The sequence below is a fragment of the Sorangium sp. So ce1504 genome, assembly GCF_051521635.1.
GTDB lineage: Bacteria > Myxococcota_A > Polyangia > Polyangiales > Polyangiaceae > Sorangium > Sorangium cellulosum_B.
The window spans coordinates 115344-230686 of the sequence record NZ_CP150365.1 but is presented as its reverse complement, the minus strand read 5'-3'; the positions used below and the strand labels follow the sequence as shown (position 1 = coordinate 230686).

Genomic DNA, 115343 nt, shown 5'->3' with positions numbered 1-115343 from the left:
CCGCGGGGTTTTACCGGCAAAGGCTCATCGAGGAGCGCTACATGTGCGTCGTGCGGAGGAGCCACCCCGCGGTCCGGGGCAAGCTCACGCTCAAGACGTACACGAGCTTGCCGCACGCGCTCATCAGCCCGCGCGGCGAGGGCGGAGGCCGGGTGGACGAGGTCCTCGCCGAACGGGGGCTCTCTCGCCGCGTGGCGCTGCAGATCCCGCATTTTCTCGTGGCGGCCCACATCGTGGCCCAGACCGATCTCGTGCTGACCGTTCCGGCGCGCATCGCGCGCGTGTTCGCGGAGATGGAGGAGCTGCACGTCATGAAGCCGCCCGTGGAGCTCGGCGGGTTCTCGGTGGATCAGGTGTGGCACGAGCGGCACGCGAAGGACCCGGCGCACACCTGGCTGCGCGGCGTCTTCGCGGAGATCGCCCGCGACAGCTGACGCGCTCTCCCGCGCGGCGGCCAGGTCTCGCGGGAGCAGGGGCGAGCCGACGTGCCGAGTAACGCGAAAGTGAACCGGTCAGTCCGAGCTTCTGTTCAACCCGGGCCGCCGGGCGCGGCGATGAACGGGGCGCCCTCGGTCTCGGCGAGCTGCCGGTGGAGCGAGGTCAGGCGGGCCGTGACAGGGCCGCGCTCGCCGCGGCCGATCGTGCGCCCGTCGAGGCTCCGGACGGCGATCACGCCGGCGCCGGTGCCCGTCAGGAACGCCTCGTCGGCGGCGAAGAGGTCGAGCCGCCCGATCGAGCGCTCCACGACCGTGAGCCCGATGCCGCGCGCGAGCTCCATGACGGCCGCGCGGTTGATGCCCTCGAGGCACCCGTCGGTGGCCGGCGGCGTCGCGAGCACGTCGCCGCGGAGCGCGAACACGTTGGCCACGGAGGCCTCGGCCACGTGGCCCCGCGCGTTCAGGAGCAGCGCGTCGTCGGCGCCGCGCTGCCTCGCCTCGAGCTTCGCGAGCGCGGAGCCGAGGTAGTTCAGGCTCTTGATCCGCATGTCGAGCGCGTCCGCGTTGGGCCTCCTGTGGCTCGACGTGATGAGCTCGAGGCCGCGCCGCCGCTGCTCGTCGTCGAAGAGGCGGATGGCCCCCACGATGCAGAACAGCCCCGGCCGCTCGCAGGTCGTCGGATCGACGCCGAGCGGGCCCACGCCGCGCGTCACCACGAGGCGCACGTAGGCCTCGGGCTGGCCGTGCGCGCGCGCCGTCTCCTCGACGATGGCGCGGAGCCCGTCGAGCGAGCGCGGGAGCGCGATGCCGAGCGCCCTCGCGCCGATCTCGAGCCGCGCGAGGTGGCGCTCGATCCGGAAGACGCGCCCCGCAGCGACGCGCATGCCCTCGAACACGCCGTCGCCGTAGAGCAACCCGTGATCGGTCACGTTCACGGTCGCGTCCGCAGCGTCGACGATCCGCCCATCGATCCATGTCTTCATGCCGTTCACCTCCTGCCCTCGCCCTGGAGGGCGCGCGCGACCCGCTCGGCGGCGTCGCGCGTGTGATTCACCGCGGCGTCACGACGATCGCCGCGCAGGCTCTGGGCGGCCGCGGCGCAGGCGACGCAGCCGTGCAGGCCGCCGCGCGCGAGCACCGGGGCCGCGATGACGGTGAGCCCGTCGATCCACGCGCCCTCGTTGACGTCGTAGCCGCGCTTCGCGGCGCGCCGCGCGGCGCGGAGCATGGCCGGGTCCGCGCCCGAGGCGCCCACGAGCTCCGGCGCGTGCGCGAGGTAGAGCCGGCCGCTCGCGGTGACGTCGACCGGCACCTCGGCCCCGACGGTGGGCGCCGCGCGCAGGAGGCCCGTGCCCTCCGCCTTGTCGAGCACGACGAGCCTGCCAGCGCGCGCGGCGACGAGGAAGAACGTCTCGCCGAAGGCGCGCGCCGCCCGCTCCAGCTCGGGCCTCGCGACACGCGCGACCGCGTCGAGCCCCTGCGCCCCGAGCCCGAGCCGGATCAGGCCGACGCCGAGCCGGTAGCGCCCCTCCCCGTCCTGCTCCACCAGCGCGTGCGCGGCGAGCGACGCGAGCAGCCGGTGCAGCGTCGCCTTCGGCATGCGGAGCCGCTCCGCGAGCTCCGAGAGCGAAGCGCTGCCGCCGCCCTCGCCCAGCGCCTCGAGGGCGCGCACCGCCTTGTCGACCGTCCCGGATCGCTCCATGCCAGTTCCACTATTCGGAATGACGTTCCGACTATTGGTATAGCTCCATCCCGCGCCCCGGTCGAGGGCGCGGCGCCGCGGGATCCCCGCGGGATGGCGGGCGTCGGCGCGCGGGGGCCGGCGGAGGCGCGGGGGGAGCAGGCTCAGCGCTGCGGGCGACGCGCGCTGGTGTCGCTCGAGGGGGTCGGATAGCGTCTTCGGTCCCGCCGTGAGCTGCGGAGGAGAGGAGCACATGCGCAAGATCTCATCGGTCGTACTCGTCCACGGCGCCTGGCACAGCCCGTCCTGCTGGTCCCAGGTCGCGTGTCGGCTGCTCGGCAGCGGGCTCGACGTCCGGGTGCCAGAGCTGCGGAGCGCCGGGCCCGCCGCAAGCGGCCTCGCGGCGGACGCGGAGGCGGTGCGGGCGGCGCTGGCCGAGGCGCCCGGCGAGGCCGTCGTGGTCGCGCACTCCTACGGGGGATTGCCGGTCACGGAGGTGGCGGCCCGCGCGGGCAACGTCGCCCACCTCGTTTACCTGTGCGCGTTCATGCTCGGCCCGGGGGAATCCCTGCTCTCGGCGATCGGAGGCCAGGAGCCGCCGTGGTGGATCACCTCCACGGATGGCCGGACGATGATGCCCGACCGCGCGCGCGACATCTTCTACAACGACTGCAGCGACGAGGTCGCAGCCGCCGCGGCAGCGGCGCTGCGGCCTCAGTCCAGGGCGTCCTTCACGGAGCCGCTGGGGGCCGCGGCCTGGCAGGAGCTGCCCTCCACCTACGTGATCTGCGAGCGCGACAACGCCATCCCGGTGTTCGCGCAGGAGGCGATGTCGCGGCGCGCGAGGGACGTGCGGCGACTCGACGCGGGCCACTCTCCGTTCGTGTCGCAGCCGGACGAGCTGGCCGCGCTCGTGCGCGACATCGTCGCGGCCGCGGCCGGCTGAGCCGACGCCGGCGCGCGGCGACGTCGGGGCGCCCACCGCCCGCGCCTGGCCCCCGGAGCCGCATCGACATTTCGGCTCGACCAGCGAAACGGCGGCGGAGAGCTGCCGTATCCAGCGAGCAGGGCGGCCTGTCGCGACGGCCTGTCGCGATGGGCGGACCCGCGCCCGATGCTGCTGTGGAGGATCAAGCCATGACTGTCCTGAACATCGCCTCGATCGAGAAGCTCAGCCTGCCCGGGCTCGCCCACCAGACCCTCGCCGGCCCTCGCGACGGCCTCCGGACGCTCGAGGTGTGGATGCAGACCATTGCGCCGGGCGCGCAAACGCCGCGTCACCGGCACGCATGTGAGGAGGTGATCGTCGTCCTCCGCGGTTCCGGGACATGCGAGATCGATGGAGTGGCCCTCACGTTCGGCCCGGGCTCGACGCTCATCGTGCCGGCGGGCGTCCCGCACCAGATCGCGAACACGGGTGAGGAAGAGATGCACGTCGTCGCCGCGCTCGGCGCAGCGCCGGTCACCGTGGAGACGCCTGCTGGCGAGCGCATCGAGCTGCCGTGGGATCAGCACCGCTTCGCTCGCGAAAAGTGCGAGGTCTGACATCCATGCCGCTGCGCAGGCTGAGCCAGGCCGCACGCCGCGTTCCGGCGAGCTCGCCTGCCTCGCGCAACCGGGCGGGCGTGCAGTCTTGTTCTGCCCGTCCGCAGCACGCTGCCTGCACCGGAGCCACACGCGGTGTCCTGGCTCGTGGCACAGCGGTTGCCGTCTGCCGCTGGCATGAAACCGAACACGCTCTTCAAGGTCCTTGCGCTGGTCGCTAGCTTCCCGTTCGCCGCCGGCTGCGCTCTCGGCTCCGAGGAGGAGGCAGCGCCTGAGCAACAGTCGCTCGGCGCTTCATCCGAGGCCGAGGGGATCTGGCTCTCCACGAAATACTCCTTCGGTCTCTGCGCCGGCGAGTGCATCACGACGGTGTCCCGCGATGGCGCAGAGCTCTCGCTCACGGCCTGCACGCACGCCAAGAGCTGTCCCCGCTCGAACCTGGCGACGCTGACGGACGAAGGCACGCGAAAGCTCGACGAGATCGAGGACGCGCTCTCGGGCGTCGCCCTCGACGACCGCTACGGCTGCCCTGACTGCGCCGACGGCGGCGCAACGTCGGTGCGCCTGCGCCGCGATGGTCTCGAGACGTCGCACCTCTACGAGTACGCCGGGGCGCCGGCGCCCCTCCTGGCGCTCGATCACCTGGTGGCCGACCTCCGGCTCGGCCTGGACTCCTGCACACCGGGACCGCTCCTGAAGCTCTCGTCGGGGTGCACGCCCAAGTGAACGCGCTCGACCGGAGGCTCCGGGTCGGCTCGTCTGGGTGAGACCGCCGCCGCCGGAGCCGCGCCCGGCCAGCGCCGCCCGCCGGAGCGGGCGCTACCCGTCGTCCGGCAGGTAGAGCTTCACGTCGTCGAACTCGGCGGTGCCCTCGTAATAGTTGATGTGCGGATCACCGAAGAAGAAGTGATCCGGGTAGGCCGACCCCGCCGGCCAGGTCTCGAAGGTCTTGCCGAAATCGACGGTCTCCTTGGGGTGGGGCCGTCCTTCCACCCGCGGGCGGTGTACGACGTGAACCCATTTCCGGTCCACGGGCTCCCGAACGCATCGCCGCGGAGCCAGATCATGCTCACATAACGTGATCCGTCCTGCTCGGCCCGGCCGGTCGTTCCAGACCTGCGACCAGGGGCCGTCCTCGCCGAAGTTGCTGCCCGTATCCATCACGACCTTCCGGTGGTGATGGATGAAGACGTTGTTGTGAGGGGCCGGCCGCGGACAATCGGTGATGCAGAGAAAGTAAACACCGTTATCGAATGTCGCCGACCGCGGCGCGGCGCTGCGATCGCTGAACCGCCACGGGTCGGCCAGCTCGTCCCCGTGCCGGCAACACGAGGGCGAGCGCGGCGAGGCGTCGCGTCGACGCCTCGCGCGCGCGGGCGGCGCCACGCCGCATCAGCGGTTGGGCTGAGGGGTGAGGCGCAGGTACGGGCGGACGGCGTTGTACCCCTTGGGGAACTTCTGCGCGAGGACGGCGGGGTCCTGGAGCGAGGGGACGATCACCACCTCATCGCCGTCCTTCCAGTTCGCGGGCGTCGCCACGGAGTGGCTGTCCGTGAGCTGGAGCGAGTCGATGAGGCGCAGGATCTCGTCGAAGTTGCGCCCCGTGCTCGCCGGGTACGTGAACGTCGCGCGGATCTTCTTGTTCGGATCGATGACGAACACCGAGCGCACCGTGAGCGTGTCGCTCGCCTGCGGGTGGATCATCCCGTAAAGGCCCGACACCTTCCGGTCCACGTCGGCGAGGATCGGGTAGTTCAGCTTCGTTCGCTGCGTCTCCTCGATATCCACGGACCAGCGCTTGTGCGAGTCGACGTCGTCGACGCTGAGCGCGATGGGCTTCACTCCGCGCTTGTCGAACTCCGCCTTGAGGTTGGCGACCGCGCCGAGCTCGGTCGTGCAAACCGGGGTGAAATCCTTCGGATGCGAGAACAGGATCACCCACGAGCTCCCGGCCCACTCGTGGAATCGGATGGTCCCGTGCGTGGACTCTTGCTCGAAATCAGGCGCGATGCTTCCGAGTTGCAGGCTCATGACATTCCCTCCTGGCCGCGGCCCAGTCTCCGCTATGGCGGAGGAATCTCCGTCAAGCCGCTCAGGGTGTCAAGCCGGGAGCGGCGGTGTTTCGCGCCGGGACGCCGCCGGCGCGCGCTCGACCGCACCGCGCCGCGCCGCGCTTGGCCGGCGCAGCGGCGCCTCAGAGCGCGCCGACCTCGCGGCGGAGGCCGCGCCACGGGATCTCCCGCGGCGGCGAGGCGCGGCGCTCGCCCGCCCCGTCCGGCTGCGCCGCGGTCGAGCACTCGCCGTGCTCCAGCAGGTGCAGGGCCTCGGCGAGGCACGTCTCGCCCGCGTCGCCGAGCTCTGCGCCGAGCGTGTCGTCGGCGGCGCAGTCGGGGGGGAGACCATCGTAGAAATCGCCCTCTTCCTTCGCGTTGAGCACCCGGAACGCGATCGGGTGCACGACCATGTCGCAGTTGTCCCATCCGTACATGCCGACGGGTTTGCCGTGCGTGGTCGAGCCGACGATCTTCACGTCCATGTAGGCGCGCAGGCTGTTGATCAGCGACTCGCTCGCGGAGGCCGTCCCGCCGGACGTGATGACGACCAGCCGGGACAGGGGGAGCGGCGGCTGGTCGAGGTCGTCGAACGTCTCCCGCTTGTCCCAGTCGACGTGCCTGTCGTTGTGCGCGGTGATGTCGAGCAGCGCGCCGGCTTCCGCCGGCCGGTGGATCAGGCTCGCGAGGTGCCTCTCGACGGAGAGGCGCCCACCGCCGTTGTAGCGCAGGTCGAGCACCAGCTCGTCGACCTGGCTCTCCCTGAACAGCGCGAAGGCGCTGTCGAGCTCGCTCACCGAAGGCTCGATGAAGGTGGTGAGCATGAGATATCCGACGGTCGCGGACCCTGTTTGCAGGACACGCGGGCTCACGACCGTGGTGATGCCATACCACGCCTTCCGGAGCGCGACCGTGAAGGCCTCGGCGTCCGCGCGCTCGATCGTCAGCGACATCTCGTGCCCTTCCTCGTCGGGGCCCGCGAGCTCCTCCCAGAGGTCGTCGCTCACGACCTGCTCGACGTCGATCCCATTGATCGCCACAACCGCGTCGCCCCGCCGGAGGTCGGCCGCTCCGGCAGGCGAGCCCGGCTGGACCAGCGCGAGCCGGAGGCTGTCCTCCTGGTCGAAGCTCCACCGCATGCCGAACCCGAGGGTCTGCCCTTCCCGGAAGAAGGCGTCGTCGACGCTCTTGGTCGAGATGTAGCTCCAGCGGTCTCGCGGCTCGGTGACGAGATCCACGAGCAGCGCCTCGGGCGAGGGGTACGCCCGATAGTCCAGGTCGGGTACGCCGTCGTACCAGAGATAGGCGTCCTTCATCAGCTCGAACAGGAACTGGTTCTGTCCCTGCAGCGAGCAGTCTGCCTTTGGCTCCGCATCACCGTCCGAGGCGGTGCAGCCTCCCGTCGCGGCGGCGGCCAGCGCGAGGGTGCATGTGGAGAGGACCGCGACGAGCTTCGAGGCGACCATGCGCCTCAGGACACCACGAAACGGAAAGGGCGAGCAACGGGGTTGGGTTGGCGGTTCGACCCGACCGGGGTTGGGTTTGCCGGCAGCCCGACCGGGGTTGCGGGTCGATCCCCGACCGGGGTTGCGGGTCGATCCCCGACCGGGGTTGGGTTCAGCGGCCGCGGTTCATTCCCCGACCGGGGTTGCGGTTCAATGTGATTTATCTCACTTTGCTGCCGCGACCAGATCCCGACCGGGGTTGAGGTTTGCCTGGTCCATTCCCCGACCGAGGTTGAGGTTTATTCGACCGAGGTTGAGGTTTATTGTAATTCACATCACTCTGCCGCCGCGACCAGATCCCGACCGAGGTTGAGGTTTGCCGGGTTGAGGTTTGCCGGCCTCGGCAGCCCATAGTTGTCCCGCAACGTCTTCCCCGCATATTCCGTCCGGAACAGCCCGCGTCTTTGCAGGATCGGGACCACGTGCTCGACGAACGCCTCGAGCCCCGACGGCAGCACCGGCGGCATCACGTTGAAGCCATCGGCCGCCCCCTGCTCCCACCAGTGCTGGATCGCGTCCGCCACCTGCTCGGGCGCGCCGGCGAACGTCCGGTGGCCGCGGCCGCCGCCCAGCCGCCCGATCAGCTGGCGCACCGTCAGCCGCTCCCGCCGCGCCAGGCTCACGATCAGCGTGTACCGGCTCTTCGCCCCCTCGATCTGATCCTCGCTCGGAAGATCCCGCGGCAGCTCCGCGTCGAGGTCGAGCTCCTCCGGCTTCACCCGCAGCGTCTGCGCGAGCTGGCGCTTGGCATACTCCGGCTTGATGAGCCGATCGAGCTCGGCGTCGAGCGCGTGCGCCTCGGCCTCCGTGGCGCCGAGGACCGGCACGATCCCCGGCAAGATCTTGATCGACCCCGGATCGCGCCCCAGCGCGCGCGCGCGCCCCTTCAGATCGACATAGAACCGCTGCGCGTCCTCCAGCGTCTGCTGCGCCGTGAACACCGCCTCCGCGTACCGCGCCGCCAGCTCCTTGCCGTCGTCCGACGAGCCGGCCTGCACGAGCAGCGGATACCCCTGCGGCGAGCGAGGCACGTTGAGCGCCCCCTCGACCTTGAAGTACCGCCCCACGTGCCGCGGCGGGTAAATCTTGCGGTCATCGCCCCAGACGCCGTTCTCCTTGTCGCCGAGCGGCGCGTCGTCGCCCCAGCTGTCCCACAGCTTCAGCGACACATCGATGAACTCCGCCGCCCGCGCGTACCGGTCGCTGTGCGCCGGCAGCTCGTCCAGGTTGAAGTTGCGCGCCGCGTCCACGCCCGCCGTCGTGACGATGTTCCAGCCCGCCCGACCCCCGCTGAGGTGGTCCAGCGAGGCGAACCTCCGGGCCAGGTTGAACGGCTCGTTGTATGTCGTCGAGGCGGTCGCGATCAGCCCGATGTGCTCGGTCACCCCGGCGAGCGCCGCGAGCAGCACCGTCGGCTCGAGCGTCCCGGCCGGCCTGCGGCCGACGTTGTTCCACAGCACCGGGCTGTCGGCGAGGAACACCGAGTCGAGCTTCCCCCGCTCCGCGATGCGGGCCAGTTTCTTGAAGTGCGCGACGCTCGTGTTCGCGAACGGATCGCTCTCCGGCAAGCGCCACGAGGCCTCGTGGTGGCCGACGCTCATGAGAAACGCGTTGAGATGCAGCTGTCCGGGTCGTTGGGTCACGGGGAACTCCGTTCCAGTTCAGGGTTCGCGTCAGGATCTCCGGCAGCGGCCGCGCCCGGCGCGACCCCCAGCGCCGAAAGCAGCGACTCGCGGTGGGCGAGGAACCGCGGATCGCGCAGCGGCCGCGGCGCCGGCAGATCGATCCGCCGCTCCTCGGCGATGCGGCCGCCCTCGAGCACCAGCACCCGATCGGCGAGCGCGATCGCCTCGTCGACGTCGTGGGTCACCAGCAGCACGGCCGGCCGGTGCCGCGCGCACAGCTCGCGCAGGAGGTCGTGCATGCGCGCGCGGGTCAGCGCGTCGAGCGCGCCGAACGGCTCGTCGGCCAGCACGAGCTCCGGATCGCGCACCAGCGACCGCGCCAGCGCCACCCGCTGCTGCTCGCCGCCGGACAGCTCGACGGGCCACGCGCGCTCCCGCCCGGCGAGCCCCACCTCCGCGAGCGCGTCCAGGCCGCGCTCCCGGGCCTGCGGCACGTCGAGCCCGAGGATCACGTTGTCGAGCACCCGCGCCCACGGCAAGAGCCGCGTGTCCTGGAACACGACCGCCCGGTTGTCCGGCACGTGCAGCACGCCCGAGCCGGTCACCTCGTCGTCCAGCTCGGCGATCGCCCGCAGCAGGGTGCTCTTGCCCGATCCGCTGCGGCCGAGCAGCGCGACGAACTCGCCCCGCTCGATCGTGAGGTCGATCCCGTCGAGCACCACGCGGGCGCCGAAGCGGCGGACCAGGCCGCGGATCCGCACCGCGGGCGGGGCCGCCGTCAGCCGGCCAGGATGCGGCGCCATGACAGGGCCTTTCGCTCGATGAGCCGCACGGCCGAGTCGGAGGCCAGGCCGAACAGCCCGTACACGACGAGGCCGAGGAGGATGATCTCCGTCTGCCCGTACGAGCGCGCCAGCGACATCATGTAGCCGATGCCGCTCGTGGCGTTGATCTGCTCGACCACGACGAGCGCCAGCCACGCGCCGGTCACCGCCAGCCGCAGGCCCATCAGGAAGCCCGGAAGCGCCCCCGGCAACGCCACCTTCCGGATGAACTGCCACCTCGTCAGGCGGACCGTCTCGGCCAGCTCCACGTAGCGCGCGTCGATGGTGCGCAGCGCCGCGTGGGTGTGGACGTAGACCGGGATGACGACGCCGAGGGCGATGGTGAGCACCTTCATCTGCTCGCCGATCCCGAACCAGAGGATCAGCAGCGGGATGAGCGCCAGCGTCGGGATCGCGCGCTTGATCTGCACCGGCCCGTCGAGCAGCGCCTCCCCGACGCGCGTCAGCCCGGCGAGGAGCGCCAGCACCGTGCCCAGGCCGGCCCCGAGCGCGAGCCCCAGGAAGGCCCGCTGCGCCGACGTGAGCAGGTTGGACAGGAGCCGCCCGTCGGCGATCAGCTCGTGGGCCGTGGTCACCACGGTCCACGGCGCGGAGAGCACGCGCGCGTCGAGCGCGCCCGTCGCCGAGGCGGCGGCCCAGAGCGCGAGCAGCAGCGCCGGGCCGAGCGCGAGGCCGTACGGGATGCGCCGCCCCGGGCCCAGGCGGCGCCGCAAGCGGCGGCTGGACACGCGGCGGCCGGTCGGGGCGCCGGACGGCGGCGCGGAGACGTCCGCGGTCGCGGTGAGATCCGGGAAGCTGGCGAGGCGCGGCGAGGCGGCGCTCGTGGGCAGTGCGGTCGTCATGGAGTGCTCCTGTCGGCCGTCGCCGGCCGGTCCGTCGGTCCGGCGCCCTCGGCGGCGCCGGCCACCTCCGCTCCGATCGTCTGGAATCGGAGGTCGAAGATCGTCCTGGCCTCGAACCGCTTCTGGCCGGAGGCCTCGGCGAGCAGATCGGCTGTCTCCTGGGTCAGCGCGATCGCCTCGGACCAGTCGCCCGGGTACTGCGGCTTGCCGGAGGCCTCGATAAGGAAGCGCCCTTCCCTGGCCGAGAGGCCCTGATCCTTGACGTAATACGCCTCGATCCAGGCCTCCGGATGCGCGTAGGCCCACAGCTGGGCCCTGGCCCGCCACTTCGCGTAGTCGACCAGCGCGGCCGCCTTGTGAGCGTCCTTGAGCACCTCGGCGCGCACATGAAGGAAGCCCAGGTTGTCGCGGACGCCGTGCGCGATCGACGAGGCGCCCTCGGCGCGGTACTCGTTGAGATAACGCAGCAGGGTGACGCCGGACAGCGGCGCGACGTCGACCTGGCGGCTGGTGAGCGCCTCCTTGAACTCGGTGCTCCCGAGCTGGACGAGCGTCACGTCCTTCTGCGACAGCCCGGCCTTCTTCAGCACGCGCAGGACGAGCGCGCCCTGCGCCTGCCCCGGCGAATAGGCGATCTTCTTGCCGCGGAGATCGCCAATGGACGCTACCTGCGCGCCCGGCGCGGTGGCCAGCTCGTAGATGGGCTTCTCCCGCACCTGCACGGTGAGGATCTTCACGTCGACCCCGGTGAAGGTGGCGTGGATGGGCGGCGTGTCGCCGACCGCGCCCGCGTCGAGCACCCCGGCGCGGAACGCCTCGATGGTCTGCGGTCCTCCGCTGATGTTCTGCCAGTCGACGCGGAACGGCAGCCTGTCGATGTCGCCGGAGAGCTGGAGTTGCTTCTGCACCGTCGGATCACCGATGCTGAGCCGCGTCTCGCGCGGGATCTCGGCCGGGATCGGGGCGTCCGGGGCCAGCGTGGCAGCGGCGCTCGCCTCGCCGTCGCGCTTGCACCCGGACGAGGCAATCAGCGCAGAGAGCGCCGCGAACGTCGCGAGTGAGCGAATCCTGTCGATGAACGAGCGCAGATGGACCTCGGTGCGCGGCTGGAAGCGGTGCCGTTTTGCTGCTGCCCAGGCGCCGCCCCGCCCGCCGCCCAGCCGGCGGGGGAGAGGAGCGCTCGGGAGACGCCGGGATGGGCCTCGCGGAGCCGATGGCTCGCGGCCCGTCCTCGGGATCGTCTCGCCGTGACCAGCAACGCCCATGCCGCCGCGCCGCTCGCCCGTGGACGGCGCCGTCCAGCGGCCCGCGCCCGCCGTCGCGCGGCGCCCGCCGGCCGCGGGACGGTCGGGCCAAGGCCGCGCTGCTTCCCCAGCAACAGCCGGTGGTGATCCGCTGCTCCGGCGCGAGCACGGCCCGCCTCCCTCCGGCGGGGGCAGGCGCGGAGGGGGCGGCCCGCTACCGCGCCGCGGCGGGGGCCTCGCGCCGTCCCGGGACGCCGAACGCGTCGAGCAGGTAATCGCGGAAGGCGCGGATCTTGGACGGCAGGAAGCGCGTCCCCGGGTGGACGAGGTACAGGGAGGCGGCGCCGTGGATCGCGTAGTCCTTGAGCACGGGCACGAGCCGCTTCGCGTCGAGGTCGCCCCGCACGTTGATCGCGGGGACCAGCGCGATCCCGCCCCCGGCCAGCGCGACCTCGCGGCAGAACGAGAAATCGGAGGCCGAGATCGCCGCGCGCACCCGGAGCTCCGCGCGATCGCGGCCGTCGCGCGCCGAGAGCGCGATCGTCGCGTGGCCGCGCGCGGTCTGGGCGAGCAGCAGCCGGTGCCCCGCGAGGTCCTCGGGCCGGCGCGCGGCCCCGTGCTTGCGGAGGTAGGACGGCGCCGCGAACAGGCCGACCTCGATGTGCTGCAGCTTGTGGGCGATGAGCGACGAGTCCGGGAGGATCGAGGTCGCGCGCAGGGCCACGTCGACCTGGTGGGCGTCGAAGTCGAGGAGCGCCTCGGTGAGCAGCAGCTCCAGCGAGATCTCGGGGAAGCGCTCCGCGAAGCCGGCCGAGAGCGGCGCCAGGATGCTCAGCCCGAGATCGAACGGCGCCGTCACGCGCAGGTGCCCGCGCGGCCTCGAGCGCGCCTGCTGCACCGCCACGTTCGCGTCCTCCAGCAGCTCGATCGCCCGGCCGACGCGCATCCGGTAGGCGAGGCCGTCCTCCGTCGCCTGCACGAGCCGCGGGCTGCGGCGGAGCAGCTCCACCCCGAGCGCGTGCTCCAGCCGCGTGATGCGGCGGCTGACGCTTCCCTTCGTCTCGCCCAGCGTCTTCGCGGCCGCCGTGATCGATCCGAGGTCGACCACCAGGCAGAAGGCCCGCAAATCGCTCACATTCGCGTCGATCGTTTCCGTTTTGGCAACCTGGCGTTTCATTGCAGGGTCATTGTACCATTATCGGAAACGACCTAGGGTGGGCTCATCATGGATCGCCGGGCTGCATTAAGGCTCCTCCTTGCCGCGGGCGGGGCCGCACCGATCGCCGGCGCCTGCGGGCGCTCGACGTCGACCGCGCCCGGCCCGGCTCCGGCGTCGAGCTCCACGTCCACCGCGGCCGAGAGAGGTTCGATGTCCGACACTCAGCACAAGGCGCGCGAGGGGCGCATGCCGGCCCTGTTCCTCGCGCACGGCTCTCCCTTCCTGCTCGACGATCGCGCGTGGGTCGCCGAGCTCGCCGCCTGGGCGCAGGCGGTGCCGCGCCCCACGGCGATTCTCATGATCTCGGCCCACTGGGTGGACGCGCCGGTCACGCTCGGCGCCACCGAGACCGTGCCCCTCGTCTACGACTTCTACAACTTCCCCGAGAAGTACTATCAGGTGGAGTACCCCGCGCCCGGCGCCCCCGCGCTCGCGCGGCGCGTCCGGGAGCTGCTCGGCCCGCTGGGTCCGGTCGCCGAGGCGCCTCGCCGCGGGCTCGACCACGGCGCCTACGTGCCGCTCCTCTGCATGTACCCGGGCGCGGACGTCCCGGTGCTCCAGATCTCTTTGCCGACGCTCTCTCCGGCTCCGCTCCTCGAGATGGGGCGAGCGCTCGCGCCGCTCCGCGACGAGGGGGTGTTGATCGTCGGCAGCGGTTTCTTGACCCATAACCTCCGCGCGGCAGACTGGCGCGGAGATGCGGTCGCGCAGCCCTGGGCCACGGAGTTCGACGCATGGTGCGCCGAGGTCCTCTCGCAGCGCGACGTGGGCGCGCTCATCGAGTACCGTGCCCGCGCGCCGGGCGTGCGGATGGCGCTCCCGACCCACGAGCATTTCGTGCCGGTCGTCGCCGCCATGGGGGCGTCGATCGACGTGAGCGAGCCGGTGCAGTTCCCCATCACGGGGCTCACCTATGGCTCGTTCACGAGACGTTCTGTGCAGTTTGGCTGACCAATAAGGAGATTGTCTCTCATGCTCACCGCTCGTTTCGCTCGCATCGCCCTCCCCGCCGCGCTCTTGCTCTCGCTCGCGGGGTGCGAAGATCCGACCAAGGACAAGCCCAAGGCGACCATCTCGACCGCCGCGCCCGCGCAGACCCAGGCCGCCGCCGCGCCCTCGGGCCCCACCGAGGCGCTGCCCCTCGACGCGGCCGCCTCGACCATCGGCTTCGTCGGCTCGAAGGTCACGGGCAAACACGAGGGCAAATTCGAGAAGATCTCGGGCTCGATCACGCTCGCCGGCGGCAAGGCCGCGGGCGGCAAGCTCACCGTCGAGGCCGACGCGTCGTCGGTGAAGAGCGACGCCGAGAAGCTCGACGGCCACCTCAAGTCGCCGGACTTCTTCGACGTCGAGAAGTACCCGAAGGCGACGTTCACCTCGACCGAGATCAAGGCCGGCGGCGAGAAGGGCGCGACCCACACCGTCACCGGCGAGCTCGATCTGCACGGCGTGAAGAAGACGATCACCTTCCCGGCGACCATCACCGAGGGCGCCGATGCCGTGTCGGGCAGCGCGGAGTTCGTGATCAACCGCAAGGACTTCGGCATCGTCTATCCGGGCAAGCAGGACGATCTGATCCGCGACGACGTGCTGCTGAAGCTCTCGCTCAAGGCGCCCCGCAAGCAGGGCTGAGCGCCCGCCGAGCACCGGGCGGGCGGGAGCGGATGAAGCCCCGCCAAAGGAGGGAGCGCCTCCGTTCCCGCACCCACCTCCGCCGCCGCTCCCGCTCCCGTCAAGGCATCGGGTACACGAGCGAGAGCCCGGCGATGCACATCTCGTCGAACGTGCTCCCCTCGCCGTAAGCCACGTCGATCGTCGCGCTCATATGAGCCTCCTTGAGCGCCTTGACCACGTACGGGTTCTCCGTCGAGTTGTTGTACGTGCACCGGATCTGGAGCACATCGCCCGGCTCGAGCGTCGGGAGCGACTCGATGGGCGCGTCGTACGAGTACGAGCGCTGCCAGGCGAACTCCCACTTCGGCGCGTGTGCCAGGCACTCCTCCTTCGGCTGATCGGGCGAGCCGTTCGCCCGCGTGACCGTCACCTTCTGGTCGAAGCCCAGGTAGTGCATGTGCAGGAATTCGCCATAGATGCGCATGCCCGGCGGGAACGGTATCTCTTGCGCCACGGGCGAGTCCGCGGCCGGGATCGTGAACTGCTCCGTCTCCACGTGGTCCTTGCTGTCCGCGGGGACCAGGAACTCGACGCCGTTCTTGTCGCCCGGACCCGGTAGCAGCCCGAAGCCAAACTCGTTGACCGGGTCTTCGAAGTTGCCGATCAGGTGGTACAGGAAGCCGTACTTCGGCTTCTCCTTGGTGAGCCTGAGCTGGATGCGCGTCAGGTCCGGGTCGGCCGTGGTGCCGGCGGGGTGGTAATGGATCTGCATCATGATGAGCGACCCCTTCGGGATCAGCTGACCCACCCCCTCGGGCAGATCGACCGGGTCCGTGCCGGGAGCCCAGGCGGTGAGCAGCGGGAGCGCGCCCAGGTCCGAGCCCGCCGGCTCCTCGCCGTCGCCGCACGGAAAGCTCCCGTCGGGGCCGGCCAGGTTCGCGATCGACCGCTCCGGATCGATGGCGATCAGCCCGTGATGAACGACCTTGTTGTTGCCGGGCACCATCTGTAGACCGTTCAGGTAGTGGTCCTCCGTGAGCCCGGGATCGATGACGAAGCAGCGGAACTCGTCCTGCTCACCGGAGGTGACGTAGGGCTCTTTCGGGTGAACCTCGAGGGTCGTGCCCGGCAGGTCGGGGCTCTTCGGCACGAACGCGGCGGGCGCGTCCCTGGGATCACCCTTGGGGCTGCCGGCCTTGCTCCAGGCCTCCAGGGTGCTGATCTCCTCGTCGGAGAGGCGGATGTCGCCCTTCCACGCGTGGCGGGTCGAGCACTCGTCCGTGTCACGCACGGCGAAGGGCGGCATCGTGCCCGCCTTGGTCGTCTGGACCATGAGCGCCGCGACAGCCTTGGCGTCGTCGTACGAGGTAATGCTGAAGGGCGCGATATTGCCCGCGGAGTGGCAGCCCATGCAGCTCCTCTGCAGGATGGGCTCGACGTCCTTGTGAAACGTGGGGCTACTCCCAGCGGCCTGGGGCTCCTCGGGCTCGTCGCTCCCGGAGCAGCCGGTGAACGAGGCGGCGCCTGGCAGGGCGAGGGCGAAGGTGACGGCGGAAAGCGAGGCTCGGGCGGCGGAACGCGAACGCGATGAAACGAGCATGAGACCTCCGGGCAGCCGGATCCTTCACGAGCGAAGGGTCCGGGCGCTTGGTGAGAAGCCGCGGGCGGTGGCTCCCCGTTCGTACCCGGATCGCGCCCGCCCGTTCAACGCTCCTTCGCGATGGTCACCGCCGGATTGCTGCTCTCTGCGCGCCTTGGCCCGTCGTGGCTTCTTCCGCGGACGGTGCAGGTGATAGGTCTCGAGCCGATCGATGAGCGTCCGCCGCGAGAGTGCATGGGGAGCGGGAGGCGGTTCGACCGCCCGCGAGGACCGAGATCGGTGCCAGGAGGCGGTTCGACCGCCCTTCCACCACCTTGATCGATGCGGCAGGGGCCGTTCGACCGCCGTTCCACCACCTTGATCGGTGCGGCGGGAGCGGTCCAACCCCCCTTCCACCACCTTGATCGGTGCGGCGGGAGCGGTCCAATCGCCCTTCCGCGACCCCTACCGAGGCTCCGGTGGCGGTTCGACCGCCCTCCACCGCGGCCTTCGCGTGAGCGCGCGCGGTTCGGTGCGACCGCAAGCGGTTGTACGCAACCGCTTGCGCAGAGACGCAAGGCGCGCCGCGCCCCACGCCCGTGTCTCTGCCCACACATCCCGGCGACACCGGGCTGTTCGGCCGCATCCGCAACACATCGACAGCGCACGTCGTCCCGCTGGCATGGCGGTTGATTTCGCCTGGGACATCGCCGGAAGGCGATCGCGATACCACCCCGTCCTCTGTGCTTCATCACTGCACCGACGGGTGCTCGCTCACGTTGCGAGGGAGAAGCTGATGCCGAGATCCAGGCCGAATACGAAGAAGTCTTCACCCGCCAAGCCTGGTGCGCCGAGCGAGGCGGCCAAGGCGTTCGCGCTCGTCGAGCCCGAGATCGACGACGTCCGCGAGGTGGTGCCGATCAACGTCGATATTCCCCGCGCTGTCGCCGTGGCCATCGGGGCCGTCCCGCACCTTCAAGCGCTGCGCCCGCGGTTCGTGGAGGAGCTCCCCAAGCACCCCCTGAGCCAGCTCGACAAGCTCCAGACGTATGCGCTCGCCGCCTGGTACGCGCACCTGCTCGCGCTGCCGACCTCTTCCGGGCCGGACGCGCTCAAGCGGCTCCTCGACGACGCCGCGCCGCTCCGCGAGGACCTGCTCGTCGCGGCAGAGGCGCTGGCCCACAAGGGGATCGTCGACGCGCAGCGGGTGGCCGAGATCCGAAGCGGTCAGGGGCACCTCGACACCGCCAACGACCTCGTCGCGCTCGCGGCGCTCTTCAGCGAGGTCTGGGACGCCGTGAAGAACAGGACCACGGTCGAGTGGGGCGACGTCGAGCGCGCCTCCCGGCTCGGGCCGGAGCTGCTCGTCGCGCTGGGGGCCCGCCAGCAGCCGGGCCTGCCGGCGCCGAAGGCGGGCGATGCGGCCGAGCGGCGCGCGCGGGCGTTCACGCTGCTCGTGAACGCCTACGATGCGTGCCGCCGCGCGGCGTCGTACCTGCGCTGGAACGAGGGCGACGCCGATGCGATCGCGCCGTCCCTGTTCGCCGCGCGGGGCGGCGGGCGCAAGCCAGGAGCGGGGAAGAACAACGCGGGCGACGGCGGCGGCAGCGCGGGCACGGAGCCGGGAGCGCCGGGCGGTGAGCCTCTCCTGGAGCCAACCGTGGAAGCGTAGCTGTTCTTCACGCCGGGCGGGGCATCCCACGGGCAGAGGCGCCGGAACACATCCCCCGTAGCCCCCCGGTCACCGGTTCCCGCCAACACGCCTCCGCCTCGATCCTTCCGGGCCTGCCCGCCGAACGTGATCGCGACGTGCCGCCCGGCGCCGTGCTGAGCGCAGCTCGGCACGGGCGCACCGCCGCGCAGCTGGGCGGCAATGAAGCGATGCGCATCAGGAGTCTCTCTTACCCACGAGGATTCTGCCGATCGCTCGGGCATCGAGCACGCCGGGAAGCTCGCGCAACGACACCACTACGCGCTCGCAGAAGAGATCAAGCTCGCGTGTTGCCTGACGCACAGCGCTCTGGAGCGCCTCGGGGTTCATGGCGAACTCCCTCGGGTGCGCCGGCAGGTTGTACTCTGTCTCCTCTCGGATGTGCAGCATCGGGGCCTGGTACCAGACGGTGAGCCACGGGTGACCGATCCACAGCATCTCCGGCGAGTCCGTCCTCTGCTCGGTCGCGATGTGCCAATTGTCGAGGTCACCAAGATCGCCGCAACAGGTCGGGAGTACCAGGTTCTCGCCGTCGTCGACGAGCGCGAGCCCGCCGTAGAAAGGGCCGATTTCATCAAGGTCGGCTGGGACTCCGTCGGCAAAGTGGACCTGCAAAACCCTGTGGAGCAGATCGGCGGAGTTGAGCGCGTCCAGCGCCACCAGCCACGATCCCGGAACGACGGGGTCCACGCCGACGACGCCACCCGCTCGAAGGCAGGCCCGCCAGTAGGTCTCGCTCTCCTCTGCCGTCCATGGGCTCGTGGTCGGCTGAAGCGCGGATCCATAGGCTCCTGGCGCGAGTTCAACGACGGGCAACAGGCGGAGGTTGTCCGAAAGGGCGCGCGCGCGGCACGGCACACCGGACTGGGGTTCACTCGAGGGAGCCATCATCTACGCCCGCCTGCCAGACGACATTTACTCTCGCTTGACACCGATGTCACTCCAGCAGCATCGCCGCGTGGGCGAAGGCCACCAGCACCAGCCCGAACAGGTGCACGACTCCGAAGCGCTCCAGATTCCGCTCGAGACCGCCGAAAGCCCTCCGGACCACGAAGAAGGCCACGGCGACTACCACGTAGACCCCTCCGAGGTGGCCGGTCGGGATTCGCAGGAGAAACCCAGCGACGAAGACGGTGAGGGCGAGGCCGGACAGCAGGAGAAGGCTGAGCCAGGGATCGCGCCCGCCGCTGAGCCGGATCGCGGGCACCGAGTAGATCCCGCCGAACAGGACGCCGAGGAAGGGTACCGCCAAGCACAGGAGGAGCGCTTCTCGCGCGCGGTGGCCAGGGGTCGGGGGGATCATGGGTCAGGCAACGTCAACCATCCACGGCGACCAGCTATTCCGAGTCCTCGGCGCACAGTCTTGGCGGATCGGTTCACCGAGATTCCTCGCGGAGGATCTCCACGCAGAGACGCACGCAGGCGCTGCAGCTGGTGATCCTGCCAGCGCCTAACAGCGCGGGCACATCGACCAGCGAACGCTTGCAGAACGAGCACGCAAGATGCGGGTCCCGATAACCGAGCCCTGTCCGCGTCTTGCTCGGCTCGCCGTCCTTCCAGAATCGCCACCAAGGGCGCCATCCGAGGACGTTATGGCGGCGAAGACCGCGGGCACATTTTCGAACGCAAGCGCTGCAAATGCTGACATCAGCGGCAGCGATGAGGCGCTCGAGGACGGCCACCCCGCGTCGACAGAACGAACACTGAGAACGCGCATCGGCCACTCCGTCGCTGGCCACCACCCTGTCCGATAGTTCAATCCAGATGCCCGGCATGCGAACAAGCTCTCATCACCCCTCGAGCTGTAGCCTGTCATCATAGGGCCACAGATCGTCGTGCGGTTTCATCGTGAAGATGAAACAGCGGTTGGTGAGCAGCTCGACGCGCTCCTCCCGCGTCAGGCCATCGCCATCTTCGACCGTTGACTCCAGCGTGCCTAGATCGCGCTTACCGTCGACGTTGTAGTACAATTTTTGGCCCACTCGATAGTCCCTGCGGAAGGCGGTACGCCACTGCGAGTTGCTGCCCCAGCCATGGGACAGGTCCTGCCCGGGGCGGTTCTTCCGCCGGTACGTCCAGTACATGGTAGATGATTCGGCGATGTCCTTGCGGATGATCTCGCTGCCGCCGCGCACGCGCACTCCGGCCCGAGAGAAGAGCATGTCACCGAGCATCAGGCACGGCCAGGCGTAGCTTACGATCGACACCGGCTGACGGCAGTCATCGGTGTACTCGACCTCGACGATCTCATGATAGAACGGCGAGAACGAGGACATCTGGGCGATGGTGAGCCCTAGCGCCTCCGCGAACGCCACGAACTCGGCCTGCGAGATCAGTGGCCCCGGCCAATCCGATCCGTCCGCCGTCCCACGCTGAAACCGCAACAGCAATGTATCATTGACGCGACTCAAGGCATACAGCCGCCACAGGTCCTCGACGTCCGCCGACGGAATGGGGCTTCCGCGCCGGGAAGCGAAGGAGCGGAGCCAGATCCGCTCGTCGGCATTCGCCTTGAGCCAGGGCGCGAGCACATCCGGATAGAGCGAGCCATCGTCGTACTCGAGGAGCGAGTCATGGAGCTCACGGTAGCTTGTTTGCGCGCTGTGCATTGCGTTCCCGATGGCCCTAACGATGCTGGCGCCCAGCTGCGGGTGCCAGACCGAGCGTGGCGAGGGAGGGCGCCGTCATCCGCAACGGTTTGCTGGGCAGCGCCGCCGGCCTCACGTAGGCTCCTGTTCTCACGGGCGAAATACTTCGTCTATGCGGGCCTGGAGTAGCCTCTTGGCGTCGTCACGAAGCGGCTCACCATGAGCGCTGATAATATGGCGAAACGGCAGGTCGGCGAGGCGGCGAAAATCGGAAAGATCGGGGGTGCACGCCGCTCGCCAGGTCGCGGGGATGTTCGCCGCACCGATCAACCCTTGAGCGAGGAACAGCGCGCCCGTTTCATCGAAAAAGAAGGGATCGACGTGTGACCAGTTCTGCACGGCGTCACACGTAATGAGGATTCCGCCCTCCCGCGGGAGCAAAACGGCGGCTTCAGGGAACCGCGCCGTCGTGAACTCGAATACGATGCCTCCGTGAGCCGGGAACGGGCCCCCTGCTGCGAGCGCTCGGTCGGCAGGTCGGCCGTCGGCCGCCGCTGCCTCGGGGAGCGCCCACAGGGTGGCGCCGTAACGGTCGCGATAGAAGGGATCATCTCGGCCGTGGAATGCTCCGAGCCGCACGACGTGGCGGACCTGGCCGAGGGCGTCGATCTGGCGCAACCCTTCCTCGGTCAGGCGCACGGTGTTCACGAGCGTGAGGTCTCGATCCTGTCGGAGCACGGTCATCGTGCGGCTCGTCTGGAGATCGATCCCAGCGTGGTGAGTCCTGTTCGTACCAACGACGTAAAAGACCTCTGGGAATGCGTCTTGAACCTCACCATGCGGCCATGCGGCGCTGTACTCGAGCATCTGGAATGTCTCCTCACGGTTGCGGCGTCGCGCCGCCGCCGGGAACCTAACCTGGGTCGCCCCACGATGGCATGCCATTCCTGTTTCCAGGACGCGGTCGGATGAAGCCACCAGGTCTCGCCGCATGTGAGGAGAGAGAGAGGGGGAAGGGCATGATGCTCCGGCTCTGGCGAATGTTCTGGCGCTCAGCGGCGGCGCGAAGCGCTGCCCGATTGAATACCTTGTTGGACTGCGTCTTCGGTCGGGGCGGTCAGCTCCTTGGTCATCATGATCCGCGGCGAGACCTTGAACCCCTGCCCCTCGTACAAAGCGATCGCTCGCTGATTGTCCGGTCGCACCATGAGATGGACGGCGTTCACGTTGCGCTCTCGCAGGTGTTGTACGGTCGATTCCAGCAGGGTCCGCCCGAGGCCCCGTCGTCGGGACCCGGGCTCCACGAAGATTTCTGTCACGAAAGCATCACGCCCCGCGAACTCAAGATCATACCCGAACGTGGCCAGGCTATAACCGACGGGTGAGCGACGCACGCCGACACGCGCAACCAAGATCAGCCCGAGGTCCTTGTCGTTGAGCACACGGTGCAGAGCGGGAATCATGGCCTCGGGCCTCCAGAGGATGCCCTCGGCCTCGTTGAAGGCGACCATCAACGGAAGGATGTCGTGCGCGTCCGCACTCCTGGCGAGCGCTATTTCTTCGGGCTCTTCCATGTTCGTTCACCCGCTCCGCTGTCTTCATCCGCATAGCGCCGCGCCTCGGCCGCGCGGGCTTCCCGCGTCGGCTGCAGGCGTTTGTTGGCGCAGGCCGCACATCTGTTCGTGGAGCTCGGATAGCCCGGTCGACTCCATTCGCCCAAGTTCAGCCTGGCGCACGAAGCATGGCCCGCCGAGCCCGTTCACCCGAGCCCTGCCGAGCTCCCCAAGGGTAGCCCCGCCTCGTACCGCCGTCGCTGGTCTGCCCGGTGCGTCGCCCGTTCGTCTCGGCCACGCCTCCTGAACTGCCCGCATGTAACCGATAGTACAGGGGCCTGCGGCTTCTGTCAGGCGGATCTTCGCGTCTGCCGAGCGCGATCGAGCGCGCCACGATCGTGCTCGCCGCGCCGGTCTCGGCCAGGGCGTGAGAACGATGCGCGCATGTTCCATAGCGACGTCTCTCGACACGCCCTCTGCCTGCTCGCAGCCTTCTCCGCCTCCACGCTCCTCGCCGGGTGCAGCGATCACGACGCCGTGCCACCGCACGAAGGCGATCCGGTCTGCACCGGCTGGGGCGACGAGGCGCCTGCCGACGGCGTCCTCGAGCTGCCCCGCCCGACCGGCCCGCACCCGGTCGGCACGCAGATCCGCGCCCTCACCGACAGCGCGCGTGGAGAAGAGGCGACGGAAGATCCGGACGACCGCCGTGAGCTCATGGTGCAGCTCTTCTACCCGGCCGATCCTTGCGGCACGGGGCAGCTCGCGCCGTACCTGTCGCCGGAGGAAGGCGACAGCCGCCGCACGACGGGCGGCCTCCCGGCCGAGGACGGCTTCGAGGCGAGCATCCTCACGCACGCGCGCGTGGGCGTGCCGCTCGCTGAAGACGGCGCGCCGCTCCCGGTGCTCCTCTTCTCGCACGGGTTCGGGATGCTCCGCGCCGACTACACGAGCCTCCTCGAGGACCTGGCGAGCCACGGCTTCGTGGTGGCCGCCATCAGCCACACCTACGACACCGAGCTCACGGTGTTCCCCGACGGCCGCGCCGTGCCCTTCGGCTCGGTCGTCCTGACGCCGGCGATGGACGCGTCGGAGGAGGAGATCGAGGCCTTTTCTCAGGCAATGGGCGAGCACGTCGCGGTCTGGGTCGACGACGCGCGCTTCGTGCTCGACGAGCTCACGGCCGCCGCGCAGGACGACCCGGGCGGCCTGCTCACGGGCCGGCTCGACCTCGAGCGGGTCGGCGTGCTCGGCCACTCCTACGGCGGCGCGATGGCCGCCGAGGCGTGCGCCCGCGACGACCGCTTCGACGCCGGCCTCGACATCGACGGCAGGCTCTTCGGGCCGCAGGACGGCGCCGGCGGCAGGGGCCTCGCGCAGCCCTTCTTCATCCTGCTCGCGGCGGACCACCCCGACGATCCGAGCATCGACGAGACCTACGGCGCGCTGAACGGCCAGGGCTACCGGGCGCGGGTCGAAGACACCGCCCACCTCACGTTCTCGGACCTGCCGATCGTCGTCGAGCACTTCCTTGGCGAGGGCGTCCTCCCGGAGCTGCTCGGCACGCTCGATCCGGCCCGCGCGGTCGAGATCACGAACGCGTACACGCGCGCCTTCGTCCAGGCGCACGTGCGCGGCGAAGCGGCGCCGCTGCTCGACGGCCCCTCGCCGGAGTACCCGGAAGTGACCTTCGAGAAGCGGCCCTGACATCGGGAGAGCCCGATGAGCCCGCCCGCCCAAGCGCCGCGCCCGCCCGTCCACACGCCGCGCCCGCCCGCCGGCCCCGCGCTCCTCGCCTCGGCGCTCTGGAACGTCGAAGATGTCAACCCCCCATGTCCGCGGTACACCCACGTCGTGGGCGCTGTAGAGTCGGTCCCCGGAGATCGCCGCCGTCCTCAAGCCCCTGGAGAGGTTCATGCTGACGAAGCTCAACGAGCGTGAAGCCGTCGCGTCCTGCGAGCGCTGCTGGGAGCAGGAGATCGTCCCCGCGCTGCACGACTACATCCGCATCCCCAACAAGTCGCCCGCCTTCGACCCCGCCTGGCGCGAGAACGGCCACATGGACAGGGCGGCGTCGCTCATCGCGGCCTGGTGCGAGGCGCAGCCGATCCCCGGGCTCACGGTGGAGGTCGTGCGCATCGGGAACCGCACGCCGGTGATCCTGATGGAGGTGCCGGGCACGCGCGACGACACGGTGCTCCTCTACGGGCACCTCGACAAGCAGCCCGAGATGACTGGGTGGCGCGAGGGGCTCGGCCCCTGGGAGCCGGTGCGCGAGGGCGACAAGCTCTACGGCCGCGGCGGCGCCGACGACGGCTACTCGGCCTTCGCGTCGCTCGCGGCGCTGCGCCTGCTGCACGAGCAGGGGATCCCGCACGCGCGCTGCGTGATCCTCATCGAGGGCTGCGAGGAGAGCGGCAGCCCGGACCTGCCGGCCTACATCGACGCGCTCGCGGGGCGCATCGGCAAGCCGAGCCTCGTCGTGTGCCTCGACTCCGGCTGCGGCAACTACGACCAGCTCTGGACCACGACGTCGCTCCGCGGGCTGCTCCAGGGCACGCTCGACGTGAACATCCTGCGCGAGGGCGTCCACTCGGGCGTGGGCAGCGGCGTGGTGCCCTCGAGCTTCCGGATCCTGCGGCAGCTCCTGTCGCGCATCGAGGACGAGCGGACCGGGCGCGTCCTCGTGGACGCGCTGCACGTGCAGATCCCGGAGGAGCGCGCGGCGCAGGCGCGGGCCGCGGCCGACGTGCTGGGCGCGTCGGTCGTGTGCGAGCTGCCGTGGGTGAAGGGCGCGTGCCCGGTGACCGGCGACACGGCGGAGCTCCTCCTGAACCGCACCTGGCGCCCCGCGCTCTCCGTGACGGGCGCCGACGGCCTGCCGCCCATCGCGGGCGCGGGCAACGTGCTGCGCCCGTTCACGAGGGCGAAGCTCTCGATGCGCCTGCCGCCGCGCCTGGACCCGAAGAAGGCGGCGGCGGCCCTGAAGGAGGCCCTGGAGAAGGACCCGCCGTACGGCGCGGAGGTCCGGTTCCACGTGAGCGAGCCGTCGGCCGGATGGGACGCGCCGGCGACGGCGCCCTGGCTCGAAGCGGCGGTGCGCAAGGCGTCGAAGTCGTTCTTCGACCGGCCGGCGATGGGGATCGGCGAGGGCGGGACGATCCCGTTCATGGCGATGCTGGGAGAGAAGTTCCCGGAGGCGCAGTTCCTGATCACCGGCGTGCTCGGGCCGCAATCGAACGCGCACGGTCCGAACGAGTTCCTGCACCTCGGCATGGGGAAGAAGCTGACCTGCTGCGTGGCGAGCGTGATCGCGGACCACGGGGCGCGGGCGCGCTGAGGGACGCGGCCGCGCGCTTTGCAGACGCGCGCGTCCACGGCGGGGGCGGTCGCGAACGGGAGCCCGCGCGCGCCGCCCGTCGACACACCGTTGACACACCGCCGGGATCGCCGTGTGCTGGGGCCGAGGAGAACATCGTGATGGCACAATTTCGATATGCCGCGCTCTGCCTCGCTGCGCTCTGCGCGGGCGGCTGCGGTTCGAGCGACGAGCCCGGGGACACGGGCACGCCGGGCACGGGCGGCACGGGCGCGACAACCACCTCCCAGAGCTCGAGCTCGAGCGGCGCAGGCGGCGACGGCCAAGGGGGGACGGGCGGCGGGACCGCGACGACGACCGTCGTGGTGAACGAGATCTCGGCCAAGGGCGGCGACTGGATCGAGCTCGGCAACCCGGGCCCGGGCTCGGCCGACCTCGGCGGGCTCGGCCTGTGCGACTCCGACGACAGCGGGCAGTGCAACGCGGCCGACGCGCTCAGGTTCCCCGAAGGCACGCAGCTCGCCCCGGGCGCGTACCTGCTCATCCTCGGCGACCAGCTGCCCGAGGACGGCTCTGGGCCCCACACCGCGTGCCTGCCGGACGGCGGACCGAGCAGCTGCTTCTATGCGACCTGGAAGGTGAGCGCCTCCAGGGGCGAGACCGTCTACCTCATCTCCGAGAGCGACGAGGTGCTCGCCCGGCTCGAGTACCCGATCGAGGCGGCAGCAGATGGGCAGACGTGGGGCAGGTTGCCCGATCTGACCGGCGAAGGCGCCGCCACGGCGCCGACCCCCGGGGAGGAGAACGCGGCGCCCTGACGCCCAGCGGAGCCGCGGCGCCCTGACGCTCCGGCCGAGCCGCGGCGCACTGGCGCTCCGGCCGAGCCGCGGCTCCTCCTGGGCCCCGTCGGCCGTCGACGGCTATCCCGCCATGCCGAGCGGCCGTGCCGAGCAGAGCGAAGCGTGCGAAAACGTCACTGAACCGCGATGCTCATGTCACCGACGTCTGCACTCGAGATCCTTCGCGCTCCGCTGCTGCCACCGCGCCGCCTCCGGGCGCCCCGTCCGGAGGGAGGGCCTGCGCCAGGCGCCTCTGCACGGCGCTCTGCGGCGCCGGCGCTCGCGCTCTCGCTGCTCCTGTCGGCTTGCGGGGCTTCGGATCCGCCGCAGGTGCGGGAGACGGGCTGCCCTCGTTGCACCGGGGCCGCGCGAGTCGGCGCGCTCCCGCCGGGTGACATCGACGAGTGCTCCGGTGTCGTCACCAGCGGGCTGCACCCGGACGCGCTCTACGTTCACAACGATCACGGCGATGACCCCCGGTTCTTCGCGATCGGGTTCGGCGGCGCGCTGCAGGCCGAGGTGACCGTGGCCGGCGCGGCCGCGGTCGACTGGGAGGACATCGCGCGCGGGCCTTGCCGTTCGGGCGGGGGCAGCTGCCTCTTCCTCGCGGACATCGGCGACAACGACGGCGAGCGCGACAGCTACACCATCTACGGCGTGCCGGAGCCGGACACGCTCGGAGGAGGGCCGCTCGCCTCGACCGCCGAGGTGTTCGTGCTCTCGTACCCCGACGGAGGCCACGACGCGGAGACGCTGCTCATCCACCCCGCCACCGGAGCGCTCACCCTCGTGACGAAGGTCAACAAGGGCACCTCGAGCGTCTACGAGCTGCCAGCGCTGCCCGCCGCGGGCGCGCCGGCGACGCTCGTCCGGGCGGGATCCATCGAGCCACCCGCCGGGAGCGCCCGCTTCACCAGCGGCGACGTCCACCCGGACGGCACGGGCGTGCTGCTGCGCACCTCATCCCACGTGCTCTACTACCCGATGACACCGGATCAGACGGTGGCGCAGGCGCTGGCCGAACCGCCCTGCGTGCTGCCGTCGCCCGACGAGGAGCAGGCCGAGGCGATCGCGTGGGTGCCCGGCGGATGGGACTACGTGACGGTCGGTGAAGGGAAAGAGGAGCCGATCCACCGCGTGTCCTGCCAGGCGCCCTGAATGGCGCCCGAGATCCCGAGTCCGCGCGGGTCGTTGCTCGCGGCCCGATGAGGACACGGCTTCTCGGTGTACAAGGCTTTCGGTATCCTCATCCTCCTTTCACCACCGAGTCCGCAAGGAGGACCATCATGTCGCGACATGGGAAGACCGCGGCCGCGCTGCTCGCCATGGCGCTGCTCGATGCCGGCTGCGCGTCCCCCGAGCAGGACACCTCCTCCGGCGCGACGGGCGGCGGATCCACCTCGGTCAGCGCCGCGTCCAGCGCGACCGGCGGAGCCTCGTCGAGCGACGCCAGCAGCGCGTCGACAGGCCAGCCGCCCGTCAATCCGGGCGAGGTCGACTGCCGCACGCCCGGTGATGGGAAGTCCACCCTGGCCTTCGTCAACAAGTGCGACCAGCCGCTCCAGTTCCTGGGGAGCCTCATCGACGGCGGGGAGCTCGGCCCGGGGCAGTTCGCGTGCCGCGACGTGGGCACCAGCGAGGAGCCGCTGTCGTCCCTGCGCTACTGGGCATACGCCGGATCGGACCCCGGCGGCGGCCGGCACACGCTGGCCGAGATGACCCTCAACACCGATTTCAACGACTTCGATTGGTACAACATCAGCCACGTGGACGCGCACAACCTCCCGCTGGCGATCGTGCCTGTCGGCCTGCCGGACTGCCGGACGCTGTCGTGCCCGGCGAGCCTGCTCGCAGCGTGCCCGGAGGAGGGTCGCTACAAGGACGCGAGCGGCGCGACGATCTCCTGCGTGAGCCCTGACCGGGACGATCCCGCGAACCCCGTGGCCGCGTACTTCGAAGAGGCATGCAAGGACGCGTATTCGTGGTCGGGCGATGATCAGGAGTCGATGGCCGCCTGCGCCGGGGAAGACTACGACATCGTGTTTTGCCCCTGACGTGCTCCCTCACATCGCGTGCTGCACCCGCACGTCAGGGTCAGCTCACCGCGGATTGGCACCCGAAAGGCCGCTCAGAGGGTGATCCAGAGGCCGGCGAATACATGCTGCCGCACCCCGACGCCGCGGGGCGCCGGGCGGGTCACGGCACCGCGTGGCCGTCGACCCTGAGCTGGAACAGGAAGTACGGCGGGATGCAGGCGCCCTCGCCCGAGCTCGTCCTGGCGCACACGTAGTCCTCGCGGCAGGGCGCCTCGCTCGAGCAGCGCCGCAGGCCCGCGGGCGTGACGTGGCGGCTCAGGCACTCGGTGAACACCGTCCCGCGGGCGAGGCAGCGGTTGAACGGGTCGAGCACGGCGATGGCGCCGCAGACGCCCTCGTCCGGGAGCGCGACGCAGCTGCTCGTGCACATGCCGCCGGGGAACCCGACGGGGCTCGTGTTGCACACCGCCGCGAGCGGGCACGCCCCGGGCTGCGCCGCCGCGGCGCGATCGCGGTGCGGATCGGCGTGGGGGACGACGGCGCCGACCTGGCACGGGTCGCCGACCTCCGGCGCCGCCGGCAGGCAGACGCCGACGGTCGCGCGGTCCTCCTGGGGCGCGTCGTACGCGGAGCACACGAGCCCTTCCGCGCAGGCCCAGCCCGCGAAGCTCGGGTCGCCCAGCCCGCAGCGCGCGCCGTACCCGCCGCGCGCGCCGTCGCCTCGCTCGGGATACGGCACCTCGTCGTCCGGGGCGGCGCCCCGAGCGATGGCCTCGACCACCGCCCGCCGGCGCGGGAGATCGCCCGCGAGGTGCGCGGACTCGACGGTGAACAGCGCGTCGTGGACGCGGCCGGGGGGCTCCTGCCCGAGCAGGTGGAAGCCGGCGACGGACCCGCTCTGGTGGCACCCGGGGCAGGTCATCTGGTCGAGCCGCCGGAGCAGCCCCTCCGGCGAGCGGACGCGCGAGAGGCCGCCGAAGTCGACGCCGGCGAAGTCGCGCGGCTCGAACAGGACACGAAAGGGCCTGTTGGCGCGGCGCGCGAGCCCGTGGGGCGTCGCCGACAGCGCCTTCGTGGCGAGGAACTCCTCGGGCAGGAGCGCGGTCCCCTCGTCGAGGCGCGCGAGGTTCTCGGGGGCCGATAACCACGCGCGCAGCCGCTCGCGCCGCGCCGGGTCGCGCGAGAGCCGGGCGACGTCGGGGGTGTTCTCGAGGGCGAGCGGCGCGTAGCGCCCGGCGCGGGCGTCCCAGCGGAAGGCGCGGAGCACGTACTCCGCGTGCCCGCCGAGGTCCGGACGCACGGTGGAGGGCCAGCGGACGCTCTGCAGGTTCACGACGAGCTGCGCGAGGTGTGCGCGATCCGCGGCGCCCGGGGCGAGCGGGCCCTCGGGCGAGGTGAGAAAGCGGACGAGGTCCGGCCCGGAGAGCGCGCCGGCGCGCGACCAGGCCTGCGCGAGCCGGCGGCACGAGCGCGCGTCGCCGGCGGGCGCGAGCAGCTCGAACGACGCGGTCATCGGGAGGCGGGAGGCGGCGGCGGGGGCCGGCGTGGCGACGGAGGCGCCCGCAGCGGACGTGGCGCCTGCCGCGCCGCCCGGGGTCTTCGCGGCGTAGGCCAGCCGGTACACGAGGCGGGTCTCTCCACAGGCGGAGGCGTCGAACGGGCGGCGATCCATCCGGTTCACCACGCCGATGAGCTCGAAGCGGGCGCCCTCGGCCGAGAGCCACCGCTCGTCGAAGAGGCGGTGCGCGTGGCGCGCGATGCTCGTCCCGCTCCTCGGATCGGCGCGCTGGACCTGCCGCAGGTCGTCGGCGAGCACGCGTGCGATCGAGGCGAGCTCGGCGGTGCGGGAGAGCGCGGAGAGCGAGGCCGGCGCGCGCGGCGCGCCCGTGAGCACCGAGCCGAAGTCGAGGCCCGCGGCCTCGATTTCGGCGAGCACGGCAGGGTCCGTGAGGAGCAGGAGAGGCCGCCCCGGCGGCGCGCTTTCCTGCGGCGAAGCGCCGGGCGCCGGATCACCCGCGGCCGCGCCGGAGGGCGACGGGGCTGGCGGTTGCACCCCCGCCCTGACGACGTCCTGGCGCGACGCGGAGGGGCGCTCGGACGACCACCACGAGCACCCGGCGATGCCGGTGCCGGCCACCAGCGCGGCGAGGGCGAGGGCGCGACGGAGGCCGCGGGCGTCCATGCGGCGAGGCTACACCGAAGCGCGCGGCAGCGCTGAACGGGACCCAGGTCCAGTTCTCCGGGGCAGGAGGCACGGGGGTGCCTCGGGAGGGGGTGGGCACCCTCCGGAGGCACTGGGGTTGCCATGGCCAACTTCGGCACAAGGCGACACGAACCTCGCGCGCCAGATGGAGAAACAACGGCAATCGCGGCACAACGCGCCTGGCGCGGGCTTTGCCTGGGGCGAACGTATGGCGCACCAATCGTCGATGCGAAGATCATGGGCTGCTGTCACCGTCGCGCTGCTGACGGCCGCACTGCTTGCGGCGTGCGGCGCTATCACCGTTGAGGATACCCCGAGTTCCGCATCGACGGCCGGCGCCAGCGGGAGCTCCGGCTCGGAGACAGCTGGTGAGGCCACCGTTGAGCATACCCCGAGTTCCACGTCGACGGCCGGCGCCAGCGGGAGCTCCGGGACGGCCGGCGCCAGCGAGAGCTCCGGCTCGGAGACAGCTGGTGAGGCGTGCGGGATGAATGGGCCTTGCGAGCCGGGGTCACATTGCCTGTTCGCCGACCATGCGTGCGGGACGAGCCCGCCCGACGCCTACTGCCCGGCGGAGTACTGTGCTGTGCCCCGTTCATGCAGCGGCCTGGGCGGTCCACCTGTCTGCGGCTGCGACGGCAAGATCTACGACAACGCGTGTCTCGCGGACTCCGCCGGCGTGGGCACGTCGAGCCTCGGAAACTGTGGGCCCGCACCTCGAGGTCGCTTCGCGTGCGGCGAACTGTTCTGCGAGAAGGCGGCTCAAATATGTGTTGAGAACTATCCCGACGGCTGCGGGTTCACCCGGCACGAGTGCCGCGACCTGCCCCAGGGCTGCGGCAGTGCCAGCTGCGATGAGTGCATCGACCCGTCGGATGAGTGCCTCGATGTCCTCCAGTGCAGCGCGGACGCGAGCGGCGACATCACCGTCACGTGCGCCACCTTCTGACCTCGACGACGAGCGTGTTCGCGCCGCCGGTGCAGCGCACTGACGCTCTCCTCGCAGAGATAGTCCGTGCTGGGATTTACGAACCAGATCCCACGCAGCGGAGCCAGGGACAGCATCCGGATCGACGAACGAAGCCAGTCGGATGGGACCCGAAGGCGGGGAGCGGTGAGAACATGCGACCATGGACCGGAGGTCATGGAGGCCGAGGCCGCGGGTCGCGTGCAGGGACGGATTGCGCATCGATCCAGCGGCGGAAGAGGCGGGCCTCGCCCGGCGGGAAGCTAGACCGGCGCGCGCCGCAACGAACTCGCGGCGATCTTGACGAAGCGAGCAAACCGAGCCGCGTCGCGGTCGACGTACACACACGGCGTGTGGATACTGTCTTCATGCAGCACGCCGCGCTCGCGCGCCGGCTCCGCCACGTTCGCGCGCCTTCCCCGCTCCACTTCCCGGAAGAAGCCATCGAGCCGGAGAGCAAGCGCCACCTCGAGCTCAGGACCCTGCTCTATGTCGTGCTCAAGACCTTCGCGGATCGCGCGTCGATCGGATCCGACCAGCTCGTCTACTAGTCCGCGTCGGATCCGAGCCGATGTCTGGCGCCGGACGCCTTTGTCCGGCTCGGCACCCCTGACACGCCGTTCGGCTCCTGGAAGACGTGGGAGCGTGGTGCCCCTGAGCTCGCCGTCGAGATCGTGAGCGAGCACGACTCGGATCCGCAGACGTGGGCCGACAAGCTCCGCAACTACCACGGGCTCGGCGTGCTGGAGCTCGTCGCGTTCGATCCTGACGCCGCGCCAGGAGAGCGGCTGCGGGTCTGGGATCGCATCGACGACGATCTGATCGAGCGCGTCGTCGAAGGGGAACGCAGCCCGTGCGATGAGGGGAAGCGCTGCTGACGCCCGGCAGGGGTGAGGGGAAGCGCTGCTGACACCCGGCAGGGGTGAGGGGAAGCGCTGCTGACACCCGGCAGGGGTGAGGGGAAGCACTGCTGACACCCGGCAGGGGTGAGGGGAAGCGCTGCTGACACCCGGCAGGGGTGAGGGGAAGCGCTGCTGACACCCGGCAGGGGTGAGGGGAAGCGCTGCTGGCGCCCACAGGTCATCGGGCGCGCGCAGGCGCGGAGCGAGCCTCCATCCAGCGGCGGAAGAGGCGAGCCTCGCCCGGCGGGAAGAAGGCAGTTGGCGGCACCTCGGCGTGGTAGCGCCGGAACGCGGCGCTGAAGTCCGCAGGATCGCTGTCGAACCACGCCTCGGCCTCGGGCGAGCCGCGCAGGAGCCGCTCGAAGCGCAGCCGCGCCACGAGCAGCGCCGACATCCTCACGCCGTCCTCGTCCGCGCCGAGCAGCGCCTTCCGGAGCGCGGGCGGCAGCGCCGGATCCTCGGCCGCGGCGCGCAGCGCGGCCACGGGATCCTCGGCGGTCATCGCGCGGGCCACGAGCGCTTCGTAACGCGCGTGCGCCTGCGCCCCGCTCAGCCGCGCCGGCCGCGCCGCCGCGCCCTCCCCTGCCCTGCCACGGGCCTCCCCTGCCCTGCCACGGACCTCCCCTGCCCTGCCACGGGCCTCCCCTGCCCCGCCGCGGGCCGCGCGCCCGCCGGCCCTGCCGCCGGCCGCGCGCGTCACCCGCGCCTCCCGCGCCGGCCGAGCGCGCGCCGCGCGCGGCGGAGCTCCTCCCGCACGGCGGCCGCGTCGCCCGCGCCGTGCACCGTGCCCTCCATGCGCTCCAGGGTCACCCCGCGAAGGTTCGGGCAGCGCGGCGCCACCTCGTCCAGGAGGCGCCACACCGGCTCCGGCACGGCGTCGTCGTGGCCGTCGAGCCGCAACACCCGGCCCGAAGGCAGCCAGCCCGGATCGCTCGGGCCGCCGCCGGAGAGGTGGATCTCGATCACCCGGGCGAGATCGAGCCGCGCCACGTACTCGGCCGGATCGAAGCCGAAGTTCTCCGCCATGGTGTGGACGTTGTGCAGGTCGAGCAGCAGGTGCGTCCGCGGCGCCCTCAGGATGCGCTCGAGGAAGCGCGGCTCGTCCAGCGGATCGCCGAGCACGAAGTAGCTGACGCTGTTCTCGACGCCGACGTCCGCCACGACGGCCTGCATCGCCCGGAGCGCGCGGCGGGCGACCGCGGCGCCGTGCGCGCTCATGGGCATCGGGAGCGGCAGCCCGGCCGAGAGCCCGGCGGGCGCGCTGATCCCGAGGTGATCGGTGTACCAGCGGAAGCGGAAGATCGCGTTGTCGCGCCGGAGGGCCGCGAGCCAGCGGGCGCGCCGGCCCGCGTCGGCGGCCGAGGCGCCGCCGAGCGACCAGCCGACGCCATGGGCGACGAACGGCCGGTCCGACCGGCGCGCGAGCTCGGCGAAGCGGCGGTGAAAGCCGTTCTCCTGGAGATCGGCCTCGGCGGCGTCCGGCACGCGCCAGAGCGTCTCGGGCGCCACCTCGTAGTAGTCGGCGTCGCGCAGGATCACCTCGGCCAGCAGGTCGAGGAACGCCGCGTCGGGCTGGAGCGTGAGGCCGACCGGGATCAACGCGTGGATGCCCCGCGCCCGTCGACCGAGAAGAAGTACAGGAAGCGCCGTGACTTGGAGGGCACGTGCCCCATGCCACAGGCCATGAGCCCGCTGTCCTTGGCCCCCTCGACGTCGATCCCGCAGCCGCTGGCGATCGCCCAGTGCGCGCCCGCGGGCGGCGCCTTCACGAGCCGCGCGCGCACGCTCGCGGCCCGGGCCTCCACGTTGCGCGCGTCGGCGCCAAGGCCCTTCCGGAGCAGCGCCCCGAGCGCGCCGATCCGCTGCGCGGCGATCGTGTCGTCGTGCTTCAGCTGCTCCTCCCGGCCGCCGCCCGCCATGCGGCGCATTCCGTCGTAGCTCGGGAGCGCGACGTCGAGCTGCGTCGCGACGACAGGCACCTTGTCGGTCCTGACAGCCACCATGAGCGGCTCCCCGTTGCCGGCGCCGGGCACGAGCTTCTTCAGATCGGCCATGGTCGCGCAGACGACCTCGACGCCCGCGAGCGGGGCGAGATCCCCGTCCGCGCCGAAGTTGAGCAGCTCGCCGAACGCGTGACCGCGCTCCCACTTGGCGCTGTCGTCGGCAGGGATGACGAGGACGAGCAGCGCCCTGCTCGCCTGCCGGGCGCGGCGGAACGCGGCCGAGACCTGGACCAGCGACCCCGCGGCGGCCGCCGGCTTGCCCGTCTCGTCGCACGCGGCGCCATCGCCGAACGCGTCGCGGATGAACGCGGGCCACGCGGTGGCCGCGAGCCCTGCTGCAGTCGCTCCCAGCAAATGCCTGCGCTTCATGGTCACTCCTCACCGCCGTTCCCGAGCAGCTCGCTCTCCGCCTCGCCGCGCCCCGCGGGCTCGGGCGCGAGCGGCGCGAAGGCCTCCCAGCCCAGCTGCATCAGCCCATCCCGATCCCGGCCCAGCACGATCGGCGCCGCCCCCGCGGATCGCAGCATCACGCGATCGCCCGCGGCCGAGTACTCGCCGGTCGCGACCACCGCCCCGGTGCAGCGGTCCTCGAGCGTGAAGCCCCCGGACGCGTCCAGGAGGAGCGTCCGCAGCCCCGCGGGCGAGCCAGCGGATCTCGCCCTCGGCGCCGCGGACGTGCGCGAGCATGCCCCCGCGCAGCGCGATCCGCTGCGCGCCCTCCGGGCCGCGCAGCGCGGCCGTCTCTTCCACGTCGAGGGCGACCGGCAGGATCGGCGCCCCTTGCCAGCCGTCGCTGGCCACGGTCCAGCGAGCGCGCGCCGCGGGATCGAGCAGCACGTACGCGGTCGCGTCCGAAGCGTCGATCGGCTGGGCACACCCGGCGGAGAGCAGCGCCGGACAAAGAAGGGAGAACACAAGGAAGAGACCACGACGTCTGGCATCGGGCGGAACCTCCGGGGAGCTGAGACGCCCCACGGCGGTGAAAGTTTCATCGACCACCCCGGGCGCGTCCGGCCCGTGAGGCGGCCGGGGCGCCCCGAGCCTTCACTTCACCTCCACCCCGCGCGCCGGTATAGGAAGCGGGCGGTGTTCACATGAACATGAAGCATCCGGCATCGGAGAAGACGTGAGTTATCCCGCGGAAGGGAACAGCCAGTCCATGTTGGCCTACGTGTTCTGGCACTGGAGGCAACCGCAGGCCGCCGCGGACGAGTACGAGCGCCGGCAGCGCGCCTTCCACGCGGCGCTCGCCGCAGCGCCCGCGCCGGGCTTTCTCCGGTCGTTCAGCGTCGGGCTCTCCGGGGCCCCGTGGGCGGCCGGCGGCGGCGACGTCTACGAGGACTGGTACCTCGTGCAGGATTTCGGTGCGCTCGGCGCCTTGAACGAGGCCGCGGTCTCCGCCAGCCGCTCGGCGCCGCACGACGCGGCGGCCGCGGTCGCCGGCGGCGGGGCCGGGGGCCTGTATCGCCTGCGGGGCGGGGTTGCGCTGAACGCGCCCGGCTACGCCCACTGGTTCGGCAAGCCCGACGGCGTTTCCTACGGTGAGCTGTTCACCCGGCTCACGCCGATCCTGGAGCAAGCGAGCGCCGGCCTGTGGATGCGCCAGATGGTGCTCGGGCCCGGCCGGGAGTTCTGCTTGCACGCGGCGACCTCTGTATCGCTGCCCGCGCCGCTCGATGCGCTCGTCCTCCCGCTCCGGCCAGCCTGGCCGGCGCTCGACGACACGGGCATGACGCCGGCGCGCTGAGGCCCGCGCCCCGCGGCACCCGCCCGCTCTATCCTATGCAGATCGACCTCGCGTTCGTCCCCGGCTTCTCCGCGTCGCTCGCCGGCTGGGAGTCCACGCTGCGCGTGGGCGGCCATGGCGCGGTGAGGTGCCACTGGATCGGGCCGTCGGGCCCCGAGGAGCGAACCGGGACACGCCACGATCTCTTGTTGACCCCGCAAGCCTTCGAGAGGCTGACAGCGCCCGACAGCAGCGAACAGCATGAGCGCTCCGAGGCAGGCTTGCCGACGTGCTCCCGCGTTCCGTGTACACTGCGCGCCATGAACCGCTTCCTGCTGATGAGTGTGCTTGCTTTGTCCGCGTGTAGCCCCGAAGCTCGGGACTTCGCTCCTGGGAGCTCCGATGCCACGAGCTCGGCGACCTCCGGCGGGGGCGGAGGCGACGCCGTGGCCGTGGCCGCGGCGGGGGCCGGGGGCGACACGCCCGGCTGCCAGGATGGCCTGTCCTTCTGCGACGGCTCCTGCGTCGACAAGACGTCCGATCCGGATCACTGCGGCGCTTGCGACCATTATTGCCTGGGAGCGCCGTGCGTGGCGTCGCGCTGCCAGCCCCTCGTCCTGGCGTCGGGCGGCGTCGAGCCGACGGACATCGCGGTCGACGACACCACGGCGTACTGGGTCGATCCCGTCGCTCGACAGGTGATGACGGTGCCTGTCCGCGGCGGCAATGCGGCGTTCCTCTTCGAGGGAGACCCCCCCTTCGCCCCCCAGAGCATCACGCTCGACCCCTCCGGCCAGATCTATTTCACCGACACAGGCCTCGAGATCATCATGATGGCGTCGTACGAGGGCGATTCCACGATCCTCGCGGACGGGCAGACATACGCCATGGGCATCGCGGTCGACGCCGCGAACGTCTACTGGACGAGCGCCGACCAGGGCACCGTCATGAAGGTGCCCATCGCGGGCGGCGCCCCGGTCGCGCTCGCGGAGGGGCAAGACTCCCCGCTCGGCATCGCCGTCGACGCGACCCACGTCTACTGGGTGAACGAAGGAGGCACGGTGATGAAGGCGCCTGTCGCGGGCGGCGCCCCCAGCGCGATCGCGGACGGGCAGCTCAAGCCGCAGGACATCGCCGTGGACGCCGCCGCCGTCTACTGGACCAACGACGGAGGCACCGTGATGAAGGCTCCGCTCGAGGGCGGCCCCCCCGTCGCGCTCGCGGAGGGGCAGCGCAACCCGCGGAAGCTCGCGATCGACGCCGAGAGCGTGTACTGGACGAACGACGACGGCAGCGTGAAGAAGGTGCCCATCGGAGGCGGCGATCCCGAGACGCTCGCGACGGGGCAAGATCATCCGCTGGGCATCACCGTGGACGCGACCAGCGTCTACTGGACGAACAGCGCCGCAGGCACGGTCATGAAGCTCCCGAAGTGACACCCCGCTTGCCAGGGGCCCGGCTCGAGCGCGACGATCGGCGCCTCCATGAAGCGCGCCGCCCTCCTCCCGATCGCCCTCCTCACCGCGTGCGCCGGCGCCCCGGCTCCCCAGCGTGCTCCTGTCGCGCCGCTGCTCGCGGCGCCGCGCCCCGCCGTCGCGCCCGCGGGCGCGGCGGCGCAGCCCGCGAGCGCGCCGGCGGAGCTCGCCTTCGTGCTGAGGATCGCCCATCCGAAGCGGACCTGGGCCAACGCCGCGCAGCTCCTGCCGAGCAGCGCGCTCGTGTTCACCATGGGCTCGACGGACCCCACGAAGATGCTCGAGCCAGCGGTGGGCCCGGACCTCGCCGGGATCGTCGATCTGGACAGGCCGCTCGACGTCGCCTTCCTGGGCACCACGGGCGATCACGCCGTTGCCTCCCTGTCGGTCGCGGAGCAGGAGGTGCCGCGGCTGGCCGATCGCTTCGTGCTCAAGGAGATCGAGGAGCACCCGGGCCTGTTGCGCGTCGAGCGCGCGCGTGACGCCGATCCCGACGAGGAGGCGCCGCCCTGGGCCTGCGCCTTCGATCCCGGCGAGCGGCGGGACGGCGCGCGCCTGCTCTGCGGCACGGACATGGGGGACATCGAGGCCGCCGCGGCCTACCTCGTCCAGGTCGTGGCCCGGAAGCCGCTCGACGCGGACGCCCGGATCGAGCTCTCGGAGCGGACCCTCCGCCAGGCCGTGGAGGAGGCGAGCGCCGCGGGCGACGCGGACGAGGACGACGGCCGCGCCGGGGCGCTGGGCGAGGAGCTCGCCGCGGGGTTCCTGCGCGACATCGAGCGGTTGAACGTCGACCTCACGTGGGGCCGCGCGGACGTCGAGGTCGGCCTCACGCTGCGCTTCGCGAGCCGGCGCTCGCCCCTCACGCTGGCCTTCGTGCCGGCCGCGGCGCAGGACGCCGCGCCGCCGCCGGCGTTCTTCCGCCTCCCGGCCGACACGGCGGTCGCGTTCCACACGCAGGGCGCGTCGCGCGCCGAGCTCGCCCCGCTGCGGGCGTCCGTCTTCAAGGCGCTGCGCGACGACATGATCGACGACGGCTACGACGAGGCGCGGCTCGATCAGGTCCTCGATCGCCTCGGTAAGCTGGCCTTCACGGGCGGCCCCCTCGTCGTCGGCGCGGGCGCGAACGGCGCGGCGGCGGAGAAGGCGCTCGCGGCCTACCAGCGCGACAAGGGCGCGCCGCGCGCGGGAAAGGCGGCGCGCCTCGCGCTCCAGGGGTGGGTGCTGGCCTCGGTCGAGGAGCCGGCGCAGACCTGGATCTCCGGGGTGAAGGAGCTCCTCCAGCGCGGCGATGAGCTCGACAAGTTCAAGCGGAGTGCGCCGAAGGACGGCGCTCGCAAGGACGACGAGGACGAGCAGAACACGACGCACGCCTTCGTCCGCGCGCCCGCCACGCTGCCTGCGGGGACGCTCCACGTCGAGCTCCGCTCCAGGCCGCTCACGAAGGGCGCCCCGCCCGCGCACACGACCCACCTCTATGTCGTCCCCGCCGGCCAGCGGACGTGGCTCGGGATCAGCGAGGACGACGCCGCCCTGGTGGCTCGGCTGCGCGTCGCGGTGGATCCGGGGCGCGACGAGGGCACGCTCGGCGCGGCGCCGGACATGGACGTGCTGCGGAGGCGCGGGACGCTGGCCGGCGGGCTCTTCTCGCTGGCTGGCTTGGCGCTGCTCTCGGCGAACGGCGACACGCCGGAGGCGCTGGACGAGGCCGCCAAGGACCTCGCCGCGCTCGCGGCGCTGCCGGCGCGGGGCGGGGTCGCGACCCCGCTCGCCGTCACCTCCGAGGTGCTCGGCTCCGGCGCGGCCCGCGTCGACGTCCGCGTACGGCTGACCCACGCCGGGATCCAGGACGCGATCGCGCTCCTCGCCCGCTGACGTGCCCCGCGCGCCTCGCGGTCAGCCCCACCCCTCCAGCACCAGCTTGCCCACCGCCTGCCCCGACTCGATGCGGGCGTGCGCGGCGCGCAGGTTCGCCGCGCTGATCCGGCCGAAGTGCTCGCGGCGCGTCGTGCGGACCCGCCCCTCGTCGACCCACGCCGCCACGCGCGTGAGGATCGCCCGCTGCGCGGCCATGTCCGCGGTCTCGTAGAGGGACCGCGTGAACATCAGCTCCCACGCGAAGGTCGCGCTCTTCGACATGAGCTTCCCGAGATCGAGCGGCGCCTTCGCCTCGACGATCCCCACGATGCGCCCGCGCGGCGCCACGAGGTCCGCCATCGTGTCCCACCACGCCTCGGTGCTCTGCGTATCGAAGATGAGCTCCACGTGCTGTATCCCCGCGGCCTCGAGCAACGTGACCCTCGCCGGCGGGACGGACAATCCACGCGTGGCGACGAAGATTCATGAATTCCGTTCACAGATCGACCCGGTCGCAACCTTGCCACTGCCTCTCTCCGCAGGTTACGTCTGTTACTTCTACGACATGCGAAGAGGCTTACTCCAGTTTCTCTTGTTCATGAGCGCTGGCCTCGCGTGCCAGCCAGCCCCCTCTGCGTCGGACACGGGCGTCGAGGAGCCGCTCCCCGACGACGGCGCAAACGCCAACCCGCTCTGCCCCGACCCCGTCGAACCGGAGACCAGCGAGGTCGCGGCGCTCTCGCTCCCGGCGCGAACGATATCGACGCTGACTGGCGCTTACATCGCGAGCGACCAGCGCTCGACGCGGACGCGCATGGTCGTGGAGGGCCAGGCCGCGCTGGCGCTCGGGCCCGACTATCCGAGCTCCGTGACGATGGCGCTGGATTCGGTCGTCGACCCGCGCTGCTGCTGCAATCCGATCCCGGGCGCGATCACCATTGACCAGATAGGCGCCATCCAGGGTGCGATCGCCGTCGAGCAAACGGGGCCCACGACGTTCTCTGTCCGCGTGAGCGAGGAGGGGACATCGACCTTCGAGGTCTCGGGCGTGCTCGCGGTGCCGGAGGGCGGCCTCGACGCGTGCTCCGCGTACGACGACACCCGCGAGCTCCCCGTCACGCTGTTGATGACCGTCCAGGCGGCGCGCCCGCGCTGGCAGATCGAGATACCGGCCGAGTGCGGCGCGAGCGCCGTCATCCAGTCGAACCGGCCTCTCCCGATCACCACGGCGGCGTTCGACGCGGCGGGCCTGCGCTTCTCTCCACAGAACGTCGAGCACCCGGCGGTCGACGTGGTGGGGACCGGCGTGGGGCTCCGGGTGCGCGAGGGGGGCGCGCCCTCCGATATCGTCGCGACCGGGGACGGCAGCGTCGTGATCACCCCGGCCGACGGCGGCGCATCGCGCGAGGTCTCGGTGATCCCTGCCGCCCGCATCGACGCCATGGACGTGGTGTTCGCGATCCCGGGCGTCGCGGGGGGCGAAAGGGCCCTCGTGGATGGCGAGACGCTCGATGGGTTCCACCGCACGGGGAACCGGGTGGTCGCCGTGATCTCCGGGCTCGCGTCCGGCGGTGTTCCGCTGTGCAGCGAGGCGAGGACCGAGGATTTCGAGGTGACGTCGTCCACGCCCGAGGCTTGCGCCGTCGATGGCCGGTTCTGCGAGAGCAGCGAGATCCCCAGCGGCGATCTGCTGACCCGCTCCGCGGAGGTCATCGCCGATGGGACGTGCGCGGTGCGCGTCGATGCGCCGGCATTCGCCGGCGGGGCCGGCCTGGGCGCGGAGATCTCCGTGACCCTGAAGGGCACCGAATCGATGATCGATCTCACGCCCTAGGTTTACCTGCCGCTCGTCGAGGAGCGGGGCGAGCCGGGAGAAATCCAGACCCTTCCACGCGTCGGTCCGAGGTGGGCCCTGTCTTCTTCCTTGCATGTGAACGCCGCCACAACGTACTTTTTGATGCGAGAGCGGTCTCCGCTCGAACAGCTCGAGGAGATCACCATGCCCTGGTATGTCTATTTCGCGTACTTCTTCGGCGGGGCGTTCCTCGCCAATGCGCTCCCCCACTTGATCGCCGGCGTGTCCGGCCAACCGTTGCAGACCCCGTTTGCATCACCGCCATTCAAGGGGTTGTCGCCGCCGGCGGTGAACGTTGCCTGGGCGCTGGCCAACCTCGCCTTCGCGTATCTCTTGCTCGTGCGCGTCGAAGCCCTCGACCTCCGGAGCTGGTCTGACGTTGGTGTCTGTTTTCTCGGGTTCGGCGCCATGGCCCTCCAGTGCTCTCGTTCTCTCGCTCGCATTCGCAAGCAGGCCGTCCCCTGACCTGCCCCGTCGCGAGGCGACCACCGCTCGTCCCCACAGGAGCTCGGCGCACCCCCTCTCAACGTGCGTCGTCAGCGCCGCGCACGAGGATGACGCGGGTCTTCGACAGCCCGTCGTGCAGGCCCACGGGCGCGTCGCCCCGCTTCAGGAACGTGAACGCCTCGAAGGGGATGAACCGGCACAGGGTGCGGATCGCGATCCGACCGATGCCGGCGCGGCTGCCGTCCTCCATCACGACCCGCGTGCCAGTGACGAGCTTGCCCAGCGTGGCGCCGAAGAGCGCCTCCATCGAGACATAGTACACGAACATCATCACGAGACCGAGCAACGTATCGTTGGCCTGCTCGAACACCTCGGCGCCCCCGAGGAGCCCGAAGATCACGCCCACGAGGAACGTGAACAGCATCAATCCCATGTAATCGACGATGAGGTTCACGAACCGCCGGCCGCCGCTCGCGAGCCGCAACCGCGAGCGCGCCTCCGGCTGCAGCGCCGCGGGTGCGTCTGCCTTGGGTGCTTCGTAGGGGTTGTAGCTCTCGGCGGGCTGGGCGGTCGGAGAACTCATGAGACCTCTCGATGCGGGTTGGGTGACGTCGCGGCGCAGCGCTCGAGGGCAGGCTGCCCTGGAGTCGACGCGCCCAAGCGCATGCTACGCCCCGTATGCGGCGGCGTGAAGGCAGCCCCGGCGACGGCGATGAACGATCAAATCGGCGTCGCTTTTCGGAGCGTGGACGGATCGCAAGGGCGACCGGTGCGCTCTCTGCGCTCTCGAGGACTGCCGCGACGTGCCGGGCTGCCGCGTCGCGCGCTGATCGCGGGGCATCCTTCCGCTCCACGAGCGCTCCCGGCCGAGCGAAATCCAAATACGTTCACGGGCCTGCGGGCATTGTAGGGGTGACGGAGACGTGGCGAACGCGGGCATCCGGAGGGCGTTCCGGGTGTCAGCCGGGCGTTATCTCCACTGAGGCAGGAAAAATACGATCATGGCAAAGCGCGTGAACCGAAGAATTTTCCTCCGGGGGCTGGGCGGAGCTTGCGTCGCGGCGCCGTTCCTCGGCTCGATCCTCGACCGCTCCGTGATGGCGCAGCCGGCCACGCCACCGAAGCGGCTGATCGTGATGTACACGCACTATGGCTGCATCACGACGCGGTGGTTCCCGAAGAAATCGCACGGACCGCTCACCGCGGCGGACCTCGAGTCGACGACGCTCAAGCACCTGGCGCCTTACGTCGACAAGCTCCTCATGCCCCGAGGCATCCGCGCGATGAACGAGTGGACGGCGACGATGGTTCGGGGGCAGGGGAACGATCACCACACGCAGGTGGTCGGGTCGTACTTCACTTGCCACCCGGTCACTCCCAACAGCAACGACCCGTTCAGCTTCAACCAGGCGACGAAGTTCAACGCCAAACCGACCGGTCCCTCGCTGGACCACGTCATCGCACGACAGCTCAGCCCGCAAGGCACTCCGTTGCTCTTGAACACGGGTGGTCAGAATGACAACTCTCAGTCGGCGATCTCCTACTCCGCCGCCGAGACCCTCTTCAGGGGCCTCGACGCGCAGCAGGCCTTCAGCAGCCTCACGGGCGTCTTCGAGGCGGGGAAGCCGCCGTCTCCGGACACCTACGCGGCGATGCGCGGCAAGAGCGTCCTCGACATCGTGAAGGACGATCTGCAGAGGCTCGAGCGGTTCGACATGAGCCGTGCCGACAAGCAGAAGCTCGCAGCCTGGAAGGAGCTCCTCCACTCGACAGGAAACGTGGTGGCTTCTGCGCAGTGCGACACGTCCCTCGCCACAGCGCTCGGCGTGACGCAAGAAAACATCGACCTGGCGAGCACAACCCCGCTCGGCGAAGACCGGCTGATGCAGCGAATCTCGGACAGCCTGGACGGAGCCGACCTCTATTCGAACCTCGCCGTGCTCGCGGCGGCGTGCAACGCGAACCCCGTCATCTTCCTGAAGTACCCCGGGAACTACAGCTTTACGGGGCTCGGCCTGACGCAAGAGAGCGAAGGTCTCTCGAGTCGCTTGGACAGCGCGGGAGTGCAGGGCCCCTGCGTCCCGGGTGTGATTGACATGCTCCTCGAGATCGACGACTTCTATGCAAGGAAGTTCGCCCACCTCGTCGGGCAGCTGAACCGTATCGACGAGGGCGACGGGACGCTCCTCGACAACTGCGCGGCCGTCTGGCTCCAGGAGATGTCGGACGGCTGCGCCCTCAACCTCAACAACCTGCCGATCGTCCAGGTCGGCAGCGCCGGCGGCTATTTCAAGACCGGCTGGGCCGTGAACGTCGATGACGGCTCGCCCGATCTCACGACCGGCAACAGCGAGATCACGTGTGCCGAGGGCGCTCCGCAAGAGGTCGACGGGTACTCCCAGGAAACGGGGACCGATCCGTCGCTCGCCAACGCGCCGATCAACAAGTACTACTGCAGCTTGATGAACGCCCTCGGGGTCAAGGCAGGCCCGGATGGTTTCCCGGCGAAGGGCGGTTCGGCGCCGGTGACCCACTTCGGCATGTACGACCGGACGGAAGACTTCATCGGTGGCGGGACCAATCCCCCCACCATCCACGATCCAGGCGAGTTCACCGAGCTCAGGGCGAACTCCTGAGCGGTCTCGTCCCCGAGCCTGTCGCGCGCCCGGGTCATGAACGCGCCGCGGGCGAGCGACCACCGCAGCCCGACACGACGGCTCGGTCACGGCGGGCTCCCCAGGCCCAGCGCTTGACAGCTGGGCCCGGTTTGGGTCCGTGCCGTCCGAGGGGACGCGATCGGCCGTCACGCCCCCCCGAAACCGCACCCGCGCGATCGGCCGACGCGCGATCGGCGTTCACGCCGGCCGAAACGTCGCCCCGCTTGCATTTGCTGCCCGTTCCTGGCTACGCGTCCATGCAAGGAGGGTCCCGATGGCAACGACCGCTGTTCTCCAGTTCCTGCCTGACTGGCAGCACGCGCAGCAGGGTCCGATCGAGCGCGGGGGGAAGCTCAGGATCGAGTATGAGCTGAGCCGCCTATCGCGCTGCTTCACGACGTGGCGCGGCGCCGAGATCGGCGACATCACCGCCTACGTCCGCTTTCACCCGCGCGGCGCGATCGTGCAGGGGAGCGTCGTCGAGGAGGTGCGGGCCCCGGGGAACCCGCCCGGGCACGTCGTCGCGCACAGGCCCGCGGCCCTGGAGATCTCGGTGCCCGACGACGCGACCCAGGCGGAGATCTGGTTCCACGGCTTCTCGCAGACCAGCCGCCGGTGCGAGGCGTGGGACACGCGCTTCGGCGACAACTACTGGTTCGACGTGGGCGGCCCGCCGCCGCGGATCCCGGCGCAGCCGGTCGTCTACCGCGCGGGGGCGCAGCGGCGCCCCGACATCACGAACGTCCGGGCCTTTCGGGTCTCGAAGGTCTACGCGTTCCCGAGGCCCGCGCAGGGGCCGATCGCGGGGACAGACATCCAGAACCACCTGGACCTCGACGCGTGGGTCAGCCATTCGGCGTGGGGCGCCAGCGCATGGATCGATGTCCACGTGTTCGACGGCCACGACGCGCTCGTCCACGCCGAGACGATCCCGCTCGTGTATACCGGGTGGGGCCCGAACCAGCAGTTCAGCTTCGCCGGCAAGATTTTCCAGGGATCCACCGCGACGCCGGGCTCGGTGTCGCCACGGCCGGACGCGCGCAAGGTGCAGATCCGGCTCTATTACGAGATCGACGGCCAGGTGTTCACGGATGGAGTCCTGCACCAGGCCGAGCTCCCCGAGGACGCGCTGATCTGATCGGCGCCGCGCCGGCTCGCCGCGGGAGAGCGCCCCATGCTAAGAGGGCGCTGCCATGGCGAGCCGCTTCTACGTCACGACGCCCATCTATTACATCAACGACGTCCCGCACCTCGGCACCGCCTACACGACGATCGCCGCGGATGTGCTGTGCCGCTACCACCGGCTGCGCGGCCACGAGAGCCGCATGCTCACCGGCACGGACGAGCACGGCCTCAAGATCCAGCGCGCCGCCGAGGCGCGCGGCGTCGCGCCGGGCGCCCACGCCGACGAGATCGCCGCCGTCTTCCGCGCCACGTGGCCGAAGCTCGGCTGCGCTCCCGACGACTTCATCCGCACGAGCGAGCCGCGCCACAAGAAGGCCGTGCAGGAGCTCTGGAGCCGGATCAAGGCGCGCGGGGACATCTACCTCGGCCACTACGAGGGGCTCTACTGCGTCGGGTGCGAGGCCTACTACACCGAGAAGGACCTGGAGCAGCCCGGGAACGTCTGCCCGCTGCACAAGAAGCCCGCCGAGAGCGTCAAGGAAGAGAGCTACTTCTTCCGCCTGTCCAGGTACGGAGACGCGCTGCTCGATTATTACAAGCGCAACCCGACCTTCGTGCAGCCGGCGAGCCGCCTGAACGAGGTGGTGAGCTTCGTGCGCGAGGGGCTCCAGGATCTGTCGGTCTCCCGCACCACGTTCCAGTGGGGCATCCCCGTCCCCGACGACCCGAAGCACGTCATGTACGTCTGGTTCGACGCGCTGGCGAACTACATGACCGCCCTCCGGGAGCCGGAGGACAACACGCGCTTCTGGCCCGCGGACGTGCACCTCGTCGGCAAGGACATCCTGCGCTTCCACGCCGTCTACTGGCCCGCATTCCTGCTCTCGGCCGGCTACGGCGAGGCGGAGCTGCCGCGCCAGGTCTTCGCCCACGGGTTCCTCACGTACAGCGGGCAGAAGATGTCGAAGACGCTCCGCAACACCATCAGCCCCGTCGAGGTGGCGGCCGCCCTCTCCGAGGCGGCCGCGGCGGCCCTGCCCGGCGGCCCGGGCGCGGAGGCCGGCGCGCCCCTCGTCGGGGCGGACGTGGTGCGGTATTGCCTGATGCGCGCGATCTCGTTCGGCCAGGACGGCGACTTCAGCCTCCAGGACGTGCTGTCGCGGTATGGCTCGGAGCTCGGCAACGCGCTCGGTAACCTGCTGAATCGCGTGCTCCCGTTCGCCGAGGAGGTGCCCGCGAAGGGGGCCTTGGGCCCGCTCGAGGAGGAGCTCGCCGGGGCGCAGCGGCAGGCCGCGGCGGCCGCGGCGACGGCGTTCGACGCGAACCAGCCGACGCGCGCGCTCGACGCGATCTGGACGGTGATCGCCGCGGCGAACCTCTACGTCGACAAGGCCGCTCCGTGGGTGGCCAAGAAGACGGACCCGGCGCGCCTCGGGACGATCATCGCGACCTTGATCGAGCAGCTCGAGGCGATCAGCGTGATGATCTCCCCCGTGATGCCGGTCGTGGCGGGCAGGATGCGCGAGCAGCTCGGGCTGCCGCCGATCGCGTTCGAGGAGGGCAGCGATCGCTGGCCGATGGCGCTCCCCTCGCGAGCCCCCGGCGACAAGCTCCGCAGGGGCTCGCCCATCTTCCCGCGCCTCGAGAAGGAGAAAGAGGCCGAGCTGCTCGCCCGGTTCGCCCCGCCACGGCCGGACGCCGAGCCGGGGAAGGCCGATGCGCAGGCCGGCGCGAAGGCCGATTCGAAGGCCGCGCCCGGGGCGAGCGGCGGCGCCGAGGTGGCCGCCCCGCCGGCGCGCCAGGGCAAGAGCCCCGTGGCGTTCGACGATTTCGCCCGGCTGGACCTCCGGATCGGCGTGGTCACGAGCGCTGAGCGCGTGAAGAAGAAGGACCGGCTGCTCGATCTGCGCGTCGACACCGGCGACGGCGCCCCGCGGCGCATCATCTCGGGCATCGCGGCGAGCTACGCCCCGGAAGAGCTGGTGGGCAAGCGGATCGTCGTCATCTGCAACCTGCCGCCGCGCGACTTCGGCAAAGGGCTCGTTTCCGAAGGCATGCTGCTGACCGCCGAGGTCGAGGGGCGAGTCCGCACCATCACGGTCGAGGACGCCGCGCCGGGCACGCCGGTGCTCTGACACCGCACGTCGGCACGCGATTTACAGCGCAGCTTACAGCGCAGCGACACGACGGGAGCGAAACACCGGCCGCAGCGGCCGCGCGGCGAGCGCGCCGCGCCGCGCCGCGATCGTGCTTTTCGCGCCGGTGGGCGGGGGACCACCGGGGATGCAGGTCCGCGCGCCGGGGGGCGTGCTAGAACTGGTCGATGCGCGCTTGCCTTGGCACGAGGAGGCGGTGAGCATCTCCCTGCGGGGGCGCGATGCCGTGGCCCTGGCCATGGCGGTCGCGGCGCACGCCGCGATCCTCGCCGCGCCGACGCCGGAGCGGCCTCCGGAGGGCCCTGCCGAGCCGTCCGCGATCGTGGATGGCATCGATTTCGAGCTGGAATCACCGGCTCCCCAGGCCGCAACCGCGGCGCCGGCCGGGGGCGAGCCGCTCGCGGGCGAGCCGGAGGCGGCCGGCGAGATCGGCAAGGCCGCTCCGGCCGAGAAGGCGCAGGCGCCCGCGCCGGGCGCCGCAGCGGCCAAGGTCGCCTCGATGGAGCGCGCGAGACCGGTGCCGGCCTCCCCCGCCGCCGAGCCGAAGGCCGCGCCTCCGGAGACGGCGCCGCCCGCAGCCGGAGCCGCCGCCCGGCCTGCGGCCGAGGCCGCCGCGCCCGCCGAGGCCCCTGCGCCCGCCGCAGAGGCCCCGGGGGCCCCGGGGACGGCGCCGCCCGGCGACGAGTACGGCGGGGCGCCGCCCGCCGAGGGCGGGGGCATCGCGCTCGCCCCAGGGCTCGGGACGCCCCTCTGGACCGTGCCCGGCGTGCTCCCCGGCCCTGACGCGCCGCGCGCCGCCCCGACGGCCGCCCCGCGCGCTCGCCCGGTGGATCCGGCGATCGCGGGCACGGTGCTGAACGAGACGCTGCACAGCAAGGACAAGAGCGTGGGGATCAGCGTCCCCGCCGCGGGCGCGGTGGCGAGCACCCTGGCGGACATGGTGCGCTCCTCGGCCGCGCCCCTCGACGCGAGGGCGACCTTCGAGGTCAAGCTCGGCGCCGACGGCCAGGTCCTCGGCGTCCGGCTGGTGAGCGCGTCGGCCGGGGACGGCCCCACGTGGGATCGCATCGTGGACGGGGCCAAGGGGGCGCTCGCCGGGAGCGCGCTGCAGATGGGGCCTGACCGGCAGCCGGTGACCGTCACGGTCAAGGTCCAGTCCAAGGTGCAGTATCCGTCCGGCAGCAGGAAGAAGCCCAAGCCGGAGCTCGTGTGCGCCGAGGAGGTGCTCGAGCAGCTCCAGCAGGCGATGGAGGATCCGAGTCGGCTCGGCCAGCTGCGCGGCCCGGGGGACGGCGCGCCGCCGGCGGGCGACATGGATGAAGAAGAGCGGAAGAGGATGTTCTGCATCCCTCTCGGGCTCCGCGTCAAAGGCGATCTGTCCGACGTCGGCGCGCACAAGGTCAACGTGGTCTCGGCGTCGTTCGCGGTGAAGCGCGAGGGCGAGCGCGCCCTGCCGCACGAGGACATCCTGCCGATCGACACGCGCGTTCCGTGGGCGCCGAAGGACCCGAACAAGACGAAGCTCCCGCCGCCAAAAAAGAAGAAGTGGAAGAAGAAGAAGGAGCCTTGAGGGCCCCGGCCTGCTCACGACTCGCCGGTGGTCATCTCGGCACGGACGTCCTCCCAGGGGACGCCGGTGGGGCCTTCGAGATCGAGACGATCCAGACGGCGGTCGAGCTCAGCTCGGAGCTCGGAGCTCAGGAAGCGACTCGCCTCGCGTGATCGCGAAGGAGGGGGGTGTCGCGCCGCAGCGTGGGAGCATCACGGCGGGCGTCGTCAAGCTCAGCACCGGGTTACGCAGCTCATCCCGACCGTGGAGGACGCACCTGCCTGCGTTCCGTCATCGATGCGGGCTACCCAGGCGCGTGCACTGGCCGGTCTGGCGTCGTCTGTCGCAGCCCCATCAGCGCGCGAAGGCCTTGATGTCGGCGAGCGCAGACGTGTACTCGGCCATTGCCGCCGAGATCGTTGCGGCTTGCCGCTCGAGCGCCGATGCACATTCGAGCGCCTCGCGCTGCCGGCAGAGCGCTTCGCGCGCGATGACATCGTCACCCGCTCGAACCGCGAGCATCGCGCGTCGTTCCCATTCCCTGGCGTTCGCAGCCTCCTGCGCAGCCGCTCGTGCCAGCTCCGCCCCGTATCTCTCAAGTGATTCCAGACGGCGTTGAGCCTCTTCAAATCGACGAGCTCCCTCGTCCTCGGCGCTCGGCTGAGCCTTCAAACCACGTCGAAGCTTTGAAAGGACGCGAGTAAACCAATGAGGTTCCCTTTCCGGTGCCCGCACAGGCGTGAGCCGAGCAGCAACTGCAGCATCATCGATACGCTTCAACTCGCGTTCAATTCGCTCGGCGAGCTTGGCAAACTTCTCGGCATGGGAATCCATCTCGATTGAACCCCCTGCTTCTCATCTTATGCCGGATCCACGTCCGTTGGAAGACGGGTACCACCCATCTTTTTCTGGAACCACGTCCACCTGGAGACGGCCGCCGAACCGTCGCGATCCGTCACACTCGCGCCAGCCTACCCGTCGCCTCGGGCCGCCGTGTACTCGGACACCAACAACGAGGAGCTCTTCGGCGTGACCGGGTACGACGCGCAGCACAACCAGGTCAAGGGCCCGGTGACGGTCACGGGGGATCGCTACATCTCGTCGATCACGCTGGACCCCGCGGCGGAGACCGCGAACCTGATCGGCCAGAACGGTGGAGCCGGCGTCCAGGTGCCCTGGTCGAGGTTCCGTCTCCACTGACGCGAGCGGCCGCGCCGTTGGCTCGGTGAACTCCACTGCTTGCGGCGTGACGAGAGCGCGCTCTCGTCCTTGTCATCCCCGTGATGGGAGGCCGACGCTGGCAAGGTAGGCTTCCAGAGCGGGTGCATGATCGGACGACACGATGGCGCCGATATATCCGTCCGGCCGGACGAGCACCCAGTCGCCGGGCGACACGCCATAAGCAGCGCGGAGATGGCCGCCATCATCGACGATGTCGCCGTGCGGCCCGACCGCGTGGATATGAAGTCCGGGGCGCGGCTCGACGGCCGAGAGCCGGTCCGGCCCGTAGCCCAGCAAGGTCCAATGCGGACCTTGGAAGAGCTTGAAGAGCCGTGTCGGCATCCCCGCAACGCCGCGGACGGGCGCGTCCGGCGCTCGGTTGCCCGCGAGGATGCCGCCGCTGCGTTTCGGCTTTTCCATGGCCAGCGACGATTCCGGGTATCCGAGATCGAGCTGCTGCACGTCGCGTCCGCGGCGCATGACGCCTCGCTTCGCCGCCTCCAGGAGCTTCGTTGTCAGGCCGAGCGTCTCCGCGGCGATCGGCCGGCGCTCCTCCTCGTAGGTCGCGAGCAGCGCCTCCGGCGCACCTGCCAGAACGGCGGCGAGCTTCCAGCCGAGGTTGTAGGCATCCTGCACGCTCGTATTGAGGCCCTGCCCACCCGTCGGCGGGTGGATATGCGCGGCATCGCCGGCGAGGAAGACGCGCCCGTCCCGGTAACGGTCGGCGAGGCGCGCGTTCATGGTGTAGGCGGAGGCCCAGGAGACCGAACGGATCACGATGTCGCCTCGGCCCGTGCGGCCCGTGACCATCGCTGTAAGGCCTTCCGCGGAGAGATCGACATCACCCTCGAGAGGAATCGGCGCCTGCAACTGGAACATGTCGGTGCCGACGAGCGGGCACAGCGACATCTGCTTCTCCATCGACCCTTCGTTGAAGCGATGCCAGGCGTCCCCGCTGAGTCCCTCCAGGACGACGTCGGCGACGACCGCGCGCACCCCCAGGGTCTTGCCGGGAAAGCCGATCGCGAGCGCGTGCCGCACGACGCTGCGGCCGCCGTCCGCTCCGACGAGGTAGCGGACGCGGACGGTCTCCTCGCCCGTCGGGCCGGCGATGCGGGCGTTGACCCCCTCGCCATCCTGCTCGAAGCCTTTCAGCTCGCGGCTGAACTCCGGGTATTTCCCGAGCTCCGCCAGACGCTCGCGCATCGCGGCTTCGGTCAGGAATTGAGGCACGAGGAGCGGCAGACGATAGGGCTCGCCAGGCGTCGGGTCCTGAGGCTCCATGATCTGCGACTCCTCGTAGCCTCCGTCGTCGCGATATACCCGCGGGGGTGGGTACAGGCCGCCGGTCGCAACGACGCGGTCGAGGATGCCCAGATCCTCGAACACCTCCTGGCTGCGCGGCTGGATCCCTTTGCCGCGCGAGCCGCGAAAGGGCCCGTCCTGCCTGTCGATGAGCCGGAACGCAACGCCCCGACGGGCGAGCTCAATGGCGAGGGTCAACCCAGCAGCACCTGCGCCGACGATCAGGACATCCGTCGAAAAAATAGATTCCACAGCGAGCTCCGCTTTTTTGGACCGCGTTTCAGATATGTGTATATTGCATATAACCGCGCCCTCCGAAGCGTCAAGGAAATTTGTGCAAAATACACGCATCACAAAAAAGAAGCTCCGCGAGCTCCACGGAGCCATGGTCGATCTGATCGCGCTCATGAACCAGCCGCAGCGCGATCAGGAGCTGCTCGCGGAGGCAGGCATCTCCCTGGATCAAGCCCTCTTTCGGCTGCTGGTGGGGATCGAGCGCTTCGGGCCGATCGGCGTGGTCGAGCTCTCGAACCGAGCCGGGCGCGATTACACGACCGTCAGCCGCCAGGTCGCGAAGCTCGAGAGCCTGGGGCTGATCGAACGCCGACCGAGCCCGGCCGATCGTCGCATCCATGAGGCGGTGATCACCGACAAGGGGCGGCAGATGACGGACGCCTTGGACGCCGCGCGTCAGCGGCTTGCGGCCCCCATCCTCGCCAAGTGGAGTGAGGAAGACTTCAGCGACCTGGTGCGCCTGATGCGCCGGTTCGTGGACGACTTGATGGCGCCGTCAGGCGGAACGGACAAGACCTGAGGTGGTCGCAGGCCTCCTGCGGCCCTCTGTGCCAACGTCCGGTGAGACAGGCTCCCCCTGGAAATCTGTGGTGAGAGGGCGGAGAATGGACCTGACCCGTGCCGAAGCCTTCCCATCTCCGATCCGTCGATCCTACCCCCGCCCCAGCGGCGCAGGGCGCTGCTCCCCGCCCGAGTGGCGTCGCCGCCGAGACTGTGCCGAAGCCGGGTAAGAGGCGGAAGTTCTCGGCGGCGGAGAAGCTGCGCACCAACCCGGGGCGCGGGTGGAAGTGGAACGCCGTCGCGTTTGTCGGTATCGCGCACGGTTCAGGCGTTCAGGAGCACGCGGCCGGCGGGTACGCCGGTCAGAAATAACGGAGGTTGTCCCGGTGCAGGCGCCGGTCGTGCTCGGGGGGATGTGCGCCGACAGGCGACGTCCTCGAGTCCTTCGACGAGCCGGACGTCACGCCGGCGCTCGCTGGGGTCGGCGATGCTGGACGCAGGGCGGCGCCGTCCCGCCGCGCGCTACGCTCGAGCTCAGGCGAGGTCTGAGGTAGGCTTACCTGCTCATGAGCCTCCTGCTCTCGATGACCTCTTGCCCCAACTGCGGGGCGCCGCTCTCCGTCGAGTCGGGGCGGCGCAGCGTCATCTGCATCTTCTGCAACACGAGTCTCTTCGTCGAGCGGCCCGCCACCGGCGCCGCCGTCGCGCAAATCAGGGCCCAGACCGTCTCGAAAGACGACATCGAGCGCGTCAAGCAGCTGCTCGTCGACGGCAAGCGCGACGAGGCCATTGCCCACTATGCGCGGGCAGCGTCCGTGTCCAGAGACGAAGCCGAGCGGGCCGTGGAGAGCGTGTTCCTCTCGGCCTACTGGACGCTCGTCCGTCACTTGCCGATCAACGGCTTCGGCTTCTTCCTCCACGCGGTCTTCGTCTTCGGGGGCGCCGGGCTCGCCGCCTGGGCCGCGACACAGGCAGTCGAGTCGCCGGCGTACTGGGCGCTCGTCGCGGCGGGGGGCCTCTTCGCGATTCTACAGCTCGCGCGGTTCCTGCGGCACCTCGCCTCCACCCTGGTCGCATCGTTCGGCTCCCTCGGCCGCGGGCGCGTCCTCCGTTGCACGGTGGTGCGGGAGCTCGCGAAGCAAAATGGCTTCCTCGTCGTGGTCCTCTTCGAGGTCGTCCCCGACGACGGCAGCCCGGCCTTCGTCGACCAGGAGACCCTCCTCGTCGGCGAGGAGTCTCTCCGGAAGCTCTCGCCGGGCAACGTCATCCGCGTGCGCTTCGACGGCGCTCGCAAGCGCGTCTTTCCGGCCACCCCCGTCACCGTGCTGGCGACGGGGGTCTGACGCGGGGTGATCGCCGAAGAGCCGCACGGGGCACGGGCGCGGCCTGCCGCCCGCCTGTCAGCTTGAGCGGGGAAGGCCGCCGCTGGACGACCGCTGTACCGCTATCCCTTGCAACCGAGCGAGTCGTCCATCTTCGAGCAGCACCCAGGGGGCTGATGCCGAGCTTTGCCCATTGGGCGAGACGGTCTCCCCAAAACGCCTTCTCAGCGCATTGCAGGAATGACTTCCCCCTCTCACTTGCCTTTTTGCGCCTTGGCGCCTTGGCGTTGAATTCCGGCTTCCCGGTGCGAATGGACCGGCTCCGCCACCGCTTCAGCGACCAAGGTGCTGGAGTAGACGGCCCAACCAGCGCATGCACCCGGCGCTGCGCCCAGCCGCGTAGCGGGGCTGGACGGCTGGGCCCCCTCCGGCTGATTCGCAAGTCGTTGTGCCCTTGCTCGAACCATGCACCCACAGATTCTACGGAGAAGCCATGATTCGATAGGACCGCAGGAAGAGCTCCCGGACGTCGTCGCGCCCGAGCTCCGGCACAACGCGTCCGCCGAACGGCGTCGTCGCTGCGAGCTCTGCGTGCTGAACGATGCGTGCTGTCCAGCGCTCAGCAGCCTTCCGGTCATCCCGCGCAATGAAGCGAAAGATGTCGACCAAGTCGTCGCGTGAACGTTCCGTCCAGACTACGGCCACGCGATCGGCCCAACCTCGCGCTCCAGGGAGTCCATGAGCGCCTCTGTGTCCATCACCCGGCCGGCGGCGTCGTCGGCGAGCCCCTGTGCAACGGCACGCCTGGACCCACCTCGGACCCGCTCGTCCAGAGCCCCCCTCCCCCACCGCGAGATCCTCCTCGTAGCCTTCACCCTGGGCACGGCGTGTGCGCCCCCGCGGCGTGCACCGCGGCGCGCCTCCCCGGCTCGAAGCGGATCGGCAAGCGCGCCGGACCCTGCACGATGATCGCCTTGCGCGGCTCCCACGGCTCGTCGCTCGCGAGCCGGAGGCCCTGCAGACGGCAGAGGAGATCCGGCAGCGCGATCCGCGCCTCCAGGCGCGCCAGCGCCGCCCCGATGCAGAAGTGGATGCCGTGGCCGAACGCGACGTGCGGGTTGGGGTCGCGCCCGATGTCGAAGCGGCCAGGGTCGTGGAATTGATGCGGATCCCGGTTCGCGGAGCCGATCACGGGCAGCACCAGCTTCCCGGCCGGGATCACCTGGCCGTGCACCTCGACGGCGCGCTTCGTCTCGCGGAACACCATCTGCAGCGGCGAGCGGTGGCGCAGGACCTCCTCGATCGCCGAGGGCAAGAGCTCGGGTGCCGCCCGGAGGCGGAAGAGCTCCGCCGGGCTCTCGAGGAAGCACAAGATCGCGTTGTCGATCAGGTTCGTTGTCGTCTCGGTGCCCGCCGCGAGCAGGAACTGGAAGAAGTTCAGGATGTCTCCCTCGGTCAGCCGCTCGCCGTCCACCTCGGCCTCGACGAGCCGGGTCAAGAGGTCCTCCGCCGGCGCCCTCCGGCGCGCCTCGATCAGGTCCGCGAGATACGCCTTCATCTCTTCCTTCACCACGGCGTGCTCGCTCACGGCCCTCGCCGCCTCCTCGCCGCCGGAGATCGCGTGGCTGAGGTTCACTATCACCTCGCTCCAGCGCAGCAGCCGCGCCCGGTCCTCGGGGGGAATGCCGAGCATCTCCGCGATCACCATCGTGGGCAGCGGCCCCGCGTAGTCCGCCGCGAGGTCCATCTCCCCGCGCTCGATGCACGGATCCAGGAGATCGCGCGACAGCTCCCGGATGCGCGGCTCCAGGCCCGCGATCGAGCGCGGCGTGAACGCCCGCAGGACGATGGATCGAAGCTTCGTGTGGCGCGGCGGGTCGGAGAAGACGATCCAGTCCGGCGCCTTGCCGGTGGGAGGCGTCACCGCGGAGCTGAAGGCGTCATGATCGGTCAGCGCCCGCTTCACCCCGTCGTAATCGAAGACCATCCAGAGATCGAGCGGAGCGACATGGAACACGGGAGAGCCGGTCCGCAGCTGATCGTAGAGGGGATAAGGATCCCGCCGCATCTCGTCGGGAAAAAGGTTCATCGTCGAAACCTCCGTCGTCTGGAGTCGCCGGTGGCAGCCGCCGTTCGGAGACGATGGTAGTCGATACACCCACGAGATGGAGCGCTGGAACGCGCCTCCCGCGCGGAATACGCCAGTCGACACGACCCGGACGGACGCGGCGCCCGGCCACCGACGCGGTCACGCGGGCGTCGAGCGACATCATGTCGGGCTACACCGCGGCCGGGAAGATCGTGATCCGGTACTCGGCGAGCTGCAACGCGGCATGGGCAAGGACCGTCGTGACGAGCGGCAGCTCGTATCTCCGGGCAGAGATCACGAGGAGCTCGCCCTACGCGACGAGCCAGGCCGAGTCGACCTCACCGATCGACGCGCTCCGCTCGCCGATGCTGGCCGTCACGCCAGGATCCAGGTTCACCGCCGTTGGCAAGATCGGCTCGAACCCTGGCATCTTTCAATTCAGCGGCACCGTCCGAACGAACTTTTGATCCCACGGGGAACCCAGGCCTCCGGCGACGCAGCGCCGGGGCCGCGAGCACCGCAGAGCCCGCCGGCCGAGCGCGCCGGCGCGCCCCCGCTCGATCCTGGTCGATACCGCCGCACCGAGGCCGCAGTGCTGATGTCTGTAGGCCTCAATCGGCCCGCCGCAGAGCCGGCTGGGGCCGCGAGATCCCCGACAAACCACCCGCCCCACGCGACGGCGAGGCGTGCACACGCCTTGCATAGGCCGCGCTGCGAAGGCCGGCTCGCAGGAGAGCCGCCCTGTCGAGGCCGATCCGAATTCGGACGGCCGCCCAGCGAAAAGTCCACCGGTAGCGTCCTGCGAAGCCTATAAGACGGCCCGGGATTTCGAGGCTGCTCGCCGATCCTCCTCGTCGAGTACGCCGCGTTTCCCCCAACTTGCCTGCGCGCCGGAGCAGTCGACGGCCGCTCGCCCAAAGCACCCAAGGTGATCCTGCGCATGAGAGCCCCCTTGCCCCCTCGATGGATCTGCGGCGCCGCCGCCCTAGCCGCGGCGGCGTGGGCCGCGCCAGCGTCCGCTCAGGAAGCGGGACCGGCGCGCGGCCTCGCCCTCAACCGCTTCAGCCCCGCGCCCGCCGGCGACCGGATGTTCGGTGTGCCGTCGCCGTATGCAGCCTCGCCGAACCAGGACGGCAGCGCGACGCTGCACGTGATGCTGCTCGGCGACTACGCGCACAACCCGCTCGTGCTCACGCGGGAGGGCAGCGACGAGAACCTCGGCGCGATCGTCGGCCACCAGCTGTTCCTGCACCTGAACTCCTCGCTCACGCTCTGGGATCGGCTGCACGTCAACGTCGACCTGCCGCTCGCCGTGCTGCAGCAGGGCGACAGCCCCGCGGCCGAGGGCCTCTCGTTCAGGTCGCCGAGCGACGTGCAGCTCGGCGATCTCCGGGTCGGGCTGCGCCTGCGCCTCCTCGGCGATTACTTCGACCCGTTCCAGCTCGCCGTCGGCGGCTTCGTGTGGGTGCCGACCGGCGACCGCGACGGCTCGTTCGTGGGCGAGGAGTCGGTCCGCGGCCTGCCGCAGATCCTCGCCGGCGGCCGGATCCCGGGCTTCGTCTGGTCGGCCGCGGCCGGCGTCGATCTGCGCCCCGCGCAGACGTTCGCGCAGGTGCGGCAAGGCCTGATGTTCAACGGCGGCGCGGGCGTCGGCCTGCTGCTGGGCTCGGAGGAGCAGCTCCAGATCGGCCCCGAGGCGACCGTGTCGACGGTGCTGGAGGACCCGGAGGCCCGCAACACGAACGTCGAGGCGCTGCTCGGCCTGCGCTACCGCTTCGCGCCGACGCTCCGCGACTTCGAGCTCGGCGTCGCCGCCGGCCCCGGCTTCACCTCGGGCATCGGCACCCCGGATTTCCGCGCCGTCGCGATGCTCGCGTACTCGCCCGAGGTCCGGCGCGCGGATCCGGACCGCGACAAGGACGGCATCGTCAACGAGAAGGACGCGTGCCCGGACGTGCCCGGCGTCGGCGACCCGGATCCGAAGAAGAACGGCTGCCCGCCGTCCGATCGCGACGAGGACGGCTTCCTCGATCGCGTCGACGCGTGCCCGGACACGCCCGGCATCGCGAACGACGACCCGAAGAAGCACGGCTGCCCGCCGCCCGGGGACCGCGACAAGGACGGCATCACGGATGACGTCGACGCGTGCCCGGACGAGGCCGGCCCGGCGAACGAGGATCCGAAGAAGCACGGCTGCCCGCCGCCGCCCGACAGGGACGGCGACGGCGTGATCGACGCGGAGGACGCCTGCCCCGACATCCCCGGTATCCGCACCTCGGATCCGGCGACGAACGGCTGCCCCGGCGACCGCGACGGCGACACGGTGCGAGACGACAAGGACGCCTGCCCCGACGAGAAGGGCAAGCCCGATCCGGATCCGGCGAAGAACGGCTGCCCCGTCGCCGTGCGCATGACGGAGACGGAGATCGTCATCCTCCAGCAGGTGCAGTTCGACACCGGCAAGGCGACCATCAAGAAGGTGAGCGATCCGCTCCTCGATGAGGTGGCGGGTGTGCTGAAGGAGCACCCGGAGATCACCAAGATCGAGGTGCAAGGGCACACAGACCCGCGCGGCGGACGCGCGTACAATATCAAGCTCAGCCAGGCGAGGGCCGAGTCGGTCATGAAGGCGCTGGTCCAGCGCGGCATCGAGGCCGAGCGGCTGGCGTCGAAGGGCTACGGGCCCGACGTCCCGATCGCGGAGAACGACACCGACGAGGGACGCCAGAAGAACCGCCGCGTGCAGTTCAAGATCCTCGAGAAGAAGCCGAAGCAGCAGCAGGAGGCGCCGTGAAGAGACGTTGGGTCATAGGTAGTCTTGTCGGGCTCGCCTCCGTGGGCGGGCAGGGCGGCGCCGCGCACGCCGCGCCCGAGTTGCGCGAGCAGGTCGACCAGCGGGGCGACTTCATTCTCATCGGGAACACGCTGGGCAACGAGTGCGGCAGCGACGACATCGCGTCGCCCGTGCTGGGCGACCGCGGCCCGTGCGGGAGCGGCACCGGCGACAGCGCGCCCGACACCTACTGGCGCTCCGACTCGCCCGCGGACGGCCAGGCGGAGGCGAACACCAACATCACCGCCGCCCAGGCGCGCACCACCGCCGTGCTCGAGGTGCCGGCCGGCGCGACGGTCACCCACGCGTACCTCTACTGGGGCGCGCACCTCGGGACCGCCGGGAACGCGGACCAGGCCGTCACGCTGGAGCGGCCCGGCACGGGCAGCTTCTCCGAGGAGGTCACCGCCGACGACTTCGTCGAGACGATCAGCTCGAGTCGCGTCTACTACCAGTCGGTCGCGAACATCACCGCCCTCGTGCAGGAGCACGGGTCCGGCGCGTACCGGGTGAGCGGCATCAACAGCGCGAGCTTCGTGAACAGCGACTTCAACAACCACTTCGCCGGGTGGTGGCTGGTCGTGTTCTACGAGCTCGCCTCCGAGCCGCCGCGCAACCTCGCGCTCTTCGACGGCCTCGACACGGTGGCCAGCGGGTCGACCCAGGAGGCCGTCCTGGACGGGTTCCTGGTGCCGAACGCGGGCTACGACGCGAAGATCGGCATGGTCGCGTTCGAGGGGGACCTCGCCCACACGGGCGACCAGTTCCTCTTCAACGGGACCGCGCTCGGCAATACGCAGAACCCGGCCGACAACTTCTTCAACGGTACGCGCTCCTACTTCAACGCGCCGGTGTCGAACATCGGGGATCTGCCGCAGCTCGCCGGCACCCAGGGGACCATGGCGGGCATGGATATCGACGTCTTCGATATCACCTCGCTGGTGACCCCGAGGCAGACCTCGGCGCCCATCGTGGCGTCGAGCAGCATGGACCTCTACTTCCTCGCCGGCTTCATCACGTCGATCTCGACCTTCAGGCCGGACTTCACGTCCTCCTCGAAGTCGGCCGTCGACGTGAACGGCGGGCTGCTGCTCCCGGGCGACGTGCTCCAGTACACGATCGAGGTCGTCAACAGCGGCAACGACGCGTCGAGGGGCACCGTGCTCACCGATCCGCTGCCCGCGGGCGTCACCTACGTGCCCGGCTCGCTCTCCGTCCTGACGGGCGCGAACATGGGCGCGAAGACGGACGCGGCCGCCGACGACCAGGGCGAGTACGACGCCGGGACGCGCACGGTCCGCGTGCGGCTCGGCACGGGCGCGAACGGGACGGCGGGGGGGTCGATCCCCGCCGGGCAGTCGACGCGGGTGACCTTCCAGGTGACGGTCAACGGCGACGCCTCGGGGGTCATCGCCAACCAGGCGATCGTCCGCGCCTCCGGGCAGCAGGGCGCGCCCGAAGAGGACACGCCGACCGACGGCAACGGCCCGACCGACGGCGTGCCGCCGACCGAGGTCGTCATCGACGAATGCGAGACCAACGCGCAGTGCGCCGCGCCGACGCCTCACTGCGACACGGCGGCAGAGCCCAACGAGTGCGTCGAGTGCCTCACGGACGCGCACTGCGGGCCGCTCTCGCCGACGTGCGATCCCGACACGCACGCCTGCGTCTGCGAGCCGACGGGCGCCGAGGTCTGCGGCGATTCGATCGACAACGACTGCGACGGCGTGCTCAACAACGGCTGCGACTCGGACAACGACGGGATCGAGGATCCCGACGAGCTCGAGACCGGCACCGACCCGAACGACGCGGACAGCGACGACGACGGCGTGATCGACGGCGATGAGCCGGACTTCGACGAGGACTCCGACGAGGACGGCCTCGTCAACGCGCTCGACCCCGACAGCGACAACGACGGGCTCTACGACGGCACCGAGCTCGGCCTGCCCTGCGACAACGCGGCCACCGACGCCGATGCGGGCCATTGCCGCGCCGACGGGGACGCCGGCGCCACCAAGACCGACCCGCTCGACGCCGACACCGACGACGGCGGCGTGCCCGACGGCCACGAGGACTTCGATCTCGACGGCGTCGTCGACGCGGGTGAGACCGATCCGAACGTCCGCGCCGACGACGTGCCGCCGACGGACACCGACGGCGACGGGCTGAGCGACGATCTGGAGGAGACGATCGGGAGCGATCCGAACGACGCCGACACCGACGACGACGGCGCGCTCGACGGCCAGGAGCCGAACCCCGCCGACGACACCGACGGCGACGGGCTGATCAACGTGCGCGACGTCGACAGCGACAACGACGGGCTCTATGACGGCACCGAGCTCGGCCTGCCCTGCGACAACGAGGACACCGACGCCGACGCGGGCCACTGCCGCGCCGACGCGGACGAGGGGGCGACCAAGACCTCGCCGGTCGATCCCGACACCGACGACGGCGGCGTGCCCGACGGCCAGGAGGACCTCGATCTCGACGGCGAGATCGATGCGGGCGAGACCGATCCGAACAACGGCGCCGACGACGCGACGCCGGCGGACAGCGACGGCGACGGGCTGATCGACGTGATCGAGACGGAGATCGGCACCGACCCGAACGACGCCGACAGCGACGACGACGGCGTGATCGACGGCGACGAGCCGAACTTCAGCGACGACCACGACGGCGACGACCTCATCAACGCGCTCGACCCCGACAGCGACGGCGACGGCTTGTTCGACGGCACCGAGCTCGGCCTGCCCTGCGACAACGCCGCCACCGACGCCGCCGCGGGCAACTGCGTCGCGGACGCCGACCCCGCGACGACGACGCACCCGCTCGACTCGGACACGGACGACGGCGGCATCTCCGACGGCGCGGAGGACGCGGATCACGACGGCGCCATCGACGAGGGCGAGACCGATCCCAACAACGGCGACGACGACGCGGTGGACGAGGACCGCGACGGCGACGGGCTGCCCGACGCGGAGGAGGAGGCGATCGGGAGCGATCCGGACGACGCCGACACCGACGACGACGGCGTGCCCGACGGCCAGGAGCCGAAGCCCGGCGAGGACACCGACGGCGACGGCCTCATCAACGTGCGCGACGTCGACAGCGACAACGACGGGCTGTTCGACGGCACCGAGCTCGGCCTGCCCTGCGACCGCGAGGGCACCGACGCGGAGGCGGGCCACTGCCGCTCCGACGGAGACGCCGGCGCGACCAAGACCGACCCGCTCGACGCCGACACCGACGACGGCGGCGTGCCCGACGGCCAGGAGGACGTCAACCTGAACGGCGTCATCGACGCGGGCGAGACCGATCCCAACCTCGGTGAGGACGACGGGACGCCGGCGGACAGCGACGGCGACGGGCTGGGCGACGCGCTCGAGGACGAGATCGGCACCGACCCGAACGACGCCGACAGCGACGACGACGGCGTGATCGACGGTGACGAGCCGAACTTCAGCGACGACCACGACGGCGACGGCCTCATCAACGCGCTCGACCCCGACAGCGACGGCGACGGGCTGTTCGACGGCACCGAGCTCGGCCTGCCCTGCGACAACGCGGCGACCGACGCGGACGCGGGGACCTGCATCGCGGACGCCGATCCCACGACGACGACGAACCCGCTCGATCCGGACACGGACGACGGCGGCGTGACCGACGGCGTGGAGGACGCGAACCACAACGGCGCCATCGACGAGGGCGAGACCGATCCCAACAACGGCGACGACGATCAGACGCCTCCGGCGTGCCGGCAGGACAGCGATTGCGGCGGCGCGACGAGCGGGATGATCTGCGAGGAGCACGCCTGCGTGGAGGGCTGCCGCGGCGCCGAGGGCAACAGCTGCCCGTCCGGCGAGGTGTGCAGCTCGACCGACAGCACGGCGGGCACCTGCGGGCCGGCAACCGAGAACGACCCGACCGGCATCTTCGCCGAGGGCAACGGCTTCTGCGCCGCGCGGCCCACGCCCGCGGGCAGCACCCGTGGCGCTGCCGCGCTCCTGCCCATGCTCGCCGCCCTCGCCGGCCTCGCCCTGCGCCGGCGCCGCGCGGGCCGCTGACCGGCGGATAGAGAGGCCCACGGCCGCACGCCGCCCCGCCCACCTGGCGGGGCGGTGCCCCCCGGCGGCCGCGGGCGCCTCTCGTCGCGAGCGCCCTCAGGGGCGCCGACATCCCCCCACCCGCTCCTCAACGACCAGCGTTCGTCCTCGACCCGCCGAAGCACGGGGCGCTACGCTGTAAGTTTCTTGTCCATCTGTAGCCGTCCTCCGTAGCGTACCGCGCCAAGGAGAACGACCATGGAGATGCTGCTCGCCAGCGAGCGCCGCGCCACGCGCCGCGCTGCGATCGTGGAGTGCCAGGCCGTGCGCGAGCGGGGCTTCCGGCTGCTCGGGACCCGGGCGATCGACCTCTCGATCGACGGCATGCTCGTGCTGACGAGCGCCCGCCCGCTCACGGGTGAGCCGGTGATCGTCTCGTTCCGGATCCCGGACACGAACGTCTGGATCGACGCGACGGCGACCATCGCGCGCACGCTCCACGGCCGGCGCCTGGGCGACCCGGGGCGCGCCGTGGGCCTGCGCTTCGACCCGCTCGACAGGGCGTCGGGCCGGCGCCTCCGCGCGGCGCTCGAGCATTTCCCGCCGACGTACCCCTACCGCGCGCAGCGCGTCGACTACGCGGCGACGGCCGCGATGATCTCGCTCAGCTGATCTGCGCGCTCGAGCGACCGAGCGGCCCTGACGCCGCTGCGGGGCAGCTGCCCGCGGTGAGAGATCAGAGCGAGCGATGGGGCTCGACGTCGGCGACCGGGAACTCGGCCTGAAAGCTGGAGAGCCGGACGGCGAACACCACACGACCCTCGTCGACGCGCGGCATGCGCGCCGAATCGACGCGCGCCTCGAGCAGGCGCGCGTGGCGGGCGCGCCCGCGCGCGGTCGGCGCGCAGAAATAGTCGTGCCCGTCGCGGTGGTGCACCAGCCGGCGGAGGCGCGCTGGCACGAGCGCGCTCGAGGCGGGCAGGCTCGGGCCCGCGGCCGCGAAGCGCAGATCGGCGAAGACGTCGCCGCCCTGCGATGCCCGGAAGCGCTCGCTCCCGTCCGCCTCGCGCGCGATCTCGAAATCGGCGTGCTCCTTGGGGATACCCCAGTTGAGCTGCCCGTTCACCACGCTGTCCCACGAGCTGACGTAGATCTTGCTGATGGACCAGCAGAGGCCGCGGCGCGTGCGGAAGCGCCCGGGGATGAAAAGGAGCTCGCGATAAGGCCCCACGTTCGACGACGTGTAGTCGAGCGCCATCAGCAGGCTGTAGCGCCCCTCGAAGCGGGGGCGGAGCGCCTCCGGGATGAAGCTCTGCTCCTGGAGCAGCCGCTCCGGGAGCTCGAGCATCACGAGGGTTGCATCGCCAGCCAGCGTCCACGGCGCTGGCGCTGGCTTCACGTCGGGAGGATGACCTCCGGCGCTCCGGCTCATCGCGACCTCTCCTTGGACTCGATGGGATCAGGGACCTCGAGCAGATCGATCGCCCCCGGGGGGCGCCGCGCGCTCGCGAGCTCCGATCGCTCGAGGTGGGCGAGGACGGCGAGGACGGCCGCTTCGTCCCACGCGTCGCCGAGGATCTGCAGGCCGATGGGCAGGCGCTCGGCGTCGACGCCGACGGGCGCCGTGCCGGCGGGGAGGCCGGTGAGGTTGCCGAGGAAGGCGAAGCGGCACATGCCGTCGAGGGCGATGGGATCCAGGAAGGCGCGGCCTTCCTCGGCCTGCGCGTAGCGGGGCGCGGTGATCGCCGTCGTCGGGAGCGCGAGGACGTCGACGCCGGCGAGGGCGCGCGCCACCTCGCGCCGCATGCCCGCGCGCAGCCGCGCGGCGTCGATCTGCTCGAGCGCGGTGACGCCCGAGAGGAGGCTGAAGGTGACGCGCAGGTCCTCGCTGATGAGGTCGCGCTGCTCCCTCCAGGCGCGCTGGAACGCCGCGAGCGACTCGGGGCCGATGACGAGGTAGCCGATGGAGGCCGCGTGCCTGGCGAGGGGGATCTTCACGTCCACGAGGGTCGCGCCCTCGCGCTCGAGCGCGCGCAGCGCCCCCCAGCACACGCTCGCGACCGGGGTGGAGGCGTCGCGCCACTCCGCCTCGTCGACGCCGATGCGCAGGCCGCGCACGCCGGCGCCGAGGCGCGCGCCGAAGCCTCCGGGGGGCGGCGGGGGCGCCCATGCGGTGAGGTCGTCGTCGGGGTCGGGCTCGCTGGCGACGGCGTCGAGGAAGCGCGCGAGATCGGCCGTGCTGCTGGCGATCGGGCCGGCGTGGGCGACCGAGCCCTTGAAGCCGTCGCCGGCGCGGCTGACGCGGCCGAAGGTCGGCTTGATGCCGAAGACGCCGTTCAGCGCGGCGGGCGCCCGGATGGATCCGCCGCCGTCGCCGCTGGCCGCGAGCGGCGCGAGCCCGAGCGCCACGCCGACGGCGGAGCCGGTGGAGGAGCCGCCCGCGGCGCGCTCCTTGTGGTGCGGGTTGTGGGGCATGCGCTGGTGGACGCTGTTGCCGATCGGCGACATGCCCCACTCGGTGAGCACGGTCTTGCAGAGGAACACGGCGCCCGCCTGCCGGAGCCGGGCGACCACGGCGGCGTCGCGCGGCGCGGGCGGCTGCGGGCCGCAGGGCGAGCCGAGCGTGGTCGGGAGGCCCTCGACGTCGAACTCGTCCTTGACGAGCAGGGGCACGCCGTCGAGCAGGCCGCGCGGCCGCCCCGCGGCGTGGCGCGCGGTCGACGCGTCGGCGTCCCTGAGCGTCGCCTCGCGCGACGTGGCGACGGCGATGTTCATGCACGGGCGCTCGGCGGCGAGCGCCTCGAGCGCCGAGAGGGCGCGCTCGGCGACGCGGAGCGGGGTGGTGGCGCCCCTGCGGTAGGCCGCCGCGTAGGCCACCGAGGGCCTGGGCCAGTCGCGGACGGGGGGCGCGCCGAGCCCGGCGTCCTCCCAGCGCCGCGGCGGCGCGGCCTGGAGGGGGCGCGCCTCTGCGGGGACGTCGTCGCGGAAGGCGTCCGGAAGCGAGGCGAGGCGATCGATGCCCAGGCTGCGCTTCATCACTTCCCGGAGCGCGGCGGAGGATCCGGGCGCCTCGGCGGCGAGGCGCGCCGCGGTGAGCGCGCGGCCGGTGAGTCGGGGGACCTTCATACGGCGCAGCTTACTCGACGGGCTGGGCAGCACGGCGGGCGGTGAGCGCGGGGCGGGTCGCGATCGCGCGGTGGATGGCGGGGGATCGGCGACGGGCTGGTGCGGCGCGCCTCGTGGAGCCATGTGCACCGATCTGCGAGCTGGACGCCGTGGGCGCCTACCGCCGAGGGGTCAGCTGGACTTGAAGCCTGACGGCTCGGGGGGCAAAGGACCGGTCTCGCGGCGCTCGATCAGACGGCGCTTGCTGGCGTGGGCAGCTCCGTTCGCGCCGGTCCTGGTACGCTTACGGCCGTGGCCGCGCAGCGCACGCCAGTCGACGTTTTCATCTCCTACGCGCCCACCGACGCGCACCATCGGGACGCGCTGGAGAGGCATCTTGCCGTCTTGCGGCGTCAGGGTGTAATTCGCTCCTGGCATCAGGGGCACGTCGAAGCCGGCGAGGACAGGGCCCGGCAGACCGTCGGCCGGATCGAAGCGGCCAAGATCATCGTGCTCCTCATCAGCGTCGATTACCTCGCCGCCGACCCGTACTGGGACGAAATGGAGCATGCGCTCTCGCGTCACGAGACCGCGAAGGCCCACGTGATCCCCGTCTTGGTCGACGCGTGCGACTGGGATCTCGCGCCGTTCGGCAGGCTGAAGCCGCTGCCGAGCAACGGACGACCGGTAACGAGCTGGCTGAACCAGAGCGAAGCGTGGGACGACGTGGCGCGCTGTATCCGGGCTGCGGTGGAGGAGCACGGAGACGCTCGACACCGCCGGCATGGACAGGCGCCGAGCGCTCGACACAAGGCCGCAACGAGCGGAGCCGCCCTCCACCAGCTCCGCGCGCCCCCCGGCGATTTCACAGGACGCACCGAGGACCTCGCCTGGCTCCGCGCGAAGCTCGCCGCTGGCGGAGCCACCATCCTGGCGTTGACCGGCCAGGGCGGAGTCGGTAAGACGGCGCTCGCCCTGAAGCTTGCTCAGGAACTCGCCCACGACTACCCGGACGGGCAGATCGAGATCGATCTCCGCGGCGCGGGCGCTGAGCCGCTCGCCGCAACGACCGTGATGGCCCGGGTCATCCGCGCGTTCGAGCCCGAGGCGAAGCTGCCAGAGGACGCGGACGAGCTGGGAACGCGGTACCGCTCGGTTCTGAACGACAAGCGCGCGCTGCTCCTGCTCGACGATGCGCGCGACCGCGAGCAGCTCGAGCCGCTGCTCCCGCTTCCGGGGTGCTTCGTGATCATGACGTCCCGGCAACGCTTCACCCTCGCCGGCCTCTGCGCACGGCGCCTCGACTGTCTCGTCCCAGCGGACGCCGTCGCCCTCGTCCGCAGCATCGCGTCGCGCATCGATGAAGCCACGGCCGCGGAGCTGGCTGCCCTCTGCGGGTACCTCCCGCTCGCCCTGCGCACAGCGGCCTCCACCCTCGCAGACCAGGTGGCGCTTCCGCCGGCCAGATACCTCGATCGGCTGCGCCTCACCCACGAAAGACCGCAGCTCGTGGTGGCCGTGCTGGCATCGAGCGTGGACCTGCTGGACGAGCCGGCGCGGGCTCTCTGGCTCCGCCTCGGGGTCTTCTCGGGGAGCTTCAAGGCGACCGCCGCCGCGCATGTGAGCGAGCTGGAAGAAGGGAACGCCGTCGACCTCACGAGCGAGCTCGTCAGACGGAGCCTCCTGGAATGGGATGAGGCGACAGAGCGCTACCGGATGCACGATCTCGCCCGCGAGTACGCGCGGTCGCGCCTCGACGCCCGGGATCGTCAGGTCGTAGAAGCGCGCCTCGCCGAACATTTCCTTCTCGTCCTCAGGGAGGCAGACAACCTGTACGAGCGAGGTGGAGAGTCGATGATGCGCGGTCTCGCCCTGTTCGAACGAGAATGGGGCAACATCAACGCAGCGCAGGAGTGGGCTTCGAGCCGTGCCGCACACGACGACGCGGCCACGAAGCTCTGCGCGGCGCTTCCGCTCGCAGGCAAGCACTGCCTGGCGCTCCGGCAGCGGCCCACGGAGAGGATCCGCTGGCATACCGCGGGCGTCCGAGCGGCTCGACGACTCGGGCTGCGCGCGGAGGAAGCCTATCACTTCGGCCTTCTCGGGAACGCCTACGCCGAGATCGGCGAGCTACGGACGACCATCGAGCTGAGCAAGCAGGCGCTCGCGATCCTAATGGAGATCGGGGATCGGCGCGGTGAGGGCGAGGAGCTCTGCAACCTGGGCAACGCGTACGCGAACCTGGGCGAGGCGCGGGAGGCGATCCGGCTGCATTGGCGAGCGCTGCCGATCTTCGTCGAAATCGGCGACCGAAGGGGCGAAGCCAGCGCGCTGAGCAGCCTCGGGGGGGCCCACGCGGCGCTTGCCGACACGCAACTTGCGATCTCGTTTTACAGGCGACAGCTGGCCGTCGCCCAGGACATCGGCGACCGCCGTTGCGAGGGCAACGCGCTCTCAGGCCTTGCCAGCATGCACGCGATGAGCGGCGAGCTCAACGAGGCGGTCGCGCTATGCGAGCGAGCGCTGCGGGTGTTCCGAGAGCTCGGTGATCGCTTGGGCGAGGCGGAGGCGCTTGGCGTCCTGGGGAATGCCCATGCCAGCCTCGGGGATCCCTTGCAGGCCATCGAACATTACAATCAACAGATGGCGATCGCCTGCGAGATCGGTGATCGGGAGGGGGAAGCTGCGTCGAGCTGGAACATCGGAATCGTGTTTGAGGCGCTGGGGAACATCCCTCGCGCCGCGGGCGCAATGCGTGTCTACGTGGAGTTTCTACGGTCAATCGGCCACACGGCGCTACAGCATCACGAGATCCACCTGAATCGCCTCCGCGCGGGGCTGAGCCGCAGCACACGGTGAGAACGGCGAGGCGGACGCCGGAGCGCGGCGACATGGACAATCGTCGCGGTGCTCGTGGCGCGTTGAGCAGCCTCCTGCTTTCTGCTCAGGCCCCCGGCTGGGCCGCTGCCTCGTAAAGCTCACGGACATCGAGCCGCGCGCCGATCGACGCCAGGAGCGCAGCGTCGCTCTCACGCGAGATGGCAGACGTGAAGCCGCCATCGGCGTCGCGAGTCCAGACCTCGACGCACCGCTCCCGGTGCGACACGAGGACGTACTGGCGCAAGGAGGCGAGGCTCTTGAAGTGCTCGAACTTGTCGCCTCGGTCGTACTCCTCGGTGCTACGGCTCAGCACCTCGACGATGAGCGTGGGGTTCGTCACCGCTTGCTCGTCCTGGGCATCGCGCTCGATCGGCCCACACACGACAGTGACATCGGGGTAGGTGGCGAGGCCTGTCGACGGCACACGCACGCGAAGATCGGCGTCGTAAGCACGGCATCGACCTCTGCGAAGCTCGGGGAAGAGGAGGCCGATGACCGCCGCAGCGAGCGCGGCATGCTCGGGCGCACCTCCCACCATCGCGTATATCTGGCCGTCCAGGTACTCGTGCTTGACGTTGCTGGACGCCTCGATGGCCAGGTACTCGGCGTACGTGTAGTGGATGCGATGTGCCGGGGCCACCGTGGCCGCGCAGTATGGCACAGCGCACGGCGGTCGCCGCGGGTGGCGGGCGCTCGGGCGCGGCCTCCGCGTCCGACGCCGCAAGGCGGCGTCTCCGGCGCCTCGATCGCGGCCGACCCGAACAGCTCACGAGCCCCGCGGAGCGGCGACATTTTACAGAAACCGCCGGCCTGGCCGGTCCCAGGCAGGCGCTCGCGGTGCCGGCGGTGGAGCGTGCGCGCGCCGTGCAGCAGGCTCACCATCGCGACCGCCCGGCAGCACCTGGTTCAACAGCTCGCAGGCTCCGCTCGGTACGTCGATGACATCGAATCTTCCGCAGAAAATGCCGATGCGCGGACGTGCGACATAGGCTTGGCGTCTCGGCCATGAGCTGCTGGGAGATTGCGATGCTCGCCGGAAAAGGGAGGGTCGAGCTCGATCGGCCCGCGCAGAGATCGCTCGAGGACGCGCTCGCCAGAAGCGGAGCGGAGCGATCCTCTTGCCGATTGAACCGGTGATCGCTGCGCCGCTCGACGGCCACAATGGCTTGACAGCAGCGTCGGAGGGCGGGTCTCATCGCTGGTGGATCCATGGCGACGAGCAGCCCTCCGCATGTGAGCGCGACGCCGATCGGCGCTGCGACCGCCGCCGCCATGGCATGGAGGTTCAAGGGCAAGCTCTGGGTGACCGCGATGGTGAAAGCCACCTTCGGGTTCGCCAGCGACACGATGATGCAGCGCATCGCGCCGCAGGAGATCATTCGGGAGGAGGTCCATCACGGCGGGCTCCCCTCGCGGAGCATCCGGTTCACGACCGATCTGGTTCCTCGCCTGCTCAAGGCCGACGTGCTCTTCACGGGCCATGCGCATGCGCCGCACGGCCGCCCCGTCGAGGCGGCGCATGTCCGGCTGGGACTCTTCTCGAGCAGCTGGACGCTGCTGGACAAGACGCTGATGGTCCGTAAGCGGGGCGGCTTCGTGCGGCTCCCCATCGATTACGAGCATGCTTTTGGCGGGATCGGCTTCCCGGACAACCCGTTCGGGGAGGGCCATCCGCAGGGCTCGGGCGAGCCGAACATCCTCGATCCGGTCGACGCGAGGCGCGTGGCTGGCTTCGGCCCGATCTCGAAGGTCAGCCCCGCCCGCCGGCGGCTCCTCGGGGCGACCCCGCGCGCCCTGCTGGAGCGCGGTATCCGCGAGATCCCGGACGAGCTCAGCTGGGACTACTTCCAGGCGGCGCCGCCGGATCAGCGCACGCACTTCCTGCGCGGCGACGAGTGGATCGTGATGGACGGCCTGCACCCGAGTGCGCCGCGCATGCGCATGCGCCTGCCCGGCGCGCGCGGCTTCGCGCGCATCCACGGCCTTGCGGACATCGGCCTCGCCGAGCATCAGGAGCTCCCGCTGAGCGCCGACATGCTGCGCATCGACGGCGACGAGCAGCGCTGCACGGTGACGTGGCGCAGCAGCTTCCCCGTGCCCTCGGAGGACGTGCTCCCGCGCATGCGCATCCTCGCCGGCGTCGAGCTCCCGGGCGAGCCGATCGCGTGGCCCGCTCCGGGCGCCGCGGTCAGCAGGGCCGGAGCGACGGCGCCCCGCGCGGGCGCGGCGGGCGACGAGGACGAGGCCGCCCTCGAGTCGACCGTCGCGCTGTCCGCCGCGGCGAGCATGAGTCCCACCGGGACGCTGGACATCGCGCCGAACAGGGCGCTCGTGGTCCCGGCGACGCTGCCGTTTCGTCCGGCCCCCGCAGGCGCCTCGCCGTCGCCGCCGAAACGGCCTGCACCATCGCCGCCCGAGGCTCCGCTCAGCAGGTCGGGGACGATGCAGATGCCGAAGGACGTCGGCAGCCACGCGGCGCGCCAGCCGGCGACTCCCTTCACGGCCGAACCGCCACCCGCGCTGCCGGCCGAGCCGCCCCCTGCGCTGGCGTCCGTGCCGAGCGCTCCCGCCGCCAGCGCGGCCGCGCCCGCGGTCCCCACGCCGGAGCCGGCGAGCCCCGCGGCCGCGCCCGCGGTCCCCACGCCGGAGCCGGCGAGCCCCGCGGCCGCGGGGGGCGCCTTCGCCTGGGCGACGCCGCCTCCCGAACCGCCGCCCCCGGAGCCGCCGCCCCCCGGAGCGCCGAAGCGCCCCGCGAAGCTCGATGTGCGGGCGCTCCTGTACGGCACCGGCAAGGGGCGAGGCTGACGCTCCGATGCCCGTGAAACCCCGAAGAGCGAGCCCTGGCGGCGCAGGGTGCCAGCAGCCCTCACGCGGCCATCCCGGCGCCCCCGCGGCGCGCACGCCCACGCGGCCTCTCCACCTTTCCGGTGCTCCAGAGAAAGCCGCGGCGGAATCGGAGAACGAGCGATGAAGGAAGCCTCCGGGACGTTGAGCGTTCGCATCGAGTCAGAGCGGGGGCCGTGGGACCACGTGAAGGTCCGCGAGCTCTCCGGGCGAGAGGCGATCTCGCAGCTCTTCTCGTTCGACCTCGACGTCGTGATCGACGAGGGCCGCGAGCTCCCGGCCGACGCCGCGCCCGGCGCCGAGGTCAGCCTGGTCTTCGAGGCCGACGGTGAGGAGATCCGCCGCGTCTCGGGCGTGCTGGGTCCGATCCGGGACCGCCTGGAGCCGCTGGCCGAGCGCGCCACCTGCCGCCTGCGCCTCGTGCCGCGCGCGTTCCGGCTCACCCTCGTCGAGACGCAGGAGATCTACCTGGACCGCAGCGTTCCCGACATCCTCCGGAGCAAGCTCGAGCGGCACGGCCTGGGCTCCGAGGACGTCGACTTGCGGCTGCTCGAGAGCTACCCCGAGCGCGAGTTCGTCGTGCAGTACGGCGAGAGCGATCTCGCGTTCATCAGCCGCCTGGCCGAGCACGTCGGCATCAGCTTCTTCTTCGAGCACGAGGGTGGCCGCGACAGGATGGTCTTCACCGACCACCCGTCCGGCTTCCGCCCCGCCTCGGGCGCGGAGACGGTGCCCTTCCGCGCCCGCGGCGAGGCCGCGGGCATCTTCGCCCTCGAGGTGACGACCGACCTGGTGCCCACCAGCTACGTCGTGCAGGACTACAACTACCGCGCACCGCAGCTCGACCTGACGGCCTACGCCAGCCTGGGCTCGGGCGACGGCGGCGGCGTGGTCGAGTACGGCAGCCACGTCAAGACGCCCGAGGAGGCCGGGAAGCTGGCGCAGATCCGGGCGGACGAGCGGCTGTCGCGGCAGCGCGTGTACGAGGGCAAGGCCAGCCGCGCGGCGCTGTCCGCCGGGCGGCGCGTGACCCTGATCGAGCACCCGCGCTTTCCGGAGCCCGAGGAGCTGCTCCTCGTCGAGGTGGAGCACGAGGCGAGGTTCCCCGCGTTCAAGGACGCCGGCGAGCAGAGCCCCTTTTACAGGAACGCATTCCGCGCCATCCCGGCGCGCGTCGCCTACCGGCCGCCGCGCCGGACGCCGAGGCCGCGCATCTCCGGCGTGGTGACGGGGATCGTGCAGCCGGGGCACGGGGGAAAGACGAACGGCGTCGCTCAGCTCGACGCCGAGGGGCGCTACACGGTCCAGCTCCACTTCGACACGGCGGAGCCGGGCGAGCAGAAGGCCTCGCGCCCGGTCCGGATGGCGCAGCCCTTCAGCGGCGTGGGCCACGGGATGCACTTCCCGCTGCGCCCGGGCACCGAGGTCCTCGTGGCGTTCGCCAACGGCGACCCGGATCGCCCGGTGATCCTCGGGGCCATGTTCAACCCGCTCGCGCCGTCGCCCGTGACGGCCCGCAACGCCAACCAGAGCCGCATCACCACGGCGTCCGGCGCCATGCTCGAGATCTCGGAGAAGCGATGACGAAGCCCACGACGGTCGGGATCCACTTCCGCTCCGAGGCCGCCCCGGCCGGGGCGTTCACGGTGCTGGGGCTCCGCGGCGAGGAGGCGCTGTCGCGCCCGTACCGCTTCGAGATCGATCTCGCGTCGCCCGATCCCGCGCTGCCGCTCGACGACCTCGTCGGCGCGGCCGGGGAGCTCGATCTCGCCGGCCGCGCGGTCCCGGGGGTCGTGGCCGAGGTGGAGCAGGGCGGCGCGCTCGGCGGCGATCAGTACGCCTACCGGGTCGTGCTCGTGCCGCGCCTCGCCCTGCTGGGCCTCGCGCGGCAGACGCGCATCTACCAGCGGCTCAGCGTGCCGGACCTGGTGGAGGCGGTGATCGCCGGGAGCGGCCTCGGGATCGAGGTGGAGCGGCGGCTCGAGCGGGCGTATCCGCCGCGCGAGCACGCCGTGCAGTACCAGGAGAGCGCGCTCGACTTCGTGTCGCGGCAGCTGGAGCAGGCGGGCGTCAGCTACTTCATCGAGCCGCGCGGGGGGGCGGAGCGGCTCGTCCTCTGCGACCACCCCGACGGCTTCCGGGGCGCGGTCGAGGCCGCGATGGGGGAGGCCGGAGGGGTGCGCGCGCTGCGCTGCCGGCGCCGGATGTCGCCGCGCGCGCTCGTGCTGCTCGACTACAACGAGCGCACGCCCGAGGTGCCGCTGGAGGCCGAGGCCGAGGTCGACGCGCGCGGCTTCGGGCTGCTCGTCGACGAGGGCGGCTCGTTCGCGGCGCCCGAGGAGGGCGCCGCGCTCGCCGCCGTGCGCGCCGAGGAGCTGCGCTGCCGCGCGACCGTGTACGACGGCGCGATCGGCGCGCCGCTCGCCGCGGGCGAGCGCCTCGGGCTCTCCGGCCATTTCCGGGCCGACTGGAACCGCGATTACCTGGTGACGCGCGCCGTGCACCGCGCCGGGGCGGGCGACGAGCCGCGCTATGCTTGCGAGTTCGAGGCCATCCCGGCCTCGGCGCGCTACCGCCCGCCGCGCGCCACGCCGAGGCCGCGCCTCGAGGGCGCGATGGTCGCCCACGTCGACGCGCGCGGCCCGGAGGGCATCGCCGCGGTCGACGCCGAGGGGCGCTACCGCGTGGTGATGCCGTTCGATCTGAGCGGCGCGGCCGAGGCGCAGGGCTCGGTGCCGATGCGCCTGGCGACGCCCTACGGCGGGGCCGACGAGGGCATGCACTTCACGTTGCGCAAGGGCGCCGAGGTGCTGTGGACCGGCGTCGGCGGGGACCCCGAGCGGCCGGTGATCACCGGCGTCGTGCCCAACGCGAAGAGCCGCGTGGTCACGAGCGCCGACGAGGGGCGCGGCCGCATCCGGATGCCGAACGGGGCGATGGTCGAGATGGGAGGCGGCTTCGGGCGCGCGCGCGCCGGCGCTGAGAGCGCGGCGACGCGTGCCAGCGCCGAGGGCGCGCTGCCGATGGAGCAGCAGCTCGGCCAGGACGACATGACGACCACCGCGAGCAGCGCGGAGGACTGGATCCGCATCGCGGTCCCCCACAGCGACGGGAAGTACAGCTACCTGCGCTACGGCGAGCGGGCGACCGCGGCGGCCGGCACGTTCACCGAGTCCGCGCGGCTCGATCCGACCGCGGGGTTCGGCGACAGCGGCTGGACGTGGTCGAGCCTCGACAACGGCTACGACACGAGCTCGAACGAAAGCGACAAGGGGAAAGCCGCGCACTTCGGCTGGGCGGCGAGCGACGGCGTCTACGATCATACGGACGGCAACCGCACGGTCGTGACCCAGGGGGACTACCAGTCGGTCACCACGGGCAACCGCACCGACGTCGTCCTGGGGAACTACCGGCTCGTCATCCCGAACCGGACGCTCGGCATCTTCGACGCGGACTTCTACTCGATGACGTTCAGCAAGGACTGGCAGGGCTGGCGGAAGACGCAGCGCAGCCACGTCTCGACGGTCAACCTCACGTACGGCGACAACTCGAATTTCTTCACCGGCATCAACTTCGGGGCGAGCCTCGGCGGGAACTACAGCATCGCGGCGGGCGTTAACGGCAACGTCTTCCTCGGGCTCAACACGGGGATCACGGCCGGGATGAGCTGCAATATCGCGTACGGCCCGGTGCTCGAGTTCGGCAGCACGAAGAAGCTCACCACGGCCGACGAGCAGGACATCAAGGCGCGCTCCAAGGTGCACCTGCGCGTGCGGAGCACCGACGCCCCGACGGTCGAGGCCGCGAAGCCGTGGGCAGCCGCCGTGGCCGCGGGCGCCCTGGGCGCGGTGGCGGGCCCGCTCGGCGCCTCCGCGGGCAAGGACGATCTCGAGAAGGGCGGCGGGCTCACGGGCGCGACGTGGGGCATCGCGACGCTCGGGGCGCTCGTCGGAACGTACCTGGTCCACAAGCTCGCCCACGCGAACCCGCTGAACGACGCCGAGCTGATCATCGAGCCGACCCAGCTCCTGCTGCGCTGCGGCGGGCTGGCCGGCGCGTACATCAAGATCGAGCCCGCCGCGATCGAGCTCGCCTGCGGTCCCAGCAGCCTCAGGATCGACGCGACGAGCGTGATCGCCGGAACTGGGACCGCCAAGCTGGAGCTGAGCAGCACAGCCGCGTCCTCCGTCCTGAGGTTCGGCGGCCACCAGGTCCAGATCGACGCCGCGGGAGCCCTCATCCAGGGCGCCCAGTTCCACGCGCTCTAGGAGGAGCCCGCTCGGCGGGCGCGCGGCCTGCGCGCGTCGAGAGCTGCCATGAAGATCATCAACCACACCCCCACCACGTTCGCCGCGGTAGCCTGGCAGATCCGGCCCCCGCAATGGGCCCTGTGCCTGATCGCGAAGGGCACCTACCGCCTCGTGCCCGGCGCGCCGGCGATCCCCGCCGACGCCCCGGAGCCGCCGCTCGGCGACGTGCACGAGGGCGACGATCCGCGCGGGGCGCTTCTCCAGGCGTCCGACTTCGCCCCCTTCAAGCCGAAGGCGGATCTCCTGCTGACCGGCAAGGCCCACGCGCCCGGCCGCCGGCCCGTCAGCTCCCTGCCGGTGAGCTTCGCCGTCGGCAAGGCGTCGCTCGCGCTGCAGGTGACCGGCGACCGGTACTGGACCGACCCGGCCGCCGGCAAGCGCACCGACCCGCAGCCGTTCGTCGAGATGCCGCTCGGCTATGGCCGCGCCTTCGGGGGCCCGGGCTTCGCGGCCAACCCGGCGGGGCGCGGCATGTTCGACCCGAGCGAGCGCGATCTCCGGCGACGGCCGCTGCCGAACATCGAGGATCCGCGCGCGCCGGTCGACTCGCCCGCGGCGCGGCCGCCGCCCGCGGGCTTCGGGCCGCTCGCCGCCGCCTGGGCGCTGCGCGCGAGCAAGCTCGGCACCTACGACGAGCGCTGGCTGAAGCAGCGCTGGCCCTTCTTCCCCGACGATTTCGACTGGAGCCACTTCAACGCGGCCGTGCCGGCGCTCCAGGCCGAGTACCCGCGCGGCGACGAGGAAATCGTCTGCCACAACCTGCACCGCGCGCGCCGCGAGTACCGCGCGCGGCTCCCCGGCGTCCGGATGCGCTGCTTCCTCGACGAGCTCGCGGGCGGCGCGGAGCGCTTCCGCGAGGTGCAGCTGCACCTCGACACGGTCCGGGTCGACATGGAGGCCGAGGCGCTCATCCTCGTGTGGCGCGGCCACGCGCCCGTCTCCGCCGAGGACCACCCCGAGGTGCGGCACGTGCTCCTCGAGAGCGAGCCGCTCGGAGAGGGCCGCGTCGCGGCCGCGCGCTACCGCGAGCGGCTCGCGCTCGCGCTGCTGGAGGCGCGCCCTGCCGTGGCGGAGGCGCCCGCCGCGGCGGCGCCGCCCGGCAACGACAACGACGGAGCGTCTCCCCTGGCCGGCGTCGACGACGCCGAGCTCCTCGCGCAGATCCGCGCGACGCTCGAGCGGGGCGGCGCCCCCGCGGCGCTCGTGGCCTCGCTCGGCGCGTCGGTCAATGGCCCGCGCCCGCCCGGCGCGGAGCTCGAGGCGTGGCTGGGCAAGCTCGGCGGGGATCCGGCGCAGCTCGACGAGATCCAGCGGAAGAGCCGCGAGCAGATGAAGAAGGCGCTCGAGGCCGGGGGGCACGACCCGGCGCAGCTCGACGCGCTGGACCGCGAGGACGAGGCGCGGGACCGGGCAGCCACGGAGCGCGCGGCGCCGTGGACGCGCGAGCGCGTGGAGCTCTGCCTGTCGATCCGCGAGAGCATGGCGGGCGCCGATCTCTCGGGGCTCGACCTGTCGGGGCTCGACCTCAGCGAGGCGAGCCTCGCGCGCGCGCTGCTCGTCGGCGCCGACCTGACCGGCGCCCGCCTCGCCGGGGCCGACCTCGACGGCGCGACGCTCGCTCGCGCCAGGATGGCGGGCGCGTGGCTCCCGTCGGCCAGGCTGAGCGACGCCGACCTCTCCGGCGCCGACCTCGCGGGCGCCGACCTGACCGGCGCGGCGCTCGGCAAGGCGCGCCTCGACCGCGCGACGCTGCGCGGGGCCGTCCTGACCGGCGCGGCCGCGGCCGGCGCCTCGTTCCTCGAGGCCGACCTCACCGGGGCGCGGCTCGACGGCGCGCAGCTCGCCGGCGCCCGCCTCGCGCGCGCGGCGCTCGACCGCGCGTCCTTCGGCGGCGCGGCGCTCGAGGGCGCGAGCCTCGAGGGGGCGCACGGCGAGGCGGTCGACCTGCGCGGCGCCGACCTGCGCGGGCTGCGCGCCTCGGAGCACACCCGCCTGCCGCGCGCCCAGGCGCGCGGCGCCCGCGCCGACGGCTCGCGCTGGATGCACGCCGACCTCACGGGCGCCGACCTCGCGCTGTCGAGCCTGCGCCGCGCGGATCTCGGCCGGGCCGAGCTCGGCGGCGCCGACCTGCGCGGCGCCGACCTGGCGGGCGCCGACCTGACGCGGGCGCGGCTCGGCGGCGCCCGCCTCGAGCAGGCGAACCTGCACGGGGCTCGCCTCGAGGCCGCCGACCTGCGCGGCGCCGACCTGCGCGGCGCCGGGCTGTACGAGGCCGCCCTGTGGCAGGCGCGGCTCGAGGGCGCCGACCTGGAGGACGCGCAGCTCGCGTCCACGCTGCTCACGAGCGATCGAGGCGCGACGTGACCGGCGCCGCCGCCACCTCCGCGGGTTTCGCGCGGGACAAGGAAGATCTCCTCGCGCGCCTCGACGCCGGACCGCTCGATCCGCCGATGATCGTTGGCCTCGACCTGCGCGGCGTCGACCTCGCGGGCCGCGATCTCTCGGGCGTGCTCTTCAACGGCGTCGACCTGAGCGACGCGCGGCTCGCCGGCGCGCGGCTCGCCGGCGCCGTCTTCCTGGCCGTCACGCTCCGCGGGGCCGATCTGTCGGGCGCGCGCCTCGAGCGCGCGGTGCTCGCGCGCCACGCGCGGCTCACCCGCGACGCCGCGGCCGCGACGCTGCCGCTCGAGGCCGATCGCGACCTCGGCGCCGAGTCCGTCGAGGCGCTGCGCGCCGCCGGGTACGCGGGGTATGCCGCCGGGGCCACGTCGCTCGCCGGCGCGTCGCTCCGCGGGGCCGATCTGTCGGGCGCGCGGCTCGAGGGCGTGGACCTCACCGGCGCCGATCTCTCGGCCGCGACGCTGACCGGCGCCGCGCTCGCGGAGTGCGCCCTCGACGGCGCGCGCCTCGACGGCGCGACGCTCCGCGAGGTCGAGCTCGACCGCTGCGCGCTCGCGGGCGCGAGCTTCATCGACGCCGAGCTCGCCGCCGTGACGCTCATCGGCGTCGCGCTCGGCGCGCTCGACCTGTCGCGCGCGCGCCTCGTCCGCGGGCTCCGCGTTCCGAACCAGGACCTCCGCCGCGCGGCGCTCCCGCGCGACCTCGCCGGCGGCGACCTCACGGGCGCGAACCTCGCCGGCGCGGACCTGTCGGGCTTCGACCTGCGCGGCTGCAAGCTCGACGCGGCCGATCTCGGCGGCGCGCAGCTCCCGTCCGCGGCGCTCGGCGGCGCGTCGCTGCGCGGCGCGTCGCTGCGCGGCGCGCGCCTCACTGGCGCCACGCTGAGCGGGGCCGACCTCGGGGGCGCCGTGCTCGAGCTCGCGAACCTCGACGGCGCCCGGCTCGACGGCGCCGGCCTCGAGGGGGCCGACCTCACCGGCGCCAACCTGTCGGGCTGCGATCTCTCGGGCGCGCGCCTGCGCGGCGCCCGCCTGCGCGGCGCGCTGCTCGCGGCCGCCGCGCTGCGCGGGACCGAGCTCACGGGCGCCGATCTCGCAGAGGCGTCGCTCCAGGACGCCGCGCTCGACGGCGCGGATCTGCGCCGCGCGCGCCTCCCGGGCGCCCGCCTTGCCCGGGCCGAGCTCACCGGCGTCGATCTCTCGGACGCCGACCTCGCGGGCGCCGATCTCTCCGAGGCGCGCATCGCGGGCGGGCGCCTCCGCGGCGCGAACCTGTCCGGCGCGCGCCTGCACGGCGCCACGCTGAAGCGCGCGCAGCTCGCCGGCGCCGCCCTCTCCGGCGCGGATTTCGGGGGGGCCTCGCTCGAGGGGACCTCGCTGCTCGGGCTCGATCTCCGGGGCGTGCGGCTCGCCGGCGCGCGGCTCGCGAGGAGCTCGCTCGTCGAGGCGAAGCTCGGCGGGATGGATCTCTCGGGCGCGGTGCTCCGCGACTGCGACCTGTCGCGCGCGGACCTCCGGGACGCGCGGCTCGACGGGGCCGATCTGGTGCAAGCGAGCCTGGCCGGCGCCCAGCTGGGCGGCGCCTCGCTCGTCTCGGCGCGCCTCGGGGTCGCGAACCTGACCGGCGCCAACCTCCGGGGCGCGCGGCTCGCCGGCGCGGATCTCTCCCGGGCGTGCCTTGACGGCGCCGCGCTCGCGCGCGCCGATCTCGGCGGCGCGCGGCTCGACGAGGCGATGGCGCGCAAGGCGGATCTGAGCGGCGCGCGGCTCGAGGGCGCCTCGCTCGTCGACGCGGACCTGTCGCACGCCGACCTGACGGGCGCCGATCTGTCGGGCGCCGATTGCCGCGGCGTGAACCTGCACCGGGCGGCCACCGCGCACGCGCGCTGGGACGGCGCGAAGCGCGAGGGCGCCCGCGGGACCGATCCGGAGCGTGCCCGCGCCGAGGACTGGCGCCCGCCCACGCTGTTATGAACGGCCGACGACGGCCGCGAAGCCACGACCCGAGGACCACCGCCATGCCCACCGCTGCCCTCCCTGCTCTCCCCGTCGAGCCCCCGCCCTCCGACGCGCGCCCCGAGGGGCTCCGCGACGGCGCGCCGTGCGCGCCGCGCGCGCCGTTAGAGGAGCGCCCGCTGCGCATCGTGGCGCGCGCGGGCGCCTCGGCGTCGATCGTCGAGCGCGACGGCCACGAGGTCGTCGCGGTGCACGACCGGGCCGGCCGGCTGCTCTTCGAGTACGACGCGGAGACCGGTCGGGGCAGCCTCGTCGCGGCGGGCGGCCTCTCGCTCGCGGCGCCCGGGGGCGACATCGATCTCGTGGCGGGCGGCGCCATTCGCTGCTGGGCGGCCGGCGAGGTCGCGATCACGAGCCGGAGCGGCGCGACCCTGAGCGCGCGCGCCGGCGAGCGCGGCGCGACGGTGCAGGTCGCGCCCGGGCGCGTCACCGTGGCCGGAGAGGCGCTCGCCGCCGTCGCCGAGCGGGGCGACGTGCGCATCGCCGAGGCGCGCTATGAGGGGCGGGCGCTCACCGCGGTGCTGGAGCGGGCGCACACCACCGTGGGCAAGATCGAGTCGATCGCCGGGCGGGTGATCGCGCGGGCGGGGGATCTCTTCCAGGAGGTGCGCGAGCTGCACCAGCTCCGCGCCGGGCGGGTGCGCGCGCTGGTCGAGGACGTGATCGAGCTGCGCGGGCGCGAGGTATCGGTGGACGCGCGCGAGGATGTGAGCATCGATGGCCAGCGGATCAACCTGGGGTAGGAGGACGCGGCGATGTTCCCTGTGACCACGACGCAGGCCGGGATCTGCCAGGCCATGCCGGACACGTGCAAGACCCCTGCGCCGCCTGGTCCGCCGGTGCCGCTGCCGTACCCGAACGTGGCGATGTGCAACCAGGCGCTCCCGAGCACCTGCGCCCTGAAGGTGCTGGTGGGGGGCAAGCCGGTGCTCACGAAGCAGAGCGAGATCCCGATGTCGACCGGCGACGAAGCGGGCGCTGCCGGCGGCGTCGTGAGCGGCAAGATCAAGGGCGAGGCGATGTTCCGCAGCTTCTCGGCGAAGGTGAAGGCCGAGGGCAATCCGGTCGTGTTCCACGCGTGCGCGGTGGCGCAGAACGGAAAGAGCCCGAACATGCCCATGGGCGTGCAGGTCGCGCCGTCGCAGGCGAAGGTGATGGTGAGCGGCTGAGGGGCCGCGCGGCTGGCGGAGGGGGTCCACGTGGCGGCGCGTCGTTACCGCGTGGTTCACCGCAGCCGGTACGAGCTCGGGGCCGAGGGCGCGGTCGCGTGCCGGCTGGAGGCGCACCTCACCCCGCGCGCGCTGCCGCATCAAGCGGTCGAGTTTCACCAGCTCGTGGTGCGGCCATTGCCGCGATCGAGGCGGGTCGAGGAGGACGCCTTCGGCAACCTTTGCGCGCGGATAGAGATCTGCGGGAGCTTCGGCGCGATCGATGTCACGGCCCTCAGCGTTGTGCGCCTCTGCGAGGAGGCGGCGGGCGGCGCCGGCGATCTCGGGGACGACTGGCGGGCGGTGGCGGCGCGCACGGCGGCCGCCGCGGCGGAGGACCCGGCGCTGCGCGCGCTCGTGGAGGGCACGGCGCGCGCGCCGCGGAGCGGCGCGATGGCGGACTACGCGCGGGGGTGCTTCCGGGAAGGCCTCCCGCTCGGCGGCGCGCTGGAGGGGCTGGTCGACCAGATCCGACGGGATTTCACCTTCACCCCGGGCGTCACCGCCGCGGACACCGGCATCGCCGTCTTCTGCGAGCTCCGGCGCGGCGTCTGCCAGGACTTCGCGCACCTCGCCGTGGCGTGCTTGCGATCGATGGGCCTCGCGGCGCGTTATGCGAGCGGCTACGTGGCCGGCTCCGCCTCGGCGCCGGCGCGCGCCTCGCACGCGTGGGCGTCGGTGTGGTTGCCGTCGGGCGGCTGGCACGACCTCGATCCGACGCTCGGGCGCCTGGGCGCGCCCGGGCACATCGTGCTGGGCTACGGACGCGACTATGATGACGTCGCGCCCCTCAGGGGCACCGCCGAGGGCGCGCGCGGCGTCCGGCTGCGGACGGAGATCGTGGTGGCGCCGCAGGGAAGCGAATGACGTCGCGCCGTTTGCACGAGCGGGTCGCGCGTACCCAGCCGAAAATCGAAAGGAGCTCGAAGAATGATCGAGGTTGCCGGACCGAACGCCGAGCAGATCCGTTACTGGAACGAGGTCGGCGGACCGAAATGGGTGGCCCTCGGCGATGCCATCTCGGCGTCGATCCGGCCGCTGGGCGTCCTCGCCATGGATCGCGCGGGGATCGCCGCGGGCGAGCGCGTCCTCGACGTCGGCTGCGGGCTCGGCGACACCACGCTCGAGCTTGCCCGGCGCGTCGGCGCGGGCGGATCCGTGCTCGGCGTCGACATCTCCGCGCCGATGCTGGAGAGGGCGCGCGAGGACGCGCGGGCGGCAGGCGCCGCGCGCGTGGTCTTCGAGAACGCGGACGCGCAGACCGCGGCGCTGCCCGGGCTGTTCGATGTCCTCTACTCGCGCTTCGGCGTCATGTTCTTCACCGAGCCCGAGGCGGCCTTCGCGAACCTCCGGCGGGCGCTGCGGGGCGGCGCGCGGCTCGCGTTCGTCTGCTGGCGGCCGCTCCAGGAGAACCCCTGGTTGCACGTGCCGGCCATGGCGACGGCCCGGCACATCCCCATGCCGCAGGCCGAGCCGCACGCGCCAGGCCCGTTCGCGTTCGCCGACGCCGCGCGCGTCCGGGAGATCCTGTCGCGCGCGGGGTTCGTCCGGATCCATCACGAGCCGCTCGATCGGGAGCTCCTCGTGGCGGGCGGGAGGTCGCTCGATGAGACCGTGGACTTCCTCCTGCAGATGGGCCCGTCGGCCGCGGCGCTGCGCGAGGCGAGCCCCACGCCGGAGGTCGTCGACCGCGTGCGGGCCGCCGTGCGCGAGGCGGTCGCGCCGCACGACGGCCCCGGGGGCGTGCGCATGGCAAGCGCCGCGTGGATCGTGACGGCGGCAGTGGACTGACGCCTCCGGGACGCCCCTCCCGCTCGTCAGCCGCGTCATCTCCGCGACGACGGAGGTTCTGGAGCTCCTCAAAGAGTCGACGCATCGACATCGCTCCCGGAGCGACGCCGCTCGCTCCTGGGCCGCACGGGGGCACACCCATGTCGTTCAAGCGCCTGGATCGCTGTCTGATGTTCGACGGAACCGCCGAGAGGGCCATCAAGCTCTACGAGAGCGCGCTCGGGGCGAAGTGTGAGGGCGTGATGCGCTTCGGCGATGTGCCGGGCGACAACCCATCTCCCGAGAGCAAGGACCGGATCATCCACGCCACGCTGCACATCGGTCCTGGCGTCATCATGGTCAGCGACACGATGCCCGGCACGCCGGCCGCGAAGGGGAGCGACACCGAGGTCTGCTTGCACTTCGGCGATAACGCGGAGAGGACGAAGGTGTTCGACGCGCTCGCCGCGGGCGGCGACGTCACGATGCCCCGGCCACCTCGGTCCCCCGCCAAACGAACCTCCGCAAACGCGCCCCGCCCCTTCTATCCCCACGCGCGCGCCGCCGCTCGCGGCCTGGCACGGCGCCCGCATACCGACCGTCACGAAGGACGTGGCGGGGGAACCACGCGGAGGAGACCCATGAGCCAGAGAGCATCCGATCAAGCCATCCAGGTGAAGCCGCTCGCAGGGCACATCGGCGCCGAGATCCACGGCGCCGACATCTCGAAGCCGCTGCCCGACGAGGCCGTGGCGGCCATCCGCGCGGCGCTGCTGAAGTGGAAGGTCGTCTTCTTCCGGAACCAGCCGCTCGGCCACGCCGAGCAGATCGCCTTCGCCGCGCGCTTCGGCGAGGTGACCTACGCCCATCCGCACGAGGACGAGCCGTTCGACGAGCACCCGGAGATCCTCGCCATCGACAGCCGCCGCTACGATCGCCGCTATGGCAGGCGCTTCAGCTACGAGAACCGCTGGCATACCGACGTCACCGCGGCCGTGAACCCGCCGGCGGCGTCTATCTTGCGGGCGCATATCCTGCCGCCCTACGGCGGCGACACGACCTGGACGAACCTCGTGGCAGCCTACGAAGGGCTGTCCGCGCCGCTGCGCGTGCTCGTCGACGGCCTGCGGGCGGAGCACCGCTTCGGGCTGCGGTTCGCGCCGCAGGACCAGGACAGCCCGTACCTGCGCAAGGTGCGCGAGAACCCGCTGATCTCGATCCACCCCGTGGTGCGCGTCCACCCCGAGACCGGCGAGCGGGCGCTGTTCGTCAGCCCCGGCTTCACCAGCCACATCGTCGGGCTGTCGGCGCGCGAGAGCAGCGCGATCCTCGACCTGCTCTTCGAGCAGATCAGCCGCCCGGCGTACACGGTGCGGTTCCGGTGGGAGCCGGGCAGCATTGCGTTCTGGGACAACCGGGCCACGGCGCACCTGGGGCCACAGGACCTCGGGCACCTCGACGTCGAGCGCGTCCTCTACCGGGTGACGCTGACCGGAGACATCCCGGTGGGGGTCGACGGGGTCCGCTCCGAGATCGTGGCCGGGGAGCCGTTCGGCAAGCGGCCGCCGAGCAAGCTGAAGCCCGCCCGCAAGGACAAGGCGCCCGAGGCCGAGGTGCAGGCATGAGCGCCGCGAGCGCAGGCGTCGAGAGGACGTCGTTCGAGGGGCCCCACGGGCCGGTGGAGGCGGTGCAGGTCCGCCCGGCGTCGGGCGGGCGCTCGCCGGCGCCGGCGGTGCTGATCCTCCACGAGGGGCTGGGGCTCACCGTCCATACGATCGAGCTGGCAAGGCGCTTCGCGCAGGAAGGGTACCTCGCGTTCGCGCCGAACCTGTATTCGCACGACACGATGCACCGGACCTTCACCGAGGCGGAGGTGGCCCGGGGGGTGAGCCTGCTGCGCGCGGCCGACCGCGACGAGGTGGTCGCGCGGTTGCCGGCGGACGAGCAGGAGCGGCTGAAGAAGGTGTTCGCCTGGTTCGGTAACCGCGACACGTCGACGTACCTGCCCGACGCGAGGGCGGCGGCGGCGCACCTCGTCGGCCGGTCGGACGTGCGGTCTGGGGGCGTCGCCGCCGTCGGGTTCTCGCTGGGCGGAGGGCTCGTGGGGCAGCTCGCGGTCGCAGGCGTGGCGCTCGCGGCGGGCGCGGTGTTCTATGGGCAGTCGCCGGCTCTGGAGCAGGTGAAGAACGTGCGGTTTCCGCTGCAGGTGCATTATGCGGAGGAGGATCCAGCGATCACCCCGAGGGCGCCAGCGGTGGGGGAGGCGTTCAGGGCTGCGGGGCGGGAGCTGATCTCGTTCGTGTACCCTGGGACGCGCCACGGGTTCTTCAACGAGACGCGGCCGGCGTACCACGCCGATGCGGCGCAGCTCTCGTGGCGGCGCACGCGGGAATTCTTCGCCGAGCGCACCGGCAACGTCGCGCAATGGCGGCCGCAGGCCGTCGCCGGCGAGGGTGCGCGCGCTGCAGGGTAGCTGCGGCTCCGTCGCTGGTACCTCCGGCACCTCAACCTGGGTCAGAGCCTCGAACCTCAACCCGGGTCGGGTCGGAACCTCAACCTGGGTCCGGAACCTCAACCTGGGTCAGAGCCTCGGGTCGGAACCTCCGGCACCTCAACCTGGGTCAGAGCCTCGAACCTCAACCTGGGTCGGGTCGGAACCTCAACCTGGGTCGGGTCGGTCCATGGCACGGAGGCTGCTGGGCGCCCGCCATGACTACCTCCACGCCCATCGCCGAGAGCAACGCTCCGAAGCCCATCCATACCGACGACGCCGGACTCATCGCTGGCGCGATCACCCTTCCCGCGCCCGCCGGTGACCTCCCCGGCTACCGCGCCCACCCCGCCTCCGGTGGCCCCTTCCCTCTGGTGCTGGTGATCCAGGAAATCTTCGGCGTCCACGAGCACATCCGCGACGTGGTCCGTCGCTTCGCGCACCGCGGCTACTACGCCCTCGCCCCGGATCTGTTCGTTCGGCAAGGCGACCCCAGCCACCTCCGCACCGTCGACGAGTTCCGGGCTCTGGCGGGCCGCGTGCCCGACCGTCAGGTGCTCTCGGACCTCGATGCGAGCGTGGCCTTCGCCGAAGCCTCCGGAAAGGCCGACGTCCGCAAGGCGGCCGCGGTCGGCTTCTGCTGGGGCGGGCGCATCACGTGGCTGTATGCCGCGCACAACCCGGCGCTGAAGGCGGCCGTGGCCTGGTACGGACGCCTGACCGGCGATCGGACCGAGGCCCAGCCCAAGCACCCGATCGACGTGGCGAGCGCGCTGAAGGTGCCCGTGCTGGGCCTCTATGCCGGACAGGACCAGGGCATCCCCCCTCCCGACGGTCACCGCGCTGCAGGAGGCGCTCCGTACCGCCTCCGAGACCGGCAGCGCGCCCGGCGCCGCGCAGTCCGAGATTCGGGTCTACCCTGACGTCCCGCACGCCTTTTACGCCGACTACCGGCCGAGCTACAGGCCGGAAGCCGCCGCCGACGCCTGGCAGCGCCAGCTCGACTGGCTGGCACGACACGGCGTCGCCTGACGGCGACCGGCCGCGACAGCGCCCCGGCGATCCCTGCTGCCCCGGCAACAAGCTGCGCCTCCACTGCTACTCCTTACGCACCCCACGCCCGCGCCACCGCGCCCCGCGATCGGATACCCTGACGCGGTGCGCGCCAGGATCCGAGACACCGAGCTCTACTTCGACATCGAGGGTATGGGCCTCGTCCCCGACGGCCCGCGGATGCGCGAAAAGCCGGTGATGTTCGTCGTACATGGCGGACCTGGCGCAGATCACTCCTCGCACAAGGGAGGGATGACGCCGCTCGCCGACCAGGCGCAGCTCGTCTACTTCGATCATCGCGGACAGGGCCGCTCCGCGCGCGGGCCAAAGGAAACGTATACCCTCGAGAACAACGTCGAGGACATGGAGGCGCTGCGCCTGCACCTCGGCCTCGATCGTATCGTGGTGATGGGCACCTCCTATGGCGGCATGGTGGCCATGGCCTATGCGCTCGAATACCAGCGGAACATCTCTCATCTCATCCTGGTGGCCACGGCGGCCAGCCATCGTCTCATCGACCGGGCGAAGCGGATCGTCGTGGAGCGCGGCACGGAGCAGCAGAGAGCGGCGTGCGAACGCCTCTGGGCCGGCGAGCTCGAGAGCGACGAGCAGTTCGCCGACCTCCTCCAGATCATGGGGCCGCTCTACTCGACCACCTTCGATCCACAGAAGGCGGCCGAGGCCCGCGCGCGCACCATCTACAACGTCGACGCGTGGAACGTCGGCCTGGAGGGGTTCATGCGGAGATTCGATTTCACGCCGCGCCTCCCCGAGATCGCGGTGCCCACGCTCGTCATCGCCGGCCGACACGACTGGATCTGCCCACCCGATCTCTCGGAGGAGATCGCGCGGCTCATCCCGGGCGCGGATCTACGTATCTTCGAGCGCAGCAGCCACTGGGTGCGCTCTGACGAGCCGCGGGCGCTGCTCGACGCCGTCGCCGGCTTCCTGGCCCAGAGGCGGTAGCGCGCAAAGCGCACCGCCGAGCGCCGCGCTCTCTACTGGATACCGGCCTTCTTCATCGCCGCGGGCATCCGCTGGACGATGACCGTCCCGACCTTCTTCCCCACCTCGCCGCTGATCTCCGGGAGGAGCTTCGCGGCCTTCTTTCCGACCGGGGTGCCGTAGAACTTGATGAGCTCCTTCAGCTCATCGGCGGTGAACTTCCCCGCGTAGATCTCGACGTTCCACTGGACGAGCTCGTCGTACGGCAGCACCTCGGCGACCACCGCTTTCAGCTTGCTGGCGTCCCTGGCCGAGATCTTCGCGCCCGCTTGCTGCATCGAGGCTCCCATGTTGGTCATCAGCTGATCGAGGAGCGCATTGTAGACGTCCTTCGGCATCACGAGGTGCGTGAGCTCCAGGGCGAGCTTCTTCTCCGCCTCCCCGGCGTACGCGCTTCCGAGCGACACGAAGGAGAGCAGGGTCACAACGGCGAGCGAGACGATCCATGAACGAAGCGCGTGCTTTCTCATGGGCCCTTTGTATCACGACCGCGCCGCGATCCGCGCCGCGCCGCGCAGGCAGGCCCGCCGCATGCCCTCCCCGGAGCCGCCGCGACACCTGAAGAGCCGCCACGCAGGAGCCGTTCGGGCGCTCGGTCACACGACCGTCACCTCGTCCCCCACGCGCAACGCGCCGGCTTTCGTCTCCTGGATGTAGTTCTGTCCGAAGTTCACGTCGCTGGGCTTCTGCGCGTCGCGCCGGTACGTGGCCAGCGTGCGGAGCGGCTCCGGGCCGCGCTCTGCGGTGAGCTGGTCGGTCGTGGTGACGACGCAGCGGGCGCACGGGCCGCCGGCGCGGAGCACGAGGTCTCCGATGCGGACGCGGCCCCACCGGTCCTCGTCGAAGGCAGCGCAGCCGCTCACGACGAGGTTGGGCCGGAAGCGATCCATCGGCAACGGCGCGACGCTCCGGCCCTCGAGGTGAGCGTTCAGATCGGCGAGGGAGGCCTCGGAGATCACGAGCAGCGGGAACTCGTCGGCGAACGACACGACGTCTTCCGGGCCTGCCACCGAGGCCTTGAGGACGGGCCGCCGGAACGCCTCGCCGATGCGGACGAGACGCGCCGGGTGTTCCAGGACGCCGCTGAGCCACGCGGCGGCTTCGTCACCGCAATCCTCGGCCAGGAGGCCGCTGCTGCTCCAGACCTCGACCGTGAGCAGGCGCGCGCCCTCGGCCCTGCGCGGCACGGAGATCGGCGGCCGGCCGGCGAAGCCGAGCGTGAGCGCGCTCTCGGAGAGCTGCGTCTCGATGAGCGCCATGCGCGGCAGCGGGCGCTGCGTGAGGGGCTTTCCCTCGGAGTCGACGATCATGAACCGCCGGTCGCCGGCGAGGCCGAGCGCGTCGACGGCGGCCGCGTCGACCGCGAGGCCCCGGCAACCTTTGACGGGATAGATGTGGATCGCGGAGAGTCGCATTCCGGAGCTTATAACACCCCTCGGGCGCTCGACGCCCGGAGAAGCGCGGCGCGCACGTTCCGAGCGCCTGCGCTCTCCGTCGTCATGCCACGGCGCCTCCCTCCGCCGGTATCCCGAGCACCTGCCGCAGGTCCATCCCCACGACGACGTCGGCGTTCTGCTGCACCCATTCGACGAGCGCGGGGCGCAGGGCGCGCGCGATCTCTTCCTTGACGAGCCCTTCCACGGCGCTCGGCCCGAGGCGCTGCGGGTCGAGCGCGACGCCGCCGCCCGCGACCAGGGCGCCGAACAGGCGCACGAGCGACTCGGCGCCCGCTGCCTGGCGTGCCGCGCCGAGCGGCTCGACCCGCTCGACGGCGATCTCGCCGCCGCGCTTCACGACGAAGCGACGGACGTCGGCCTGGTCGACTCCCCCCTTGTGGAGCACCGCCGAGGAGCAGTCGACCTCGATGCGCTGCACGCGCGGCGCGGTCTCGATCTCCTGCCGTGTGCCCTCGATATCGACGCTGGCCGCGATCATCGCGCCGGCCGGGATGCGGAACCCGTCCGAGCCCACCCCGCCCGCGAGCTCCTGGTGCAGCGTCAGCCGCGCGGACAAGCGGGCGCCCCGCACGGCCGTGCTGCTGCCGGACTCGAGGTTCGAGAGCACCTGACGCACCGTCACGACGAGATCGGGATCGCGGGTGGGGTCGTACGGGGGCATGGCCATGGGCGTCGACGTGACCAGTCCGCGCATGAAGGCGCGCGCCTCGTCCTCCGCCGATCCCTTTCCGACCTGGACGAGCCCTCCCGTGTAGAAGACGTTGGGCGTCATCGCGCCTGAACGGAAGTCGTACTCGACCTGCTGGAGCCCCATGTCGCCGAGCGGCGGCGGCAGGTTGATGACGAGGTACGGCTCGAAGGTGATCCGCAGGAGCGCCGGCGCGAGCGTCAGGCGGAGCGCCGTCGCGCTCGACGTGGCGAGCGCGGCGATTCCGGTGCGCCTCAGGATGGTGCGAGCGGGGAGGTCGAACGAGATCGAGACCGACTCGAGATCGATCCACGACGGCAGGAAGCACCAGGCCATTCGAGGAGGGTACACCCACCTGGCCGCCGGAAGCGCGGCCTATTGACCCGCCGCACGGGGCGCGCCCATCATGTCCCGCATGAAGCCAGAGGAATTCCTCGACGAGCTCGACCGCAAGGTCGGTGAGCGCCTCGCCCACATCGGCGCAGTGGCCCGCGCGGCGGAGCCGGCGAGCGGCGTCGGCATCCCGGCGCTGCTCGCGACCGCGCTCAAGAAGGAGCTCGAGGCGACCGAGGAGGCTGCGCTCTGGCTCACCACCGAGACCGACGTGGAGGTGAAGCTCGCCCTCGCCCGCCAGTGCGGCGATGAGGCGAGGCACTACCGGCTCATCGCCGAGCGGCTCCGCGCGCTCGGCGTCGACCCCGCCGCCATCCCGGCGAAGTTCGGGCCGCCCACGCCGATGTTCGGGTACTTGAAGGGGCTCGGCTCCACGGTCGAGCGCGTCGCAGCGGGCCAGTTCACGCGGGAGGCGCTCGCGAAGGTGCACAACCAGGCGTTCATCGATTACTGCGAGTCGCAAGGCGACGCCGAGACCGCGCGCCTTTACCGCGAGGTCATCCAGCCGGACGAGGGCCATCACCACGAGATGGGCCGGCGGCTCCTCACGCGCCTCGCGGTCACCGAGGAGGCCCAGGCGCTCGCGCGCGCCGCCGCGATGCGCACGCTCGAGATCGCCGAGGAGCTCCAGGAGATCGCCCGCCTGAAGATGGGTATCTGCCGCGCGCCTGGGTGTTAGTGTTCAGACACGGTCCTGACGGACCGCCACCCTGCTCGATCCAGCCGCTCCGATGCGGTTCGCCGATCTGACCGTCGACGTCCGGGCGTCGATCGCGAGCTAGCATGTCGTGGTGTCGCGCTGTCGCGCAGAGAGAGCGACCAGGGCGGGAACAGCCGTTCGGGCGGGGCGTTCGCGCATGTCTCGCGGCGTCCCGGCTGTTCGCGGGGCGCGTTCAGGGCACGGCGGTCTCCGCGTCGGTCGCTGTTCCGAGGCCTATATGCGGGATGGCCCGACATGCGAAAGCCATCGAATCCATGCACCCTCCAGATACCGAAGTTGCCGCCTTGTCGCGAGGCTTACTCGCGGCGAGATGCGGCCAGTTGGGTCAAGGGGGTTCTCATGATCAAGTTTCCGGGGGACAGATCGTTCCGGGAGGTGGCCCGTTTCACCCAGGATTGTGGTTCGATCTGCACGCACGCGGCTCAGTATTGCCTCGAGATGGGAGGCTCTCACGTGAGCGCCCCGCACATGCGGCTGCTCCAGGACTGCGCCGACATCTGCGAGGCGACGTCGAAGCTCCTCCTGCGCAGCTCGCCGCAGATCACCCAGATGATGAGCGTGTGCGCGAGCCTCTGCGAACAGTGCGCGGCGAGCTGCGATAAGCTCACTGGTGATACGCAGATGAAGACGTGCGCTGACGAGTGCCGCCGCTGCGCTGCCGCCTGCCGGCAGATCTGATAGCGGCGGTGACATGGTGTTCCTCCGGACCGTGAGCCGAGCAGCGGAGTAGCTTTCCTCGCCTTTTGCGGATCGCCGCCATCCTCCCCGCCAGAGCCCTCGCGCGCGCGGCGGCCCGTCGGCGCCGCGGTCGAGTGTGGTCCGGCGGCGGAGCGACGCCGACAGCGGCGGCGTTCTGGCTCCCCATGGTACCCTCGCGCGCATGCGTTATCGAAGGACCATGGGAGCCGCCGGGTTCGCTCTCCTGTGCGCCGGGTGTGGCGGGGACGCGCCCGAGGCTGCGGTGCGCGCGGTGCGCGACCTGGGTGCGCTGGAGTTTGCCCCGGCGATTCGAGGGCGGGACGGCGGCTACAGCGCGCGGTGGGGCGCCCTTTCGGCGTGGGTGTTCGGCGACACGACCCTGGAGATGCCGGGGGAAGACGGAGCGCTGTGGAGGTCGAGCACCTTCTGCGCGACCGAGGATCTGGATGCGTCGGATGGGCTCTCGTCGCTCACCGAGCCGCTCGACGCGGCCGGCGCGCCGCGGGAGTTCCTGCCGTTCACCGAGGAGGAGCTCGCGTTCAACCTCGCGCACTCCGACCCTCGGGCGGAGGAGACGTGCGAGGAGGACTGCGGAGCGCGCTATGCGCTGTGGCCGGGCCCCATCGTCGTCGACGAGGCGACCGGCCGTGCGCTCGTCTTCTACAGCAAGGTGACGGGGCGGCTCGGGGCGTTCGACTTCGACATGATGGGTTCGTCGATCGCGGTCTGGGAGAGCTTCGATGTGCCCCTCGCACGCCCGGAGGTACGCCCGGGCGCTGCGGATCCGACGCTCCTCTTCGGTGCGGATGAGCCATCACTCACGTCGGCGGCGCTCGTCCGCGAGGGGATGCTCTACGCCTACGCCTGCGCGTGCTCGGGTCTCACGTGCCCGTGCCTCGTCGCGCGAGCCGCGCTCGCGGAGGCAACGGAGCGCGACGCGTGGCGGTTCTTCTCGGACGGGCGCTGGGTGGAGGGCCATGAGGAGGCGGAGCCGGTCATGGCGGGGGCACCGATGATGTCGGTGCATTGGAACGAGCACGTCGGCAGGTACATCGCGCTGTACAGCGAGCCGGTATCGTCGGAGATCTCGCTCCGGACGGCGCGGGCGCCGGAGGGGCCATGGTCGGACAGCGCGGTAGTTTTCACCGCCGAGGTCCCGCCTACCCCGGAGGCGTGGCCCTATGCCGGGCTCGTGCACGCGGAGCTCGCGCGGGAAGGAGGGCGGGTGGAGTACGTGACGTACTTCCGGGAGACGGGGTTCCTGGAGGGAGAGATCCGACTCGTCGAGCTGGAGCTCGAGTAGACGACCCGACCCAGGTTGAGGCCCGCGGCCTGCCGAAGGCCCCCCCGACCCGACGCAGGTTGAGGCCTACGGCCTGACCCGGGTTGAGGCCTGCGGCCTGCCGGAGATCGGCCGACCAGGTGAAGAGGGCCAGTTGAAAACGGTCGAACCGGGCTGAGACGACCTGGCTCGGTCGACCATCCGCCACGAACCCAACCCGAATGGCCCCAGCCGGATCGCTCCATCGGTTGGGCAGGTCCACTTCACCGGCACCCAAGGTGCCATTCGCTCAGACCCAGCCGGCCACAACCTTAACGCGGCTTCGCGCGAGCCCAGCGCGGCAATGCATCCCCAGCGCCACGTGAACGCCGCCGCTCGCTTCACCTTCCCCAGACGGACCTTCCCCACGACGGCGCCTTAGCCCGCCCCGCTGTGGCGCTGTGACGCACCGCCGAGGTTCCTACATCGTGAGCACGACGTCCGCCACGCTGGCGCCGTGATAGATGCGCATCCACCACGTGCCCGCCGGAAAGACGGCGCTTCGTACCCCGGCACGCCATCGTTCGAGCGCCGCACGGTATGACGCACGAAACGCTCGCACAGCGGCACCAGCGATTCGCCATGCATCGCCCTGGTTACGGCCGACGGCAAACGTCGGATTGCGATCGCGCAGCGCCTCGAAGCTCGTCGCGCGGCTGTAAGGGGAGACCGTACTGGCGCCTTTGATGCCTAATATTCGGGGCCCTTGCCGCTGCAACTCTGCATGGGCTTGCGCTTCCTGCCGCTCAAGCTCGGCCGCGACTTCACGGCGAAAGCCTTCTGCGTTGTCCTGCTCGATGGCGGGTGGTAGCGCGAGCGAAAGCGTTACTTCCTCCGGCCACTGCCGATTCTCTGGATCAAGATACACCGATGGACGCGCTGCACGGAGCACGCCACCGCCGAGCTTGCTCACATCCGACTTGGCCCCCGGCCACTCGTGCGCGTGGCGGACGAGGCCAGCGGCTACGGGGTTCGCGAGGATGTAGGCGATCTTCTCCACCACAGCCGCGCGCGTCAGCAGCCGCACCACGCTCGTGGGTTCGTGGTCCCACACCGGTCCTTCCCACGTGCGGAGGACCTTCGTTCCAAGCGCAACGATGCGGTGAAAAAACTGCAAGAAGCGCGGCAAAACGCCTTGCACATCGGTCACGACGAGGTGCAGATGCGTTGACATCGCGCAAAGAGCGTGGACTTCGATGCCAAATCGACGGGTCGAAACGGCGAGAGCGTAGACCAGGAACTGGGTGAGGGCAGCATCCGGGCGGAGAAGGAGATGCCGGCGCAGGACGCGACGGGTGATGAGGTAGGTGGCGCCGGGAGCGATCTCACGAGGCTGGCTCATGGCCGGGGCATATGAACAAATGCCGTACCAGGGATCGTGAGCAATCATTTCAATGACTTATGCCGACGCGACGGGTGCGACGGGTGGCGGCCGCCACGTGGTCCGCCACCTCGACGGCCGTCGCAGCGACGGCTGCTAGCCTTGGCGCCATCGGCTGGATCGCGGAACCTCCGGCTCACACAAACCGAGGCGCGCGCTCTGGGTGGGTGCGCGCAACCTGGGTGCGGTCGCCCGCCTGGCCTCGACCGTCGTCGGTCGCAACCCGATCACCTCAACCTGGGTGCGGTCGTGCCCCCCTCAACCCGGGTGCGGTCGGCGGCGACCTCAACCTGGGTGCGGTCGGCGGTCGGCAACCTGGGTGCGGTCGCCGCCGAGGCACTTTTTTCTGCAACCAGCCATCAGCTACCCTCCGCCTGTGGCAACGTCAGACAGGAGCCGCGCCGAGTACCAGCGGCGGGTCAACCGCGTGGTCGACTACATCCAGGCCCATCGCGCAGAGGACCTCTCCCTCGACACGCTGGCGGCTGTGGCGGCGTTCTCGCCGTTTCACTTCCACCGCGTGTTCAAGTCCATGACGGGCGAGAACCTTCGCGAGTTCATCCAGCGGACGCGCCTCGAGACCGCGGCGAGCCACCTCGTGCAGCGGCCGCGCGCCGACATCCTCGAGATCGCCCTCGAGAACGGCTTCAGCTCGGCGAGCGCCTTCGCGCGCGCCTTCAAGGAGCGCTTCGGCATGAGCGCGTCCGCGTGGCGCAACGGTGGCGCCACGGACGCGCGCAACGCGCGGCAAGCGGATCGCAATCCGGGTCAAGTCGAGCGCAATCCGTGCAAAGCAGCGGCCTGCGCGCCCGACCAAGATGCCTCCTCGTCGGGCACGGACGCCCGCCAGGACGAGGAGGAGATCATGAACGTGACCGTGAAGACCCTGCCGAGCTACCACGTTGCCTATGTCCGAAACATCGGCCCCTATGGCCCGGAAGGGAGCGTCGGCGAGGCCTGGCAACGGCTCGTCCGCTGGGCGAGCGCCCGCGATCTATGGACCCCGGACCGCATCTGCCTCAACATCGCGCACGACAACCCCAAGGTCACCGAGCCTGCCAAGTGCCGCCTCGACGCCGCCATCGTGATCCCGCAGGACTTCAAGGCGGACGGCGACGTCAACGTGACCGACATCGCCGGCGGCAAGTACGCAGCGGGCGCGTGGGTAGGCGACGCGCACGCGATCGGCGCCGCCTGGGACCAGCTCTTCGGGAAGTGGCTCCCTGAGAGCGGCTATCAGCCCGACCATCGGCCCTGCTTCGAGCTCTACCAGGGCGAGTTCCACGATCCCAAGACCAACAACTTCCGCTGCGAGCTCTGCTTGCCGGTGCGCCCGCTCTAGCTCCGGCCCCCAGGAAGCCCGGTCATCCTGCCCGGGCTCTCCTGCACCGCCTCGCCGCAACGCTGGCGGGCGGCCGGGCCCCGGTCGCCTCGCCCCTCGCGCCGCCCTTCAGAGCCAGCCGTTGCCCCCGCAAATCATCGATATTACACGACTTTCACGGGAGAACGGCGCCGCTCGCGTTTGACAGCCGGGGATCCTTGCACTAGGAGCCGACATGGCATTCATCTACGATGAGCCGAGCAGGACGTTTGGCGAGTACCTGCTCGTCCCGAATCTGACGACGAAGGGCTGCGTCCCCGCGAACGTCGATCTCACGGCCCCTGTCGCCCGGTTCAAGGCCGATCCGGGCGCGACGCCGCCGGATCCGAGGCTCGCGCCGCTCACGATCAGCGTGCCGATCACCAGCGCGATGATGCAGTCGGTCTCGGGCGCCGAGCTCGCGATCGCGCTCGCGCGCTGCGGCGGCCTGTCGTTCGTGTACGGCTCGCAGGGCATCGAGGAGGAAGCCGCCATGGTGCGGCGCGTGAAGAACTACAAGGCCGGGTTCGTCGTGAGCGACTCGAACCTGCGCCCCGACGCGACGCTCGGCGACGTCCTCGCGCTCACCGATCGCACGGGCCACTCCACGATTGCGATCACCGAGGACGGCACGCCCACGGGCAGGTTCGTCGGCATCATCACGAGCCGCGATTACAGGCTCGGCAAGACGCCGCTCAGCACGCCGGTGCGCGAGATCATGACGCCGTTCAAGTCGATCCACTGCGGCAAGGTCGGCCTCGATCTGCAGGAGGCGAATGAGCTCATCTGGCGTCACAAGCTCAACACCCTGCCCGTCATCGACGAGCGACAGCACCTCCAGTACCTGGTGTTTCGCAAGGACTACGAGTCGCACCAGGCGCACCCGCTCGAGAACGTGGATCACGAGAAGCGCCTCATCGTCGGCGCCGGCATCAACTCGCGCGACTACAGAGATCGCGTGCCGGCGCTTGTGGAGGCGGGCGCCGACGTGCTCTGTATCGACTCGTCGGACGGCTACTCCGAGTGGCAGGGCGACACCATCGCCTTCGTGAAGTCGCTCGGCAAGCCGGCCTATGTCGGCGCCGGCAACGTCGTCGATCGCGAGGGCTTCCTCTACCTGGTCGAGGCCGGCGCCGACTTCGTCAAGGTCGGCATCGGCGGCGGCTCGATCTGCATCACGCGCGAGCAGAAGGGGATCGGCCGCGGCCAGGCGTCGGCCGTGATCGAGGTGGCCAAGGCGCGCGACGAGTACTTCCAGCGGACCGGCGTCTACGTGCCGATCTGCTCCGACGGCGGCATCAGCCAGGACTACCACATCACCATCGCCCTCGCGATGGGCGCCGACTTCGTCATGATGGGCCGCTACTTCGCGCGCTTCGACGAGTCGCCCGGGCGCAAGGTCCGCGTGAACAACCAGTTCATGAAGGAGTACTGGGGTGAAGGGAGCAACCGCGCGCGCAACTGGCAGCGCTACGACCACGGCGATACCAGCAAGAAGAAGGATCAGCTCGAGTTCGAGGAGGGCGTCGACAGCTACGTGCCGTACGCCGGCAAGCTGAAGGACAACCTCGACGTCACCCTCGCCAAGGTGCGCTCGACGATGTGCAACTGCGGCGCCACCTCGCTGCGCGACCTGTACATGCGCGCGCGCCTGACCGTCGCGTCCGCGGTGAGCATCCACGAGGGCGGCGTCCACGACGTGATGCTGAAGGACACGCGCGGCAACACGCGCGAGCCCTGAGGAGCCACACAGGCCGACCGTCGCTCTGGCGCCCCGGGGCGCGCGCTCCGGTCGACGAAGCGAGCCCTCGTGTCGCGCCCCCGTCGACCAGCCGAGCGGCGGCGCGCCTCGCGCGGTGTCAGCCGCCGAGGAGCGCCCGCGTCCGCTGCTCCGCGCGGCGCCCCTCGGCGGCCAGCCGCTCGACGAAGCGCTCGACGATCGGATTGCGCCGGAAATTCTCGCGCGTCATCAGCTCGACGGGCAGCGGGTCGACCTCCGCGACCTCGACGTCGAGCCGCGAGCGCGCCACCTCGGTCAGCGCGAGCGCCGGCGCGAGGCCGATGCCGAGCCCGCCGGAGACGTACGAGACGAGGAGCGACACGCTCGACACGTCGATCGTCGAGATGGGCCGGATCCGCTCGCGATCCAGGTACGCGTCGAGCATCCGCCGCCCCACGCTGCCGGGCGCCAGCCGGAGCAGCGGCTCGTGCCGGAGCCGCTCGCGCAGCGCCGGCGCCGTGCCCTTGAGCCGCGGCCCCACCCAGAGGAACGGCTGCACGAACAGCGGCTGCTTCACGAGGTCGCCGCCCGCCGAGGACGCCGACGCGAGGCCCAGATCCACCTCGCCGCGCTCCACCCCCCGCGCGGCGTCGACCGAGTTCGCCGTCGTGATCGCGAACCGCACCGGCGCGCGCTTCTCGAGCATCTGGCGGATCACCGGCACGAGCAGCCCCTTGCCGAGGTAGTCGCTCGCCGCCACGCGCAGGGTCGTCGACGGCTCCCCCGCCAGCTCCGAGAGCAGCTCGAACACCCCCTCCGCCTGGTCGAACAGCCGCGTGATCGCGCCGAGCGCCGCCTCGCCGGCCGGGCTCAGCCGCACGCCGCGCCCGTCGCGCTCGAACAGCGCCACCCCGAAGCGCTCCTCCACCCGGCGCACCTGCTGGCTGATCGCCGACGGCGTCTTGTGCAGCCGCCGCGCGGCCTCGGCGACCGAGCCCGACCGGGCCACCATCAGCACGTCCTCGAGCGCGGGGAGCAGCGACGCGTCCATGTAGCTTTACTTAATCGATCGTGAAAAAAGTTTCATTCGACTTAATTCTCTCGCGCCCGCATAGTCATGCCGCCCGCCCGACGTTGAACCGCCAGACCGGCGGCGGCCGGCCGCCTTCGAGGGAGGCCGCTGGCGCGCCCTGGCGCCGGCGCTCGGGCCGGTCCGCTTCGCTTCGCACGCCGTCCCCTTCACCCGTATCCAGCGCACCGCGAGAGGCCATCATGGGTAAGAGTCTCTATGACAAGGTTTGGGACCTCCACAAAGTCCGCACGTTGCCGAGCGGCGAGGACCAGCTCTTCATCGGCCTTCACCTGATCCACGAGGTGACGAGCCCCCAGGCGTTCGGGATGCTCCGCGATCTCGGCCTGCGGGTGAGCATGCCCGAGCGGACGTTCGCGACCCTCGATCACATCGTCCCGACCGACAACCGCAAGCGGCCGTTCAAGGACACGCTGGCCGAGGGGATGGTCGACGCGCTCAAGAAGGCGTGCACCGAGCAGGGCGTCACCTTCTTCGATCTCGAGTCGGGGAAGCAGGGCATCGTGCACATCATCGGCCCCGAGCTCGGCCTCACGCAGCCGGGCATGACGATCGCGTGCGGCGACTCGCACACGTCGACGCACGGCGCGTTCGGCGCGATCGCGTTCGGGATCGGGACAACGCAGGTGCGCGACGTGCTCGCCACGCAGACGCTGAGCCTCCAGCGGCTCAAGGTCCGGCGGATCCAGGTGGAGGGCAAGCTCGGGCCGGGCGTCTACGCGAAGGACATCATCCTCGAGATCATCCGGCGGCTCGGCGTGTCCGGCGGCACGGGCTACGCGTACGAGTACGGCGGGTCGACCATCGAGGGGTTCTCGATGGAGGAGCGGATGACCCTGTGCAACATGTCGATCGAGGGCGGCGCCCGGGTCGGCTACGTCAACCCGGACCAGGTGACGTTCGAGTACATGAAGGGGCGTCCGTACGCGCCGAAGGGCGAGGCGTGGGAGAAGGCGCTCGAGTACTGGCGCTCGATCGCGTCGGACGAGGACGCGCGTTACGACGACGTCGTCCGGATCGACGCGAGCGAGATCGCGCCGACGGTCACCTGGGGCATCACGCCGGGGCAGGCGATCTCGGTGAAGGAGAAGGTCCCGGCGGCCGAGGACGTGGCGAACGAGTCCGAGCGGGCGCTGATCCGCGAGGCGCTCGAGTACATGCGGCTCGAGGGCGGCAAGCCGATCGAGGGGACGAAGATCAACGTGGCGTTCATCGGCAGCTGCACGAACGGGCGCCTCTCGGATTTCCGGGAGGTCGCGCGGCGCATCCAGGGGCACAGGGTCGCGCCGCACGTGCGCGCGCTGGCCGTCCCGGGGTCGATGGAGGTGGCGCGCGCGGCCGAGGCCGAGGGGCTGGACCGGGTCTTCCGCGAGGCAGGCTTCGAGTGGCGCGAGCCTGGCTGCTCGATGTGCCTGGCGATGAACCCCGACAAGCTCATCGGGGATGAGCTGTGCGCGTCCTCGTCCAACCGCAACTTCAAGGGCAGGCAGGGGAGCCCCACCGGGCGCACCGTGCTCATGAGCCCGGTGATGGTCGCGGCTGCCGCCGTCCGCGGCGAGATCGCCGACGCTCGTGACGTGTTCGGAATCTGACGACGCTCGCACCCGAGGGAGATCCCAATGGCACTCGATTTGATTCAATCCGTCACCGGTCGCGCCGTTCACGTTCCGGGGGACGACATCGACACGGACCGCATCATCCCGGCGCGCTTCCTGAAGTGCGTCACCTTCGATGGCATCGGCGAGCACCTCTTCCGGGACGTGCGCTTCGACGAGCGCGGCGTTCAGCGGGAGCACCCGCTGAACGACCCGCGCTTCGCGGGGGCCACGGTGCTGATCGCCGATCGCAACTTCGGCTGCGGATCGTCGCGCGAGCACGCGCCGCAGTCGATCGCGAAGGCGGGTTTCAAGGCCGTCATCGCCGAGAGCTTCGCCGAGATCTTCTTCGGCAACTCGACGACGCTCGGCATCCCCTGCGTCTCGGTGAGCCGCGAGGACCGCGCCGCGCTCGTGGCGCGCGTGAACGCCGACCCGAAGACCCCCGTCACGGTCGACCTGCAGGAGCAGGTCGTCCGGGCGGGGAGCGATCTCACGGTGCCCTTCACGATCAAGCCGGGCGCGCGCGAGTCGCTGATCCGGGGCACCTGGGATCCGATCGCCCAGCTGCTCGAGGGGGCCTCGGAGGTCCGGCAGGTGGCGGCGCGGCTGCCCTACGTGCGGCCCGCCAACGCGCAGTAGCTCCGCGCTCGATCGGGGCGCTGCCCCAACCTGGGACGCGCGAGCACCTCAACATCGCGCGAGCCCCTCCGATCCCCTCAACCTGGGTCGGGTCCCTCCTCCGCTCTCTCCGCTACCTCAACCTGGGTCGAGCACCTCAACCTGGGTCGGTATCCCGACCCGGGTCGCCTCCGCCCCGCGGCGAACCTCAACCTGGGTCGGGTCATCCCAGCCGAACCTCAACCTGGGTTGGGTCGTCCGGCCAACCAAACAAGAAAATTCCGCTGCAACTCAACCCAATTGCCTGCCGGCCCCCCTGTGGCGCCGGTTGGCTCAACGTGACACGTAGGCAGCGTCCGCCGTCACACTATGGCCCCGTCGCGCTGGGCGGATGCGCGCAGCGGGCGCCGCGCGACCGCGAAAAGCCGGTCTATACGCGTCGCTCCGTGCGGCCGGCTACGCCGCCGAGCAGGCGGACGCGCCTGGCATGTCCAGTGCTTTATCTCCACGCGAGCTCTCCGAGTCGGCGCTGAGACGCCGCGCGCAGCAGCGCTCGCATGCTGCGGCGCAGAGCCATCGTTCCTTGATCGCGTGTCTCGCACAGGCACGCAGGATGGAGTACCCCCATGCGTTTCGCGATCTTCTCCTCTCTTATCTCGCGTTCGTCAGCCGCTCGCTCCTCTCTCCAGGGTCTGGTTGCGCTCTCTGCGCTCGTTGTGCTCACCGGCGCCAAGGGGCAGGGCTGTGGGGGCGTGGACGAGCCATCAACGCCACCAGAGCCCGACTGCGGACCTGGCTTTCACTGGGAGACGGTCTGTTCACCGTGCGAGATCGGCGAGATGTGCGAGGAGCAGTGTGTGCCCGACAGCATCTGTCCTCCTGACTGGAGCGAGCAGACCATCTGCAGCGGCGGCACCACCTCTTCGGGCCAGGGTGGCTTCGCCGGCGGCACCGCCATCCCCGTCGATCCGGGCGAGTGCTGGACCGAGTGCATCCCGCCGCAGCCGTACTGCCCGCCGGGCACGATCGAGCAGACCGTGTGCGGCGGCACCACCACGGTCGGCTCCGGCGGCTCCGGCGGCTGGGGCAGCGCCAGCGCTGTCGGCTCCGGCGGCTGGGGCGCTGGTGGCATGCCGATGCCTTCCGAGCCGTGCTGGACCGAGTGTGTGCCCGTCGAGCCCTATTGCCCGCCCGGCACAACCCCGCAGACCTTCTGTGACGAAGGCACCACCGTCACCAGCAGCACCACCGGCGGCGCCGGCGGCTCGGGTGGCTGGATGAACACCGACGGCGCCGATGCGGGCGCGAGCCCGCCGTACCCCGGCGGCGGCTGCTGGACCGAGTGCGTGCCCACCGGGCCCTACTGCCCGCCCGGCACCACCCCGCAGACCTACTGCGACGGCGGCTCGTCCGTCACCAGCAGCACCAGCGTCGGCGTCGGCGGCTCGGGCGGCTGGGCGGGCACCGGCGGCGCCGGCGGGGGCACCGCGGGCGGGGGCATCGGCGGCTCCGATCCAGGCTTCGCCGCGCCGCGCCCCCCCGACGGCGGTTGCTGGACCGAGTGTGTGCCCACCGAGCCCTACTGCCCGCCGAACAGCATCCCGCAGACCGTCTGCGGCGGCAGCGCGGTCTCGGTCGGCAGCTCGGGCAGCACCGGCACCGGCTACGGCGGCAACGGCCCGTACCCCGGCCAGGACCCGTACCCCGGCCAGGAGTACTGCTGGACCGAGTGCGTGCCTGTCGAGCCCTACTGCCCGCCGGGCACGACCCAGCAGACCATCTGCGAAGACGGCGAGCCCGTGCCCGACACGAGCAGCAGCAGCGGCACCGGCGTGGGTGGCATGCCCTTCCCCGGCGGGGGCTGCTGGACCGAGTGTGTGCCCACCGAGCCCTACTGCCCGCCGAACAGCATCCCGCAGACCGTCTGCGGCGGTGGCAGCTCCGTCTCTGTCGGCAGCACCGGCAGCACCGGCACCGGCATGGGCGCCATGCCCTACCCCGGCGATTGCTGGACCGAGTGCGTGCCCCTCGAGCCCTACTGCCCCGCGGGCATGATCGAGCAGAAGGTCTGCTCCGGCGAGAGCAGCAGCAGCAGCACCGGCACCGGCATGGGCGGCGCCGACGCGTACCCGCCCGGCGATTGCTGGATCGAGTGCGTGGAGGGAGCCACCTGCCCCCCCGGCGCGATCGTCCGGACCATCTGCGAGGAGCCGAGCGGCGGCGGCGCCGGTGGCCCGGTCTGCCGGACCGAGTGCGTCCTGATGCTGCCGTGACGCGACGGGCGCGGGCGATCCCCCCGACAGCGGGAGGCTTCGCGAGCGAAACGCCGCCGCCCGCGCGCTGGAGCGCCGCCGCTCCCATCCGATGACAGATGACGAAGGCGCCGGGAGCGCCAGGGGAAGCACGATCCCCTGGCGCTCCCGGCGCGTCGGCGTTCCAGGACGGCACCGCCCCGGCGTTGCGCGGCTGTCATCGACCGAGGATCGTACCCGATACCAACACACGGAGCGCCCGAGAGCACAACGTTCGAGACCGGGCCGCGACCGGCATTGAAGACGGTGGAGCGGGCCCTGAAGCAGGCGCGCCTGATCGATCGACGTGATCCGTGCCGTTGAAGGCCGCTGGTCGATTGAAGAGCGCTTCGAGAGAGGGCGAGGGGCGAGGTCCACCTTGACCACGATGAGGCTCGCTGTTTCACCGGCGGGCACCGCCACATCCCCCTCGCGCTCTTCGCGCACGCCGTCTTGACGGTTGATCGGGCTGTCTCCGACGCTTCGAGCGGGTCTGGCGGTCCAGCGATGACCGCGATCCAGCGCTCCCCCTCTTGACGCGGCGCTCCGGAGGAGCCCCGCCAGCCTCGTCCTCCTCCGGATTCGAGGATGCCCGCGGGCCGGTTGATTGGAATTGACATCGGCAATGTGAGCGTTCACATTGCCGTCGAGGGGTGTCCTTTCGCTTCGTCCTCCTCGGTCGCCTTGGGCACCGAACTCTTCGTCATCTGTTCGCTCTTCATCGATTTTTGCACCGATTCCATTCGCCTGGCCTTCGAGAAAGCGATTGCCGATCGAGGGTGATTGGCGCTTTGCCAAGGGCGATCCGCCAGAGAACACGACAGGCATCGCGTATTCGACGCCTGTCGTGAAAGCCTGGATGCTGTCCACCGGGCATGATTTCGTCAAGAATCCGGCGAACCTGGCGGTGTGGCCGGATGGCAACCTCGGGAGCGGAGTAACCTATGTTGCGGCGGGCCACGCTCAGACGCTCCTCGGGCGCACCGGTGTCATCACATCGGCCCCGTCCGGGGATTCGGCTGAGCCACGCGGGAGACTGTGTGCGCACCGCGCTCATTGCGCTTCTTCATCACGGAGCCAGGCTGCGCCCCCAGGCGCCAGCCTGCTGCCAGCCGCGCGGTCTGCGCCGGCGAGCCGTGCCGCTGGAGCCGAGCTCTTGCGGTAGGTACTCCCGAGGGACCCCGCCTTGAGCACGAACAAGATCCCCATCAGGGCGATCTGATCAGGCGCACGCGGCCGGCCGCTCTGCGGCTTCGGCTCCGTCTTCGGAAGCAGCGGTTCAAGTCGCTCCCAGCGTTCGTCCGGCACCAGCAGCTTTGCCACACCGTATTCCGTCGCACGCTCCGGCTCTCCCAAGCGAGCGGGATCAGCGGGCTATTGCCAGGCGTTCTTATGCTGATTCAGCGGAGCGAAGCGTAGGCAGAAACAGCTCCGTGCCCCGACCGCATGGAGACAGTCCGCGCTCTTACAGCTGACATAAATCATCGAAGTCAGGAGAACTATTATGATCTCTGTTGCTTGCGAGGAGTCATGCGAAACTTGATTAACCGTTATCTCTACGCGGTTCTGATCGGCCTCTTGCCGCTCGGCAGCGCATGCTCGGGCGAGTCCAACAACCCCGGTCCGGGTGCCAGCGGCACGTCGACCAGCGCCGCTGGCACGACCGGGATGGGAGGTGGTGGGTCAAGCACGACCGGGGTCGGCGGCGGTGCCGGCGGTGCCGGCGGTGCCGGCGGCTCCGGAGGCGAGGGAGGCGGCGACCAGCTCGAATGCCCGCCTGCGCCGCCGGAGACCGGGCTCTATACCGCCGACGCCAACGGCATTACATTCAACCTGGAAACCGGCCTACTCAGACTCGAAGTTTGCAACGAAAGCATAATCAGAGTCCAGTACGCCACAGATCCTTCGCTCCCCGACAAGACGTCTCTGTCTGTCAATAAGAAGTGGGGCACACCGAGCTTTTGCATCGCAGAGAACTCGGGAACCGTGACCATTACGACCTCACGCTTGAAGGCCAACGTCGACACGACCAACGGCCTGGTCACCTATACCGACTTGAACGATAGCGTCATCCTGGCGGAAGACAGCAAAACCTTGACACCCGCGACCGTCGAGGGTGTCAGGACGAATCGCGTCGAGACCTCCTTCGATTCACCCGCCAACGAAGCGTTGTTCGGTCTTGGCCAGCACCAGGACGGCGTAATAAATCGCAAAGGGACGACTCGACGTATCATCAACGTCAACACGGAGATCAACGTTCCGGTGCTGGTGTCCAACAGGGGCTACGGGATCTTCTGGGACAACTATTCCGCCTCGAACTTCGACGGGACCAAGTCCAACAACACCAAGTACAGCTATTCGTCCGAAGCCGGCGAGATGGTGGACTACTACTTCTTCTATGGTCCAAGCATCGACCAGGTCGTGGCCCAATACCGCACCGCAACCGGCGCAGCCCCGTTGTTCCCGAAGTGGGCTTACGGGCTCTTCCAGTCGAAGGACAAATACGGTAGCCAGGCCGAGCTGCTGAGGATCAAGGACGGCTACCGCAACAACAACATTCCGGTCGACTGCATTGTTCAAGACTGGGACTACTGGAATCCGTACGCATGGGGCTCCCACTTCATGGATCAAAACCGCTATCCAGATCCAGCAGCCCTCGTCTCCGAGATGCATAAAGCCAATGTTCATACGATGATATCGATCTGGCCGTTGTATGAACGCGTGGATAGGGAGACGAAGGCGGGAGAGATGGCCAACTACAATGCGCTCGACGACATTGGAGCGCTGTTCGCCAGCGGCGGCACGCACCATTTCTATGACACATTCAACCCCGACGCCAGAGCTCTGGTGTACCAGCAGATCCATGATCGCCTGCTGGGGCCGCATGGCTGGGACGGCATCTGGGCCGATAACACCGAACCCCAGGGCTATCCGGACCCCGTCAATGTGCGGGCGGCTGATACCGAGCTCGGCAAGGGGGCGCTGTACGTGAATGCTTATCCCCTGGGACACTCCCAGGCGTTGTACGAGCATTGGCGTGCCACCGGCCCGAAACAGAAGCGAGTCTACGTCCTCACCCGCAGCGCCTTTGCCGGCCAGCAGCGATATGCCACGACGTGCTGGTCGGGAGACATTGACAGTAATTTTCAAACCTATACCAGGCAGATCCCTGCGGGGCTCAATTTCTCGATCGCGGGGATGCCCTATTGGACCACTGACATAGGCGGGTACTGGGGCCACAACGTGGACTGGACCACCAGCGCGAACAATGAGCTCTTCACCCGCTGGTTTCAGTATGGCGCCTTCAACCCGATCTTCCGGATACATGGCGGCGGGACAAGGGAATTGTACAGCAACAGCTGGAGCGCCGCCACCAAGGCCAATCTCCTCAAGATCGACAACCTGCGCTATCGGTTGATGCCTTACATCTACTCGTTGGCATGGAAGGTGACCAGCGAAGGCTACACCATGATGCGGCACCTGGTCTTCGATTATCCCAATGATGAGAAGGTATTCGGCATCAAGGATCAGTTCCTGTTCGGCCCTGCCTTCCTGGTCAATCCAGTGACCACCGCGGGCGCTACCAGCCGCTCCGTTTATCTTCCCGCGGGCACCTGGTACGATTTCTGGACAGGCGCGACGACAGACGGCGGGCGTACGGTTTCGGCGCCCGCGCCGCTGAGCGAGATGCCGCTCTACGTCAAAGCGGGCTCAATTGTTCCCATGGGTCCCAGCATTCAGTATGCAACGCAGAGCATCGACCCGCTGGAGATCCGGATCTATACAGGTCAAGACGGGTCCTTCACTATTTACGAGGACGAGGGCGACACCTATAACTATGAGGAAGGTCAATACTCGACAATCCCACTCACATGGGACGACTCTGCCAAGGCGTTGACCATTGGCGCAAGGAAGGGAAGCTACCCCGGAATGCCGGCCAGCAGGACGTTCAGGATCGTGCTGGTAGGCTCCAATCATGGCGCCGGCGTCGACGTCACGGCTGCTCCGGATCAAATGGTCACGTACAACGGCTCAGAGGTTGTTGTAACCGCAAACTGAGCGACGGCTGTTGACGCTCAGGCTGATGGATGGGGCGGCCGCGCGACGGCCGCCGCCGCCCTGAGCGACACCGCTCCGACGGAAGAAAAGACGCGCCGGAAGCGCCGAGGGAATTTCAATCCCCGTCGCTTCCGGCGCGCCCGTACCCGAACCCGAACGCCCACGCCGGGAACACCGTGGCCGCGAAGCCCGCGCCGAGCCCGTAGAGGACCTCGTCGAGCGGCACGCCGAGCAGCGCCCTCCCCGGCAGCAGCACGCTGGGCCGCCAGGTGCGCTCGAACACGCCGGGCACGAGCGCCGCGAAGACGAGGCACAGGCCGAGGTAGAGCGCCGCCGACAGGAGCGCTCCGAGCACGCCCGGCACGAGCAGATCGCGGCGCGCCCCCACGAGCGCCGCCGCGAACGCCGTCATCGCCGCCACAGCGGCGTAGAGGACGGGCACCCCCGCCGCGGCCAGCGCCCCGGCCGCCGCGAGCGCGAGCGCGATCACCGTCGCGGCACGCAACCACGGTCGCGCCCCCGCCCCCGCGCCGAACCACGGTCGCGCGCGCGGCGCCCCCTGCGCCGCGCAGGGCACCGGCGCGCGGCGGAACACAACGGCATAGACGGTCGAGGAAAATCCGCTGAGCCCGACGACGAACAGCACGTCCTCGATGCCGAACCCGATCCGATCGGCCAGGTCGAACAGGAACTTCGGGGCCCAGTACCTCGGGTAGAACAGCCGCTCGGTCGCCGCGAACGGCAGCGAGGCGAGCGCCATCCGCTTCATCAGGGGGCGCAGATCCGGGCGCGCGAGCCAGATGACGCCTCCTGGCAGGAGGAAGAGCAACGAGAGCAGCAGGAACTCGTGCGACATCGCGCCCTCGCTCCTCAGCGCGCGGCGAGGGCGATGAGGGTCGAGCCGACCAGCGACAGCGTCGCCGCGCCCGCCGCCGCGACCCGGACCAGCAGCAGGCGCGAGCCAGGCGGCGCTGGGCGGGCCAGCAGCACGACGAGCGCCGCCACCGCCGGCGCGAGCAGGCCCGCCCCAGGGCTCAGGCCCACCGCGCCCAGACCGACCGGCGCGAGCACGAGCGAGAGCCCGTTCAGGAGGACCACACACCGCGCCGCCCGCTCTCCGCCCACGCGCACGGGCAGCGTCCGCTTGCCGCTCTCGCGATCCGAGGGCTCGTCCGGGAGCGCGGTGGCGATCGCGCAGCCGAGGTGGCTCGGCAGCAGGAACGCGAGCAGCGCGAAGGGGAAGCGCGCGGGGTCGCCCCCCTGGGCGATGTAACCGTAGAGCGGCAGGACCGCGCCGACGCCGACCATCTGGAGCAGCTCCCCGCCGCCGCGGTACGACAGGCGAAGCGGCGGGTAGCTGTAGGCCCAGAGCAGCAGGAGCGCCGCGATCGCCAGGAGCACGAGGAGCGGCGCTGCGGCCGTCGCCAGCGCCGCGGCGAGCGCCGCCGAGACGGCCACGAGCGCCGCGGCGCACACGACGGCCGCGGCGCCGAGCGCGCGGGGCGAGAGGCGCCCCTCGACCAGCACGCGCGAGCCGCCCGAGAAGGGCGTGGCGGTCCGGTTGCGGCGATCGGTCTCCTGGTCGGCGACGTCGTTCGCGTAGACGATGAAGAGCTGGTTCAGCAGGCCGAACAGCTGGACCGCCGCGAGCGTCCCCACGTCGAGCGGGCGGCCGGCCGCCCGCGCGCCGACGAGCTGCCCGAGCAGCAGCGGGAGCGCGATGCTCGGCTGCGAGGCCAGCCGCGACGCATCGAGCCACGCTCGAAGCGCGCCCGGCCGGACGCTCATCGCCCCTCGCCCCGCGACAGGCCGAGGCGATCGGCCAGCTTGGCGCGCAGATCGGTGAAGGGGAGGTCCCAGCGGCGCTCGCCGTCGAGGCGCCAGGCCTTGAGCGGGATCAGGTCGACCTGCGCGAGCAGGCAGTGGAGCTGCGACTCCTCGGGCGGCTCGCGGATGAACGAGAAGGGGTTGCGGTACTCCCGGCCGTTCAGCTGCGAGTACTTGCGGTCGTTGCTGGCCACGAGCTCGACAAGCGTCCTCTGCCGGCCGTCGAGGTAATCGAAGAACGAGACGTCGAAGGGCCCGATGCCCGCGCGCTCCTCCGGCTTGCGCATCACCCAGCGAGCCCAGTCGTAGCCATAGAGGAAGTCGTGCGCATAGCGGAAGCGCAGCTTCGACTTGTTGCCGAAGCCCAGGCAGAGCGACACCACGCGGCGGGCGAAGTCGCCGATCGCGGGCGCGCTCCCGGCCTGCCACAGGCAGCAGGCCAGGTAGTCGAGATCCCAGAAGATGTTGTCGGGGAAGTTGTCGGCGACCGCGCAGATCACCTCGCCGAGCCCGCGGGCAAAGGCGCGCACCCGCTCGGCGTCCTCGCTGCCGTTCACGATCTGCTCGACCAGGGCGACGGGGGTGGGCGCGCACGGCCGGCCCGGCGCGACCGAGGCCCGCGCGCCCAGCAGGGGCGTGAGGCGCGCGAGCGCGTCGCGCTCCTCCGGGGGGATGACCGCGACGCCCGTCATGTCGGCCCTCCCCCGGCGCGGAGCCCGGCGGCGAGCACGGCCGCCGACAGGGCGGCGATGCCCCACTGGATCGCGCGGTGGAGCTCGCGCTTGTAGGCCGCCTGCGCGGCGAAGGCGTTCGTCACCGCCTCGGGGCTCTTCTCGAGGAGCCGCGCCCTGAAGAAGAGCGCCACGGCCGCCGCCGGCGCGACCGACCAGAGCGGCGGCGCGTCCTCGGCGAGGAGGGACGCCGCGAGCCAGAGGAGCGGGCCGAGGCCGGCGAGGGCCTCGGTGACCCGGCGCGTGGCCGCATTGCCGAGCAGCGTGGCCACGGTGCGCTTGCCGCCGGCGCGGTCGCTCTGCTCGTCGGACAGCCCGCTGGCCAGCGCGCTCGCCAGCGCGAGCACGAGCAACCCCGGCAGGAGCGCGACGAGCCACGCCGGCGCCAGCACGCCACACTGGGCATACGCGTGCAGCACGGGGAGCACGCCGCCGACGCCGGCCATCTCGAGGAGCTCGCCGCCGCCGCGGTAGTTGAGCCTGATCGGCGGCAGCGTGTAGGCGACGAAGACGAGCTGGCCGAGCGCGGCCAGGGGGAGCAGCAGCGGGCGATCGAGCGCGGCGCCGGCCACCCAGGCCATGAGCAATGCGGAGACACCGGCCCCGAGCCCGGCGAGCAGGAGGGCCTTGGCGGGAAGGATGCCGTCCGGGATGGTCTTCGGCGAGCAGCCGTCCGGGAACATGCGTCGCTTGAGGGCGTCCACCTCGCGATCGCCCCAGTCGTTCAGGAGCACGACGAAGGCGACGTCGGCCATCATCCACAGCGCGCCGAAGGCGAGGACCCCTGCGGACAGCCGGCCGGCGACGGCCGCGCCCACCGCGTGCCCGTATGCGGCCGGGACGAGCACCTTGGGCCAGCTCGCGGGTTTGAGCGCGTACGCCCACCGCGCTCCAGGGCTCATCGACTCGAGGCGCATGGATCAGCTCTCTCTGCTGCTAGCACAAGAACATCCACGCTCAGGGGCTACATGAGCCCGTCCGGAAAACGGACCGCCTTCCGCCGGGCACGGCAGCGTTTCCTTCCACGCCGATCTGCGCCACCTTACTCCCCCGACAGCCTCCCCCACGCGACCCAGTGCGGCACGTCCTCCTCCCCTCCCCGAGCCTGGCCGGCGCGCTCCTGCCGCGCGCCCCCGGGCAGCGCCTCGAGCCCGCGCGGAGGCGCGCGTGACCGCCGACGCGGTCCGATCGCGCGGCGCGCGGGAGCTCGCGGATGAGCCCGCCCGCCGCCGCATCCGCGACGATCTGCGGACGACGCTCGTCGTCGAGGCCGCCGCGGGCACCGGCAAGACCACCGCGCTCGTGTCGCGGATCGTCGCCGTGCTGCGGAGGGCGCCCGAGGAGGGCGGCGGGACGCTCGATCGCATCGTCGCGGTGACCTTCACGGAGAAGGCGGCCGGCGAGATGAAGCTGCGCCTCCGGGCCGAGATCGAGCGGGCGCGCAGCGACCCGGGCGCAGGCCCGGCGGAGCGGGCGCGGCTCGACGAGGCGCTCGCGCACCTGGAGGCGGCGCGCATCGGGACCATCCACTCCTTCTGCGCCGACCTCCTGCGCGAGTGGCCGGTCGAGGCGCGCGTCGACCCGCTGTTCCAGGTCGCGGCCGCGGATCAGGCCGAGGCGCTCTTCGACCAGGCCTTCGACGCCTGGTTCCAGCGCACCCTGAACGACCCGCCCGAGGGCGTGCGCCGGATCCTGCGCCGGCGCCCGCGCGACGGCGCGCAGGGCCCGCGCGACCTGCTCCGGAGCGCGGCGTTCAAGCTCGCCGAGCACCGCGACTTCACGCGCCCCTGGCGGCGCGATCCGTTCGACCGCGAGCGCGCCATCGACGAGATCCTGGACCGCCTCGCGGCGCTCGCGGACCTGGGCGCCGAGGCCGACCGGGAGGGCGACTACCTCGCGCAGAGCCTCCGGAACCTCGACCGCTACCTCGCGGAGCTCCGCCGCCGCGAGGAGGTGACGGGCGGGCGCGACCACGACGGCCTGGAGGCCGAGCTCGGCGACGTCGCGCGCTGGAAGGAATGGCGCTGGAAGGGCTCAGGCAAGGCGTTCGGCGGGGATCTCACGCGCGCCGAGGTGCTCGCGCAGCGCGACCGCGTGAAGGTCGAGCTCGACGCCGTGCTCACGGCCGCGAGCGCCGATCTCGCGGCCTGCCTCTCGCGCGAGCTCCGGCCGCCGATCGAGGCGTACGACGCGCTCAAGGCCCGCGCCGGCAAGCTCGACTTCCTCGACCTGCTGCTCTGCGCCCGGGACCTCCTCCGCTCGAGCCGCGGCGTGCGCGAGGAGCTCAATCTCCGCTTCTCGCACCTCTTCGTCGACGAGTTCCAGGACACCGACCCGCTCCAGGCCGAGATCCTGCTCCTGCTCGCGGCCGACGACCTCTCCGAGGCCGACTGGACGCGGGCGCGCCCGGTGCCCGGCAAGCTCTTCGTGGTCGGCGATCCGAAGCAGTCGATCTACCGCTTCCGCCGCGCCGAGGTCGCGCTCTACGAGGCGACCAAGGCCCGGCTCGTCGCGTGCGGCGCGAGCGTCCTGTACCTGTCGACGAGCTTCCGCAGCGCCCCGTCGATCCAGGAGGCCGTCAACGCTGCGTTCGCGCCGCTGATGCAGGGAGGGACCGCGGAGGGCGAGCGCGCGGCGACCCAGGCGCGGTACGTCGCGCTCGAGCGGTTCCGGGACGATCCGCCGGAGCAGCCGACGGTCATCGCGCTCCCGGTGCCGCGGCCTTACGGCGACTTCGGCAAGATCTCCGATTTCCGTGTGCGGCAGTCGATCCCGGACGCGGTCGGCGCCTTCGTCCACCACCTCATCCACGGCGGCGCGGGCGCCGGCGTGGCCTCGGGCGCGCGGCGCTGGACGGTGACGGAGCGCGAGCGCCCGGGCCAGCGGGTGCCGCTCGAGGCGCGGCACATCTGTCTTTTGTTCAAGCGTTTCCAGACGTTCGGGGAGGACGCGACCCGCGCCTACGTGCGGGCGCTCGAGGCGCGGCGGATCCCGCACGTGCTCGTGGGCGGACGGTCGTTCCACGATCGCGAGGAGGTGATGGCGGTGCGGAGCGCGCTGCTCGCGATCGAGTGGCCGGACGACGAGCTCAGCGTTTACGCGACGCTGCGCGGGCCCCTCTTCGCGCTGACGGACGACGTGCTCCTGCTCTACCGCGACCGGTTCCGGCGCTTGCACCCGCTGTTTCAACCGCCGGACGACGGGGCGCTCGATCTCGCGGTGGAGGGCGGGGCGCGGCCGCTCCGGGAGGTCGCGGAGGCGCTCGCGGTGCTCGGGCGGCTGCACCGCGAGCGCAACCGGCGGCCGATCGCGGACACCCTCGGCGGGCTCCTCGACGAGACGCGCGCGCACGCGGGCATCGCGATCTGGCCGACGGGGGAGCAAGCGCTCGCGAACGTGCTGCGGGTGATGGATCTCGGGCGGCGCTTCGAGGCGGCCGGCGCGACCTCGTTCCGCGCGTTCGTGGAGCGGCTCGAGCTCGACGCCGAGCGGGGCGAGGTCGCGGAGGCGCCGGTCGTCGAGGAGGGGACGGAGGGCGTGCGGATCATGACGGTGCACCGGGCCAAGGGGCTCGAGTTCCCGGTGGTGATCCTGGCGGATCCGGCGTCGCCGGCGGCGCACCAGCTCCCGTCGCGGCACGTGGATCCGGAGCTCGGCCTGTGGGCGGAGCCGATCGCCGGCTGCGTGCCCGCGGAGCTCGTCGAGCGCCGCGACGAGGTGCTGCGCCGCGATCGTGAGGAGGCGGTGCGGCTCGCGTACGTGGCGGCGACGCGCGCGCGCGAGCTCTTGGTGGTGCCCGCGGTGGGCGACGCGCGCCCGGGCGACGGCACGAGCGACGGCTGGCTCGACGTGCTCCACCCGGTGCTCTACCCGGCGCCGCGCGAGCGACGGAGCCCTCGGCGCTGCGAGGACCTCGGCTGCCCTCCGTTCGGTACCGACACGGTGCTGGAGCGCCCGGCGCGGTGCGAGGCCGACGAGCGGGACGCGGTCGCGCCGGGGGAGCACGCGCCGATGGCGGGCTCGCACCGCGTTGTGTGGTGGGATCCTGGCGCGCTGGATCTGGATCGCGAGCCGGAGGCGGGGCTGCGCCAGCAGCGGATCCTGCAGGCGGACGCGAGCGGCGCGGCGGCGGGCGGGGCGGCGGCGGGCGCCGGGATCATCGGAAGCGCCGGGGCGACGGCGAGCGCCGTGATCGTAGGAGAGCTCGGACAGCGCGGGCACGAGGTGTGGTTGGAGGCGCGGCAGCGGGCGATCCTGGACGGCGCGGTGGCGGCGGTCCGCGTGAAGACCGCGACGGAGATCAGCCACGAGGCGGCGGAGGCGGCAGCGGCGGCGGACGCGCAGCCGAGCGGCGGCGGGGCGGCGCGGGGAGAGCGGGCGGACGCGTTGCCGGTGATCTCGTTCGAGCAGACGGAGATCGCGCGCGAGGGCCGGCCCTACGGCAAGCGGTTCGGGACGCTGGTGCACGCCGTGCTCGCCGAGGTGGACCTCCGGGCGGGCGAGGACGAGGTGCGGACAGTGGCAGCGGCGCAGGCGCGGATGCTCGGGGCCCCTGCCGAGGAGGTCGACGCGGCGGTGGCGGCGGCGGTCGCGGCGCTGGAGCACCCGCTGCTCCGGCGCGCGGCGGAGAGCGCGGCGCGCGGCGCGTGCGAGCGCGAGACGCCGCTGCTCCTTCGACTCGAGGACGGGACGATCGCCGAGGGCGTCGTCGACCTCTCGTTCCGGGAGAGCGTGGGCGACGTGGGCGTCTGGACCGTGGTCGATTTCAAGACCGGCTCCGACGCGGGCACGGCGCACGCGGCGCAGGAGGCGCAGGTGCGCCTCTACGTGCAGGCGATCGCGGAGGCGACGGGCGAGAGGGCGAGAGGGGTGGTGCTCAGGGTGTGAGGGGCGCCGTCGCGGCCTGCGCCGCTCTGGCGCTCAGCGGCTCAGATCACGGCTCCCACATCGTCAGGATATTGAACTTCCGAGTCGGGAAGTCGCCGTCGCCGGTTCGAGCGGTGACAACGATGCGGTGGTCGACTCCGGCCAGAAGCTCATTCGGAGTCAGCGTACTGAAGTCGATTCCCCACGGGGGGCCGACCATGCAGCCACCGAAGTCTTCGTAGTTGCCGTGCAGCACATCTTCCGCCTTCTTGACCATGACCCCGTTCTCCTCACGGTACAGGGTGGCCTTCAAAATCAGCGCCTCGCATGCCGCTTCATTCGACGGCAGGGTGTCCGCCCAGGTCACGTACGTATGCAGCGTGTAGCCGGGACCGGGCTGCGAAGTGAAACCGCTCCTGTAGTTGTTGACGTCGACCGCCTGGGCCTTGTAGCACCCTGTCGTGGTGTACGTCGTCGGCGAGGTGTAGTTGTAGCCGCCGTTGTACGTCGCAACCGCAGCGACGGTGGCGCAAGCAGCCTCGCTGTACGCCTGCTCCGCCTCCGCGACGTCCTCATGGCCCTGATCGTCCTGCATCTCCACGGCGCAGCCCGTGGCGGCCATCGCGGCCATCGAAGCAAAGAGACACCCCACTACGGCATTGATTCGGCTCATCGTTTC

At 71.2% G+C, this 115343-nt stretch carries 96 protein-coding genes and 3 pseudogenes (1 of these 99 only partly in view); 57 read left to right on the top strand and 42 right to left on the bottom strand.

Features of this window, described 5'->3' with window-relative positions; all coding sequences use genetic code 11:
• Window positions 1–434 carry the 3' end of a LysR family transcriptional regulator gene (locus WMF39_RS00940; RefSeq protein ID WP_437743674.1) on the top strand. Its footprint begins 478 nt before the window's first position, so 434 of the gene's 912 nt are visible here — the last part of the coding sequence; its start codon lies beyond the left edge, outside the window; the stop codon is at window positions 432–434.
• A 95-nt stretch (window positions 435–529) separates the two neighbouring features.
• On the opposite strand, the gene ilvE is transcribed toward WMF39_RS00940, so the two are convergent.
• A complete protein-coding gene (gene ilvE / locus WMF39_RS00935; protein ID WP_437715106.1) occupies window positions 530–1420 on the bottom strand; it encodes a branched-chain-amino-acid transaminase in 891 nt (296 codons plus the stop codon).
• 5 nt (window positions 1421–1425) lie between these two features.
• A complete protein-coding gene (locus WMF39_RS00930) occupies window positions 1426–2139 on the bottom strand; it encodes an IclR family transcriptional regulator (protein ID WP_012232810.1) in 714 nt (237 codons plus the stop codon).
• Between the two features lie 232 nt (window positions 2140–2371).
• On the opposite strand from WMF39_RS00930, the gene WMF39_RS00925 reads away from it, so the two are divergent.
• From WMF39_RS00925 to WMF39_RS00915, 3 genes are all read left to right on the top strand, one after another.
• Window positions 2372–3064: an alpha/beta hydrolase gene (locus WMF39_RS00925; RefSeq protein ID WP_437743673.1), complete on the top strand. Its 693-nt coding sequence runs from the start codon at window positions 2372–2374 to the stop codon at window positions 3062–3064.
• Window positions 3065–3255: 191 nt separating this feature from the next.
• A complete protein-coding gene (locus WMF39_RS00920) occupies window positions 3256–3663 on the top strand; it encodes a cupin domain-containing protein (protein ID WP_437743672.1) in 408 nt (135 codons plus the stop codon).
• Between the two features lie 177 nt (window positions 3664–3840).
• Window positions 3841–4389: a hypothetical protein gene (locus tag WMF39_RS00915; protein ID WP_437743671.1), complete on the top strand. Its 549-nt coding sequence runs from the start codon at window positions 3841–3843 to the stop codon at window positions 4387–4389.
• Between the two features lie 93 nt (window positions 4390–4482).
• Here WMF39_RS00915 and WMF39_RS00910 read toward each other — a convergent pair.
• The 8 genes and pseudogenes from WMF39_RS00910 to WMF39_RS00875 all read right to left on the bottom strand — a co-directional run.
• Window positions 4483–4980, bottom strand: a pseudogene (locus WMF39_RS00910) (hypothetical protein); the annotation flags it as partial.
• 75 nt (window positions 4981–5055) lie between these two features.
• Entirely contained in the window at window positions 5056–5694 is a 639-nt protein-coding gene (locus WMF39_RS00905) for a peroxiredoxin (RefSeq protein ID WP_272097229.1), read from the bottom strand.
• 163 nt (window positions 5695–5857) lie between these two features.
• Window positions 5858–7180, bottom strand: a complete 1323-nt coding sequence (locus tag WMF39_RS00900; protein WP_437743670.1) for a S41 family peptidase — start codon at window positions 7178–7180, stop codon at window positions 5858–5860.
• Between the two features lie 314 nt (window positions 7181–7494).
• A complete protein-coding gene (locus WMF39_RS00895) occupies window positions 7495–8862 on the bottom strand; it encodes an LLM class flavin-dependent oxidoreductase (protein WP_437743669.1) in 1368 nt (455 codons plus the stop codon).
• On the bottom strand, window positions 8859–9647 hold the full coding sequence (locus tag WMF39_RS00890) for an ABC transporter ATP-binding protein (protein WP_437743668.1): 789 nt from the start codon (window positions 9645–9647) through the stop codon (window positions 8859–8861). Before WMF39_RS00890 ends, WMF39_RS00895 begins: the two co-directional genes overlap by 4 nt.
• Complete coding sequence (locus WMF39_RS00885; RefSeq protein WP_437743667.1) at window positions 9623–10531, bottom strand: ABC transporter permease; 909 nt, start codon at window positions 10529–10531, stop codon at window positions 9623–9625. Before WMF39_RS00885 ends, WMF39_RS00890 begins: the two co-directional genes overlap by 25 nt.
• Window positions 10528–11691 carry an ABC transporter substrate-binding protein gene (locus WMF39_RS00880; RefSeq protein ID WP_437748144.1) on the bottom strand — a complete coding sequence of 388 codons (1164 nt, stop codon included), beginning with the start codon at window positions 11689–11691 and terminating at the stop codon, window positions 10528–10530. Before WMF39_RS00880 ends, WMF39_RS00885 begins: the two co-directional genes overlap by 4 nt.
• Before the next feature lie 298 nt (window positions 11692–11989).
• A complete protein-coding gene (locus WMF39_RS00875) occupies window positions 11990–12910 on the bottom strand; it encodes a LysR family transcriptional regulator (protein WP_437743666.1) in 921 nt (306 codons plus the stop codon).
• Window positions 12911–13144: 234 nt separating this feature from the next.
• Between WMF39_RS00875 and WMF39_RS00870 the strand changes: the two genes are divergently transcribed.
• Both WMF39_RS00870 and WMF39_RS00865 read left to right on the top strand, forming a co-directional pair.
• Entirely contained in the window at window positions 13145–13945 is an 801-nt protein-coding gene (locus WMF39_RS00870) for a dioxygenase family protein (protein ID WP_437743665.1), read from the top strand.
• A 21-nt stretch (window positions 13946–13966) separates the two neighbouring features.
• Complete coding sequence (locus WMF39_RS00865; protein ID WP_437743664.1) at window positions 13967–14626, top strand: YceI family protein; 660 nt, start codon at window positions 13967–13969, stop codon at window positions 14624–14626.
• 100 nt (window positions 14627–14726) lie between these two features.
• Here the strand turns inward: WMF39_RS00865 and WMF39_RS00860 are convergent, their stop codons facing one another.
• Entirely contained in the window at window positions 14727–16208 is a 1482-nt protein-coding gene (locus WMF39_RS00860) for a hypothetical protein (protein ID WP_437743663.1), read from the bottom strand.
• A 775-nt stretch (window positions 16209–16983) separates the two neighbouring features.
• Between WMF39_RS00860 and WMF39_RS00855 the strand changes: the two genes are divergently transcribed.
• A complete protein-coding gene (locus WMF39_RS00855; protein ID WP_437743662.1) occupies window positions 16984–17859 on the top strand; it encodes a hypothetical protein in 876 nt (291 codons plus the stop codon).
• Between the two features lie 216 nt (window positions 17860–18075).
• Here WMF39_RS00855 and WMF39_RS00850 read toward each other — a convergent pair whose 3' ends face one another.
• The 6 genes from WMF39_RS00850 to WMF39_RS00825 all read right to left on the bottom strand — a co-directional run bounded on the left by WMF39_RS00850 (window position 18076) and on the right by WMF39_RS00825 (window position 22060).
• The gene (locus tag WMF39_RS00850) at window positions 18076–18789 is read right to left on the bottom strand and encodes a hypothetical protein (protein WP_437743661.1); all 714 of its coding nucleotides are present in this window, start codon (window positions 18787–18789) and stop codon (window positions 18076–18078) included.
• A 46-nt stretch (window positions 18790–18835) separates the two neighbouring features.
• A complete protein-coding gene (locus WMF39_RS00845) occupies window positions 18836–19150 on the bottom strand; it encodes a hypothetical protein (protein ID WP_437743660.1) in 315 nt (104 codons plus the stop codon).
• A gap of 124 nt (window positions 19151–19274) precedes the next feature.
• A complete protein-coding gene (locus tag WMF39_RS00840; protein ID WP_437743659.1) occupies window positions 19275–19673 on the bottom strand; it encodes a ClpX C4-type zinc finger protein in 399 nt (132 codons plus the stop codon).
• Between the two features lie 15 nt (window positions 19674–19688).
• Entirely contained in the window at window positions 19689–20507 is an 819-nt protein-coding gene (locus WMF39_RS00835) for a hypothetical protein (protein WP_437743658.1), read from the bottom strand.
• A 129-nt stretch (window positions 20508–20636) separates the two neighbouring features.
• On the bottom strand, window positions 20637–21353 hold the full coding sequence (locus WMF39_RS00830; RefSeq protein WP_437743657.1) for a hypothetical protein: 717 nt from the start codon (window positions 21351–21353) through the stop codon (window positions 20637–20639).
• A gap of 185 nt (window positions 21354–21538) precedes the next feature.
• Window positions 21539–22060, bottom strand: a complete 522-nt coding sequence (locus WMF39_RS00825; RefSeq protein ID WP_437743656.1) for a GNAT family N-acetyltransferase — start codon at window positions 22058–22060, stop codon at window positions 21539–21541.
• A 423-nt stretch (window positions 22061–22483) separates the two neighbouring features.
• Here WMF39_RS00825 and WMF39_RS00820 point away from each other — a divergent pair, with 423 nt between their 5' ends.
• The 5 genes from WMF39_RS00820 to WMF39_RS00800 all read left to right on the top strand — a co-directional run bounded on the left by WMF39_RS00820 (window position 22484) and on the right by WMF39_RS00800 (window position 28251).
• Window positions 22484–23746, top strand: coding sequence for an alpha/beta hydrolase family protein (locus WMF39_RS00820; RefSeq protein ID WP_437743655.1), 1263 nt, complete (start codon window positions 22484–22486; stop codon window positions 23744–23746).
• Window positions 23747–23954: 208 nt separating this feature from the next.
• Window positions 23955–25379, top strand: coding sequence for a M20 family metallopeptidase (locus WMF39_RS00815; protein ID WP_437743654.1), 1425 nt, complete (start codon window positions 23955–23957; stop codon window positions 25377–25379).
• Between the two features lie 140 nt (window positions 25380–25519).
• A complete protein-coding gene (locus WMF39_RS00810; RefSeq protein ID WP_437743653.1) occupies window positions 25520–26176 on the top strand; it encodes a lamin tail domain-containing protein in 657 nt (218 codons plus the stop codon).
• Between the two features lie 351 nt (window positions 26177–26527).
• Window positions 26528–27355 carry a hypothetical protein gene (locus tag WMF39_RS00805; protein ID WP_437743652.1) on the top strand — a complete coding sequence of 276 codons (828 nt, stop codon included), beginning with the start codon at window positions 26528–26530 and terminating at the stop codon, window positions 27353–27355.
• A gap of 128 nt (window positions 27356–27483) precedes the next feature.
• Window positions 27484–28251 (top strand): thaumatin family protein, encoded by a 768-nt coding sequence (locus WMF39_RS00800; protein ID WP_437743651.1) that lies wholly within the window; start codon window positions 27484–27486, stop codon window positions 28249–28251.
• Window positions 28252–28393: 142 nt separating this feature from the next.
• On the opposite strand, the gene WMF39_RS00795 is transcribed toward WMF39_RS00800, so the two are convergent.
• A complete protein-coding gene (locus WMF39_RS00795) occupies window positions 28394–30415 on the bottom strand; it encodes a hypothetical protein (RefSeq protein WP_437743650.1) in 2022 nt (673 codons plus the stop codon).
• Window positions 30416–30923: 508 nt separating this feature from the next.
• Here WMF39_RS00795 and WMF39_RS00790 point away from each other — a divergent pair.
• The 3 genes from WMF39_RS00790 to WMF39_RS00780 all read left to right on the top strand — a co-directional run bounded on the left by WMF39_RS00790 (window position 30924) and on the right by WMF39_RS00780 (window position 32281).
• Entirely contained in the window at window positions 30924–31385 is a 462-nt protein-coding gene (locus WMF39_RS00790; RefSeq protein ID WP_437743649.1) for a hypothetical protein, read from the top strand.
• A 371-nt stretch (window positions 31386–31756) separates the two neighbouring features.
• Window positions 31757–31954, top strand: a complete 198-nt coding sequence (locus WMF39_RS00785; protein WP_437743648.1) for a hypothetical protein — start codon at window positions 31757–31759, stop codon at window positions 31952–31954.
• A 24-nt stretch (window positions 31955–31978) separates the two neighbouring features.
• Window positions 31979–32281, top strand: coding sequence for a Uma2 family endonuclease (locus tag WMF39_RS00780; RefSeq protein WP_437748143.1), 303 nt, complete (start codon window positions 31979–31981; stop codon window positions 32279–32281).
• Window positions 32282–32483: 202 nt separating this feature from the next.
• Here the strand turns inward: WMF39_RS00780 and WMF39_RS00775 are convergent, their stop codons facing one another.
• Genes WMF39_RS00775 through WMF39_RS00760 form a run of 4 tightly spaced genes read right to left on the bottom strand, consistent with a single transcriptional unit; the run spans window position 32484 to window position 34877 of the window.
• Window positions 32484–33005, bottom strand: a complete 522-nt coding sequence (locus WMF39_RS00775) for a hypothetical protein (protein ID WP_437743647.1) — start codon at window positions 33003–33005, stop codon at window positions 32484–32486.
• Window positions 33002–33904 carry a DUF692 domain-containing protein gene (locus WMF39_RS00770; protein WP_437743646.1) on the bottom strand — a complete coding sequence of 301 codons (903 nt, stop codon included), beginning with the start codon at window positions 33902–33904 and terminating at the stop codon, window positions 33002–33004. The genes WMF39_RS00775 and WMF39_RS00770 overlap by 4 nt, the downstream gene beginning before the upstream one ends.
• Window positions 33901–34677, bottom strand: a complete 777-nt coding sequence (locus WMF39_RS00765; protein WP_437743645.1) for a hypothetical protein — start codon at window positions 34675–34677, stop codon at window positions 33901–33903. Before WMF39_RS00765 ends, WMF39_RS00770 begins: the two co-directional genes overlap by 4 nt.
• Before the next feature lie 2 nt (window positions 34678–34679).
• On the bottom strand, window positions 34680–34877 hold the full coding sequence (locus tag WMF39_RS00760; protein ID WP_437743644.1) for a hypothetical protein: 198 nt from the start codon (window positions 34875–34877) through the stop codon (window positions 34680–34682).
• A gap of 557 nt (window positions 34878–35434) precedes the next feature.
• Here WMF39_RS00760 and WMF39_RS00755 point away from each other — a divergent pair.
• The 3 genes from WMF39_RS00755 to WMF39_RS00745 all read left to right on the top strand — a co-directional run bounded on the left by WMF39_RS00755 (window position 35435) and on the right by WMF39_RS00745 (window position 39384).
• Complete coding sequence (locus WMF39_RS00755; protein WP_437743643.1) at window positions 35435–36055, top strand: hypothetical protein; 621 nt, start codon at window positions 35435–35437, stop codon at window positions 36053–36055.
• 299 nt (window positions 36056–36354) lie between these two features.
• Window positions 36355–37470, top strand: a complete 1116-nt coding sequence (locus tag WMF39_RS00750; RefSeq protein ID WP_437743642.1) for a hypothetical protein — start codon at window positions 36355–36357, stop codon at window positions 37468–37470.
• A gap of 48 nt (window positions 37471–37518) precedes the next feature.
• Window positions 37519–39384 (top strand): hypothetical protein, encoded by a 1866-nt coding sequence (locus tag WMF39_RS00745; protein WP_437743641.1) that lies wholly within the window; start codon window positions 37519–37521, stop codon window positions 39382–39384.
• A gap of 21 nt (window positions 39385–39405) precedes the next feature.
• Here the strand turns inward: WMF39_RS00745 and WMF39_RS00740 are convergent, their stop codons facing one another.
• Entirely contained in the window at window positions 39406–39801 is a 396-nt protein-coding gene (locus WMF39_RS00740; protein WP_437743640.1) for a zinc-binding dehydrogenase, read from the bottom strand.
• 163 nt (window positions 39802–39964) lie between these two features.
• Between WMF39_RS00740 and WMF39_RS00735 the strand changes: the two genes are divergently transcribed.
• On the top strand, window positions 39965–41200 hold the full coding sequence (locus tag WMF39_RS00735) for a hypothetical protein (RefSeq protein ID WP_437743639.1): 1236 nt from the start codon (window positions 39965–39967) through the stop codon (window positions 41198–41200).
• 165 nt (window positions 41201–41365) lie between these two features.
• Entirely contained in the window at window positions 41366–41686 is a 321-nt protein-coding gene (locus WMF39_RS00730) for a hypothetical protein (RefSeq protein ID WP_437548633.1), read from the top strand.
• Between the two features lie 58 nt (window positions 41687–41744).
• Here the strand turns inward: WMF39_RS00730 and WMF39_RS00725 are convergent, their stop codons facing one another.
• Window positions 41745–42251 carry an RDD family protein gene (locus tag WMF39_RS00725; protein ID WP_437743638.1) on the bottom strand — a complete coding sequence of 169 codons (507 nt, stop codon included), beginning with the start codon at window positions 42249–42251 and terminating at the stop codon, window positions 41745–41747.
• Between the two features lie 418 nt (window positions 42252–42669).
• Between WMF39_RS00725 and WMF39_RS00720 the strand changes: the two genes are divergently transcribed.
• The 4 genes from WMF39_RS00720 (at window position 42670) to WMF39_RS00705 (ending at window position 49176) form a co-directional block, all read left to right on the top strand.
• Window positions 42670–44304 (top strand): DUF1552 domain-containing protein, encoded by a 1635-nt coding sequence (locus WMF39_RS00720; protein WP_437743637.1) that lies wholly within the window; start codon window positions 42670–42672, stop codon window positions 44302–44304.
• Between the two features lie 295 nt (window positions 44305–44599).
• Entirely contained in the window at window positions 44600–45463 is an 864-nt protein-coding gene (locus WMF39_RS00715) for a DUF6209 family protein (protein WP_437743636.1), read from the top strand.
• A gap of 55 nt (window positions 45464–45518) precedes the next feature.
• A complete protein-coding gene (gene metG, locus WMF39_RS00710) occupies window positions 45519–47585 on the top strand; it encodes a methionine--tRNA ligase (RefSeq protein WP_437743635.1) in 2067 nt (688 codons plus the stop codon).
• Between the two features lie 217 nt (window positions 47586–47802).
• Window positions 47803–49176 (top strand): hypothetical protein, encoded by a 1374-nt coding sequence (locus tag WMF39_RS00705; RefSeq protein WP_437743634.1) that lies wholly within the window; start codon window positions 47803–47805, stop codon window positions 49174–49176.
• Window positions 49177–49509: 333 nt separating this feature from the next.
• On the opposite strand, the gene WMF39_RS00700 is transcribed toward WMF39_RS00705, so the two are convergent.
• The gene (locus WMF39_RS00700) at window positions 49510–49989 is read right to left on the bottom strand and encodes a hypothetical protein (RefSeq protein WP_437743633.1); all 480 of its coding nucleotides are present in this window, start codon (window positions 49987–49989) and stop codon (window positions 49510–49512) included.
• 159 nt (window positions 49990–50148) lie between these two features.
• On the opposite strand from WMF39_RS00700, the gene WMF39_RS00695 reads away from it, so the two are divergent.
• Complete coding sequence (locus WMF39_RS00695; RefSeq protein WP_437743632.1) at window positions 50149–50355, top strand: hypothetical protein; 207 nt, start codon at window positions 50149–50151, stop codon at window positions 50353–50355.
• A 72-nt stretch (window positions 50356–50427) separates the two neighbouring features.
• Here the strand turns inward: WMF39_RS00695 and WMF39_RS00690 are convergent, their stop codons facing one another.
• Window positions 50428–51933 (bottom strand): FAD-dependent oxidoreductase, encoded by a 1506-nt coding sequence (locus WMF39_RS00690; protein ID WP_437743631.1) that lies wholly within the window; start codon window positions 51931–51933, stop codon window positions 50428–50430.
• A 34-nt stretch (window positions 51934–51967) separates the two neighbouring features.
• Between WMF39_RS00690 and WMF39_RS00685 the strand changes: the two genes are divergently transcribed.
• Window positions 51968–52495, top strand: a complete 528-nt coding sequence (locus tag WMF39_RS00685; protein ID WP_437748142.1) for a MarR family winged helix-turn-helix transcriptional regulator — start codon at window positions 51968–51970, stop codon at window positions 52493–52495.
• Window positions 52496–53042: 547 nt separating this feature from the next.
• Window positions 53043–53819: a hypothetical protein gene (locus WMF39_RS00680; protein ID WP_437743630.1), complete on the top strand. Its 777-nt coding sequence runs from the start codon at window positions 53043–53045 to the stop codon at window positions 53817–53819.
• A 459-nt stretch (window positions 53820–54278) separates the two neighbouring features.
• On the opposite strand, the gene WMF39_RS00675 is transcribed toward WMF39_RS00680, so the two are convergent.
• Both WMF39_RS00675 and WMF39_RS00670 read right to left on the bottom strand, forming a co-directional pair.
• Window positions 54279–54503 (bottom strand): type II toxin-antitoxin system RelE/ParE family toxin, encoded by a 225-nt coding sequence (locus WMF39_RS00675; protein ID WP_437743629.1) that lies wholly within the window; start codon window positions 54501–54503, stop codon window positions 54279–54281.
• A 166-nt stretch (window positions 54504–54669) separates the two neighbouring features.
• On the bottom strand, window positions 54670–55887 hold the full coding sequence (locus WMF39_RS00670) for a cytochrome P450 (protein WP_437743628.1): 1218 nt from the start codon (window positions 55885–55887) through the stop codon (window positions 54670–54672).
• 53 nt (window positions 55888–55940) lie between these two features.
• Here WMF39_RS00670 and WMF39_RS00665 point away from each other — a divergent pair, with 53 nt between their 5' ends.
• The 4 genes from WMF39_RS00665 to WMF39_RS00650 all read left to right on the top strand — a co-directional run bounded on the left by WMF39_RS00665 (window position 55941) and on the right by WMF39_RS00650 (window position 63435).
• Window positions 55941–56354, top strand: a complete 414-nt coding sequence (locus WMF39_RS00665; protein WP_437743627.1) for a DUF2690 domain-containing protein — start codon at window positions 55941–55943, stop codon at window positions 56352–56354.
• A 473-nt stretch (window positions 56355–56827) separates the two neighbouring features.
• Window positions 56828–58681: an OmpA family protein gene (locus WMF39_RS00660; protein WP_437743626.1), complete on the top strand. Its 1854-nt coding sequence runs from the start codon at window positions 56828–56830 to the stop codon at window positions 58679–58681.
• A gap of 41 nt (window positions 58682–58722) precedes the next feature.
• Window positions 58723–62784 carry a DUF3344 domain-containing protein gene (locus WMF39_RS00655; protein WP_437743625.1) on the top strand — a complete coding sequence of 1354 codons (4062 nt, stop codon included), beginning with the start codon at window positions 58723–58725 and terminating at the stop codon, window positions 62782–62784.
• Between the two features lie 237 nt (window positions 62785–63021).
• A complete protein-coding gene (locus WMF39_RS00650; protein WP_437743624.1) occupies window positions 63022–63435 on the top strand; it encodes a PilZ domain-containing protein in 414 nt (137 codons plus the stop codon).
• Window positions 63436–63499: 64 nt separating this feature from the next.
• Here WMF39_RS00650 and WMF39_RS00645 read toward each other — a convergent pair whose 3' ends face one another.
• Complete coding sequence (locus tag WMF39_RS00645; RefSeq protein WP_437743623.1) at window positions 63500–64195, bottom strand: acetoacetate decarboxylase family protein; 696 nt, start codon at window positions 64193–64195, stop codon at window positions 63500–63502.
• The gene (locus tag WMF39_RS00640) at window positions 64192–65889 is read right to left on the bottom strand and encodes an amidase (protein WP_437743622.1); all 1698 of its coding nucleotides are present in this window, start codon (window positions 65887–65889) and stop codon (window positions 64192–64194) included. Before WMF39_RS00640 ends, WMF39_RS00645 begins: the two co-directional genes overlap by 4 nt.
• 249 nt (window positions 65890–66138) lie before the next feature.
• Here WMF39_RS00640 and WMF39_RS00635 point away from each other — a divergent pair.
• Together WMF39_RS00635 and WMF39_RS00630 are read left to right on the top strand one after the other, a co-directional pair.
• Window positions 66139–67251 (top strand): annotated as a pseudogene (locus WMF39_RS00635) (TIR domain-containing protein); the annotation flags it as partial.
• A 471-nt stretch (window positions 67252–67722) separates the two neighbouring features.
• A complete protein-coding gene (locus WMF39_RS00630; RefSeq protein ID WP_437748141.1) occupies window positions 67723–68727 on the top strand; it encodes a tetratricopeptide repeat protein in 1005 nt (334 codons plus the stop codon).
• An 85-nt stretch (window positions 68728–68812) separates the two neighbouring features.
• On the opposite strand, the gene WMF39_RS00625 is transcribed toward WMF39_RS00630, so the two are convergent.
• Entirely contained in the window at window positions 68813–69388 is a 576-nt protein-coding gene (locus WMF39_RS00625) for a Uma2 family endonuclease (RefSeq protein ID WP_437743621.1), read from the bottom strand.
• A gap of 569 nt (window positions 69389–69957) precedes the next feature.
• Between WMF39_RS00625 and WMF39_RS00620 the strand changes: the two genes are divergently transcribed.
• From WMF39_RS00620 to WMF39_RS00560, 13 genes and pseudogenes are all read left to right on the top strand, one after another.
• Window positions 69958–71553 carry a DUF2169 family type VI secretion system accessory protein gene (locus WMF39_RS00620; protein ID WP_437743620.1) on the top strand — a complete coding sequence of 532 codons (1596 nt, stop codon included), beginning with the start codon at window positions 69958–69960 and terminating at the stop codon, window positions 71551–71553.
• 162 nt (window positions 71554–71715) lie between these two features.
• Window positions 71716–73176 carry a type VI secretion system Vgr family protein gene (locus WMF39_RS00615; RefSeq protein ID WP_437743619.1) on the top strand — a complete coding sequence of 487 codons (1461 nt, stop codon included), beginning with the start codon at window positions 71716–71718 and terminating at the stop codon, window positions 73174–73176.
• Window positions 73173–75860 (top strand): type VI secretion system Vgr family protein, encoded by a 2688-nt coding sequence (locus WMF39_RS00610; RefSeq protein WP_437743618.1) that lies wholly within the window; start codon window positions 73173–73175, stop codon window positions 75858–75860. Before WMF39_RS00615 ends, WMF39_RS00610 begins: the two co-directional genes overlap by 4 nt.
• Window positions 75861–75908: 48 nt before the next feature.
• Window positions 75909–78266 carry a DUF2169 domain-containing protein gene (locus tag WMF39_RS00605; protein WP_437743617.1) on the top strand — a complete coding sequence of 786 codons (2358 nt, stop codon included), beginning with the start codon at window positions 75909–75911 and terminating at the stop codon, window positions 78264–78266.
• Complete coding sequence (locus tag WMF39_RS00600) at window positions 78263–80275, top strand: pentapeptide repeat-containing protein (protein ID WP_437743616.1); 2013 nt, start codon at window positions 78263–78265, stop codon at window positions 80273–80275. Before WMF39_RS00605 ends, WMF39_RS00600 begins: the two co-directional genes overlap by 4 nt.
• Before the next feature lie 44 nt (window positions 80276–80319).
• On the top strand, window positions 80320–81060 hold the full coding sequence (locus tag WMF39_RS00595; RefSeq protein WP_437743615.1) for a DUF3540 domain-containing protein: 741 nt from the start codon (window positions 80320–80322) through the stop codon (window positions 81058–81060).
• 12 nt (window positions 81061–81072) lie between these two features.
• Window positions 81073–81486, top strand: a complete 414-nt coding sequence (locus WMF39_RS00590; RefSeq protein WP_437743614.1) for a DUF4150 domain-containing protein — start codon at window positions 81073–81075, stop codon at window positions 81484–81486.
• Window positions 81487–81516: 30 nt separating this feature from the next.
• On the top strand, window positions 81517–82392 hold the full coding sequence (locus WMF39_RS00585; RefSeq protein ID WP_437743613.1) for a transglutaminase family protein: 876 nt from the start codon (window positions 81517–81519) through the stop codon (window positions 82390–82392).
• Between the two features lie 63 nt (window positions 82393–82455).
• Entirely contained in the window at window positions 82456–83316 is an 861-nt protein-coding gene (locus WMF39_RS00580; protein WP_437743612.1) for a class I SAM-dependent methyltransferase, read from the top strand.
• Window positions 83317–83936: 620 nt separating this feature from the next.
• Window positions 83937–84920, top strand: a complete 984-nt coding sequence (locus WMF39_RS00575; protein WP_437748140.1) for a TauD/TfdA dioxygenase family protein — start codon at window positions 83937–83939, stop codon at window positions 84918–84920.
• Complete coding sequence (locus WMF39_RS00570; protein WP_437743611.1) at window positions 84917–85768, top strand: dienelactone hydrolase family protein; 852 nt, start codon at window positions 84917–84919, stop codon at window positions 85766–85768. Before WMF39_RS00575 ends, WMF39_RS00570 begins: the two co-directional genes overlap by 4 nt.
• Before the next feature lie 236 nt (window positions 85769–86004).
• Window positions 86005–86818, top strand: a pseudogene (locus tag WMF39_RS00565) (dienelactone hydrolase family protein).
• Between the two features lie 126 nt (window positions 86819–86944).
• Window positions 86945–87805, top strand: a complete 861-nt coding sequence (locus tag WMF39_RS00560) for an alpha/beta fold hydrolase (protein ID WP_437743610.1) — start codon at window positions 86945–86947, stop codon at window positions 87803–87805.
• A 32-nt stretch (window positions 87806–87837) separates the two neighbouring features.
• On the opposite strand, the gene WMF39_RS00555 is transcribed toward WMF39_RS00560, so the two are convergent.
• From WMF39_RS00555 to WMF39_RS00545, 3 genes are all read right to left on the bottom strand, one after another.
• Window positions 87838–88314 carry a DUF2059 domain-containing protein gene (locus tag WMF39_RS00555; protein ID WP_437743609.1) on the bottom strand — a complete coding sequence of 159 codons (477 nt, stop codon included), beginning with the start codon at window positions 88312–88314 and terminating at the stop codon, window positions 87838–87840.
• A gap of 126 nt (window positions 88315–88440) precedes the next feature.
• Window positions 88441–89259 (bottom strand): MOSC domain-containing protein, encoded by an 819-nt coding sequence (locus tag WMF39_RS00550; protein WP_437743608.1) that lies wholly within the window; start codon window positions 89257–89259, stop codon window positions 88441–88443.
• Window positions 89260–89341: 82 nt separating this feature from the next.
• Entirely contained in the window at window positions 89342–90325 is a 984-nt protein-coding gene (locus WMF39_RS00545) for a hypothetical protein (protein ID WP_437743607.1), read from the bottom strand.
• A gap of 79 nt (window positions 90326–90404) precedes the next feature.
• Here WMF39_RS00545 and WMF39_RS00540 point away from each other — a divergent pair, with 79 nt between their 5' ends.
• The 3 genes from WMF39_RS00540 to WMF39_RS00530 all read left to right on the top strand — a co-directional run bounded on the left by WMF39_RS00540 (window position 90405) and on the right by WMF39_RS00530 (window position 93105).
• Window positions 90405–91061, top strand: coding sequence for a ferritin-like domain-containing protein (locus tag WMF39_RS00540; protein ID WP_437715035.1), 657 nt, complete (start codon window positions 90405–90407; stop codon window positions 91059–91061).
• Between the two features lie 381 nt (window positions 91062–91442).
• Window positions 91443–91781, top strand: a complete 339-nt coding sequence (locus tag WMF39_RS00535; protein ID WP_437297157.1) for a four-helix bundle copper-binding protein — start codon at window positions 91443–91445, stop codon at window positions 91779–91781.
• Between the two features lie 220 nt (window positions 91782–92001).
• Complete coding sequence (locus WMF39_RS00530) at window positions 92002–93105, top strand: DUF4185 domain-containing protein (protein ID WP_437743606.1); 1104 nt, start codon at window positions 92002–92004, stop codon at window positions 93103–93105.
• Window positions 93106–93544: 439 nt separating this feature from the next.
• Here the strand turns inward: WMF39_RS00530 and WMF39_RS00525 are convergent, their stop codons facing one another.
• A complete protein-coding gene (locus WMF39_RS00525) occupies window positions 93545–94465 on the bottom strand; it encodes a transposase (RefSeq protein ID WP_437743605.1) in 921 nt (306 codons plus the stop codon).
• 415 nt (window positions 94466–94880) lie between these two features.
• Here WMF39_RS00525 and WMF39_RS00520 point away from each other — a divergent pair, with 415 nt between their 5' ends.
• The gene (locus tag WMF39_RS00520) at window positions 94881–95846 is read left to right on the top strand and encodes an AraC family transcriptional regulator (protein ID WP_437743604.1); all 966 of its coding nucleotides are present in this window, start codon (window positions 94881–94883) and stop codon (window positions 95844–95846) included.
• Window positions 95847–96060: 214 nt separating this feature from the next.
• Complete coding sequence (locus tag WMF39_RS00515; protein ID WP_437743603.1) at window positions 96061–97605, top strand: IMP dehydrogenase; 1545 nt, start codon at window positions 96061–96063, stop codon at window positions 97603–97605.
• 118 nt (window positions 97606–97723) lie between these two features.
• Here WMF39_RS00515 and WMF39_RS00510 read toward each other — a convergent pair whose 3' ends face one another.
• The gene (locus WMF39_RS00510) at window positions 97724–98635 is read right to left on the bottom strand and encodes a LysR family transcriptional regulator (protein WP_044963587.1); all 912 of its coding nucleotides are present in this window, start codon (window positions 98633–98635) and stop codon (window positions 97724–97726) included.
• 221 nt (window positions 98636–98856) lie between these two features.
• On the opposite strand from WMF39_RS00510, the gene leuC reads away from it, so the two are divergent.
• The 4 genes from leuC to WMF39_RS00490 all read left to right on the top strand — a co-directional run bounded on the left by leuC (window position 98857) and on the right by WMF39_RS00490 (window position 103964).
• The gene (gene leuC / locus WMF39_RS00505) at window positions 98857–100266 is read left to right on the top strand and encodes a 3-isopropylmalate dehydratase large subunit (protein WP_437743602.1); all 1410 of its coding nucleotides are present in this window, start codon (window positions 98857–98859) and stop codon (window positions 100264–100266) included.
• A 27-nt stretch (window positions 100267–100293) separates the two neighbouring features.
• On the top strand, window positions 100294–100911 hold the full coding sequence (leuD, locus tag WMF39_RS00500; protein ID WP_437743601.1) for a 3-isopropylmalate dehydratase small subunit: 618 nt from the start codon (window positions 100294–100296) through the stop codon (window positions 100909–100911).
• 836 nt (window positions 100912–101747) lie between these two features.
• A complete protein-coding gene (locus WMF39_RS00495) occupies window positions 101748–103163 on the top strand; it encodes a hypothetical protein (RefSeq protein WP_437743600.1) in 1416 nt (471 codons plus the stop codon).
• Window positions 103164–103769: 606 nt separating this feature from the next.
• Window positions 103770–103964, top strand: a complete 195-nt coding sequence (locus tag WMF39_RS00490) for a hypothetical protein (RefSeq protein WP_437743599.1) — start codon at window positions 103770–103772, stop codon at window positions 103962–103964.
• A 270-nt stretch (window positions 103965–104234) separates the two neighbouring features.
• Here the strand turns inward: WMF39_RS00490 and WMF39_RS00485 are convergent, their stop codons facing one another.
• Window positions 104235–104489 carry a transposase gene (locus WMF39_RS00485; protein ID WP_437748139.1) on the bottom strand — a complete coding sequence of 85 codons (255 nt, stop codon included), beginning with the start codon at window positions 104487–104489 and terminating at the stop codon, window positions 104235–104237.
• 222 nt (window positions 104490–104711) lie between these two features.
• Between WMF39_RS00485 and WMF39_RS00480 the strand changes: the two genes are divergently transcribed.
• The gene (locus tag WMF39_RS00480) at window positions 104712–107240 is read left to right on the top strand and encodes a glycoside hydrolase family 31 protein (RefSeq protein ID WP_437743598.1); all 2529 of its coding nucleotides are present in this window, start codon (window positions 104712–104714) and stop codon (window positions 107238–107240) included.
• Between the two features lie 115 nt (window positions 107241–107355).
• On the opposite strand, the gene WMF39_RS00475 is transcribed toward WMF39_RS00480, so the two are convergent.
• The 4 genes from WMF39_RS00475 to WMF39_RS00460 are packed head-to-tail and all read right to left on the bottom strand — an operon-like array spanning window position 107356 to window position 110715.
• Complete coding sequence (locus tag WMF39_RS00475; protein WP_437743597.1) at window positions 107356–108096, bottom strand: lycopene cyclase domain-containing protein; 741 nt, start codon at window positions 108094–108096, stop codon at window positions 107356–107358.
• A gap of 14 nt (window positions 108097–108110) precedes the next feature.
• Window positions 108111–109028, bottom strand: a complete 918-nt coding sequence (locus tag WMF39_RS00470) for a prenyltransferase (protein WP_437743596.1) — start codon at window positions 109026–109028, stop codon at window positions 108111–108113.
• Window positions 109025–109759, bottom strand: coding sequence for a ferrochelatase (locus WMF39_RS00465; RefSeq protein WP_437743595.1), 735 nt, complete (start codon window positions 109757–109759; stop codon window positions 109025–109027). The genes WMF39_RS00470 and WMF39_RS00465 overlap by 4 nt, the downstream gene beginning before the upstream one ends.
• Window positions 109756–110715, bottom strand: a complete 960-nt coding sequence (locus tag WMF39_RS00460) for a prenyltransferase (protein ID WP_437743594.1) — start codon at window positions 110713–110715, stop codon at window positions 109756–109758. The genes WMF39_RS00465 and WMF39_RS00460 overlap by 4 nt, the downstream gene beginning before the upstream one ends.
• A 250-nt stretch (window positions 110716–110965) precedes the next feature.
• Here WMF39_RS00460 and WMF39_RS00455 point away from each other — a divergent pair, with 250 nt between their 5' ends.
• A complete protein-coding gene (locus WMF39_RS00455; RefSeq protein WP_437743593.1) occupies window positions 110966–114685 on the top strand; it encodes a UvrD-helicase domain-containing protein in 3720 nt (1239 codons plus the stop codon).
• A 46-nt stretch (window positions 114686–114731) separates the two neighbouring features.
• Here the strand turns inward: WMF39_RS00455 and WMF39_RS00450 are convergent, their stop codons facing one another.
• The gene (locus WMF39_RS00450; RefSeq protein ID WP_437743592.1) at window positions 114732–115337 is read right to left on the bottom strand and encodes a hypothetical protein; all 606 of its coding nucleotides are present in this window, start codon (window positions 115335–115337) and stop codon (window positions 114732–114734) included.
• Between the last annotated feature and the right edge of the window lie 6 nt (window positions 115338–115343).

Excerpts from the sequence above, each read along its gene's own strand:
- ilvE (WP_437715106.1), bottom strand. The coding sequence starts at position 1,420 with ATGAAGACATGGATCGATGGGCGGATCGTCGACGCTGCGGACGCGACC.
- WMF39_RS00930 (WP_012232810.1), bottom strand. The coding sequence starts at position 2,139 with ATGGAGCGATCCGGGACGGTCGACAAGGCGGTGCGCGCCCTCGAGGCG.
- WMF39_RS00925 (WP_437743673.1), top strand. The coding sequence starts at position 2,372 with ATGCGCAAGATCTCATCGGTCGTACTCGTCCACGGCGCCTGGCACAGC.
- WMF39_RS00920 (WP_437743672.1), top strand. The coding sequence starts at position 3,256 with ATGACTGTCCTGAACATCGCCTCGATCGAGAAGCTCAGCCTGCCCGGG.
- WMF39_RS00915 (WP_437743671.1), top strand. The coding sequence starts at position 3,841 with ATGAAACCGAACACGCTCTTCAAGGTCCTTGCGCTGGTCGCTAGCTTC.
- WMF39_RS00905 (WP_272097229.1), bottom strand. The coding sequence starts at position 5,694 with ATGAGCCTGCAACTCGGAAGCATCGCGCCTGATTTCGAGCAAGAGTCC.
- WMF39_RS00900 (WP_437743670.1), bottom strand. The coding sequence starts at position 7,180 with ATGGTCGCCTCGAAGCTCGTCGCGGTCCTCTCCACATGCACCCTCGCG.
- WMF39_RS00890 (WP_437743668.1), bottom strand. The coding sequence starts at position 9,647 with ATGGCGCCGCATCCTGGCCGGCTGACGGCGGCCCCGCCCGCGGTGCGG.
- WMF39_RS00885 (WP_437743667.1), bottom strand. The coding sequence starts at position 10,531 with ATGACGACCGCACTGCCCACGAGCGCCGCCTCGCCGCGCCTCGCCAGC.
- WMF39_RS00870 (WP_437743665.1), top strand. The coding sequence starts at position 13,145 with ATGTCCGACACTCAGCACAAGGCGCGCGAGGGGCGCATGCCGGCCCTG.
- WMF39_RS00865 (WP_437743664.1), top strand. The coding sequence starts at position 13,967 with ATGCTCACCGCTCGTTTCGCTCGCATCGCCCTCCCCGCCGCGCTCTTG.
- WMF39_RS00860 (WP_437743663.1), bottom strand. The coding sequence starts at position 16,208 with ATGCTCGTTTCATCGCGTTCGCGTTCCGCCGCCCGAGCCTCGCTTTCC.
- WMF39_RS00855 (WP_437743662.1), top strand. The coding sequence starts at position 16,984 with ATGCCGAGATCCAGGCCGAATACGAAGAAGTCTTCACCCGCCAAGCCT.
- WMF39_RS00850 (WP_437743661.1), bottom strand. The coding sequence starts at position 18,789 with ATGATGGCTCCCTCGAGTGAACCCCAGTCCGGTGTGCCGTGCCGCGCG.
- WMF39_RS00840 (WP_437743659.1), bottom strand. The coding sequence starts at position 19,673 with ATGCCGGGCATCTGGATTGAACTATCGGACAGGGTGGTGGCCAGCGAC.
- WMF39_RS00835 (WP_437743658.1), bottom strand. The coding sequence starts at position 20,507 with ATGCACAGCGCGCAAACAAGCTACCGTGAGCTCCATGACTCGCTCCTC.
- WMF39_RS00830 (WP_437743657.1), bottom strand. The coding sequence starts at position 21,353 with ATGCTCGAGTACAGCGCCGCATGGCCGCATGGTGAGGTTCAAGACGCA.
- WMF39_RS00825 (WP_437743656.1), bottom strand. The coding sequence starts at position 22,060 with ATGGAAGAGCCCGAAGAAATAGCGCTCGCCAGGAGTGCGGACGCGCAC.
- WMF39_RS00820 (WP_437743655.1), top strand. The coding sequence starts at position 22,484 with ATGTTCCATAGCGACGTCTCTCGACACGCCCTCTGCCTGCTCGCAGCC.
- WMF39_RS00815 (WP_437743654.1), top strand. The coding sequence starts at position 23,955 with ATGCTGACGAAGCTCAACGAGCGTGAAGCCGTCGCGTCCTGCGAGCGC.
- WMF39_RS00810 (WP_437743653.1), top strand. The coding sequence starts at position 25,520 with ATGGCACAATTTCGATATGCCGCGCTCTGCCTCGCTGCGCTCTGCGCG.
- WMF39_RS00800 (WP_437743651.1), top strand. The coding sequence starts at position 27,484 with ATGTCGCGACATGGGAAGACCGCGGCCGCGCTGCTCGCCATGGCGCTG.
- WMF39_RS00795 (WP_437743650.1), bottom strand. The coding sequence starts at position 30,415 with ATGGACGCCCGCGGCCTCCGTCGCGCCCTCGCCCTCGCCGCGCTGGTG.
- WMF39_RS00790 (WP_437743649.1), top strand. The coding sequence starts at position 30,924 with ATGAATGGGCCTTGCGAGCCGGGGTCACATTGCCTGTTCGCCGACCAT.
- WMF39_RS00765 (WP_437743645.1), bottom strand. The coding sequence starts at position 34,677 with ATGAAGCGCAGGCATTTGCTGGGAGCGACTGCAGCAGGGCTCGCGGCC.
- WMF39_RS00750 (WP_437743642.1), top strand. The coding sequence starts at position 36,355 with ATGAACCGCTTCCTGCTGATGAGTGTGCTTGCTTTGTCCGCGTGTAGC.
- WMF39_RS00745 (WP_437743641.1), top strand. The coding sequence starts at position 37,519 with ATGAAGCGCGCCGCCCTCCTCCCGATCGCCCTCCTCACCGCGTGCGCC.
- WMF39_RS00735 (WP_437743639.1), top strand. The coding sequence starts at position 39,965 with ATGAGCGCTGGCCTCGCGTGCCAGCCAGCCCCCTCTGCGTCGGACACG.
- WMF39_RS00730 (WP_437548633.1), top strand. The coding sequence starts at position 41,366 with ATGCCCTGGTATGTCTATTTCGCGTACTTCTTCGGCGGGGCGTTCCTC.
- WMF39_RS00725 (WP_437743638.1), bottom strand. The coding sequence starts at position 42,251 with ATGAGTTCTCCGACCGCCCAGCCCGCCGAGAGCTACAACCCCTACGAA.
- WMF39_RS00720 (WP_437743637.1), top strand. The coding sequence starts at position 42,670 with ATGGCAAAGCGCGTGAACCGAAGAATTTTCCTCCGGGGGCTGGGCGGA.
- WMF39_RS00715 (WP_437743636.1), top strand. The coding sequence starts at position 44,600 with ATGGCAACGACCGCTGTTCTCCAGTTCCTGCCTGACTGGCAGCACGCG.
- metG (WP_437743635.1), top strand. The coding sequence starts at position 45,519 with ATGGCGAGCCGCTTCTACGTCACGACGCCCATCTATTACATCAACGAC.
- WMF39_RS00700 (WP_437743633.1), bottom strand. The coding sequence starts at position 49,989 with ATGGATTCCCATGCCGAGAAGTTTGCCAAGCTCGCCGAGCGAATTGAA.
- WMF39_RS00685 (WP_437748142.1), top strand. The coding sequence starts at position 51,968 with ATGTGTATATTGCATATAACCGCGCCCTCCGAAGCGTCAAGGAAATTT.
- WMF39_RS00680 (WP_437743630.1), top strand. The coding sequence starts at position 53,043 with ATGAGCCTCCTGCTCTCGATGACCTCTTGCCCCAACTGCGGGGCGCCG.
- WMF39_RS00670 (WP_437743628.1), bottom strand. The coding sequence starts at position 55,887 with ATGAACCTTTTTCCCGACGAGATGCGGCGGGATCCTTATCCCCTCTAC.
- WMF39_RS00665 (WP_437743627.1), top strand. The coding sequence starts at position 55,941 with ATGGTAGTCGATACACCCACGAGATGGAGCGCTGGAACGCGCCTCCCG.
- WMF39_RS00660 (WP_437743626.1), top strand. The coding sequence starts at position 56,828 with ATGAGAGCCCCCTTGCCCCCTCGATGGATCTGCGGCGCCGCCGCCCTA.
- WMF39_RS00650 (WP_437743624.1), top strand. The coding sequence starts at position 63,022 with ATGGAGATGCTGCTCGCCAGCGAGCGCCGCGCCACGCGCCGCGCTGCG.
- WMF39_RS00645 (WP_437743623.1), bottom strand. The coding sequence starts at position 64,195 with ATGAGCCGGAGCGCCGGAGGTCATCCTCCCGACGTGAAGCCAGCGCCA.
- WMF39_RS00640 (WP_437743622.1), bottom strand. The coding sequence starts at position 65,889 with ATGAAGGTCCCCCGACTCACCGGCCGCGCGCTCACCGCGGCGCGCCTC.
- WMF39_RS00630 (WP_437748141.1), top strand. The coding sequence starts at position 67,723 with ATGATGCGCGGTCTCGCCCTGTTCGAACGAGAATGGGGCAACATCAAC.
- WMF39_RS00620 (WP_437743620.1), top strand. The coding sequence starts at position 69,958 with ATGGCGACGAGCAGCCCTCCGCATGTGAGCGCGACGCCGATCGGCGCT.
- WMF39_RS00615 (WP_437743619.1), top strand. The coding sequence starts at position 71,716 with ATGAAGGAAGCCTCCGGGACGTTGAGCGTTCGCATCGAGTCAGAGCGG.
- WMF39_RS00610 (WP_437743618.1), top strand. The coding sequence starts at position 73,173 with ATGACGAAGCCCACGACGGTCGGGATCCACTTCCGCTCCGAGGCCGCC.
- WMF39_RS00605 (WP_437743617.1), top strand. The coding sequence starts at position 75,909 with ATGAAGATCATCAACCACACCCCCACCACGTTCGCCGCGGTAGCCTGG.
- WMF39_RS00595 (WP_437743615.1), top strand. The coding sequence starts at position 80,320 with ATGCCCACCGCTGCCCTCCCTGCTCTCCCCGTCGAGCCCCCGCCCTCC.
- WMF39_RS00590 (WP_437743614.1), top strand. The coding sequence starts at position 81,073 with ATGTTCCCTGTGACCACGACGCAGGCCGGGATCTGCCAGGCCATGCCG.
- WMF39_RS00580 (WP_437743612.1), top strand. The coding sequence starts at position 82,456 with ATGATCGAGGTTGCCGGACCGAACGCCGAGCAGATCCGTTACTGGAAC.
- WMF39_RS00575 (WP_437748140.1), top strand. The coding sequence starts at position 83,937 with ATGAGCCAGAGAGCATCCGATCAAGCCATCCAGGTGAAGCCGCTCGCA.
- WMF39_RS00570 (WP_437743611.1), top strand. The coding sequence starts at position 84,917 with ATGAGCGCCGCGAGCGCAGGCGTCGAGAGGACGTCGTTCGAGGGGCCC.
- WMF39_RS00555 (WP_437743609.1), bottom strand. The coding sequence starts at position 88,314 with ATGAGAAAGCACGCGCTTCGTTCATGGATCGTCTCGCTCGCCGTTGTG.
- WMF39_RS00550 (WP_437743608.1), bottom strand. The coding sequence starts at position 89,259 with ATGCGACTCTCCGCGATCCACATCTATCCCGTCAAAGGTTGCCGGGGC.
- WMF39_RS00545 (WP_437743607.1), bottom strand. The coding sequence starts at position 90,325 with ATGGCCTGGTGCTTCCTGCCGTCGTGGATCGATCTCGAGTCGGTCTCG.
- WMF39_RS00540 (WP_437715035.1), top strand. The coding sequence starts at position 90,405 with ATGAAGCCAGAGGAATTCCTCGACGAGCTCGACCGCAAGGTCGGTGAG.
- WMF39_RS00535 (WP_437297157.1), top strand. The coding sequence starts at position 91,443 with ATGATCAAGTTTCCGGGGGACAGATCGTTCCGGGAGGTGGCCCGTTTC.
- WMF39_RS00530 (WP_437743606.1), top strand. The coding sequence starts at position 92,002 with ATGGGAGCCGCCGGGTTCGCTCTCCTGTGCGCCGGGTGTGGCGGGGAC.
- WMF39_RS00525 (WP_437743605.1), bottom strand. The coding sequence starts at position 94,465 with ATGAGCCAGCCTCGTGAGATCGCTCCCGGCGCCACCTACCTCATCACC.
- WMF39_RS00515 (WP_437743603.1), top strand. The coding sequence starts at position 96,061 with ATGGCATTCATCTACGATGAGCCGAGCAGGACGTTTGGCGAGTACCTG.
- WMF39_RS00510 (WP_044963587.1), bottom strand. The coding sequence starts at position 98,635 with ATGGACGCGTCGCTGCTCCCCGCGCTCGAGGACGTGCTGATGGTGGCC.
- leuC (WP_437743602.1), top strand. The coding sequence starts at position 98,857 with ATGGGTAAGAGTCTCTATGACAAGGTTTGGGACCTCCACAAAGTCCGC.
- leuD (WP_437743601.1), top strand. The coding sequence starts at position 100,294 with ATGGCACTCGATTTGATTCAATCCGTCACCGGTCGCGCCGTTCACGTT.
- WMF39_RS00490 (WP_437743599.1), top strand. The coding sequence starts at position 103,770 with ATGCCCGCGGGCCGGTTGATTGGAATTGACATCGGCAATGTGAGCGTT.
- WMF39_RS00480 (WP_437743598.1), top strand. The coding sequence starts at position 104,712 with ATGCGAAACTTGATTAACCGTTATCTCTACGCGGTTCTGATCGGCCTC.
- WMF39_RS00475 (WP_437743597.1), bottom strand. The coding sequence starts at position 108,096 with ATGTCGCACGAGTTCCTGCTGCTCTCGTTGCTCTTCCTCCTGCCAGGA.
- WMF39_RS00470 (WP_437743596.1), bottom strand. The coding sequence starts at position 109,028 with ATGAGCGTCCGGCCGGGCGCGCTTCGAGCGTGGCTCGATGCGTCGCGG.
- WMF39_RS00465 (WP_437743595.1), bottom strand. The coding sequence starts at position 109,759 with ATGACGGGCGTCGCGGTCATCCCCCCGGAGGAGCGCGACGCGCTCGCG.
- WMF39_RS00460 (WP_437743594.1), bottom strand. The coding sequence starts at position 110,715 with ATGCGCCTCGAGTCGATGAGCCCTGGAGCGCGGTGGGCGTACGCGCTC.
- WMF39_RS00450 (WP_437743592.1), bottom strand. The coding sequence starts at position 115,337 with ATGAGCCGAATCAATGCCGTAGTGGGGTGTCTCTTTGCTTCGATGGCC.